The organism is Cupriavidus numazuensis, assembly GCF_905397435.1.
Classification (GTDB): domain Bacteria; phylum Pseudomonadota; class Gammaproteobacteria; order Burkholderiales; family Burkholderiaceae; genus Cupriavidus; species Cupriavidus numazuensis.
The window spans coordinates 1-112771 of sequence record NZ_CAJPVI010000031.1 but is presented as its reverse complement, the minus strand read 5'-3'; the positions used below and the strand labels follow the sequence as shown (position 1 = coordinate 112771).

At 61.7% G+C, this 112771-nt stretch carries 98 protein-coding genes and 2 pseudogenes; 52 read left to right on the top strand and 48 right to left on the bottom strand.

Annotation, left to right across the window (positions count from 1 at the left end; genetic code table 11):
- The 6 genes and pseudogenes from KHO41_RS23535 to KHO41_RS23510 all read left to right on the top strand — a co-directional run.
- A pseudogene (locus KHO41_RS23535) lies at positions 1-94 on the top strand (IS5-like element ISCARN85 family transposase); the annotation flags it as partial.
- A gap of 669 nt (positions 95-763) precedes the next feature.
- Positions 764-1651 carry a transketolase gene (locus KHO41_RS23530; RefSeq protein WP_280519713.1) on the top strand — a complete coding sequence of 296 codons (888 nt, stop codon included), beginning with the start codon at positions 764-766 and terminating at the stop codon, positions 1649-1651.
- Positions 1648-2679, top strand: coding sequence for a transketolase family protein (locus KHO41_RS23525; protein WP_211955684.1), 1032 nt, complete (start codon positions 1648-1650; stop codon positions 2677-2679). Before KHO41_RS23530 ends, KHO41_RS23525 begins: the two co-directional genes overlap by 4 nt.
- A gap of 13 nt (positions 2680-2692) precedes the next feature.
- A complete protein-coding gene (locus KHO41_RS23520; RefSeq protein WP_211955683.1) occupies positions 2693-3541 on the top strand; it encodes an NAD(P)-dependent oxidoreductase in 849 nt (282 codons plus the stop codon).
- 115 nt (positions 3542-3656) lie between these two features.
- Positions 3657-4979 (top strand): MFS transporter, encoded by a 1323-nt coding sequence (locus KHO41_RS23515; protein WP_211955682.1) that lies wholly within the window; start codon positions 3657-3659, stop codon positions 4977-4979.
- 325 nt (positions 4980-5304) lie between these two features.
- Complete coding sequence (locus KHO41_RS23510) at positions 5305-6309, top strand: aldo/keto reductase (protein ID WP_211955681.1); 1005 nt, start codon at positions 5305-5307, stop codon at positions 6307-6309.
- Positions 6310-6665: 356 nt separating this feature from the next.
- Here the strand turns inward: KHO41_RS23510 and KHO41_RS23505 are convergent, their stop codons facing one another.
- The 6 genes from KHO41_RS23505 to KHO41_RS23480 all read right to left on the bottom strand — a co-directional run bounded on the left by KHO41_RS23505 (position 6666) and on the right by KHO41_RS23480 (position 12059).
- The gene (locus KHO41_RS23505; protein WP_211955680.1) at positions 6666-7322 is read right to left on the bottom strand and encodes a class II aldolase/adducin family protein; all 657 of its coding nucleotides are present in this window, start codon (positions 7320-7322) and stop codon (positions 6666-6668) included.
- Entirely contained in the window at positions 7319-8623 is a 1305-nt protein-coding gene (gene otnK, locus KHO41_RS23500) for a 3-oxo-tetronate kinase (protein ID WP_211955679.1), read from the bottom strand. The genes KHO41_RS23505 and otnK overlap by 4 nt, the downstream gene beginning before the upstream one ends.
- Positions 8624-8866: 243 nt before the next feature.
- Positions 8867-9841, bottom strand: coding sequence for a Bug family tripartite tricarboxylate transporter substrate binding protein (locus KHO41_RS23495; protein ID WP_211955678.1), 975 nt, complete (start codon positions 9839-9841; stop codon positions 8867-8869).
- 28 nt (positions 9842-9869) lie between these two features.
- On the bottom strand, positions 9870-10589 hold the full coding sequence (locus KHO41_RS23490; RefSeq protein ID WP_244873992.1) for a haloacid dehalogenase type II: 720 nt from the start codon (positions 10587-10589) through the stop codon (positions 9870-9872).
- A 1-nt stretch (position 10590) separates the two neighbouring features.
- On the bottom strand, positions 10591-10941 hold the full coding sequence (locus KHO41_RS23485; RefSeq protein WP_211955677.1) for a putative quinol monooxygenase: 351 nt from the start codon (positions 10939-10941) through the stop codon (positions 10591-10593).
- Complete coding sequence (locus KHO41_RS23480; RefSeq protein ID WP_211955676.1) at positions 10938-12059, bottom strand: isocitrate/isopropylmalate dehydrogenase family protein; 1122 nt, start codon at positions 12057-12059, stop codon at positions 10938-10940. The genes KHO41_RS23485 and KHO41_RS23480 overlap by 4 nt, the downstream gene beginning before the upstream one ends.
- 466 nt (positions 12060-12525) lie before the next feature.
- Between KHO41_RS23480 and KHO41_RS23475 the strand changes: the two genes are divergently transcribed.
- Positions 12526-12996 (top strand): hypothetical protein, encoded by a 471-nt coding sequence (locus KHO41_RS23475; protein WP_211955675.1) that lies wholly within the window; start codon positions 12526-12528, stop codon positions 12994-12996.
- Positions 12997-13284: 288 nt separating this feature from the next.
- Here KHO41_RS23475 and KHO41_RS23470 read toward each other — a convergent pair whose 3' ends face one another.
- From KHO41_RS23470 to KHO41_RS23455, 4 genes are all read right to left on the bottom strand, one after another.
- Positions 13285-13986, bottom strand: coding sequence for a GntR family transcriptional regulator (locus KHO41_RS23470; RefSeq protein WP_211955674.1), 702 nt, complete (start codon positions 13984-13986; stop codon positions 13285-13287).
- A gap of 223 nt (positions 13987-14209) precedes the next feature.
- Positions 14210-16069: a TRAP transporter large permease gene (locus KHO41_RS23465; protein ID WP_211955673.1), complete on the bottom strand. Its 1860-nt coding sequence runs from the start codon at positions 16067-16069 to the stop codon at positions 14210-14212.
- 22 nt (positions 16070-16091) lie between these two features.
- Positions 16092-17108 carry a TRAP transporter substrate-binding protein gene (locus tag KHO41_RS23460; RefSeq protein ID WP_211955672.1) on the bottom strand — a complete coding sequence of 339 codons (1017 nt, stop codon included), beginning with the start codon at positions 17106-17108 and terminating at the stop codon, positions 16092-16094.
- A gap of 46 nt (positions 17109-17154) precedes the next feature.
- Complete coding sequence (locus KHO41_RS23455; RefSeq protein ID WP_211955671.1) at positions 17155-18000, bottom strand: alpha/beta fold hydrolase; 846 nt, start codon at positions 17998-18000, stop codon at positions 17155-17157.
- Positions 18001-18721: 721 nt separating this feature from the next.
- Between KHO41_RS23455 and KHO41_RS23450 the strand changes: the two genes are divergently transcribed.
- Entirely contained in the window at positions 18722-19630 is a 909-nt protein-coding gene (locus KHO41_RS23450; protein ID WP_211955670.1) for a LysR substrate-binding domain-containing protein, read from the top strand.
- 78 nt (positions 19631-19708) lie between these two features.
- On the opposite strand, the gene KHO41_RS23445 is transcribed toward KHO41_RS23450, so the two are convergent.
- Positions 19709-21007 carry a glycerate kinase type-2 family protein gene (locus KHO41_RS23445; RefSeq protein WP_211955697.1) on the bottom strand — a complete coding sequence of 433 codons (1299 nt, stop codon included), beginning with the start codon at positions 21005-21007 and terminating at the stop codon, positions 19709-19711.
- 212 nt (positions 21008-21219) lie between these two features.
- Between KHO41_RS23445 and KHO41_RS23440 the strand changes: the two genes are divergently transcribed.
- The 13 genes from KHO41_RS23440 (at position 21220) to KHO41_RS23380 (ending at position 37526) form a co-directional block, all read left to right on the top strand.
- Positions 21220-22107, top strand: a complete 888-nt coding sequence (locus KHO41_RS23440) for a LysR substrate-binding domain-containing protein (RefSeq protein WP_211955669.1) — start codon at positions 21220-21222, stop codon at positions 22105-22107.
- Positions 22108-22268: 161 nt separating this feature from the next.
- Positions 22269-24266, top strand: coding sequence for a transketolase (gene tkt / locus KHO41_RS23435; RefSeq protein ID WP_211955668.1), 1998 nt, complete (start codon positions 22269-22271; stop codon positions 24264-24266).
- Positions 24267-24268: 2 nt separating this feature from the next.
- Positions 24269-25222, top strand: coding sequence for a D-2-hydroxyacid dehydrogenase (locus tag KHO41_RS23430; RefSeq protein WP_211955667.1), 954 nt, complete (start codon positions 24269-24271; stop codon positions 25220-25222).
- Positions 25223-25645: 423 nt separating this feature from the next.
- Positions 25646-27076, top strand: coding sequence for a pyruvate kinase (gene pyk / locus KHO41_RS23425; protein WP_211955696.1), 1431 nt, complete (start codon positions 25646-25648; stop codon positions 27074-27076).
- Positions 27077-27205: 129 nt separating this feature from the next.
- Positions 27206-28495, top strand: coding sequence for a phosphopyruvate hydratase (gene eno / locus KHO41_RS23420; RefSeq protein ID WP_211955666.1), 1290 nt, complete (start codon positions 27206-27208; stop codon positions 28493-28495).
- Positions 28496-28656: 161 nt separating this feature from the next.
- Complete coding sequence (locus KHO41_RS23415) at positions 28657-29379, top strand: transcriptional regulator NanR (protein ID WP_211955665.1); 723 nt, start codon at positions 28657-28659, stop codon at positions 29377-29379.
- 282 nt (positions 29380-29661) lie between these two features.
- Positions 29662-30492 carry a phosphogluconate dehydrogenase C-terminal domain-containing protein gene (locus tag KHO41_RS23410; RefSeq protein WP_211955664.1) on the top strand — a complete coding sequence of 277 codons (831 nt, stop codon included), beginning with the start codon at positions 29662-29664 and terminating at the stop codon, positions 30490-30492.
- A gap of 67 nt (positions 30493-30559) precedes the next feature.
- Positions 30560-31804, top strand: coding sequence for a ribulose-bisphosphate carboxylase large subunit family protein (locus KHO41_RS23405; RefSeq protein ID WP_211955663.1), 1245 nt, complete (start codon positions 30560-30562; stop codon positions 31802-31804).
- Positions 31801-33180, top strand: a complete 1380-nt coding sequence (gene oiaK / locus KHO41_RS23400) for a 3-oxo-isoapionate kinase OiaK (protein WP_211955662.1) — start codon at positions 31801-31803, stop codon at positions 33178-33180. Before KHO41_RS23405 ends, oiaK begins: the two co-directional genes overlap by 4 nt.
- A 106-nt stretch (positions 33181-33286) precedes the next feature.
- Entirely contained in the window at positions 33287-34165 is an 879-nt protein-coding gene (locus KHO41_RS23395) for an NAD(P)-dependent oxidoreductase (RefSeq protein ID WP_211955661.1), read from the top strand.
- A gap of 162 nt (positions 34166-34327) precedes the next feature.
- Positions 34328-35677, top strand: coding sequence for an MFS transporter (locus KHO41_RS23390; RefSeq protein WP_211955660.1), 1350 nt, complete (start codon positions 34328-34330; stop codon positions 35675-35677).
- 4 nt (positions 35678-35681) lie between these two features.
- Positions 35682-36389, top strand: coding sequence for a haloacid dehalogenase type II (locus KHO41_RS23385; protein WP_211955659.1), 708 nt, complete (start codon positions 35682-35684; stop codon positions 36387-36389).
- A 264-nt stretch (positions 36390-36653) separates the two neighbouring features.
- On the top strand, positions 36654-37526 hold the full coding sequence (locus tag KHO41_RS23380; RefSeq protein WP_211955658.1) for a type IV toxin-antitoxin system AbiEi family antitoxin domain-containing protein: 873 nt from the start codon (positions 36654-36656) through the stop codon (positions 37524-37526).
- On the opposite strand, the gene KHO41_RS23375 is transcribed toward KHO41_RS23380, so the two are convergent.
- The 3 genes from KHO41_RS23375 to KHO41_RS23365 form a co-directional block, all read right to left on the bottom strand.
- A complete protein-coding gene (locus KHO41_RS23375; RefSeq protein ID WP_211955657.1) occupies positions 37509-39074 on the bottom strand; it encodes a DUF6035 family protein in 1566 nt (521 codons plus the stop codon). The two genes, KHO41_RS23380 and KHO41_RS23375, sit on opposite strands and share 18 nt — an antisense overlap.
- Before the next feature lie 559 nt (positions 39075-39633).
- Positions 39634-40371 (bottom strand): C40 family peptidase, encoded by a 738-nt coding sequence (locus tag KHO41_RS23370; protein WP_211955656.1) that lies wholly within the window; start codon positions 40369-40371, stop codon positions 39634-39636.
- A gap of 8 nt (positions 40372-40379) precedes the next feature.
- Positions 40380-41651 (bottom strand): trypsin-like peptidase domain-containing protein, encoded by a 1272-nt coding sequence (locus KHO41_RS23365; protein WP_211955655.1) that lies wholly within the window; start codon positions 41649-41651, stop codon positions 40380-40382.
- Here KHO41_RS23365 and KHO41_RS41925 point away from each other — a divergent pair.
- From KHO41_RS41925 to KHO41_RS23340, 5 genes are all read left to right on the top strand, one after another.
- Positions 41650-42285: a hypothetical protein gene (locus KHO41_RS41925; protein ID WP_211955654.1), complete on the top strand. Its 636-nt coding sequence runs from the start codon at positions 41650-41652 to the stop codon at positions 42283-42285. The genes KHO41_RS23365 and KHO41_RS41925 overlap by 2 nt on opposite strands.
- On the top strand, positions 42216-43004 hold the full coding sequence (locus KHO41_RS23355; protein WP_211955653.1) for a hypothetical protein: 789 nt from the start codon (positions 42216-42218) through the stop codon (positions 43002-43004). The genes KHO41_RS41925 and KHO41_RS23355 overlap by 70 nt, the downstream gene beginning before the upstream one ends.
- Before the next feature lie 86 nt (positions 43005-43090).
- Complete coding sequence (locus tag KHO41_RS23350; RefSeq protein WP_211955652.1) at positions 43091-43837, top strand: DNA/RNA non-specific endonuclease; 747 nt, start codon at positions 43091-43093, stop codon at positions 43835-43837.
- 212 nt (positions 43838-44049) lie between these two features.
- Complete coding sequence (locus KHO41_RS23345) at positions 44050-44424, top strand: PHA-granule associated protein 4 (RefSeq protein ID WP_211955651.1); 375 nt, start codon at positions 44050-44052, stop codon at positions 44422-44424.
- A 121-nt stretch (positions 44425-44545) separates the two neighbouring features.
- The gene (locus tag KHO41_RS23340) at positions 44546-45190 is read left to right on the top strand and encodes a HugZ family pyridoxamine 5'-phosphate oxidase (RefSeq protein ID WP_211955650.1); all 645 of its coding nucleotides are present in this window, start codon (positions 44546-44548) and stop codon (positions 45188-45190) included.
- A gap of 284 nt (positions 45191-45474) precedes the next feature.
- On the opposite strand, the gene KHO41_RS23335 is transcribed toward KHO41_RS23340, so the two are convergent.
- Entirely contained in the window at positions 45475-45897 is a 423-nt protein-coding gene (locus KHO41_RS23335; protein WP_211955695.1) for an NUDIX domain-containing protein, read from the bottom strand.
- 289 nt (positions 45898-46186) lie between these two features.
- Here KHO41_RS23335 and KHO41_RS23330 point away from each other — a divergent pair, with 289 nt between their 5' ends.
- Entirely contained in the window at positions 46187-47233 is a 1047-nt protein-coding gene (locus KHO41_RS23330) for a hypothetical protein (protein WP_211955649.1), read from the top strand.
- A gap of 372 nt (positions 47234-47605) precedes the next feature.
- Here KHO41_RS23330 and KHO41_RS23325 read toward each other — a convergent pair whose 3' ends face one another.
- From KHO41_RS23325 to KHO41_RS23300, 6 genes are all read right to left on the bottom strand, one after another.
- Positions 47606-47920: an H-NS histone family protein gene (locus KHO41_RS23325; RefSeq protein WP_211955648.1), complete on the bottom strand. Its 315-nt coding sequence runs from the start codon at positions 47918-47920 to the stop codon at positions 47606-47608.
- Positions 47921-48350: 430 nt separating this feature from the next.
- Positions 48351-49286 carry a hypothetical protein gene (locus KHO41_RS23320; RefSeq protein ID WP_211955647.1) on the bottom strand — a complete coding sequence of 312 codons (936 nt, stop codon included), beginning with the start codon at positions 49284-49286 and terminating at the stop codon, positions 48351-48353.
- A gap of 149 nt (positions 49287-49435) precedes the next feature.
- Positions 49436-50431, bottom strand: coding sequence for a PDDEXK family nuclease (locus KHO41_RS23315; protein ID WP_244873988.1), 996 nt, complete (start codon positions 50429-50431; stop codon positions 49436-49438).
- Complete coding sequence (locus KHO41_RS23310; protein ID WP_211955646.1) at positions 50421-51170, bottom strand: AbiU2 domain-containing protein; 750 nt, start codon at positions 51168-51170, stop codon at positions 50421-50423. The genes KHO41_RS23315 and KHO41_RS23310 overlap by 11 nt, the downstream gene beginning before the upstream one ends.
- Positions 51171-51404: 234 nt before the next feature.
- Complete coding sequence (locus tag KHO41_RS23305) at positions 51405-52853, bottom strand: argonaute/piwi family protein (protein WP_211955645.1); 1449 nt, start codon at positions 52851-52853, stop codon at positions 51405-51407.
- Positions 52853-54721 carry an SIR2 family protein gene (locus tag KHO41_RS23300; protein WP_244873987.1) on the bottom strand — a complete coding sequence of 623 codons (1869 nt, stop codon included), beginning with the start codon at positions 54719-54721 and terminating at the stop codon, positions 52853-52855. The genes KHO41_RS23305 and KHO41_RS23300 overlap by 1 nt, the downstream gene beginning before the upstream one ends.
- 403 nt (positions 54722-55124) lie before the next feature.
- Here KHO41_RS23300 and KHO41_RS23295 point away from each other — a divergent pair, with 403 nt between their 5' ends.
- On the top strand, positions 55125-55520 hold the full coding sequence (locus KHO41_RS23295) for a hypothetical protein (RefSeq protein ID WP_211955644.1): 396 nt from the start codon (positions 55125-55127) through the stop codon (positions 55518-55520).
- 91 nt (positions 55521-55611) lie between these two features.
- Here the strand turns inward: KHO41_RS23295 and KHO41_RS23290 are convergent, their stop codons facing one another.
- The 3 genes from KHO41_RS23290 to KHO41_RS23280 all read right to left on the bottom strand — a co-directional run bounded on the left by KHO41_RS23290 (position 55612) and on the right by KHO41_RS23280 (position 58821).
- Positions 55612-56622, bottom strand: coding sequence for a DUF4917 family protein (locus tag KHO41_RS23290; protein WP_244873986.1), 1011 nt, complete (start codon positions 56620-56622; stop codon positions 55612-55614).
- Between the two features lie 222 nt (positions 56623-56844).
- A complete protein-coding gene (locus KHO41_RS23285) occupies positions 56845-57627 on the bottom strand; it encodes a hypothetical protein (RefSeq protein ID WP_211955643.1) in 783 nt (260 codons plus the stop codon).
- A 522-nt stretch (positions 57628-58149) separates the two neighbouring features.
- Entirely contained in the window at positions 58150-58821 is a 672-nt protein-coding gene (locus KHO41_RS23280; protein WP_211955642.1) for an alpha/beta hydrolase, read from the bottom strand.
- Positions 58822-58999: 178 nt separating this feature from the next.
- Here KHO41_RS23280 and KHO41_RS23275 point away from each other — a divergent pair, with 178 nt between their 5' ends.
- A complete protein-coding gene (locus KHO41_RS23275; protein ID WP_211955641.1) occupies positions 59000-59887 on the top strand; it encodes a LysR family transcriptional regulator in 888 nt (295 codons plus the stop codon).
- An 850-nt stretch (positions 59888-60737) separates the two neighbouring features.
- Here KHO41_RS23275 and mhpD read toward each other — a convergent pair.
- The 8 genes from mhpD to KHO41_RS23235 all read right to left on the bottom strand — a co-directional run bounded on the left by mhpD (position 60738) and on the right by KHO41_RS23235 (position 66581).
- Complete coding sequence (gene mhpD, locus KHO41_RS23270; protein ID WP_211955640.1) at positions 60738-61532, bottom strand: 2-keto-4-pentenoate hydratase; 795 nt, start codon at positions 61530-61532, stop codon at positions 60738-60740.
- 7 nt (positions 61533-61539) lie between these two features.
- Positions 61540-61833 carry a YciI family protein gene (locus KHO41_RS23265; protein WP_211955639.1) on the bottom strand — a complete coding sequence of 98 codons (294 nt, stop codon included), beginning with the start codon at positions 61831-61833 and terminating at the stop codon, positions 61540-61542.
- Between the two features lie 7 nt (positions 61834-61840).
- Positions 61841-63745, bottom strand: coding sequence for a TRAP transporter large permease (locus KHO41_RS23260; RefSeq protein ID WP_211955638.1), 1905 nt, complete (start codon positions 63743-63745; stop codon positions 61841-61843).
- Between the two features lie 12 nt (positions 63746-63757).
- Positions 63758-64279 carry a PPC domain-containing DNA-binding protein gene (locus KHO41_RS23255; RefSeq protein WP_011301334.1) on the bottom strand — a complete coding sequence of 174 codons (522 nt, stop codon included), beginning with the start codon at positions 64277-64279 and terminating at the stop codon, positions 63758-63760.
- Positions 64280-64371: 92 nt separating this feature from the next.
- Positions 64372-65409: a TRAP transporter substrate-binding protein gene (locus KHO41_RS23250; protein WP_211955637.1), complete on the bottom strand. Its 1038-nt coding sequence runs from the start codon at positions 65407-65409 to the stop codon at positions 64372-64374.
- Positions 65410-65524: 115 nt separating this feature from the next.
- The gene (locus tag KHO41_RS23245) at positions 65525-65857 is read right to left on the bottom strand and encodes a hypothetical protein (RefSeq protein ID WP_211955636.1); all 333 of its coding nucleotides are present in this window, start codon (positions 65855-65857) and stop codon (positions 65525-65527) included.
- Positions 65858-65883: 26 nt separating this feature from the next.
- Positions 65884-66201, bottom strand: coding sequence for a hypothetical protein (locus tag KHO41_RS23240; RefSeq protein WP_211955635.1), 318 nt, complete (start codon positions 66199-66201; stop codon positions 65884-65886).
- 194 nt (positions 66202-66395) lie between these two features.
- Positions 66396-66581 carry a hypothetical protein gene (locus KHO41_RS23235; protein ID WP_211955634.1) on the bottom strand — a complete coding sequence of 62 codons (186 nt, stop codon included), beginning with the start codon at positions 66579-66581 and terminating at the stop codon, positions 66396-66398.
- 211 nt (positions 66582-66792) lie between these two features.
- Here KHO41_RS23235 and KHO41_RS23230 point away from each other — a divergent pair, with 211 nt between their 5' ends.
- From KHO41_RS23230 to KHO41_RS23220, 3 genes are read left to right on the top strand one after another with little or no spacing between them, the layout of a single operon-like run.
- The gene (locus KHO41_RS23230) at positions 66793-67752 is read left to right on the top strand and encodes a chromate resistance protein ChrB domain-containing protein (protein WP_211955633.1); all 960 of its coding nucleotides are present in this window, start codon (positions 66793-66795) and stop codon (positions 67750-67752) included.
- 25 nt (positions 67753-67777) lie between these two features.
- Positions 67778-68980 (top strand): chromate transporter, encoded by a 1203-nt coding sequence (locus KHO41_RS23225; protein ID WP_244873985.1) that lies wholly within the window; start codon positions 67778-67780, stop codon positions 68978-68980.
- 23 nt (positions 68981-69003) lie between these two features.
- On the top strand, positions 69004-70227 hold the full coding sequence (locus tag KHO41_RS23220; protein ID WP_211955632.1) for an MFS transporter: 1224 nt from the start codon (positions 69004-69006) through the stop codon (positions 70225-70227).
- Positions 70228-70254: 27 nt separating this feature from the next.
- On the opposite strand, the gene chrA is transcribed toward KHO41_RS23220, so the two are convergent.
- Positions 70255-71496 carry a chromate efflux transporter gene (gene chrA, locus KHO41_RS23215; RefSeq protein WP_376989725.1) on the bottom strand — a complete coding sequence of 414 codons (1242 nt, stop codon included), beginning with the start codon at positions 71494-71496 and terminating at the stop codon, positions 70255-70257.
- 245 nt (positions 71497-71741) lie between these two features.
- On the opposite strand from chrA, the gene KHO41_RS23210 reads away from it, so the two are divergent.
- Together KHO41_RS23210 and KHO41_RS23205 are read left to right on the top strand one after the other, a co-directional pair.
- A complete protein-coding gene (locus tag KHO41_RS23210) occupies positions 71742-73298 on the top strand; it encodes a methyl-accepting chemotaxis protein (RefSeq protein WP_211955631.1) in 1557 nt (518 codons plus the stop codon).
- A 128-nt stretch (positions 73299-73426) separates the two neighbouring features.
- Positions 73427-73678, top strand: coding sequence for a GlsB/YeaQ/YmgE family stress response membrane protein (locus tag KHO41_RS23205; RefSeq protein WP_211955630.1), 252 nt, complete (start codon positions 73427-73429; stop codon positions 73676-73678).
- On the opposite strand, the gene KHO41_RS23200 is transcribed toward KHO41_RS23205, so the two are convergent.
- Together KHO41_RS23200 and KHO41_RS23195 are read right to left on the bottom strand one after the other, a co-directional pair.
- Positions 73651-76806 carry a transglycosylase domain-containing protein gene (locus KHO41_RS23200; protein ID WP_244873984.1) on the bottom strand — a complete coding sequence of 1052 codons (3156 nt, stop codon included), beginning with the start codon at positions 76804-76806 and terminating at the stop codon, positions 73651-73653. The two genes, KHO41_RS23205 and KHO41_RS23200, sit on opposite strands and share 28 nt — an antisense overlap.
- Positions 76807-77013: 207 nt before the next feature.
- The gene (locus tag KHO41_RS23195; protein ID WP_211955628.1) at positions 77014-78063 is read right to left on the bottom strand and encodes an aldo/keto reductase; all 1050 of its coding nucleotides are present in this window, start codon (positions 78061-78063) and stop codon (positions 77014-77016) included.
- 574 nt (positions 78064-78637) lie between these two features.
- Here KHO41_RS23195 and KHO41_RS23190 point away from each other — a divergent pair.
- The 6 genes from KHO41_RS23190 to KHO41_RS23165 all read left to right on the top strand — a co-directional run bounded on the left by KHO41_RS23190 (position 78638) and on the right by KHO41_RS23165 (position 86589).
- Complete coding sequence (locus KHO41_RS23190; protein ID WP_211955627.1) at positions 78638-79969, top strand: HlyD family secretion protein; 1332 nt, start codon at positions 78638-78640, stop codon at positions 79967-79969.
- Between the two features lie 118 nt (positions 79970-80087).
- Positions 80088-81389, top strand: a complete 1302-nt coding sequence (locus KHO41_RS23185; protein ID WP_376989729.1) for a hypothetical protein — start codon at positions 80088-80090, stop codon at positions 81387-81389.
- A 2-nt stretch (positions 81390-81391) separates the two neighbouring features.
- Complete coding sequence (locus KHO41_RS23180; RefSeq protein WP_211955625.1) at positions 81392-83371, top strand: glycosyltransferase family 2 protein; 1980 nt, start codon at positions 81392-81394, stop codon at positions 83369-83371.
- 15 nt (positions 83372-83386) lie between these two features.
- Positions 83387-84934: an efflux transporter outer membrane subunit gene (locus tag KHO41_RS23175; protein WP_244873983.1), complete on the top strand. Its 1548-nt coding sequence runs from the start codon at positions 83387-83389 to the stop codon at positions 84932-84934.
- Positions 84935-85615: 681 nt separating this feature from the next.
- On the top strand, positions 85616-86191 hold the full coding sequence (locus KHO41_RS23170) for a M23 family metallopeptidase (RefSeq protein ID WP_211955624.1): 576 nt from the start codon (positions 85616-85618) through the stop codon (positions 86189-86191).
- The gene (locus tag KHO41_RS23165; RefSeq protein WP_211955623.1) at positions 86188-86589 is read left to right on the top strand and encodes a YybH family protein; all 402 of its coding nucleotides are present in this window, start codon (positions 86188-86190) and stop codon (positions 86587-86589) included. The genes KHO41_RS23170 and KHO41_RS23165 overlap by 4 nt, the downstream gene beginning before the upstream one ends.
- Before the next feature lie 23 nt (positions 86590-86612).
- Here KHO41_RS23165 and KHO41_RS23160 read toward each other — a convergent pair whose 3' ends face one another.
- Positions 86613-87329 carry an intradiol ring-cleavage dioxygenase gene (locus KHO41_RS23160; RefSeq protein ID WP_211955622.1) on the bottom strand — a complete coding sequence of 239 codons (717 nt, stop codon included), beginning with the start codon at positions 87327-87329 and terminating at the stop codon, positions 86613-86615.
- Positions 87330-87432: 103 nt separating this feature from the next.
- Complete coding sequence (locus tag KHO41_RS23155) at positions 87433-89409, bottom strand: aconitase family protein (RefSeq protein WP_211955621.1); 1977 nt, start codon at positions 89407-89409, stop codon at positions 87433-87435.
- Positions 89410-89550: 141 nt separating this feature from the next.
- Here KHO41_RS23155 and KHO41_RS23150 point away from each other — a divergent pair, with 141 nt between their 5' ends.
- The 3 genes from KHO41_RS23150 (at position 89551) to rraA (ending at position 92074) form a co-directional block, all read left to right on the top strand.
- Positions 89551-90462 (top strand): LysR family transcriptional regulator, encoded by a 912-nt coding sequence (locus KHO41_RS23150; RefSeq protein ID WP_211955620.1) that lies wholly within the window; start codon positions 89551-89553, stop codon positions 90460-90462.
- A 114-nt stretch (positions 90463-90576) separates the two neighbouring features.
- Complete coding sequence (locus KHO41_RS23145; RefSeq protein ID WP_211955619.1) at positions 90577-91569, top strand: tripartite tricarboxylate transporter substrate binding protein; 993 nt, start codon at positions 90577-90579, stop codon at positions 91567-91569.
- 13 nt (positions 91570-91582) lie between these two features.
- Positions 91583-92074, top strand: a complete 492-nt coding sequence (gene rraA, locus KHO41_RS23140) for a ribonuclease E activity regulator RraA (protein ID WP_211955618.1) — start codon at positions 91583-91585, stop codon at positions 92072-92074.
- Between the two features lie 874 nt (positions 92075-92948).
- Here rraA and argG read toward each other — a convergent pair.
- Positions 92949-94274: an argininosuccinate synthase gene (gene argG, locus KHO41_RS23135; RefSeq protein ID WP_211955617.1), complete on the bottom strand. Its 1326-nt coding sequence runs from the start codon at positions 94272-94274 to the stop codon at positions 92949-92951.
- Positions 94275-94554: 280 nt separating this feature from the next.
- On the opposite strand from argG, the gene KHO41_RS23130 reads away from it, so the two are divergent.
- From KHO41_RS23130 to KHO41_RS23120, 3 genes are read left to right on the top strand one after another with little or no spacing between them, the layout of a single operon-like run.
- Entirely contained in the window at positions 94555-95712 is a 1158-nt protein-coding gene (locus KHO41_RS23130; protein WP_211955616.1) for a CaiB/BaiF CoA transferase family protein, read from the top strand.
- A gap of 32 nt (positions 95713-95744) precedes the next feature.
- Positions 95745-96713: a Bug family tripartite tricarboxylate transporter substrate binding protein gene (locus tag KHO41_RS23125; protein ID WP_211955615.1), complete on the top strand. Its 969-nt coding sequence runs from the start codon at positions 95745-95747 to the stop codon at positions 96711-96713.
- Positions 96714-96735: 22 nt separating this feature from the next.
- The gene (locus KHO41_RS23120; protein ID WP_211955614.1) at positions 96736-97512 is read left to right on the top strand and encodes an enoyl-CoA hydratase; all 777 of its coding nucleotides are present in this window, start codon (positions 96736-96738) and stop codon (positions 97510-97512) included.
- A 13-nt stretch (positions 97513-97525) separates the two neighbouring features.
- On the opposite strand, the gene KHO41_RS23115 is transcribed toward KHO41_RS23120, so the two are convergent.
- Positions 97526-98461 (bottom strand): LysR family transcriptional regulator, encoded by a 936-nt coding sequence (locus KHO41_RS23115; protein ID WP_211955613.1) that lies wholly within the window; start codon positions 98459-98461, stop codon positions 97526-97528.
- Positions 98462-98722: 261 nt separating this feature from the next.
- On the opposite strand from KHO41_RS23115, the gene KHO41_RS23110 reads away from it, so the two are divergent.
- The 3 genes from KHO41_RS23110 to KHO41_RS23100 all read left to right on the top strand — a co-directional run bounded on the left by KHO41_RS23110 (position 98723) and on the right by KHO41_RS23100 (position 100125).
- Complete coding sequence (locus KHO41_RS23110) at positions 98723-99160, top strand: VOC family protein (protein WP_211955612.1); 438 nt, start codon at positions 98723-98725, stop codon at positions 99158-99160.
- A 92-nt stretch (positions 99161-99252) separates the two neighbouring features.
- Positions 99253-99456, top strand: coding sequence for a SlyX family protein (locus KHO41_RS23105; RefSeq protein WP_211955611.1), 204 nt, complete (start codon positions 99253-99255; stop codon positions 99454-99456).
- Between the two features lie 114 nt (positions 99457-99570).
- Entirely contained in the window at positions 99571-100125 is a 555-nt protein-coding gene (locus tag KHO41_RS23100) for a DUF1439 domain-containing protein (RefSeq protein WP_211955610.1), read from the top strand.
- A 3-nt stretch (positions 100126-100128) separates the two neighbouring features.
- Here KHO41_RS23100 and KHO41_RS23095 read toward each other — a convergent pair whose 3' ends face one another.
- On the bottom strand, positions 100129-101067 hold the full coding sequence (locus KHO41_RS23095) for a LysR family transcriptional regulator (protein WP_211955609.1): 939 nt from the start codon (positions 101065-101067) through the stop codon (positions 100129-100131).
- A gap of 147 nt (positions 101068-101214) precedes the next feature.
- Between KHO41_RS23095 and KHO41_RS23090 the strand changes: the two genes are divergently transcribed.
- Entirely contained in the window at positions 101215-102228 is a 1014-nt protein-coding gene (locus KHO41_RS23090; RefSeq protein ID WP_211955608.1) for a Bug family tripartite tricarboxylate transporter substrate binding protein, read from the top strand.
- Between the two features lie 46 nt (positions 102229-102274).
- The gene (locus KHO41_RS23085) at positions 102275-103984 is read left to right on the top strand and encodes an N-acyl-D-amino-acid deacylase family protein (RefSeq protein WP_211955607.1); all 1710 of its coding nucleotides are present in this window, start codon (positions 102275-102277) and stop codon (positions 103982-103984) included.
- A gap of 10 nt (positions 103985-103994) precedes the next feature.
- On the opposite strand, the gene KHO41_RS23080 is transcribed toward KHO41_RS23085, so the two are convergent.
- The 5 genes from KHO41_RS23080 to KHO41_RS41320 all read right to left on the bottom strand — a co-directional run bounded on the left by KHO41_RS23080 (position 103995) and on the right by KHO41_RS41320 (position 107204).
- Entirely contained in the window at positions 103995-104894 is a 900-nt protein-coding gene (locus KHO41_RS23080) for a DMT family transporter (RefSeq protein WP_211955606.1), read from the bottom strand.
- 338 nt (positions 104895-105232) lie between these two features.
- Positions 105233-106057 carry an NAD-dependent protein deacetylase gene (locus KHO41_RS23075; protein WP_211955605.1) on the bottom strand — a complete coding sequence of 275 codons (825 nt, stop codon included), beginning with the start codon at positions 106055-106057 and terminating at the stop codon, positions 105233-105235.
- Positions 106054-106254, bottom strand: a complete 201-nt coding sequence (locus KHO41_RS23070) for an oxidoreductase-like domain-containing protein (protein WP_244873982.1) — start codon at positions 106252-106254, stop codon at positions 106054-106056. Before KHO41_RS23070 ends, KHO41_RS23075 begins: the two co-directional genes overlap by 4 nt.
- 102 nt (positions 106255-106356) lie before the next feature.
- A complete protein-coding gene (locus KHO41_RS23065; RefSeq protein ID WP_211955604.1) occupies positions 106357-106686 on the bottom strand; it encodes a hypothetical protein in 330 nt (109 codons plus the stop codon).
- 44 nt (positions 106687-106730) lie between these two features.
- The gene (locus KHO41_RS41320) at positions 106731-107204 is read right to left on the bottom strand and encodes a hypothetical protein (protein ID WP_244873981.1); all 474 of its coding nucleotides are present in this window, start codon (positions 107202-107204) and stop codon (positions 106731-106733) included.
- Between KHO41_RS41320 and KHO41_RS23055 the strand changes: the two genes are divergently transcribed.
- Entirely contained in the window at positions 107203-109506 is a 2304-nt protein-coding gene (locus KHO41_RS23055; RefSeq protein WP_244873980.1) for a patatin-like phospholipase family protein, read from the top strand. The genes KHO41_RS41320 and KHO41_RS23055 overlap by 2 nt on opposite strands.
- 202 nt (positions 109507-109708) lie before the next feature.
- Here the strand turns inward: KHO41_RS23055 and tssE are convergent, their stop codons facing one another.
- The 3 genes and pseudogenes from tssE to KHO41_RS23040 all read right to left on the bottom strand — a co-directional run.
- Positions 109709-110143: a type VI secretion system baseplate subunit TssE gene (tssE, locus tag KHO41_RS23050; protein ID WP_211955603.1), complete on the bottom strand. Its 435-nt coding sequence runs from the start codon at positions 110141-110143 to the stop codon at positions 109709-109711.
- Complete coding sequence (tssH, locus tag KHO41_RS23045) at positions 110140-112635, bottom strand: type VI secretion system ATPase TssH (RefSeq protein WP_244873979.1); 2496 nt, start codon at positions 112633-112635, stop codon at positions 110140-110142. The genes tssE and tssH overlap by 4 nt, the downstream gene beginning before the upstream one ends.
- 42 nt (positions 112636-112677) lie before the next feature.
- Positions 112678-112771 (bottom strand): annotated as a pseudogene (locus KHO41_RS23040) (IS5-like element ISCARN85 family transposase); the annotation flags it as partial.

Sequence of the window (112771 nt, the reverse complement as noted above, 5' to 3'; positions counted from 1 at the left end):
AGGCTTTCGTCGCATCTTCTCCCGGTTCGACAAGCTGGACGTGATGTTCATCGCCTTCATCAATTTTGCGCTCATCGTCGACGGGCTCAGATAGTGTGAACAGGCCCTAGCAACTCCAAAGGAAGGATATGCTCACTAAAAGCGAAGAGCTTCTTCCTGAGCATAGGTTTACAGGCTATTCCTTGTCATAGCTCAGACATTCATTTCGCTCTGGAATAGCCACGGCATACTCTCCATTGAGCAGCTCAGTTCAATAATCGAGCGAGCACAGGACCGCCTAGCGGTCGGGCAGCCAGGACGGTGAGGTGGCGCTTCCGTCTGAATATCAAAGCTTCGTCCTTCCTACATCGTCCCTTGCGCTATCTGTTGCGAGTTGGGCCGTCATGCATGGCCCCTGGGAATATTGAGTCAACCCAGTTGTGCATCGCGGCGACCTCCTCTTGTTGGGTGCTTTCTTTTGCGCGCATGGGTACTTCTACATCGCTCCGATTTGCATCGGCGTTGGGCTCGCGCAGCGGTCAGAACCCAGCACTGGGTTGCCGTAACGAGCAGGCGTGATTTCTCCCGCAGGTGGCGACCGTCGCACGCTGGCGTATCGGTGAACACAGCTCATCTATTACCGCGAATGTTTCTTTTGTGGTCTCGAAAACCAGGTGATAGCCTTCCTCCATCCCCTGCTGTATCGGCCATACGTGAGAACTATCCACGTCCCCCCTACGGCGGAAGGGCAACAAACGTGTTCTGCCAGATAGGAATGGAGACGATGACTGCAAATCCGGCACAAGAGGCGAGCAAGATTTCGCCGCAAGGCGCTGTGGCCCACCACGCGTGGCGCATCCGGCGGTTCGCACTTCGCATGGGCGAAGTGCAGGGACAAGGCTATATTGGCCAGGCGCTCGGCTATGCCGATGTGCTGGCCACGGCGTACTGCCATGCCATGAATCTCCGTCCGGGCGAACCGGAGTGGGAAGGCCGCGACCGCTTCCTGCTGTCGCATGGCCACTACGCCATTGCGCTGTATGCGGCTCTGATTGAGGCCGGCATCATCGCTGAAGCTGAGCTGGAGACCTACGGCTCGGATGATAGCCGCCTGCCGATGTCGGGTATGGCCACTTACACCCCGGGCATGGAAATCTCGGGCGGCTCGCTGGGCCAAGGTCTCCCCATTGGTGTGGGCATGGCGCTGGGTCTCAAGATGAAGGGCAGCTCGGCCTTCGTCTACAACTCGATGTCTGACGGCGAACTGGACGAAGGCTCCACCTGGGAAGCCGCCCTGTCGGCCTCGCACCACAAGCTCAGCAACCTGATTTGCCTGGTCGACATCAACCGTCAGCAGGCGGATGGCGTGTCGCACGAGGTGCTGGGCTTCGAACCGCTGCCGGACAAGTGGCAGAGCTTCGGCTGGTACACGCAGCGCGTGAACGGCAACGACCTGCCCGCCGTGATTGAGGCGTTCGACCGCGCCCGCAATCTGAAGGAGCCAGTGCCCCGCGTGATTCTGTTCGACACGCTGATGGGCAAGGGTGTCCCCTTCCTCGAGACCCGCGAAAAGAACCACTTCATCCGCGTTGAGGCTGATGAATGGCAGCACGCCATTTCGGTCCTGGATGCCAACTACGCCGCCACCCAATCCAACGGAGCCGAGCAATGAGCACCGCTGTCGAAAACACGACTCCGACCCAGTCCCAAGCGCCTGCCAAGCCTCGCCTGACCACCTCGGCGATGATTGCCTCCATCGCAGCCGAGGGCCAGCGCACCACCGCAGCCCCGTTTGGCCATGCACTTGTCGCTGAGGCCGAGAAGCGTCCGGAAATCGTCGGCATGACCGCCGACCTCTCCAAGTACACCGACCTACACATCTTCGGCCAAGCGTTCCCGGAGCGCTTCCTGCAGATGGGCATGGCCGAGCAGCTTCTGATGGCCGCCGCCGGCGGCATGGCGAAGGAGGGCTTCACGCCGTTCGCGACCACCTACGCGGTATTCGCCACCCGCCGCGCATATGACTTCATTCACCAAGTCATCGCCGAGGAAAACCTCAACGTCAAGATTTGCGCCGCTCTGCCCGGGCTGACCACCGGGTACGGCCCGAGCCACCAAGCCGCCGAGGACCTGGCGCTGATGCGCGCCATCCCGGGCATGACTGTCGTGGACCCCTGCGACGCCCTCGATACCGAACAAGCCGTCGCCGCCATCGCTGAGTACAAGGGTCCGGTCTACATGCGTCTGCTGCGCGGCAAGGTGCCGCTGGTGCTGGACGAGTACAACTACAAGTTCGAGCTGGGCAAGGCCAAGCTGCTGCGCGACGGCCGTGACGTTTTGATTATCTCGTCGGGTCTGATGACTATGCGCGCACTGGAAGTAGCGCAAGCCATGGCCGGCGGCGCGGCCGACGTGGGCGTACTGCACGTGCCAACCATCAAGCCGCTGGACGTGGACACCATCGTTGAGCAATGCCGCCGCAGCGGACGGCTGGTCGTAGTGGCCGAGAACCACAGCACCGTGGGCGGGCTCAGCGAAGCTGTCGCCATGACGCTGATGCAGGCACGCGTCTACCCCGCGCTCGAAGTGGTGGCCCTGCCTGACCAGTTCCTTGACGCCGGCGCGCTGCCGACGCTGCATGACCGTTACGGCATCTCGACGGAAGTCATCGTCGAGCGCATCAAAGAATGGCTGAAGTAAGGGGAAGGATAATATGAACGTCAATTTCATCGGCCTGGGTGCCATCGGACTGCCGATGGCTCTTCAGATTCGCAATGCGGGTCACATCGTCGGCGGCTTCGATGTAGTACCCGCTGCTTGTGGCAACGCACAGGCTCAGGGCATTGCGGCCGTCAACCGCGTTTCGGACCTACCGACGGCGGACGTAGCCGTCGTGATGGTCGCCACGCCGGACCAGCTAGCAAAGCTCGTTGATGACGCCATTGGTAAGCCCATTGCCAGTACGTGGGTCATCATGTCGACCGTCGGCCCCGCAAGCGTGCGCGAACAAGGCGAGCGCCTGCGTGCTGCAGGCGTGCGCGTGGTGGACGCCCCGGTCACCGGTGGTGTCGCTCGTGCCCGTACTGGTCAACTGGTCATCTTTGCTGCCGGCGATGCCGCCGACATCGAGGCCGTACGGTCGGTACTCCAGGCCATGGGCGAAGTCCGCATCACGGGCGAAAAGCTTGGCGATGGGCAGGCCATCAAGGTCGTCAACCAGCACCTCTGCTCGGTCCATATCGTCGCTGCCGCTGAGGCACTGAATTTGGCCCGCTCGCTCGGTTTGGACCCCGCACAGGTCCTTGGCCTGATTGAGAAAGGCGCGGCCGGCTCTTGGATGCTGTCGGACCGCGGTCCGCGCATGCTCAAGGGCACGGACGTCGAGGTGACGAGCTCAATCAACATCTTCGTGAAGGACAGCGGTCTGGTGGTTGATGCCGCTCAAGGCTGCGGCGCTCAAGTGCCACTGCTCGACATCTCGCATGCGCGGTACTGCCAGGCCGCCGAGGCCGGTCTTGGTCAGCGCGACGATAGCCGAGTCATCGAGACCTTTCAGCAGTAAGTAGTCAAGTAGTAGGTACGGACGGCCCTAAGCAGGCCTCTTCAAGCTGGACGTGGTGCCACAAGCGCCCGTCCAGCAATAGACACGACGATAAACGTCTGGAGACAAAGACAATATGACATCTGCCACGACTCACGCGCCGGAAAAGGACGGCGCGGTCAAGGTATCTATCGCGTCCATGATTGGCTCGGCCGTTGAGAGCTACGACTTCTTCATCTACGGTACGGCTGCTGCTGGATGGTTCGGGAAAATCTTCTTCCACACCACCGAACCTATCGTTGGCATTCTCGCGTCTTTCGCAACCCTGGCGGTCGGCTTCCTGATGCGCCCACTGGGAGGCTATCTCGCAGGCCATTACGGTGACCGACTCGGTCGCAAGGCAGTGCTGTTCTGGTCCTTGCTTGCCATGGGCGGCGCCACCGTATTGATTGGCGCTCTACCGACCTATGAACAGGCCGGCGTGGTCGCTCCAATTCTCCTGATTCTTCTTCGTATGATTCAGGGCGTGGGCTTCGGCGCAGAATGGGGCGGTGCTGTGCTCATGGCGTGCGAGCACTCGCCACCAAATCGGCGCGGCTTCTTCGGTGCCGTGCCCCAAGTTGGTATCCCACTAGGGTTGCTAATGGCGAACGGTGCGTTCCTCATGTCGGCTGTCCTCTTCGAAGGCGACTGGGTCTGGCGTATGCCGTTCCTTGTCTCTATCGTCATGGTTGGCATCGGCCTCTTCATCCGACTGAGTGTCAAGGAGTCGCCTGACTTCGAGGCGATGAAAGAGAAGAACACCATTGTCAAGCAGCCCGCCTTGGACGTGCTGCGAAATGACTGGCGCAAGGTGCTGCGTATCATCGGCCTGCGCTTGGCAGAGACCGGCGGCTACTACGTTACAACCAGCTTCATGCTGTCGTATGTAGTACTGGCGAACATCACGACCAAGGAAAATGTGCTCTGGGGCACCATGATTGGCTCGGCCATCGGCCTTGTCAGCCATTTAATCTACGGTGCTTGGAGCGACCGCGTCGGCCGCCGCCCTGTGTACATGCTCGGTGCTGTCTTTACCATCTTGTTCGGCATCCCAATGTTCATGCTCATCAACACCGGTGCCGGCGTCATGGTGGTGACCGCCATCTCGTTGTCGCTGCTGCTAAGCCACGACCCTATCTTTGCAGTAGAGCCCTCGTGGTTCTCGGAACAGTTTCCAGCCAACGTGCGCTCCTCGGGTATCTCGCTGGGCTACAACGGCGCGTCTCTGGTGGCAGGACTAGTCCCCTTCATTGCGACGGGCCTCTACGGCATGGTGGGCTGGATTGGACCGGCAATTCTGTTCTCGCTGTTAGGTGTCATCTCGACACTGTGTGCGCTCTCGATGCGTGAGACTGCACCAGCTGTTGTAGGCATGGCGGCTAGTTCGCACGAAGCGCGACAACCTGCTTTGCGCTGAAGTCTTTGTAGTTGGGAAGGCCCGTCCCGGTCATCCGCGGCGGGCTTTTTTCCATTTTGCATGCGGCGGCAGCAGAAGCTTCATCTGCCACGCCTTTTTTGTGTCCCCGCCCAGCATAGGTCAGATGACATGCTCTCATCCGTGCATCAACATTTGTCGCTTTACTGCATGGCGCTCTTGAGACCAACATGATGTCATCTGGTAGTGGCGCCCGGGATGACGACAGCCGGCAGACTGGCCCGTATTGTTGGCCGCCCACCCGATATGCGCTTCCTCCAAGCAAAGAGGAAAAATACAGAGGCCCGCTGCTATCCATAACTACGATATGAAATACACAAAACTCGGCTCAACAGGCCTGGACATCTCCCGTCTCTGTTTGGGTTGCATGACCTTCGGTGACCCAGACGCCGGCGCGCATCCCTGGACGCTCGGCGAAGCGGATTCTCGCCCCATCTTCCGCAGCGCAATTGAGCAAGGAATCAACTTCATCGACACCGCCAACAGCTACTCGGCCGGTACGTCAGAAGTAATCGTCGGAAAGTTCATTCGCGAATTTGCCAAGCGTGATGAAATCGTCTTGGCGACGAAGGTATATTTTCCACTCAGCGGTGGCGGGTCGTCCTCTGGAGAGACTAAGCCGAACGACCGCGGCCTGTCGCGAAAGGCCATCATGAGCGCCATTGACGCGAGCCTCTCGCGTCTTGGCACTGACTACGTTGACCTCTACCAGATACATCGGTGGGACTACAACACCCCAATCGCCGAAACGATGGAAGCGCTACATGACGTCGTCAAGGCCGGCAAGGCGCGCTACATCGGCGCGTCGTCGATGTTTGCCTGGCAGTTCGCCAAGGCTCAAGAAATTGCCTCTCGGAACGGCTGGACGAAGTTTGTCTCCATGCAGAATCACGTGAACCTCCTATATCGCGAGGAGGAACGAGAGATGATTCCGTTGTGCCAAGACTTGGGAGTCGGGCTTATGCCTTGGAGTCCTCTTGCTCGCGGCCGATTGACCCGGCCATTTGGCGCTCAGACAAGTCGGATTGAGAAGGACAGCGTTGGCACAGCACTGTACGACCGAACCAAGGAAGCCGACAGCAAGGTCATCGACGCTGTAGAGCGGATAGCCGATGCGCGCGGAGTCCCAATGGCGCAGGTAGCACTGGCTTGGGTGCTAGCGAAACGTAGCGTCTCCGCCCCCATCATCGGCGTCTCAAAGGCATCACAGTTGACTGACTCTATCAGTGCCCTTTCCATTGAGCTCTCGAACGAGGAAAAGCGTAACCTCGAAGTCGAATATGTGCCGCACGAGATAGCGGGCCATCAGTGACACTTTCCACGCCCATCAAATTCCTCCACCGGTTCCTATGCCACGCAAGGCGTGCCCCTACAGGAACGTGCGCAGGCACCAGGAATAGGTGGGGAATACAGGCATCCAGGAAAGCGTAGCGGCGACGTGCGGTTGGAGATTTGGGCCCGATAGCGCTGGATGCAAACCGATGATATAGGTCGGCTATTGGGCATGCGCTTAGGGTAATTTCGCCAGACAAAGGGACCCGCTCGGTGACGCATCGTTGCCGAGTGCGAGTCCCTAGCCAAGCCGCAGCTTGCGATGCGCGTGGGGATACGTACAAGCAGCCATGGAACCTTTTTTCCTAGCCACGCGCACTCATTTGCGCCCTGCGCTCACCAGGTAGCGCCGAAGGTCTGCCGAAGTTCGTCGAGCGCCTCTTCATCCAATGGACTGGGCTTTAGATGAGACATCAGCCAGAGGCGTGCCGTCTCCTCCAACTCCTCCAGAGTGGCCATTGCCTCAGCCGGCGTCATGCCCCAGACATTTGGCCCCAAGCGGTCCATCATTACACCTCTGAGCCGTCCACCTTGGGCTTGATGACCCAAAATGGCGCGAGCGACTAGGTCCGCGGCTCGCGGGTCACCGGGACGGTGATATGGAATCAGAGGAACATGGCCCACCTTCATCACGAAGTATGGGGTGATGGGCGGCAGAATGTCCTCGGTGGACCAAACACCTGCTAGCGTCAAAGCTACCAGATGGGTGGAATGGGTATGGATAACACATCGAGCCTCGGCGTCGGCTTCGTAGATTCGCCGGTGCAGTGCCAGCGTCTTACTCGCTCGGTCGCCACCAACCTGCTCGCCATTGCATGCTACCTTGGCTAATCGGTCCGGCTCGAGAAAGCCCAAACAGGCATCGGTAGGCGTGATGAGGTATCCGTCCTCAAGACGAACGCTGATGTTGCCCGCACTGGCATGCACATACCCGCGCTCAAAGAGGCTGCGGCCCACACGGCAAATCTCAATCCGAATCTCCTGCTCTGTCATGCCAGCATCCCAAAAGCTCTAGTGAAGAAGTCCACGGCGCCAAAATTACCAGACTTCAACGCGAGCATCAGCCCGTCGTCTCCGGCAGCGGGGGATTGCGCATAGCACCATGGCACACCTGGGTCGATTTGCGGACCGATGCGCATCTGCTGCACCTGTAGGGCTTGCACGCAAGCGCCAGAAGTTTCCCCACCAGCCACGATGAGTTGGCGAACACCCCGTTTGACCAACCCGTAGGCAATTTGTGACAGCGCCCGCTCTACGAGGTAGCCGGCCTGCTCCACACCAATCTGAGCTTGCACAGACTTCACTGTCTCGGGTTGCGCAGTTGCATAGAACAGAACCGGGGCTTCGGAGATTCGGGAAGCTGCCCATTGCAGGGCTTCGGCAACGATATCCCTTCCAGCCGCGATGTGTAGAGGGTCAACCGAAAATGCGTCACCGCCGCGCTTGATGAAGTCGACAACTTGAGCATTTGACGCGGCGGAGCAACTCCCCGACACAATAGCGCGAGGTCCACGCACTAGCGGAAGGTTAGCTGCACCCGCACTGGGGGTAATGCCAAAATTCTGCGGCAAGCCAATCGCGACACCAGAGCCTGCCACGACTAACGGCAGCCCCTTGAATGCTTTGCCCATCTCCATGAGGTCTTCGTTATCGATGGCATCTACAACAGCGAAGCGTTTCCCGACAGACTGGAGGCGCTCCAGTTGGTCGCGGATTGCTTTGGCGCCTTGCCGTACGTACCCATGGTCCGCAAGTCCTACCTCGCCCTTGCTCTGTCGTCGAAGAATATGAGTGAGGTTGGAGTCCGTCATCGGCGTGAGCGGATGATGACGCATGCTACTGTCGCTAAGAAGTACGTCACCCACGTACAGGTGGCCCTTGTAGACAGTGCGGTTCGTCTCTGGGAAGGCGGGACAGACCGGAACAATTCCGACTTGCAAAGCGTCGGCCAATGCTTCGGCGACAGGGCCAATGTTTCCTCTGTCCGTGGAATCAAAGGTCGAGCAAACCTTGAAGTACAGTTGCTCTACGCCCTGGCGTTGCAACCACTTTGCTGCGTAAAGCGACTGCTCGACGGCTTCGGCAACCGGGGCTGTTCGCGACTTCAGTGCGACGACGATTGCGTCCGCATCTACGACAGTTGAAGTAGCACCGGCGTTGTCCGACAGAGTGGGGACGCCGATTGTTTGAACCACGCGCATACCAGCGCGGACCAAGTTATTCGCGAGGTCTGTCGCGCCGGTGAAATCGTCGGCGATGCATCCTAGTAGTGGCTTTTTGCTGTGTGGGCTCAATTTTCCGGCTCCATTTGTGCGTACGGAACCCTTGCCGCAGAAACGCCAGAGGGCACCGCTTAGTTCGTGGTGTCGTGGGAAAACAAAACGACGCGGCCAAAAGGCACCCGTCGAACAGAGAGGACTTTCGGCCCGTATGTCGCAAGATACGACTGAGCCAGGAAGTCCAGCAACGATGCATTGCACGGTTGCTGGCGCCATGGCCCACTTTGAAATGCCCGAAGAAAACGCGAATGCGTAGGGCTACTCAGGCTTTATCTTTGCGGTTTGAATGACCTCAGCCCAAGCGGCCAATTCCTTCTTTGTGAATGCGTCCAGCTGCGCCGGGTTCATGTATGCTGCATATGCACCTTGCGCATTCACCGTTGAGCGGACCTGCTCACTCTCGAGCACCTTCCTGACTTCCTCAGATAGCTTGTCGATGATGGGCTTGGGAGTCGCTGCAGGTGCATAAAGCGCGAACCACGACTCCACCTCATAACCCGGAAGCCCAGCTTCTGCGGACGTAGGGATGTTGGGCAGCGACGGGTGCCGCTTGGGCGCGGTATAGGCGAGCACCTTAACGTTGCCCGACTGGACGTGAGGCATCACCGTTGGCGGGGTGGTGATGAAAACATCCACTTGACCGCTAATCACGTCCGTCATTGCGGGTGCGGAGCCCTTGTACGCAACGTGTGTCATCGGCAGCTTCGTCTTTTCACGGAACATTTCACCGGCAATGTGCTGAATCGAACCAGGCCCTGACGATGCGTAGGAGAGGCCATCCGGCTTCTTCTTACCGTAGGCAATCAACTCCTTGAGGTTGCTTACGGGTATGGCCTTGCCAACGACGATGACATGCGGGGCACGCATGAGCATCGCAACGCCCTTATAGTCCCGTTCTGGGTTCCATCGCATCTTGCCGGGGAACAGGGAGGGATTCCCGACATGGTATCCAGAGTACTGGACCAGAAAGGTGTATCCATCGCCTCCGTTCCGTAGGGCGACTTCCGCACCGATGTTGCCGGCTCCGCCGGGCCGGTTCTCGATGATGACAGCCTGTCCAAGCGCCTTCGAAAGCGGGTCGGAAATCTGCCGCGCAATGAAATCGGTTGAGCCACCCGGCGCGCTCGGCACCACGAAAGTGATTGGTTTGGTGGGCCATGTGCCTTGTCCGTAGGCAAGATTGGCCAAAGCCACTGCACCGACAACTACGCCTTTTTTTAGCAAGCTTTGCATTTCCTTTGTCTCCTCTGCGGTACGCTACTTAGGCGCCCATCTTGGTTGCCAAATCCTGCAGGTCACTGGCCACTACATCCCAATCGTCCTTGGCTTCGAGGTCAGTAGTTTGTCCAGGGCCGTATTCAGTCGGTCTGGGAACGAATGCTGTGCGCAAGCCCACCGACCTTGCAGCAGCCAGGTCATAGTTGTGCGCGGCGCACATCATCACCTCATTGGGTTCCAGGTACATTTGCCTGCAGACACCTAGGTACGTGTCCGGATGAGGCTTGTATCGCTGGAAATGCTCGCACGAGAAGATGGAGTCCCACGGGAGCTCTGCATGCTTTGCCATGTTGACCAAGAGTGCAATATTCCCGTTCGAAAGCGGCCCAATCACGTATCGCTTTTTGAGGCGATTCAGGCCAGCCACGGCATCTGGCCATGCGTTGAGCCGATGCCACACACGGTTCACATGCATGCGTTGGGCGTCGCTGAGATTCGACAGGCCGTACTCCGGAAGCAAGCTGCAAAGCGCCTCGAAGTGCAAGTCGTCAATATTCGTCCAACCTATTTCTCCACGACGTACTCGGTCCTTTTGGGGCTCGTACCGCCCCCGCCATTCGTCGACCAGGCTCGACCAGTCGGCATGGACGCCGCTGGCTTCGCCCCACTGGCTGAGGTCCGCGATAATGCTCCCACGCCAGTCGACGACGGTTCCGAAGGTATCGAACACTATCGCCTTTACTGTTTCGGTTTTTATCACCATGTCATACCTCGAGGTGGTTAGTCTCCGCGATGCCACAAGTCAGTCGCGTGTATTGCGTGACCTTCTTGTCGGTAATCCATGACGCACTAACCGAATCGAATGCTTTGAAATGAGCACTAGCAAGGTGCTCATCGAACGCGCCAGGGCTTGCGTAGACTTCATAAAGAAAGAACTCTTGTTTGGTCACGTCCTCGCAGACATCGAACAAAAGACAACCAAACTCCAAGCAAAGGGAAGTGTGAGCGTTCTCCAGAATCGCCTTTCTAAAGTCGTCCACATGCTCCGACCGGACTTTGAAGCAGACAGTCACGACATGACCGTCCGTTGCTCGTGAGGTTCGCACCGTGCTCATTGCGGCAACGCGCGGAGCGCGATGGGGAGCGCATCAATGACAGCTTTGGTCATATCCGCCGTACCGGCAGCGCCGCCATATTCCATGGGGACGACGCCGCCAGCTGCCAACGCGTGCTCAACCGCCTTTTCGATGAGCGTCCCACACGTTGCCAGTTGAGGCTCATCGTGCCGGAAGGCGAGCCACTCCAGCATCATCGCGGCCGACAACAACATCGCACACGGATTTGCCTTTCCTTGACCGGCGATGTCCGGGGCGGTGCCGTGTGCCGGCTGGAACAGACCGTGGTTGTCGCCGATGTCGGCGGAGGATGCCATACCCATGCCGCCAATTAGGCCCGCGGCCAGGTCCGACAGGATGTCCCCAAACATGTTCTCGGTGACCATCACATCAAGAGTCCACGGCTTCTTGACCATGGTGAGGGCCATAGCGTCAACATAGGCATGGTCCTTCTCGATGGCGGGGTACCGAGATGCAACCTCATCGAAGACCTTTCGGAAGAAAGCCATCGAAGCAAACACGTTCGCCTTGTCGACGCAGGTCACGCGAGAGGACTTCCCTCGTGCCTTGCGTTGCTCTGCAAGGCGGAATGCAAACTCGGTTACCCGCGTGCTACCCGTGCGAGTAATCTGCATGGTGTCGTAGGCCTCCTCGTCGTTCTCAACACGTCCGCGTCCGCGCGCATAGAAGAGGCCTTCGGTTTGCTCTCGCACAAGGACGAAATCAATCTCCTTGGCGCGCTCGTCGGTGAGAACTCTGGGAAGGCCGGGGAACCATCGAATCGGCCGAACGCCTGCATAGAGGCCCAGTTCCATCCGCAGGTCCAGCTGCGGGATGATTTCCGTACCGTCAGCGTGACGAATATCCGGCCACCCCATTGCGCCAAACAGAATCGCGCTGGACTCCTTGCAAGCCTTGAGCGTCTCGTCCGGCAATGCCACCCCTGATTCGGCGTAGTACTGAGCGCCTGCGTTGTAGGTAGTACAGCGCAGCGCGGGCCCGCCGCACAAACCTTGCGCCGCTTGAAGCACCTGCAGGCAGGCGCCCATGACCTCCCTGCCAATTCCATCGCCCGGAAGCACGGCAATTTCCAGTGTTTGTGTCGTTCCTCTGCTCATCCTCGTCTCCACTAACTGATGCGTTATTGCATACGTTAATGAATACGTTATAGCAGGGAACGCGGGACTGTCAATGACTCGTTAGTGCTTCATGAAGCGGAGGGGTTGGACAGACGCAGCGATGGCGCAGGGGACGAAGGTCGGGCGACGGACTAGTGCCACCTCTGCGGCGCCTTACAACGAGATTGCAGGACCGGCTGCGCAAAAAGAGGAGAAAGCAGCAACCCGGCCTTCCCACCCTCGCGCTCAATCGTTGGGGTAGCACAAGAGCCAGTCAGGGGAGTCGGCGACGTCACTTCGAGGGACGTTCCAAGAAGAACAGTTGGCTACCTGCCATCGCCCGCCCGCAGAAGCTGAAACGTGGAATGCCGGTTGAAGCGGCGTATTGCTGAAAGGGCTACTGACTCCTATCTTCGTTCTGGGTAGCCCTGTGTGCGGCGACCCAAGAAGAAGAAGGAGGCACATCATGGCTTATCACGTTTCGGCCGTTTTCGACAACAGCATTGTCCGAGCGGGCAGCAGCACAAACATCATTCTGAGGGTTAGTGTGACCGATGAGAACGGGCACGGCGTTAGGCATTTGAACAAAGGAAATTTCAGAATCCTAGACTTCATGGGCCCACACGATGATGGACTCTTTAACCCCGCCTATTGCAACATCGAATCGTTCAGTGCCCTCGATGCGGCTGGCCAAAGCGAATTTGACCGCGAAGCATGCAGTGGCTACTACACGCTATATGTCAGCCCTGCAGGCGACTGGTGGCAGCAAAAGACCCTTGCTATTACCGTTCAGATTCTTGAAGACTTGGATGTCAAGCCAGGCGTAGGACACGGACCAGGGCATCTTGCTGGTGCGGGTGCTACCTTCGCCTATTGCCACACAATTGCCCAATTGACATTCAAAATCCCCGAGGGGACTTCGTGGACAGATGGTTGACTGAAGTAGACTTCTTGCCACATCGCACCTGTGACTTCCTTGCTCATCGCTTCTCTGCTTACTAGGAGACGATTCTCGAGATGGAGAATTTCTCTCTAATGAGAACTATGACGTAACGCCACCATGTTCGGGGCAAACTAGCTCTCGAATACGTGGCGGAACTCCATGAGCAGGGACCAAGGTGCGGACCGGCATACACTCGCTGTGGTGCAGAATTTGGACCAGCGTGCTATCACGCTGGTCTAAATCTCGACACCGGTGCGAAAGCCGGAGGCCGCCCTCCATACCCTACAAATGCTGGAGTCCGAGTTTTTGCAGCAAGTCGAGAAGTTCCTTTCCCGCGCGCTCGCGGTGCGCACGTTGCACCTCGCGTGCCGCCTCCGGGTCTCCTTTTCGGATGGCCTTCAGAAGGTCCCTATGCTCACGCGTCGAATGAACTGGCTTGGCTCTTAGACGAAGCGTCACCATCCGTGCTCGGTGTGCTCTGTCCCACGTATTGAGCACCATTTGCTTAAGCATTCGATTGCCACTGAGGCTGAGCAGTTGCGCGTGAAAAGCTTCGTCCGCCTGCGCCCACGCATCCAGGTCGTCGCGCTTCAGCGCGGAGTCCATTGCATCTGACGCCTCCTCCAAGGGTCGTAGCTCCTCCGAACTCAAGCGCCTCGCGGCGGCAAGTTCAGCAGCGGTTGACTCGAGTGAGGTCAGTACCTCGTAGATTTCCTTCATGTCGGCCGGCGACACTGGAAGAACGCGCACACCGTGGCGTGGCACGACCTCCACGAGTCCTTCTTGCTGCAATCGCAGCAGCGCCTCGCGCACAGGAGTTCGACTCATTTCGAGTTGACTCGCTACCTCCTGCTCGGTGGCTTGGAAGCCCGGCGGCCAGCGGTTTTCGAGAATGTTGTCGCGGACCTTCCGGTACGCAGCTTCCGGCATTGTCAGCGACTCAACCTCCTCGACGCGAGCGCGCTCTTTGCGCGAAGAAACCATGCTTGCCTCCCACCCGACAGAACGGAAAACACCGACATAAAGATACGCATAAGGCACTTAATGTCAATGCATACATTAACGTATCCCTATTGTACGTCGACGCACCGATGAGAAGCTTCAGCAAATCAATGCCATGTCTCTGGCATCCCAGCCTGCACCCGGCCTTCAACAAAAAAAAGCCTCTACCGCGCGGATAGAGGCTGCGAAGAGACAACAACGCTATTTAGAGGAAGCCAATCGACAACCAAGGAATCGTTGCGACCAGCACTAGCCCCACGAAGAGGGCAATCATGTAGCCCCAGATGGGTCGAAGTCCTTCACTTGGCTCCACTCGTCCCACCGCGCAGGCAGCATAGTAGCCAACGCCCACCGGCGGCATGAACAGTCCCATGCCCATCGCCAGCACGACAATCATTGCATAGTGCACCTCATTCACACCGAGGCTTTTCGCAATTGGGAAAACGAGCGGTGCAAAGAGAACAATCGCCGGAATGCCCTCCAGGACGCTGCCAAGAATCACAAAGGCGACGATGGAGACCGCGATGAACATGGCCGGCCCACCCGGAAGGCTACTCATCAGTGCCGCCAAGTCCTGCGAGAAGCCTGACTGCGTTAGCGACCAGGCAACTGCAGTAGCAGCGCCGATGATGAAAAGGATTGCCCCGGACAGCGAGACAGTCTCTACCAGCATCTGGCCCAACCGCTTGATGTCGAAATGGCGATACACAATCGCACCAACAACCAGCGAATAGATGATGCCAATCGTCGAGACTTCGGTTGCAGTGGCCATCCCCTCTACCACGGCCGACCGAATCACGAACGGGAGTGCAAGAGCAGGCAGTGCCACGATGAACGCCTTCGCAATCTCAGACTTTGGCGTCTTCTTGACAGAGGACAGGTCTTCATTCTTGTAGCGCCACCACACCACAGTGCACAGCGTGATGCCGAGCACAACGCCTGGTAGCAGCCCACCGGTGAACAAGGCCGAAATTGAAACCCCCGTCACAGAACCAATCGTAATCAGCACGATGCTGGGAGGAATCGTTTCAGTCTGCGCGCCCGTTGCGGCCAATAGCGCGACAAGGTCACCGGGCTTGGCACCGCGCTGCTGCATCTCCGGGAAGAGTGCCGGCGCAACCGCTGCCATATCCGCAGTCTTCGAGCCCGAAATGCCGGAAACCAGATACATGGCCCCAACCAGCACGTATGACAAGCCTCCCCGAACATGTCCGAGCAGCGTGGCCAGGAAGCCCACCATAGCTCGCGCCATCCCGTTCGACTCAATCTGCAATCCCAGGAACACGAAGAGCGGCACCGCCAGCAGGATAAGGTGGCTCATCCCCTCGTCCAGTCGGCCCGCGAGAACGATGGTCGGTGTGGACGTTGATGTGAAAACATACGCCAGCGCCGACAGGGCGAACACAAACGCGATTGGTACCCCGAGGGCCACACCGAGGCCAATCATCCCAACGAAGAAAATCAGCAGATTCCAATTCCCGAAGTCGGTAAAGATTGGCTTGGCCACCGTCAGCAACCCGTAGACCGCTATCGCGACGACCGCAGCGATGAGCATGCTGCGAAACATCCCTTCCTTAAAAATCCGGAATGCAGCGAAGACAATCATAAGAGCTACGCCGGTGGGCAGCGCCGCGGCACGCCACAGGTTGGAAATCTCCAACGCAGGCGTCGTCACAATGGCCTCTTCCATTGCGTAATCAATCGCCGGATGCAGAATCGCAACCATGAACGCCAACGGTACCGCCAGTGCAATGGTTTCGAGTACTCGTCGATTGCGCGAGTTCGCACGCCCGACCAACGCCGTCATACGCATGTGCTGTCCGCGCTGGAATGCGATGGACGCACCAAGCATCGACAGCCAGATGAAGAGAATCGAGGCTAATTCGTCGGACCAAGTAATCGGCGTGTTGAGAACATAGCGCGCAATCACGCCTGTGAAAAGAATGCCGATTTCCGCAACGAGAATAGTCGATGCCACGATTTCCACGCAGCGAAGCAGGACATGCTCACACGAATCGGCAAAAGTTCGACGCCCCATGGGAATAGTCGATGATAGAGTTTCCATCGCAAACCTCACTATTGGCGGATTACGCCAGCTTGCCAGCTGTTGCTTCGAGCAACCCCCAGGCCTCGTCGCCCATCCGCTTGCGCCAGTCAGCGTAAAAGCCGGATTGCTGCAACTTGGCACGGAACGCATTGGTGTCGACGTCAGAGAACTGGATTCCCTTTGCCGTTAGATTCGCCTTGAGTTCCTTATTCAGCGTCTCCACGTCAGCGCGTTGCTGCAATGCGCTGTCATTCATCACCTTCGTAATGATGTCTCGCGTCGCGGCCGGCATAGACTCGAAGGAGCGTCGATTGGCGACCATCCAGAAACCATCCCACATGTGGTTGGTGTTCGAGATGTACTTGCCCACCTCATACATCTTCGCGAAGTAGATGCCAGCGAGGGGGTTCTCCAACCCGTCAGCGACTTTCGTCTGAAGCGCGGAATACGTTTCGCCCCAAGGGATGGAAACCGGCGAGGCGCCGATGGCCTTGAACATGGAAGTCCACAGCGGGCTCGGGGGAACGCGAATCTTGAAGGCTTTGATGTCGTCCGGCGTGCGAATGGCTTTGTTTGAGGACAAGGTCTGGCGGAAGCCGTTATCCCACATCTTGTCGAAGGCGATAAGGTTTGCCTTGGAGAAGGCATTGATAACGTGCTTGCCCAATGCACCGTCCATTGCAGCCCATACCTTGCTGTAATCAGAGAAGGCGAATCCGATGCCATTGATAGATGCAACCGGAACGAGCGTCGCCAGGACGAGTCCAGTCTGGACGAACAGGTCAATGCCACCCGCGCGCAACTGCGCGAGCATGTCAGCATCCGTTCCCAACTGGCTTGCCGGGAAGACTTGGATGTCTACCGCACCGTTGGTCTGCTCCTTGATTTTTGCGCTCGCCTCTCGCAGGCGAACGTTCAGAGGATGGTCGACCGGCATGATGTTCGCGCACTTCAGCTTGAACTTTGCCTGGCCGAAGACGAGGCCCGGGAACGCCATTGAGGCACCGGCGGCCGCTGCTCCAGTGAGCACGAGCCTGCGACGGGTGGAATTGACCATGTTGTCTCCTTACTTCGTTCTATATCGCTTTACACAACCGTAACCTTCACTCGCCGAAGAACTTCATCAGTTCCTGCGAGATGAATTCCGGCTGTTCCTCGGTGACCCAGTGGCCGCAGTCAGGAATCAAGCCGCCACGGACGTCCTCTGCAACGCGCTTCACGGATTCAATCGTGTCCATGCCGCGACCGAAGCTCTTGCTTCCCCCGAGCGCGAGGACCGGCATCTTGAGCTTGCCGTTGGCCTCCAGCATTGCCTTGTTGTCTTCGTTATCCTGGGGCAATGCGCGGTAGAAGGAGTACATCGCGCGCATGGCACCGGGCTTGGTGTAGGTGCGCAGATACTCCTTCTTGTCTTCCTCGGAAATGCAAGTCGGACGATGACCGTAGTTTTCGAACAGCCAGTTGAGAATCAGGTGTTCACGGTCTTGGAACAGCACCTCTGGGAAGTCGGGGGTGCGGAACAGCGCGTGGTGCCAACGGCGGCCGTTCTGGGAAAAATCGTGCCCATCGCCCGGAATCGCTACGTCAAGAATTGCGAGCTTGCGCACCGCCTCCCGATGTTGAGCGGCCAGCGAGAATGCAGTCGGACCACCCCAGTCATGGCCAACCAGGAAGAATTCCTTGATGTTCAGCTTCTGCAGCAGTTGCCAGACGTCGTTGGAGACCGTCTTCTTGTCGTAGCCGGAGCCAGGCCTGGAGGAATCGCCGAGGCCGCGCAGGTCCGGAGCAATCACGGAGTACTTCTTGGTGAGCTCCGGAATAATGAAACGCCATTCATACGAAGTCTGCGGGATGCCGTGCAGCAGTACAACCGGAAACCCCTCGCCTGCCTTGAGGTAGTGCAGGGTGACATCATCCAGGTCGGCGTAGTGACTTGTAACTTGGGTCATTTCATTTCCTTAGAAGGCAGCGGTCTGGCGTTGGCGTGTGGCACAGCCGCGAAGTGGCACAGAACAGCAGAGTCATCCCATCGCCCCTTGCCCTGGCCACTGACAGCAGGGAAGACATAAAGGCAACCTGGAAAACCGCGTCGCAACGTTCTCGCGGCGCGCCGCTTCCAGAACCACGCGACGACTCAAAAAAATGAGAAATAGACTTCGCGCGTGAATATCTCGCTTTAAATAAAGCTCAATTTCGCGCTAGAAATTTGGAAAAGCGTTTCGACTTTTTCATGTTGTCTCCAGAGCACGACGGCGGTGGACGTGCTTCTATTTATAGGGCCTTGCGTGGCCCGGTGATGGTATGTTGGTTCACGGGAATGATGCGGTCAAGCGAATAAAAACCGTGTATGAGTGAACTGGGTTCACCTTTCCAATCCTCAACGAGGGGGCTGGTTGGCAAGCCAGCGCAGATGTAGTGCTTCCTACGCTTCCTCGCCTTTTGGCCCCTTGCGCCCTGCACAACGTGGTGTTCTGCAGGCACTTATATGCAAAGAAGTGCAAACTGAAGGGGAAGTGGCAGAGATATCCGTCAAGGCAGGCGTGCGAACAAGACCGCACCTCTGGAAGAGTAGTTGTTTACCCGTAGGTGCACATGGGTTCGCAATTCGCCTTGACGCATGCACGGAACAGAATTAAAAGGCTCTATCGGTGATGTGAGTTCGTTCTTGCTGTGCGCAAAATTCCCCCCCTGGCAACCCTCCAAGCCTTTGAAGCGGCGTCCCGCTTGGGCTCGTTCATCCGCGCGGCGGAAGAGCTTCATTTGACGCCGTCCGCCGTGAGTCACCGTATCCGGGACCTGGAACGGCTTCTCGGGATTCAACTGTTCCATCGCATTCACCGCTCTGTCATCCTCACAGACGCGGGACGGAAGTTTGCAAAGAACGTCGGAGATGCCTTTGGTCAAATCGAATCAGGCGTTCAAGAGATTTCCCGGGCCGGAAAGAGTGACCTTATTAACGTTCACGTTGTGCCCAGCCTTGGCGCCCAGTGGTTGATGCCAAGAATCGCGCGCTTCACGACGATGTACCCAGACGTAGACGTGCGGATTACCGCCTCGGGCGAAAAGGTCGACCTTGAGGACGGCATGGTGGACTTTGATATTCGCTATGGGGCGGGACTAGCACGAGCAGGAATAGAGACGGAGATGTTTCCGCCCGAGCCTATCGTGGCTCTTTGCTCACCGAATCTAGTCGAAGGGGACCCGGGGCTTCGGAGCCCCACTGACCTTTCACAACAGATGCTTATCCATTCGGAGGTGAACCTCTACACGTGGCGAAATTGGGAAGCCGACCATCCGGGCGTGCAACTGAACTTAGAGCGAGGGCCACGCTTCGACCGTTCGTTCATGTCGATTTTTGCGGCAATCGATAGTTTGGGCGTGTGCTTGGAAAGTATGCTGCTGGTGGAGCGGCAGCTTGCATCGGGCAGTCTCGTACTTCCCTTCGGCAAAGAGGGCCCTCGCATCGAATGCCATAGCCTGAACTACCTCTCCAGTCGGGGCCACCTCCCGAAAATGCGTCTATTCCGGGAGTGGCTCATGCAAGCACTGGCAGAAAGTCCAAGTCTGAATAGCGGCTGACGTTCGACGAGTCACCACCCCTCGATTTACTTCAGGTCAGGGAAGCTGTATCCCGTCAGACGCCGACCCGTGCATTCACTAGGCTATCAAGATGGCGCGGAAATCATTCACGTTTGTGTATGTCGGCCCTGTAATGAGCAAGTCGTCAATGGCACTGAAGTATCCATAAGAATCGTTGCGGTTCAGATGGTCCGCAAGTTTGTGCCCGGCAACCAAGCCTCGGATTAGGGTGTCAGGAGTCACGAAGGCACCAGCATTGTCCTCAACGCCGTCTATGCCATCGGTGTCTGCCGCCAGTGCCCAGATTCCAGGACATCCCTGCAGTGCCTGCGCGAGACCCATACAGAATTCACCGGCTCGCCCGCCTTTTCCCTTGACCTGTCCCGGCTCTCGAGGACGCACGGTAACTGTGGTCTCACCTCCCGACAGGATGACGCAGGGGCGCGGGAAGGGCTCGCCTCGCTTGGCGACGGAACGTGCTAGCGCCGCATGCACCATCCCAACATCGCGCGACTCCCCCTCAACCTCGTCGGAGAGAATATAAGCATTGACGCCGGCGGCGTTCGCCGCCTCAGCGGCCGCCTCCAGCGAACGTTGTGGCGTCGCAATCAGATAGGTCTCATTTCCATCAAAACAGGGGTCACCCTGCTTCGGAGTCTCCAAGGAGCCGGACCTTAATGCCTCTTCGGTCGCAAGGGGGACTGCAATGCCGTAGCGACGTAGGATTTCTAGGGCTTGCTCGCACGTACTGTCGTCAGCCACCGTTGGACCGCTGGCAATGGTCGAAACGTCGTCGCCGGGAACATCGCTGATAGCCAACGTGACAACCTTTGCCGGACTGCAGGCGGCAGCAAGTCGGCCACCTTTAATGGATGACATATGTTTCCGGACGCAGTTCATCTCCGAAATGTTGGCGCCCGATAGCAACAACTGTTGGTTGATGCGCTGCTTGTCGGCGAAATCCAGGCCTTCAGCTGGGAGTGTCAGCAGCGACGAGCCGCCCCCGGAGATTAGACAAACGACAAGGTCGTCTGCGGTCAGCCCTTTCACCATCTCCAGCATGCGCCCTGCGGCGACTCGCCCTGCTTCATCTGGCACCGGATGGGCTGCCTCGACAATCTCGATTCTTTGTGGCGCGTCGGACTCGCGCGGCGGTGTATGGCCATAGCGCGTCACCACCAAGCCCTCGAGAGGCGCGCCGGCCGGCCACAAGGAATCGAATACCCGCGCCATCGCACCGCTGGCCTTGCCAGCCCCCACCACAATGGTGCGGCCACGCGGCGGCTTTGGCAGATACTCGGCGAGTACAGCTGCCGGTTGGGCGCTGCGGACCGCGCTGTCGAACAGTCGTTGAAGGAAATCTCGCGGGTCGTTCATAGATTGGGGAACACGGAAGGTGAGAAACGCGGCACTACCAGGTGAACTGGGACCACCAAGCGCGGCAACGCCAACATACCGGGTGAAGGGAATCTGGCTGCGAGCGCAGTGATTCTGGGTTACAGCAATCCGTCCGGCAAACGATAAAATGTCACGCATTCTTTACGCCCCTGCATGCTGCATCGCAACACCGCCTTTACCAGCTGGCTGCCATGATTCCTCCCCTGACGTCTCTACTCGCTTTTGAGGCCATTGCACGCCGCAAGAGCTTTGCCCTTGCCGCGACAGAACTGCATCTGACGCCGTCGGCAGTTAGTCATCAGGTGGCCCGATTGGAAAAGCTGATTGGGCTAAGGCTTTTCGAGCGCTCCACGCGGGGCGTGGAACTGACGCCCGCGGGGCAGACCTATCTCTCACGCGTCGCCGGTGCGCTTGGCGCCATCAACTCCGCCACCGAAGACTTGCGACACGGTGTCCAGGACTCGCTCTACATTCACTCCAGTCCTAGTTTTGCCAGCCTATGGCTGATGCCCAGAATCGCGAACTTTGCGCGTCGCCATCCAGAAATCTCGCTAGGACTATCGGCTTCCCCTGAGCACTCGGACTTCGAAATTGGGCAGGTCGATGTCGACATCCGTTACGGTCTGCCCAACTGGCCGGATTTGGAAGTCGAGCCGGTTTTCTCGGAGCGGGTTGTTCCTCTTGCCAGCCCGGATTTCCTTAGCCGACACCCGGTTCAGTCTCCTGAAGACCTGGTCCAAGTTCCCCTTATTCAGTCTCGTATTAGTCTCGTACAGTGGCCGGAGTGGTTCGCGGACTACGCTCCGGACTTGCATGCTGAGAGGATTCCGCTTCGCTTTGACCGCTCCATGATGAGTATTGATGCGGCAGTCCAAGGCCTTGGGATTGCGCTTGAGAGCACAAAGCTAGCAGCGGAGCACCTTAAGGCCGGGCGTCTTTGCCGCGTGTTTGATGAGGAGCTTGGCCTCGATATCGTGCAGCACCATGTCGTCTATCCTGCTCGGCACGCAGCGCGCCCGGAGGTGGTTAGCTTCCTCGAATGGTTGCGTGAGGAAAGCCGTCTCACCGGCGCGGAATGACTTTCCTCGGCCGCCAACTCCTTACATGACACGCATTCAATAATCCCTGAATTTTCATCGCTTGCCTCACGTAGAGACTGTCGCGAAGAATTAAGTCCTCTTCCGACAAACTACAACGGAGACAAAGCGGCCGAGTAAGTCCGCTCGGCGTGCATAAAGCTATGACCGCACATGAACTTCAGCCACTGGCGCACGCCATTCGCTTTCTGTCCATCGACGCGATTGTCCGCGCAACTGAGGGGCACCAAGGCGTGCCCCTAGGCATGGCCGAGATTGCCACCGCTCTCTACGCCAAACAACTCAAATTCAACCCGCAAGACCCCACTTGGTGGGACCGCGACCGTGTCGTTCTCTCTAACGGTCACGGTTCGATGCTGCTGTACTCCCTGCTGTGTCTGACCGGCTACGAGCACATTACACTTGACCAGGTGAAGAGCTTCCGCGAACTAGGCTCCCACTGTGCCGGCCATCCCGAGTACGACCCCAAGCTTGGTATCGAGGTCACTACTGGACCTCTCGGCCAGGGCATCGCGAATGCATTTGGTATGGCCGTCGCTGAAGCCTTCCTTAATGCCCGCTTCGGTGATGACCTCGTCAACCACCGCACTTACGCCTTCGTCGGCGACGGTTGCCTGCAAGAGGGCATCGGCCAAGAGATGATTTCGCTGGCCGGTCACCTGAAGTTGTCGAAGCTCACGCTGCTGTGGGACGACAACCAGATTACGGACGATGGCAAGACCGAACTCTCCATTAGTGAGAACGTCGCGGAACGGTTCCGAGTCGCCGGCTGGCAAGTCGTGGAAGTCGACGGACATAACATCGCTGACGTTTCCGAAGCGCTTGAGTTGGCCAAAGCTGACCCGCGCCCTTCGATGATTGCGTGCCGTACAGTCATTGGCAAAGGCATTCCGCGCGTGCAGGGCCAACGCGGCGGCCATAGTGCCCGCCTGTACGAAGAGGACGCCAAGGCCGCTCGCGAGCTGCTCAATTGGCCGCATGGCCAGTTCGAAATCCCGGAAAACATCCTCTCGGGTTGGCGCGGCTTCGGTGCACGCAACCAGAACACCTATGAGGACTGGAAGGCCCGCGTGGCGGCTCTTCCGGCGGAAAAGCGGGCCGAGTTCGAACGCATTATGCGTGGCGAATTGCCTGCGGGTTGGGAGCAAGTCCTGCACGACTTCAAGCGAAAGTGCTTTGACTCCGACGAGTTCCCTGGCGGCATCCAGATTTCCGGAGCTATCAACCAAGCGCTTGCCGAGATAATGCCCGAGCGCATGGTTGGATGTGCAGACTTGGAAGCGCCGACAGGCCATAAGGGACCGCTGCAGGCGTTCACAGCAACCAATCGGAGCGGCTCGTACGTCCATTGTGGCGTCCGCGAGCACCTGATGGGCGCCATGGCCAACGGCATGGCCGCACATGGCGGGATTTTGCCACTCAGCGTCACGTACCTTGCTTTCTCTGATTATGAGCGCCCCGCAATGCGGATGGCCGCGCTCATGGGTCTGCCGGTGAAGTTCGTCTTCAGCCACGACTCCATTGGCATCGGCAAGAACGGCCCCACTCACCAGCCGGTTGAGATTCTGGCCTCGCTGCGCGCCATGCCAAACATGCTTGTCATGCGTCCCGCGGACGCGACCGAAGCCGCAGAGTGCTGGGAGACCGCGATGGCGCATCGTACTGGCCCGGTCAGCATGGTGTTTGCGCGCCAGAAGCTGCCCCGCGTGCGTCAAGCCCACACTGAAGAAAATCTCAGCCGGAAAGGCGGCTACGTACTCTCCGAGGCATCGCGCAGCAAGCGCCAGGTCACGCTTTTGGCAACTGGCTCCGAAGTAGCGATTGCGCTCGAAGCGCAGAGGCGACTGGAAGCGCTCGGCATCGCCACGGCAGTCGTCTCGCTGCCTTGCTGGGAACTCTTCGATGCTCAGGACGCCGCGTACAAGGCTGCTGTCCTTGGCAGGGACGGAGTGCGGATTGGTATTGAAGCCGCGCTGAGGTATGGCTGGGACCAATATTTGGGAATTGATGGTGGATTTGTCGGGATGAAGGGCTTTGGAGCGCCTGGCCCAGCTGACGCTCTCTATCGCCTTTTCAACATCACGCCTGACGCAGTGGTTCTTGAAGCCCAGCGTCTCCTTGAAACTGCTGGAGCCAAGTAATCATGAAAATCGTTTTTCTCGACAGCGCGACTCTTCCCCCGAAAACCATCCTACGGACGCCGAACTTCCCGCACACCCTCCAGGTGTTCGAATACACGGCGCCAGAGGATGTCCCGGCCCGCATCGCGGATGCCGGCATCGTTGTCCTGAACAAGTCGAAGCTGACCGCGGGCGCCATCGCAGATGCGCCGCGACTGAAACTCGTCGCCGTGGCAGCAACCGGCTACGACAACGTGGATGTGCGTGCCTGTTCCGCGCGGGGCATCGTTGTCAGCAACATTCGGAACTACGCGATTCACACCGTTCCCGAGCACACTTTCGCATTGATTTTTGCCCTTCGTCGCAGCATCACGGCTTACCAGGATGCCGTCCGCAGGGGACGGTGGCAGGAATCCGGCCAGTTCTGCTTCTTCGACTACCCCATCCGCGACTTGGCCGGCTCGACGCTCGGCATCATTGGCGATGGCGTCCTTGGGCAGTCGGTCGCCACAATGGGCCGGGCATTGGGCATGAATGTCCTCTTCTCGACGTACAAGGGTCGGAACGATATGGGCCCGCTGTACACGCCGTTCGAAGATGTCCTCGCTAAGTCGGACATTGTCACGCTTCACTGTCCGCTGATGCCGTCGACTCGCAACCTGATTGGTGCCAACGAGTTTGCACTGATGTCGCGCAAGCCGCTTCTGATTAATACGGCCCGTGGCGGTCTCGTTGATGAGTCGGCTGTGGGACCCGCGCTCGATGCGGGCCACATCTCCGGGGCGGCGTTCGACGTGGTTAGTGTGGAACCGCCCCCGCCAAATCATCCGTTCAATGCCTTGCTGGAGCGTCCGGACTTCATCCTTACCCCGCACGTGGCCTGGGCAAGCGAAGAAGCGACTCAAGGTCTGGCGGACCAGTTGGTGGACAACATCGAGTCGTTCGTCGCCGGCAAGCCCGTCAATCAAGTGGGCTGACCCCTATAGCACGCGTCCGTTGGCGAATTCCGAAGCGGACGCGTGAACTCGCTGGCCCGAGGAGCCAGCGCCTTCCCCATGAAGTCAGTCTCGGGTTAACCCTCCCTAGGGACCACTTGCCGACTAGGTCTACTCATCATACCATTAGACCATCATGCCAGGCACTTAACCATTTCCCCACCGCGGAAGAGTTCTCCTCTCTTCAGGTTTCTTTTTCTCGGTGGTTTAGGACGCGCGCCCAAATCCGGCCACGTCCCCTTTCTATTAGTCGGACGTGCGTTGCCAATTCTTCGCCGTCCTTATCGTGTCGACGCATACTCCGCCGCCTCTCTACATTGACGCATCAGAGGCCGGCAACGTGAGTCGGAGCTTTCGCCCTGAACGCCGGGCGTTGCAGTATCAGCATCGGAGATTTTCATGAGCCTGCGCCGCGAGCGCCATACAAAGATTGTGGCAACTTTGGGTCCTGCTTCGTCGGATGCAGAAAAGATTCTGCAACTGGTCCAAGCAGGCGCGGATACCTTTCGCCTGAACTTCAGTCATGGCACGCATGAAGACCATGCGGCGCGCCTTCGCGTGATTCGGGAGGTGGAGTCCGTCGTGGGCAGGCCTATCGGCGTGCTGTTGGATTTGCAGGGTCCGAAGCTGCGGCTTGGCACGTTTGGCGACGGCCCCGTAAAGCTCAATGCCGGACAAGAGTTTCGCCTTCAACTGGCCCCTGTGGTCGGCAACTGGCAAGTCGCACAGCTACCCCATCCCGAAATCTTTGAGGCACTGTCGCCAGGCAACGCACTGCTCATTGATGACGGCCGCGTCCGCCTTCGGGTGACTTCTTGCGGCCCGGATTTCGCCGAGACGGTAGTTGAAACGGGCGGCAAGGTTTCCGATAGAAAGGGCGTGAATGTCCCTGACTGTGCTCTGCAACTGTCGGCGTTGACGGAGAAGGACCATCGAGACCTGAAGTTCGGGCTCCAACTCGGCGTCGACTGGGTGGCATTGTCCTTTGTTCAGACGGCTCGCGACATCGAAGAACTCCGGGAAATTGTCGGCTCAGGCGTCGGGATTATGGCGAAGATTGAAAAGCCTGCCGCCATTACTGACATCGAGGCGATTGTCGCTGCGACCGACGCGATTATGGTTGCACGGGGCGACTTGGGGGTCGAAATGCCTCCGGAAGAAGTACCGGCAATTCAGAAGCGTCTGACCCGACTCTGTCGCGAAGCTGGCAAGCCCATCGTGGTAGCGACGCAGATGCTCGATTCGATGGTTAGTTCGCCTGCGCCTACCCGAGCCGAGGCATCAGACGTCGCGACTGCTGTGTACGATGGTGTCGATGCCGTGATGCTGTCGGCCGAGTCGGCCAGCGGAGACTATCCCGTTGAAGCAGTTCAGATGATGTCTCGAATCATCCGAAATACTGAACGGGACCGACTGCAGCGAGACACCATGGGCGCCATTGCCGCAACTCGGCGCGCTGATGCCCCGGATGCCATTGGCGCGGCCATTCGCACAGCAGCAGACATCCTGCCGCTGTCGGCTTGCGTGACATACACGCTGTCTGGCTCCAGCGCTCTGCGCGTTGCCCACGAACGCCCCAACGTGCCCATCGTCGGCATGACTCCCAAAATCGAGACCGCGCGCCGGTTGGCGGTCGTGTGGGGCGTTCATGCTGTCCATGGCGATGACGCAAAGAGCGTCGAGGACATGGTTCAGCATGCCACCGACGTCGTTCGTGCGGAAGGATTCGAACCGGAATCTCGTCCATTCGCGATTGTGGCCGGAATGCCGTTTGGAACGCCGGGTTCCACGAACTTTTTGCGATTCGTGCTCCCAACGCAAAGCCAGCCGAAGTAAAGCTGCTGGCGGCGGGCCATAGCTCATACAGTCTTGGACCGCCCAAGCGCTGCTGGATGCAAATGATGGACATAGCGCTCGCGTAGCAACTGTCTACGCGGCGCCCACCAACTTCTTTTTCGTCAAACAATGAGTGCAATCGTAGACATCATCGGCCGGGAAGTTCTCGACTCGCGCGGCAACCCCACCGTCGAGTGCGACGTCCTACTCGAATCTGGCGTCATGGGCCGTGCCGCCGTGCCGTCCGGCGCATCCACAGGCTCGCGCGAAGCCATCGAACTGCGCGACGGCGACAAAAGCCGTTATCTGGGCAAGGGCGTGCTTAAGGCCGTCGAGCACATCAACACAGAAATCGCCGAAGCCATCATGGGCTTGGAAGCCTCCGAACAGGCATTCCTGGACCGCACGCTGATTGAACTGGATGGCACCGAGAACAAGAGCCGCCTGGGTGCAAACGCCATGCTGGCCGTGTCGATGGCCGTAGCCAAGGCCGCTGCAGAAGACGCCGGCCTGCCGTTGTACCGCTACTTTGGTGGTTCGGGCCCCATGCAGTTGCCGGTGCCGATGATGAACATCGTTAACGGGGGAGCGCACGCCAACAACAGCTTGGACGTCCAAGAATTCATGATTATGCCGGTGTCTGCGAAGAGCTTCCGCGAAGCCCTACGTTGCGGCGCCGAAGTCTTCCACGCACTGAAGAAGATTCTTGCCGACCACGGCATGTCTACCGCCGTGGGCGACGAGGGTGGCTTTGCCCCCAACTTCTCGTCCAACGAGGAGTGTCTGAACACCATCGTCCAAGCGGTCGAAAAAGCGGGCTACCGCATGGGTGAAGACGTATTACTGGCAATGGACTGTGCCGCCAGCGAGTTCTATCACGAGGCAGAGGGTGTGTACGTCCTGGAGGGAGAAGGTCTGAAGCTGTCGTCGACCCAGTTCGCGGACTACCTCGCGAAGCTCTGCGATAAGTTTCCCATCGTGTCAATCGAGGACGGCATGGCCGAGGGTGATTGGGATGGCTGGAAAGTCCTGACCGAGAAGCTTGGTAACCGCGTGCAATTGGTGGGCGACGACCTCTTCGTGACCAACACCAAAATCCTGAAGGAAGGCATTGAGAAAGGCATCGGCAACTCAATCCTCATCAAGATTAACCAGATTGGCACCTTGTCCGAGACGTTCGCCGCCATCGAGATGGCCAAGCGAGCCGGCTACACCGCCGTGATTTCGCATCGTTCGGGAGAGACGGAGGACAGCACCATCGCTGACATCGCGGTGGGCACCAATGCCGGCCAGATTAAGACCGGCTCGCTGTCGCGTTCGGACCGAATCGCAAAGTACAACCAGTTGCTGCGCATCGAGGAAGACCTGGGCGAAGTAGGAAGCTATCCCGGCAAAAGCGCTCTTTACAACGTGCTGTAACGTGCCGGCGGGCAGGCTATTCGGCCTGCCCGCCGCTAACCGGGCCGGCCCAGGTGCGTACCACTGGCCACGGAATGTAGCGATAACTGCCCCAGAAAGGGGCAGTTATCTAACTGATATCATCTCATCTTCTGGCATGATGACATGAAAGGTGAGTCCCTATGGCTGCTGAGCCCATCCAACGTAGGCGGCTGTTCGAGGATGTACTCGAGCGACTGACAGAGAGGATTCGAAGCGGGGAAATCCCCCCTGGTGAGCAGCTGCCAGCTGAACGCGACCTCATGGAGTACTACGCTGTGGGTCGGCCTGCAATTCGCGAGGCTCTTCAGTCTCTCGAGCGAGCAGGCATTATTGAGATTGCGCACGGCGAGCGCGCGCGCGTCGTGATTCCTACCGCCGAGCATCTAATGCGGCAGATTGGAGCCGGTGCCCAACACCTGCTTAGGTCGAGTCCAAATTCCCTCGCGCATCTCAAGGACGCGCGCCTTTTCCTCGAATGTGGACTGGCTCGCCTTGCCGCCGCCAATGCGACGGAGCGCGACATCGAGATTCTCCAAACTCGCATCGAAGACCAACGCGCGGCTACGAGCAATCCGGAAGAGTTCCTCACGCGCGACATGGCGTTCCACCGCGAAGTGGCACGGATAAGCGGGAATCCAATTTTTCCCGCCATCGTGCAGGCGCTCTTTGAGTGGGCCCGCGAATACTATCGAGGGATTGTTCGGGCGCCCGGCGTTGAAAACCTCACCCTGGAGGAACATCAGCGGGTTGTTGATGCTATTGCAAAGCATGACGGCGAGGCTGCCGCCAAGGCAATGCAAGACCACCTCACGAGAGCAAATGCCCTCTACAAGGCGATTTCCGGCACGGTAGACATCTCTTAGGCTTGAGTCCGAAGGGTTCGCCTCGCTCGCTGTCTGCTGCCTAGATTCCTCTCCCCTTAAGGCGCCTTAACGCCTCCCCGCTCATATCTGAGCGGGCATCCGCCTCCTAAGTACTCCCTCCATCACTCATAAGGGTTAACGCCACATAAACGGCCCTTGTCGTCTTGGCATACTCATCATACCATTACACCATCATGCCAATACGGGCATGGACGCTTTAGCAGGCCCGCACAAACCACGGCGGCAGGCCGCTTGAGAAAGTGAACCCACTGGAGACTTGTTGTGACAGAGAAGATTGCGTTGTTTGGCGCCGGCGGAAAAATGGGCGTGCGGCTGGCGAAGAACCTGCTCAAATCCGACTATCGCGTCAGCCATGTCGAGCCGAGCGAAGTGGGTCAGAAGCGCCTGCGCGACGAATTGGGCGTCAGCTGCGTCAGCACGGACGAGGCACTCGACGGCGTCGATGTCGTCATCCTGGCAATTCCCGACACCATCATCGGCAAGGTCGCTGCTCAAATCGCTCCGCAGCTGAAGCCCGGCACCATGGTCATGACGTTGGATGCCGCAGCTCCCTTCGCTGGACATCTGCCCGACCGCCCAGACCTCACCTACTTCGTCGCTCACCCCTGCCATCCGCCCATCTACAACGATGAGACGGAGCCGGAAGCACGTCGGGATTACTTTGGTGGTGGCGCCGCGAAGCAGTCGATTACGAGCGCACTGATGCAAGGTCCGGAAGAGGCATTCGACCTTGGCGAGGCAGTCGCGAAGGTCATCTATGCGCCTATCCTGCGTTCCTACCGCCTGACGGTCGAGCAGATGGCAATTCTGGAGCCGGGCCTGTCAGAGACCATCTGCGCAACGCTCCTCCAGGTCATGCGTGACGCGATGGACGAGACCGTTCGTCGCGGCGTACCCCGGGAGGCCGCGCGGGATTTCCTGCTCGGACACATGAACATTCTGGGCGCGGTCATCTTTAACGAAATCCCCGGTGCCTTCTCAGATGCATGCAACAAGGCCATTGAGTTCGGAAAGCCCCGCTTGATGCGCGATGACTGGCTGAAGGTGTTTGACCGCCACGAAATCGCTGACAGCATCCGCCGCATTACCTGAGTTGAGACTCGCAATTTCTAAGCGCTGTCAGCACCCCTGACAGCCCTACCAATGTATAGGAGTCAACGTGGGTAATCGCATTTACGCCACCTATTGGCTGGAAACCGGAGACGACCCCAAGCGGGCGGCCGAAGCCATTGCTGGCGAGCAGTCCAGTGGAACCTTTGTAGCATTGCCCACGGAAACTGCTGAACTCAAAGAACGCTCGGGCGCACGCGTCGAAAACATCGAAGTACTGGAGACCGTGTCTTCGCCCAGCCTGCCGGGTGGCATGAAGGGCGACCGGTACCATCGGTGCCGCCTGACCATTTCCTGGCCGCTTGAGAACCTGGGCCCGTCCTTGCCCAATCTCATGTCGACCATCGCTGGCAACCTGTTCGAACTCAAGCAGGTCTCCGGCCTCCGGCTTCTGGACTTGCAGCTGCCGCATGAGTTCGCTCAGGCCTATCCAGGCCCAGCCTTCGGTATCGAAGGGACGCGCAAGCTGGCCGGCATCTCCGAGGGGCCGCTCATCGGCACCATCATCAAGCCCAGCGTGGGCTTGTCCATTGAGGAAACTGCTCGACAGGTGAAGTTGCTGGTCGATGGCGGCATCGACTTCATCAAGGACGATGAGTTGCAAGGCGATGGCGGCTACTGTCCGTTCGACGACCGAGTATCTGTTGTCATGCAGGTTGTCAACGAAGCGGCCCAGCGAACCGGTCGCAAAGCCATGGTCGCGTTCAACCTCACCGGTGACCTCGACCAAATGAAGCGCAGACACGACCATGTTCTCGCAGAGGGCGGAACGTGCGTCATGGTGTGTCTGAACTCGGTAGGCATCATTGGCCTGCACGAACTGCGTAAGCATTCGCAGTTGCCCATCCATGCTCACCGCGCAGGTTGGGGCTATCTGACCCGCAGTCCGGCTCTGGGCTGGGAATACGCACCGTGGCAGAAAATCTGGCGTCTGGCTGGTGCTGACCATCTGCACGTCAACGGGCTGCGGAACAAGTTTAGCGAGTCCGACGAGAGCGTTATCGCCGCTGCCAGGTCGGTGTTGGCGCCAGTCATGCCGGAAGCACCGATGACTGCTATGCCCGTTTTCAGCTCTGGCCAGACCGGTTTGCAAGCGGCAGACACCTTTGCGGCACTCGGCTGCGCAGACCTGATTCATACGGTCGGTGGCGGGATTTTCGGGCACCCCGGCGGCGTTGGAGCTGGCGTAGAAGCTCTGCGAGAGGCTTGGGCCGCTGCCATGAGCGGCACACCTTTGGGACAGCAAGCTGAGCGTTCCGCCGCGTTGGGCCAAGCACTGGAGTTTTGGAAATGACATCCTCGGTGTCTTCCAAGCTTCCACCTGGACTGCTACTCGCCTACTACGGCGACGACTTTACAGGCTCGACGGATGCCATGGAGGCGATGACGGCTGCGGGTATCCCGACCATGCTGTTTTTCCAAAGTCCGACGCCTGAGATGCTCGCGCGGTTTCCCAGCGTGAGATGTGTTGGGCTTGCTGGTGCCTCTCGTGGCAAAGGGCCCGCATGGATGGAGGCAGAGCTGCCTCGAGCCTTTGAAAGCTTGCGAAAGCTCGGCGCCCCCATTCTGCAATACAAGGTTTGCTCGACGTTCGACTCCTCCCCCACTGTCGGTTCAATAGGGAAGGCAATCGACGTGGGCGCTACGGCCGTAGGTGGAGCATGGGTGCCCATCGTCGTCGGAGTTCCGCGACTTAAGCGTTACCAGGCATTTGGGAATCTGTTCGCTGCGGTCGATGGGCAGTGCTATCGACTGGATAGACATCCGACCATGTCGCGGCATCCCGTCACCCCGATGTCGGAGTCCGACCTTAGGGAGCATCTCGCTCAGCAGACGCAGCGCCCAATTGAACTGGTTGACCTCGTGCAACTGTCCTCTGGGAACGCAACGCCTCCTGCGCCAGTAAGTGCCCAGGCCGCTCCAGCCGTATTCATCGACGTAGTGGATGAGGCGACCTCGCAGGCAGCTGGTGAGCTAGTCTGGGAAGGTCGAGGCGATGGCATCTTCTCTGCGTCGTCATCCGGTTTGCAATATGCCCTGACTGCGTACTGGCGTAGTCGCGGCTGGATTCCGAGCGAGTATGAGTTGGAGAAGGCTCGACCGGTTCCTGTTATTGCGGGTGTCAGCGGGAGCTGCTCGCCAGTCACTGCAAGGCAGCTCGAATGGGCAGAGAAGAACGGCTTCGGCACAATCAGGCTCGACGTGCAGAAGGTCTTGGACAACGACACCGCAGGGCAAGAAGTGGAGCGTGTCTCGTCGGCCGCAGTCCAGGCTTTGTCCATCAATGTCAGCCCTATCATCTACAGCGCCAAGGGTCCAGACGACCCCGCAGTGCTCCAGTTCAGCGAAATGGCAAACCAAGCAGGCCTCTCTCGGCTTGAGGCTGCCAATAGGGTCAGCAATGCGCTTGCTCAGAGCATGCGTCGTGTTCTGGACGCAACCGACCGCACCAAGCTGCGTCGCGTCGCAGTTGCCGGCGGTGATAGCTCCGGCGACGTCGCCAGCGCCCTGGACATCACGGCGCTATCGGTCAAAGCGCCGCTCACACCGGGCGCCCCGTTATGCCAAGCCTGGTCCGAATTACCCCAGCGTGATGGCCTCGAGATTGTGCTGAAGGGTGGCCAGATGGGTAATGAGCAGTTTTTTGGAAGCGTCCTAGCGGGTAGCTGAATTGGCCCACACGCAAACAGCGTGAGCGAAGAGCGTTGACTTTCGACCAAAGTGCCCTAGCCGCGGCGTCAATAGCGTCGCGGCCGCCGGGCAACGGAGACACTAAATGAAAATAGCCTTTTTTGGCCTCGGTACGATGGGCCTTCCGATGGCAATCAACTTGGTCAAAGCTGGCCACCAGGTGACAGGTTTTGATAAATCCATCGAGCAAACCAAGCGCCTTGTTGCTGCAGGAGGCCTGACCTCAACCAGTACCTCTCCAGCAGCCAGCGAGGCTGACGTCGTGATTTCGATGCTACCGGACGATGCAACGACTCGGGCGGCTATCGTCGAATCGGGCGTCATCGCGGAATTGGCTTTTGGTGCGATACACATCAACATGGGTACGGTATCGGTCGCACTCTCGCGCGAGTTGACCCAGTTGCATCGCCAGCACTATGGACACTACGTTGCCGCTCCGGTACTCGGCCGGGTCAATGCTGCCGAAGTGGGCCAGTTGAACATCCTAGCCGCAGGTGCTGCGGATGCGCTCCTGACTATCAAGCCACTGTTCGAAGTCCTGGGCCAGCGCATTTGGCATTTTGGCGAGAAGCCCGAACAGGCAAACGTGGCAAAGCTGGCCGCCAATTTCATGATTGGAAGCGCCATCGCAACGATGGGCGAGGCAGTCACGCTCGCGGCCGCCTACGGTGTTTCGAAAATTGATTTCATGGAACTTGTGACAAGCACCGTGTTCGATGCGCCAGCCTATCGCAACTATGGTCATGCAATCGCACGGGAAAGCTTTGAGCCGCCTGGCTTCAAACTCGCGCTTGGCCTCAAGGATGTGAAGCTCGCCATGAGCGCCGCCGAAGAGGTCAACGTCCCCCTGCTTATGGCAAGCGTCTTGCGCGACGCACATATCGATAGCCTCGCACACGGGGAAGGAGACATGGACTGGGCGGCCCTATCGCGCGCAGCAGCGCGCAGGGCGGGACAAGCCTAATTTTCCGGCGCCCTTATTGCCTAGGGGGACGTCCTAACTCGTTTCCCCATGGCTTGGTTTGAATTAGGGGATGCCCTAAAGGGTTAACGGTCAGATTTGCGTTAACCTCCATGATGATGTACTGATTATACCATTACACCAACCTGCCCTCAGAGGCGAAGGATGGAGACTATGTCCCAGACAGTTCAGGCGGTTCCCGCCGCGGGGCGCGATAGCGCCCTTGCATCACACACAGAGCTTTCGAACGTCTACAAGAAGGTGACGTGGCGGCTCCTACCCCTATTGGTCCTTTGCTACGCGTTCGCCTACTTGGACCGAGTAAACGTCGGTTTCGCGAAGCTGCAAATGGTCGCTGACCTGAAGTTCAGCGATACCATCTACGGCCTTGGGGCGGGGATTTTCTTCATCGGATACGTGCTCGCGGAAGTACCGAGCAATCTCATACTTCATCGGCTCGGCGCGCGGAAGTGGATTGCCCGAATCCTTGTCACTTGGGGCCTGCTCTCCGCAGCAATGCTCTTTGTAAACTCACCGACCTCATTCTATGTTCTGCGCTTCTTGCTCGGAGTCGCTGAAGCTGGCTTCTTCCCCGGCATCATTTACTACCTGATGCACTGGTATCCGTCGTCGCGGCGTGGTGCCATTCTGGCCATCTTCTACCTTGCAGCGCCGCTGTCGGGCGTCTTCGGTGGGCCGGTATCTGGCTACATCATGACGGCAATGGCCAACACGGCACCCTTTACCGGATGGCAGTGGATGTTCCTCTTGGAGGGCTTACCCGCGGTGCTGCTCGGCGCGGTCGTTTTTATCTACCTCGATGACCGAATCGATAACGCAAAATGGCTCACCACTGATGAAAAGGCGGCGTTGCACCAGGCGCTGGATAAGGAGCAGTATCACGCAGCGCCTACATCTGCAGGAAGCGCGTTCAAGAATCTGCGCACCTGGCATCTGAGCTCGATTCTCTTCCTCATCGTGATGGCAATGTACGGAGTGTTCTTCTGGATGCCGACGCTGGTGAACGAATCGGGCATCAAGAGTCCGTTGCTCGTGGGCCTGCTGTCTGCAATTCCCTACGCGGCCGCTATTCCGACGATGATGCTGATGGGGCGACACTCGGACAAGCATGGAGAAAGGCGGATGCATATGATTTGCCTTTGCATGATGGGTGCGACCGGCTTCCTGCTCTGCGTAACCTGGCAAAGCGATACGGCTAAGCTGCTCTTCGCTCTCACCCTCGCGACGGCAGCAGTCATGGCAATTCTTCCTCTCTTCTGGACGTTGCCGACCGCCATCTTCAAGGGCGCGGCGGCCGCAGCTGGTATCGCCCTCATCAACTCGCTTGGAGTGACGGCCGGCTTCGTTGCGCCGTATATGGTCGGATACCTCCGTGACCTGACAAAGAGTCCGAATACCGCGCTGTATATCCTCTCGACGCTATGGGTTATCGCAGCTGTTCTCATCTATAAGGTTCCTGCGAACCTGACCACAAGCAACAAACCAACGGAGTAAGGAGATGCAAGAAATCAAAGCCCTGGTGTTCGATGTCTTCGGCACGGTAGTAGATTGGAGAACCAGTATTGCGAAGGAGGCCGAAACGTTCTTGGGGCAGCAAGGCATTTCCGGTGATGGCTACAAGTTCGCCGACGACTGGCGCAATCTCTATCAGCCGGCCATGCAGGCTTGCCGCAGCGGAGAGCGGCCGTACACGCGACTTGACGACCTCCACCGCGAGAATCTCGACAAGGTGCTGAAGGCGTGGGACATTCAAAACGTATCCGAGGAAAAACGGCAGCACCTGAATCACGCGTGGCGTCGCCTGCAACCTTGGGCTGATTCAGTGTCGGGCCTGCACCGGCTGAAGACCAAGTACATTATTGGAACTCTGTCGAACGGCAACATCGCACTGATGGTCGGGCTCGCAAAGTGGGGCGGGCTCCCTTGGGATGCGATTTTGGGCGCAGATGTATCGGGCGCCTACAAGCCGGAACCTGCGTCCTATATTGAGACGGCTAAGGTCCTCGGACTGGCGCCGCAGGAAGTCGCGCTCGTCGCTGCCCACAACGACGACTTGCTTGCAGCACGGGCGTGCGGCCTGCGAACCATGTTCGTCACGCGGCCCACTGAGCATGGCCCTGAGCAAAAGATTGACCTGGAACCTGAAGCCGATTGGGACGTCTGTGCCAACAGCCTTGAAGAGCTTGCCGATAAGCTTGGTTGCTAGGACAGCGGCACCGCCTCCTGGCGGTCCGCTGCCCTGCAATCAGGGTTCTCTGAATTGAAACATGCCCGCCTATTGGCGGGCATCTTTTTCCGCGGACCGACTGACTCCATTGCGGCAGGGCGCCTTTGAACGTCTAGCCGGTGCAGAGTAAGTTGCAAGACTGAACGAGGGACCTACACATGGGCCATTACTTACACGGCTCCCAGCCCCGTGAGTAGCGCCGCCAACTCTCACCCACTTTCCGTAGCAGAACGAACCAGAGAAATGCTCAGCTCAGTCTCGGCTGGCTCGCGGTATGTGTTCAAGGAGCGGGAGTTCGCCTTACGCACTGGCCGCGAGCCAGGAAGTGCTGCGTCTCGAGTGGCCCTGCTTCGCTTGGCCAGGAGCGGCGAAATCGTGATGGCGCAAAGACGGCCCTCGACGTGGCTAATCATTCCACCGGAGCATGGTCTCTATGGTGCTCCACCGTTGGATTGGTGGCTCAACGACCTGATGTGGGAGCAAGAGCCTGGCTACTACTTAGCGCTACTTTCAGCCGCTCGCTTCTGGGGCTCATACCATCACGCATGCCACCGCACGCAGGTCATCGTAAGTAGACCGCGCAGGACACTGAGTGTCGGCAAATATCACATCGAATTCGTCGTAAAGAAGACCATTGGCAACACCCCGGTCGTACTTGAGCGGAGTCCTGTCGCTCCGTTTCGGGTGAGCACGCGGGAAGCTACGGTTCTTGACCTAATTCGCCACCAAACCGCCTACGGTGGCTTACAGGTAGTGGCGCGCGTCGTGTGTGACCTAGCAGGGGAAATGACGTCGGCGGGAATCCGAGACGCTTTGCGAGCGCTTGGACAATGTTCCGCTGCGCAACGCCTGGCCTTCATTCTCGCTAGACTCGGACACGACCAACTAGCCGCTGCCGTCGAAAGCTGGCTGCTGCAGCGACGACAACGACGTACCGTCCAACCATTGGAACCACAGCAGGATTCCAACGGCGCGAAAAGGCGTGTCGACGAAAAGTGGCTGGTTCAGTATGGCGACAACCAGGCACAGCTACTAAGTGTTGTGAGCAATACGCGCGGACAATCGTTTGGTAGCCGCCGGGCGGCCACCCCCGACGAACTACCGCGCCGGCTTTAGCTCCGGGAAAAGAATCATGAATGCTCTGTCGAAATCTCGAGTAACGACGTCGTGATTCTCTGCCTTGCGCGCCACGTGTATGCGAGCATTCTCAGTGGCGATGGAATTCGGAATGTCGTAGCCGATGTCACGTTGACGCCCGTAGACTCCCGCGGCGTAGCGGAACACGCCGTAGTAGCCGAATGCCGAGTGGAACACCGAATCTTCGACATGCTTGAGGTTGATTGAGCGGCTGCCAACCACGCGGCCCAACCGAAGGGAGATGAGCGCACTGAGGATGGTCCGAAGGTCCTCTCGGCCCTGCAACGTCTTTGGGGCCGTTTGGCATGCCACCCGGAGGTACGGCGCGAGGACACTGTAAGCGTAGTCCTGAACACGGCGCATACTGAAGCGGTCGGACGTATCAGCGGCGAGCCACGCCCTTTCAATTTCGCTAGGCATAGTGTCGTAACGAGCTTCAAGCCCGAGCCATTTGGCCAGCTCCGCATCGCCCGCAATCTCTTGCCGTAAAACGCCGTGCTCCGGCAGACCAAAGCGCCGCTCGCGTCTTGCCTCATGAAACGCTGCAGCCGTTGCGCCCATCAACGTGGTTTGCACTTCCTTCAGCGCCGTCTCGAAATCGAAATAGAAGGCGCGCTGGCGCTCGAAATCTAGGGTGAGCTCGGAAAAGCCTACCAACTTCTTGTGCCACTGGTACCGGATGGCCATGCCATCTACGACCGGCTGCTGCCAGCGGCACCACAGCTTCAGTTCAGTACTCTGACGCGACGCTTGAACGCTTTCTGCGTCAATAGAAAAGATGTTCCAGTTGTTGTTGTAGAACACATCCCGTTCGCTGAATCGCATCTCGTTCTCCGAGAGGGCGAAATCACGAAAAATCCAGAAGAGCAACGCCCCCTCGCTCAAGTAGAACTGTCGCCTGGCGGCAATGGTCGCCACAAAGGTGGTCGATAGCTGCGCCTCGAATACGAGCGTCTTGCCCTTCCAAGTACCACGAACATCCGGCTTCCGCCATTTCGAGCGGTCACGCCAACTCTGCATCCGGCTGTCTTCAACTACGGACCCGAGTTCCACATCACGGTCAGCGCGTAGGCTTTCTGCAACCCAGGCCTTTACCTGGCGGTGTGCCTCTGATTCCTTGCTGCCGTTATACCGTAGTGCCTCCCACTCGTCTTGCGACAACGAAAAGCCCGAGCGATATGGGCACTCAGCGCCCGGGTTCTTGGGATGTGCGAAGTGATAGACGCGGTCGGTCGAGCCACGGATGCTCAACGGCTCCAAGCAATAGAGACAGGTATAGCGACGGTGCCCGTCTTCGAGCCTTACGAGTTCGTCCTCGAGCCGCAGCTGATGCTTGTGGGCTTCATCCCCATCCAACACGGATTCCGCCGTGACCTGGGCATAGTTGAGATTGTCGTAGACAAGGTCAATCGTGCGAGCGGCCATGTGTCGATGATAGTTGTATCCCGTCCCGAGAGTGTCCTGTGCCCATAGCAGAATAGGCAAGAGCCGCAGCGACAGCAGTTCCTGAGCTCTCTGCAGGGGCATCCATCGAAACTCGTGATGCTCCGGCCGACCTAGCTCAGGACTGACCGGTAGGTGCACTTCTCCCTGGGGAGAAAGCGCTAGATAGAGGCGCGCAACCTTACCCTTCGAATACGGCTCGGTCTCGCGATAGTCCTCGTCCTAGGGCAATTCCAGCTCAGACAACCCCGTCTCCTCGGTGGTCTCGTGCAGCGCGGTTTGCCGGAGCTATTCGCCAGGTTCGGACAGCCCTTACGGGAAGTCCCAATTCCGGCACGCGCGCACGACTCTGGCCCGCGGTCCAGCCGTGCCCACCTAATGAGGCGCCTGCTGACACGGCGTACAGCTCATCGTGGCAATGGTGCAACTTCGACCGTGGCTAAGCCTTCTGCCCGTGCAGAAAGGCCTAGACGGCGATAACGCTAGCAGGAGACGGAATCTTTCGGTTGCGATTGGCGCTTACCACCCGGCATTGCTTACTACTAGTAAATGGCCGCGCCAAAGTACGCCCCTAGGCTATTTCCACTCCACCTGGAAGCGCTCTCGTAGCCATCGCCGCGTCAGTTATCGCGTGGAAGAAGTGCTACGACCGCCTATTCGGTATCGAGGCGAAGCTTCGGAAAGATGCAAGCTTAAGCCCTGCGCCGATTTTCGGGATGCGAGTCGTGTTTATGGAGGAGTATCTCTTGCCGGCTTTTTGATTTCCACCTAGCACAAGATAATGAGCATCAGTTTCTCCCATGTATATACCCACATGCCCGTGACCGACATCAACCCCAGTGGACCGCTTGAATACAATAATGTCTTCTCCAATTTTTGGCGTTTCGGTTTCACTCCCCAAACCCTTTCCGAGCCTAAAACTTCCAGACATTGCGTTTCCCGTACTTTGCTTTCCGAGCCGGTTTAAAACGTAGTTCAAACAAGCGGCACACCAAGCAATCGTGTCACCTTGAGAATATATTTGCGCTTTTGGCAGACTAGTTGAGTGATAGAACTCCACTATAACCGGATTCCATTCATTTGCCCATGCAGCATTATATAACTCACCATGTTCATTTCTATCCTGAAGAGTCTCATAATATTTCAATACATCACTGGGTGTCGTCGCTTCTGGGGCTTTCTCCATCAGCTTTTTGGATTTTTCTATTTGCGCGGCCAAGGGCGGCGACGTTCCATAGGGTTGATAGGCCTGCGGCGGACTAGCGACGTAATCGACATAGTCCACATCCTCACCTTGTGTAGTTTGCGCGAAGGAATTTCCGGTGAGACTCAAAGAAACACAAAAAGATGTACCTCCGGCCAAAAAATCTCTGCGATTCATACCCCCTCCTATTTAGCAAATTCTTGTTGCACCGACACGGTTGCTTTCATCCAACCCCGAAAGCGGTCATAAACAGGCCCGCTTTCTAATTCAAACGAATAATCCAATGAAGAGCCATTGGCATGAATAACACCCTTTTCATTAACCAGACCATTAACGCTCAGCTTTTCCACCTGATACCCTACAATCTTGAAGCCAGGCTGTGGCTTGAATGTCATGCGATAAGGGGTGCGGGTTTTCGAAAAACCATTATGCGCTGATGCCGTAACATTGACGGTATACGAAAGAGAAAGAGTATTGGGAGGGTTCGCATCACCAATTGACTCATACTCTAAAAGGCGCCCGTCCTTATCCGTTCCGAAGTAACGGTTTGGGATGCCAATCGGCATAAATGGAGCCTTTCCCTCCATATCTTTTTCATATGCCTTAATAGCATCATCAGCGAATGGATTGGTGATGGACTTCATCCGTGCCTCCGGAATGAATTTCTTGACGTCTGACAAGACGACAAATCGTCCCAAACCCATTGTCGTCACATCATTAATCTCCGCAACCTTTTCGCCATCCTCAACAAGACCTATAACCTTCTTGCTGTAATAGACGGGCCCACCGCTGTAACCAATCGCAAGAAGTGCGTCCGTTGCGGTTATAGGCTTCCCTGGTAACGTAACGAACCCCCGGGCACCTTTCAGCGGCCCGCCTTTCGAGTAGCCTCGTATCCAAACTTGTTGTTGTTCGAATGGGGCTGAGCCCCAATCGACAGAAACAACATTATTCGACCGCAAGTCTGGATTGTCGCAAAAAGCTATGCGCGCTGCGCGAATCACCTCACATCGAAGATGCTTTTGGACAATTGGCACGCCAGGACCAGAAATATTTACTACGACTTCAATGCGTTTTTTTCCATTCTCGGACAAAATAGAAGAGGACTCTGGGAAAAGATGCGCCGCTGTAAGTATTGTTCCTTTCGGCGCTACACGTATCCCCGTTCCGCTTGTCGAATGAGCTCCATTCTCGTCAACCCAAGACACAACGACATGAAATGTTGCGGAGGAATCGGCCAAGTTAAAGTCAGTCGGTTGCGCACCTATAGTCGCTGAAGAAATAAATACGAACGACGCAACTATTATTCTAATTTTTTTCATCGATTTTCGTTTTTGTCCACAACAGTTAGCGCTTATGACATCAATCGAGGCAGCATCCTGAATCTTCGAGAATTCTAGGAAACTTGCTCGACCATTGCCAACTGCTGCTGTGCGTATCGATGTCGAAGCAACCATGAGTCGCCATTTCCGTTCGGAACGACGCTCAACGGAAAAATCGACTTTCCTACCTCTTGGTGGCAAAGAGACTGTCGCCGCCGATTGGGAAATTGATGGCCAGTTAAGATTTCGCTCACTGACTTGCCTCACCTTTTCGTTGACCACATCTAAGATACACACTCTGCACGAGAGCGTCACAAATCAATTGCTCTCTGTCACGTCGAAGAATGCTGCTATCGCGCGCGTCGAAATCCACAACGGTGGCGCGAGCTTCATGGTCGACGACTTCAGCCTGTCAACCGGACCGACAGCCTATAGTGTCATTCCGTTGAACTTAGGCAAACCAGTGTCCGCTGTCCTACCCGACGGCATCAACGGCAGCGGCCAAGTTGCCGGATTCGGAACGACCTCCCGTGGGGCAGTCCACGCATTCACCTACGCCAACTCCTCCCTTCAAGACCTCGGCACACTTGGCGGCGCGAACTCTGCGGCACAAGCGATAAATGCTGCCGGGAAGGTCGTAAAAGTGTCTCATGCCAGTCGGGGCCATTGCATGCCTTCTTGTGGACGGCCAGCGGAGGGATGCTCGACCTTGGCACCTTGGGTGGGAAGAACTCCGATGCGGTTGCAATCAGCGCTAACGGCGATGTAGCTTGCAACTCTGAGACGCGCAACGGCCAACAGCACGCCTTTCGCTGGCAGTCTGGTGGGATGACAGATTTGGGCACACTTGATGGCAAGGAGTCCTCCGCTGCCGCCATCAGTCAAGGCGGTGAAGCCATCGTAGGTTGGGCACAGGACCGCCCGGGTCGGCAGAGAGCTGTCCGGTGGGGCCAGGCGGAAGGCATAACCGACCTGGGGACGCTAGGAGGCGACGCCGCTGTAGCAACGAATGTGAATCAATCAGGAACCGAGGCGGTGGGCAATTCATTGACCTCGTCCGGCAACACACACGCCTTCTGGTGGAGTTCCGGTGTCATGAGGGATATTGGCACGCTGGGCGGAAAGCACTCATTCGCAACCGCCATCAAGAATGGAAAGGTAATAGGGAGCGCTCTCAACGGTGCGGGGCAAGTCCGGGCATTCATCTGGACTCAGGCGGGGCAGATTTCGGACCTCGGCACCCTTGGAGGAAAGTCGGCCACGCCAGTCGCCATCAATCTCAATGGCGATGTTGTGGGGACAGCTCAGGCCGCAAATGGTGCCTGGAAAGCCGTCCTTTGGTCGTCCGGTGCGGTGGTCGACCTCAATACCAAGCTTCAAAATGCCCCAGCGGGCCTTGTTCTTACGGCAGCGCTTGCTGTGTCAGATAACGGCACTGTCGTAGCGGTAAGCAACCAGGGACTGGTCATGCTTCGTCCGCAGCCTTAACTGCTGAAGTATCTTCGGGTGAGTGCTATCCTTCCGGCCCCTTCCTTGCAGGTCAGGATGGGTTAGATAACCGAAGGAAGCAATCAATGAAATTTGTTTTACGGCTGGCTGCAGCCGCTGCCATTTGCCTGGGCGTCACAGTGCCCGTTCATGCAACAACGGGCTTTGAAAGTTGCTCACGGTTCTTTGCGAAAGGCGTCGTTCCACAGGTTCGGAACGCCCAAAGCCTTAAGCCGCGCGCCCTGTGCTTTGATGCTTTCGCCGTGTTGCACTCCGGCACAACGAGAACGCCGGTCTATGTGGCTGAGCGACTGAATTCCGAGCAAGTCGCTGACGCCCAGGACGAAGAACGGACAAACCGCTTCTTTGCTGATGCTCGACTGCCTCGAGCCGAACGCGCGGAACTCGATGATTACAAGAGCTCCGGCTATGACCGAGGCCACATGGCTCCAGCCGGGGATATGCCGAATGCCACGGCAATGGCACAGAGTTTCTCGCTCGCCAACATGGTGCCCCAGGCGCCGCAGAACAATCGAAAGAGCTGGGCCGGCATCGAGAAGGCAACTCGCAAGTACGTCCTGCGTGCCAAAGGGGACGTGTACGTCATCACGGGGCCAGTGTTTGGGTCCGCCGCACCCACCACCATCGGCCAAGACCAGGTCTGGGTGCCGCAATACTTGTTCAAGCTCGTGTACGACGCGACAACCCATCGCGCATGGGCTCACTGGATTGAGAATTCAGATTCAGCGCGCGCCGGGCAGCCGATTACATATCGTGAGCTTGTCAAGCGAACCGGCGTCGAGTTCCTTCCCGGCATCCCTGTAGCAGATTGACGCTCAGCCCAGACATGCTGATATTTCATTGTCATCGGTAAGCCTTTCCACGTTGCTAGGTGGGCCCTCTGGCCCACCTAGCGACCTTTCACTGTCGCGCTTGGCCCCGGCAGGAAATCGCAATTGCGCAAACTCGCTGCAGCGGTTAGCGTATGCGAATTACCGCACCGCAACAAAAGCGGTTACGCGACATGAAGTGATGAAGGAGCATCATGACGACAGCATGCGCAAAGAGCAGAATTGAAGCGCAGCGCCTACTGGACACCAAGGGCATAACCACGGTCGAATTGGATTACGAGTCAGGATGGCAGGACGCTATTGAGCTCGGCCGTCTTGGTGAAATGCTCGGCATTCGCGTCGAGTATCGGGGGCACGAAAGCATAGCGGTCAAATCGCGCGCAGCGCTGGTTGCCGGCCTCAAGCGCCCCAAGGAGACTTTCCGGCAACGAAACCTGTACTGCGAGTTCAATTTAGACAGGCTGACTGCCAACGACCTGGCGGCGCTGGAAGCAAAGGCATGCAGCCTTGGCGACTACATTCTTGCGGGGCACCTGATGCGGGATGTGGATGAAGTGTGGGCGGAGTAAGCCTGCCCAAATCAGCATTGGACAGTCTTCACAGTAGGCGGCGCAGACACAGGCCCGCATAGTCTGATTGCTCGTGTGGAAAGTGGCCGTGCTGTTACGCGATGTACGCATAGGAGGCCGGATGCTCATCGAAGACGCAATCTGCCTGATTCACGAAGCAGCTTACGGCACCCTTGCCACCAACTCGGCTTTCCTACCTGGCTACCCGTACGCAACTGTGGTGCCTTATGTACCCGACCACGCTCATTGCCCGGTTATCTGCATCAGTGCACTGGCCGAGCACACCAAGAATTTGCTTGCAGATTCGCGGACGAGTTTGTCTGTGCTCCAGCCTGGGTCCACCGACGTTCAAGCAGCCCGCCGGCTCACGATTGTCGGAGACGCAGAGCGGTTCGAGCCGAGCCATGCGCTTCTCGCTCGCTATTTGAGGTATGAGCCCGGTACTGAGCAACTTCTAGCGCTGGACTTCGCGTTCTTCCGATTGAGGCCAACGAAGGTCAGGTTCATCGCCGGGGTAGGGCGAATGGGCTGGGTGGAGCGAGCCGACTGGGATGCGGCGCCCCTACTCCAAGAACTGGAGGAGTTCAATCTGGTCGGCGAGATGTCGCAAGTGTCGCGACCTGGCATCCGTATCCTTGGCGTCGATTACTACGGAGTTGACTACGAGGTCAACGGAGCCCGAACACGACAGAGCCTTCCAAACGCGCCGATGACTGCCGACGCCACTAAGGAGGCTGCTTTGGCCATTGCACCGGACCTCACCTGAAGGACAGCCCCCTCCCAATGAATCGACTGGCCTTTGGGGAAGTCCCAGTTCCGATACGCGCGCTGGGTGAAACAGCGCCGCTGTCCGCCGGACTGCCGCATCATAACTAGGTCTGCGGAACGCCTAGGTACGTTGGTGACTGTGCGCGACCGCATGAAACCTCTGCGCCGCCAAGAGGCCCCGCTATTACGGGCAACATACTGCCCGCTACAACCAAAATCCCGCTTTACAGGCAAATTGTTGCCTGTAGTTGCAGTATGTCCTGACGCCTTGGCAGAGCTGGCTCACCCAGCCTTCACAACGACGGACTGCGCCCAGCGCAGCATCGACCAAATGCGCGGCGCCAGGAGCTCTTCAGCTTTGTCGAGCGGCACCCACCGAAACTCGTGATGCTCCGGCCTGCCAAGCTCGGCACTGACCGGCAAACTCACTTCGCCCTGGCGAGACAGCGCGAGATAGAAGCGCGCAACCTTTGCTTTCGCGTACGGTTCGGTCTCGCGATAGTCCTCTCCCCAAGGCAACTCCAGCTCCGACAGCCCAGTCTCCTCCAAGGTCTCGCGCAATGCCGTCTGCAGTAGTTCTTCGCCAGGCTCTGGTTGCCCTTTCGGGAAGTCCCAGTTCCGATACGCGCGTAGGACTAGACAGCGCCAATCACCGTCGAATCGACGCATCACAACCAGACCTGCTGAACGCTTTACTATGGGCATCGTCAATGAGCTTGCAGGGATGGTCACCCGGAGGGTGCTCGACGAACGGCTTTGCCTAAGTCCCTGTTCAGTCGTCGGCCCGGATAAAGATGCTCTCCGTACTTCGCCTCAATACGTAAGAACTTGGCGGGTATCACAAATAATACTCCGGAGACCTTCGCACTCAAAGCGGACCATGGCAGCTAAACTATATGCAGAATGTGGATAGCCAATCGTAGGCGACCGGTCTAGTGGCCGGCGTTCCGACACTCCGCCTCCAGCGGCCACCTAGGCCTTTTCGAAAAGCAATATGAAGCTCAAACGCGATGCACGAACACTCAAGCAGAACGGGCTCGCATCGCTGCGTCGCGGGCTCGAGATTTTCAACGCCTACGATGACAATGGTCGAACAGAAAGCGTACTGCTTCACCTACAACACTGCAGCGAAATGCTGATTAAAGCTCTGCTTGTTCAGCGGTCTCAGCCCGTCTTCGACAAGGAAAAAGGCATATCCATTGGTTTGGAGAAAGCACTCAATGTCGCGACATCCTCTGGCTACATCACTGCGGGCCAAGCGGGAACGATTCGCGCGCTCGACGCCATGCGGGATGCCGCTCAACACTGGATGCTCGTGCTCACGGAGGATGTCCTTTATCTGAACGCCCGCGCTCTGATAACCACCATCGACGAGTTGCTTCAGGAGCATTTCGACGACTCGCTGGCAGACCACCTCCCGCTACGGGTGTTGCCAATTTCGACTCAGCCTCTGCAAGATTTCGACCTGCTTATAGACCGCGAGTACCGGCAAATCGCGGAGTTACTCGCGCCAAAGAAGAGAGCACGGGATGAAGCGAGAGGTCGAATTCGTGCTTTGCTCGCAATGGAAGGGCATGTGACAGACACAATCGCTGTGTCTGAACGCGACATCGACCGCATTGAGCGCGCCATCCGAAATGCTACGCCGGTCGAGAACGTCTTCCCCCGGCTTATGACACTAGCAAGTAACGTTGCCGGTGAAGGTCCAACAGTAAAGGTACGGTTCACCAAGAAGGAAGGTGCGCCTGTACGCTTTGTTTCAGGCGATGACCCAGCTGCGGCGGCGGCTATTCGCGAAGTTGACCTTCAGAAAAAGTACTACCTTAGCCCTCAAAGCCTTGCGGAAAGGCTTAAGTTGACGGCCCCGAAATGCAAGGCGCTTCGAGACCACCTTAACGTCGATGCGGACCCCGCGAACGTGATGGTATTCGAGTTTGGAAGCCAGCGACACCCGAGGTACTCGGATAATGCGCTTCGTATCCTGCACGAGGCAAACACTGCGGAGAACGTTGACATCGCTTGGCGCAATAGACCACGGTAGACCTGCGTGTGTACCGTGAAGTAAAGGACGGCCCTCTTCCTCATGTCGGCGGTTACGATAACGCGGAGCAGTATCCTGAGAGGTAAGAATTACGGGCAGCACCAGCGCTGAGTCGTTACCGTTTCGAGGAGGACCCGAGTACTCGGGTCCTCCTCGTGTCCCCAATAGCTAAGCTGCAAGCCTACATTGAAGTCCAGCCTAGCAATGGCATGGACGAGCCGACCGAGCAACAGATGAAACACGCTCTCGAAGTCGGTCTCTGCTATCCGACTCCACGCATCGACTCGTTTAGGTGAGGCCATAGAAGCTCTACCTCGCGTCAAACGCGTATGAAGTCGTCGCTATCGGCATGGCGTCTGAGGCATCGAAGGCTTACTCTTCACCGATGAGGAACCGATTCGGGTTCTTCCCGAGCCATGCTGGTGTGCGGCCGCGGCCTGACCAAGTTTTGCCAGTCTTCGGGTCACGGTACTTCGGTGGGAGCGGTTCCTTTTCAGCTTTGGCAGCGCCCGCGCCCGCAGGACGGCCACGGCGGCGCTTCTCGGCAATGTCTTCCGCGGTCAGGCCGAACTCCGCCATCAGGGAACGGATTTTCTCGATAACGCTGGCAACCTCAGTTGCGCGCACTTCAGCGAGCTGCGCCTCGAGAGCTTCCTTCTGGGCCATCAGTTGCTTGTAAGTTGCCATGCTTTCTCATGTGGGTTGGTTCAACCCGCATAATACTCCGGACAGTTCATTGAAAGTGGCAGTCTGGATACACAGAGCCCTACGGCAGTTGCAAAGATGAATAGTCTCTGGAAATCGGGTTTCAAGTTGCTGGGCACTGGCTACTGAATAACGGCCGACTGCATCCAAGCTTCGAATCCTGGACAGCCGAACGGTACCCAAAGTGGCTGGCAATCATCGAAGCTCATGCGGATGAGCTTCCGGCGCTTACCGACCAGGCTGCAAAAGCCTGCCCCAGGGCCTTAGGCACTACCTGTTCTTCGGAATACTCCCGCGACGCCTACCATGCAATTTCCTTCAGGTTCACAAATTTACCGGATGAAATCAACTGGACTCTTCCGCGTCGTGTAAAGCAACTCCACCCGATTCCAGGCGAATCTCCCCGCCTCCATCAAGAGGTCACTTCTTTCTCTAAATAATTGAGAAATGACACTTCTCGGCCTGGGGCCTTCAGTTCCGCTTCCGCAAGCGCCGAGCGCGTCGAAAACAACGAAAACGTTTTACCGATAACATTTCCAACGTTAAATTTGGCAGCTTCCACTGCAATCTCGCCGGCAGCCAAAAAAAGTGCGCCGATACCAGTAAGGCTATATCTAACCCTTATCACCTGGAGGTATCGCTCGTATTGATTCCGTAGATGCACATACTCCTCTTCTATCTCGTGAAGCGGAGAATTTCCACCTGCTATCTTATTTACCCATATTCGCAGTGCAGTGGAACGCTCCTTAAACTCATCCTCCTTTCGCAGCAATAGCAAATCCTCGAATGAAATATCTTTATCAATCTCCGGAAAACTATCGATAACCAATCTACGCAATTCGACTTGCTTTAGCTCACGCGTCGCTGGCTCTTGCGCAAACTTGCGTGGATTTACAAGCGCAAATGTCCTCGGATTTCCGTTTAGCCTCATCTGCGCTGCTACTGCACGAGCCAAGTATATGTGGGTGTTCCAATGATGATGGAACGAATCCTCCGATGGCTTTCGTTCGGACTCATTCCTTTGGCGCCACGCAACTGGGTCACTTGGATGCTCGTACTCGAATTTCTTATTAGAGTCATCGGCCAGTTCGATGAGAGACCGCACCTCAGGATGAGCGATGTCGTAATCATAAGGTGCCTCAAAGAGCACGCCCTGTTCCTCCAACCACTCATAGGTATCTGCACGTCTAGCGCTTCTATCATTGTGTGAGCGCAGCATCAACTTAGCGCCACCCAATGAAAGGAGGCCGATTTTGTCGTACAACAACAAATCGCGCTTAAGCCAATCTGTTGTTCCCATACGAAGATTTGCGGAGATGATACCGACGTAGTCAACTGCCTTGGTCACATTCTGTCCCGTTAGATTTTTCTCAACAAAAATTTTTCCGCTTATATTAAACCATCCTTCACCCCAGGAGAGCGCTACAACCCATAAGCTCAATACAATATCTGGTCCGCGAACCCTAGTTGATTATCTGCCAGATACGTTATCCCTCGTCACAGGAAGTCTGGAATTGTTGTCGGGCGCACATGAAAAATGTGCGAAACAATCGCCTTCTCGAACCCCACTTGCAGCGCTGCCGAGAAATTCGAGATGCTTGCGGTCACCTGCTCTTTACGAAGCAATCCACGCCAATGTGGTCGACCATCCCCGTGCGACTCAAAATCCAACTGTCGTTGCATCGCAGTGTACGCAAACTGTAGTCCGTCGTCGCCGGCAACCGAGTGTATGTGTATATGCGCGTTTGTATGCTCCTCTGTCTCCTCCAAATCCCAGGAGGTAAAGAGAGCCTGCACGTCTATACCAACGTCCTCGATACGCTTGCCGTGGTAATCGGTCAATGCCACATCGTCGACAACCATCTTCCAGCTCTCTGTTCGTCCATCCTCTGTCTTCGTAACGTCCACCAACTCCTCCTTTCGCAAGCGGATGTGAACTCCTGCGCCAGCGCCAACTTTGTACGCGACATCGCCAGCAAGAACGCCTAGCAGGTTCTCCTGCATAGCAGTCTGAAGTGAGATGTTGAAGTTCTTCTTTGCCTTCGTCAGGTGCTTCGCCTCGAACAGCATCCACACGCTATGGAACTTCCAAGCAATCAACAGAGGCATTCCAACCAAGTCAGCATACGCGGTTAGCCGCTTCAAGTATGCCGGTTGAAATGAAAGCGTATTGGCCTGCTTGGACTTCACCTCAACGAGGACCGGCGAACGATTCGTCTGCGTAGAAAATCTGGCCAAAACATCCGGTACCTGATAGGTCATTGCTGAACGGGGGGGAACCTGATGCTGGTCAAGTTTGTGAAGCAACTCGCATTTGCCAAGCCAAGCGCAGATAACGGAAAATTCGGCCTCAGCAGGAAGGCCGATGTCTAGCCGACGAACACTCTCGGCCACTGCGGCAGCATCTGCATCCCAGCCTAGCTCGGCCAGCGCATCCTGGATTAGTCGGGCGCCATCCTCCGGCATCCTCTTGTTTGATATGTCAAGCGACATCCCCTCCCCCTTCTCTATCCATGACCTGGGCCGGCCTGAAATTGGGATGTCCCTCTGTACGCTCACCGCGGGCAGCGGCCCAAAAAAAACGCGCGTGGTGTCCGTAGACATTTGCCGCGTCAGTTGCGATGTCGAAATAGTGCGCCGAGACCAAAGAAAGCAGGACAGTCACCGCTTTGAGCGTGTCCTGGTAGAGCTCCTCGATTTTCTCCTCCGACGCTTCCCTGGCCCCCGGTTCGGTGGGCGTTTTCAATTGCCTATGCGCTAGCCGCTCATTTCGCAGCGCCTTCAGGTGTTCCATTACGGGAGCGCCTACGCCACCTTGCATGTATTTCTCTACAATGCCCTTCACTTCATCGCGTTTGTCAGCAAGCGCCTCCCTTACACGCTCTACAGGGTCTCGGCGCATGTTAAGGCGAGCTGCGCGCCGTCGTACCAATGCTTCGAAATAAGCTTCGTTACGCAAGCTCTCACGCACAGCCGTTAAGCCTAGGGCGCTCCTGTTGCTATCCCAAATCCGCATCAGCGTCAAGATGAGTTCCCGGCGGAGCGCCATCCGGATTATTTGGAACGTGTGTGTGGAATAGGAGTTACCCATTCGTTCATGGAGTGCGGTGTCGTACGCAGTCGGCTTCCAACTCTCATGCAACATCACTGCGTGGACAGCTTCCTCCTGAAACGCCTCAACCTCGGCCTCGAGTTGGTCAAGCATCGAATCTGCTTCGTCACCCGGATTCATAATCTCCTTCTAGGATTGATTCTTTCCAACAGCGCCATGGAAGCCCTTCTGAGGGCACGGGTTGTCGAATTTTTAGGCCACACGCCCTACTCGGTCTCGGACGCCGTGCGCGGCCAACGGGTACAACTGTCCGCTGATGTGGCGCTAGCAGAGATGCGTTTGAAGCTCTCGCAGAGCTTCGACTGCGGGAGTATGGGCGTGAACAGGTCCAGCATTTATATTCCAGCGTCTGAACTACATGAACAGGCGGTACGGATACGTCTTGCCGGGCAAATCTGGCACGTTGGCAATCGTCCGCGCAAGTCGTTGCGAGTACCGGATACTGACCGGCACAGGGTCGTACAGCGCATCGTTATTCCAATCCATCTTGGTCAGGGCGAGAGCCTCGAGCGCGACGGTCTCCAGTGGGCCTCGACCGGCGTGCCGCGTCAACTGGAGCGGCCGCGGGATGCTCTTCTTCCCTTGGTAGTAATCCCCAGTGTTCGACACGCCTGGCGCGTTCCCGGCCGCCCAGAGCAGCGCCGAATTGCCTGAGCGTACGACTACGACTCCTCGTGGTACGGGATAGCCGGATGGTTTGCTCTTGGGACCGTCCCTCCCGGACTCAATCAACCAGACTCCTCTACAGCTTGCGTTCGTGCCAACCTCAATGCAATCGACCTCCGGTACGCCTGCCAATGCGTCGAAGGCGCCTTCAATTTCTTCCGGCTTGAAGGCAGTGGTCTTATGTATGACCAAGCGCTTGGGGAGCGCACCACCGTTACGCCCTTGGTAAAGCCCCAGGGTTCGGGCCAGAACCGCACGCATATCGTCACGACTGAGGAACGGGTTCCGTTTTGCCTCCAGCACATCCGCCACCGGGTCGCGGGCCTCGAATGCGACGAACTGCATGCCCCCGCCGTCCATGTCAAAGACTTGAGAGCAGCATGTCACAAAATGTGCATCACGTTGGTCGCCTCTCAGCGCATACGCAAGGCCGATATATGCCGTCTCATCCGGCACACTGGTCATACGGGCCAGCTTCCAAGGAATTCCACCTGCCTTCACGTAAAGCGCGATAGACAGGCGCCAAGCTAGTGACGCCTTGTACTTGAAGGTGAATGCCCGGTCGTTCAGAACCTGCGTTGGTATGTTGTACTTGGCGCCAAGCGCCTTCAGTATGTCGTGTGCATCGAAATCCTTCGACCTGGTTGCCGGTCCCCAGTTGTCGGGGAAGTGAACTAGCACCACGTCGAAGTCGTTCCGGACTGTATCGAGTCGGCGCAGCGCGTTCTCCATTGCTTCATAGAGGCGCTCCGACGGAGTGCCTTCGCCGGGCAACTGCCCAAGAGACTCTGGCCATTTCACGTGCGCAGAAGGTGCTGCAGATACCAGCTGAATTCCGAACAGCTCTTCAAAGCCCGGATACCTAGGTACGTATTCCGAGCGGTCAGACGGCTCAAAGGCTTGGCGGAGCGAAGTCATCAACTCGCCGCGCCTCTTGAACGCGTTCGCCGGCCCGACTGTGGCAATGCGCAATGAGGAGGCGAAGCGACCAAACGACGCCTTAGAGAATGGGCCGTAGCGGACAAGCCCGCGCAATGGATGGACATCTACCTGATTCGTATCCACCGGGGAGAAAGCGAGCAGTGGCTCCTCCAGTAGCGTGAACGGCGGGAGCTTTGAGAGGGCAGCAACGGACATCACTTTGTCCTTTCGAAGTACGCGTGGTGGTGCGACGGTCGACTCCAGCCTGTGACCGGCGACAGATTGAAGGATGCATCAATGCCTTCGTTCGCGGCCAAACCAAAGGCCGAAACGTGGCCGTTATCCCCAGTGGTAAGTAGGGCCGCCCAAGCGTCAACGATTCGCGACCATTGAGGGTTGTACCTTCGAGCCCACCGCTCGCGCCGCCAATCTCCTGCGGGGTCACCGCCACCTCTTTGCGGCAAGGCCAGCGCATCTCCAGCTGCCGCACCCGAGGAGTTCTCATTTCGGAGGGGAACATCAACAAACGTAAAGGGCTCGTAGTTACACCACCAACGGCCTTCAATGCGCTCCAGCTTGAGGTTGACTCCCTCCTGGTATGGAAACGAGAGATTCTGCACCGTCCCCGTTAGCGGACCGTCGTAGGCGGCCTTCAACCGGCTGAGTTCTGTCTCTCGCTTGCGCACCAGCCCTTGTTCTTCGTCCGGCCGCGTCCGGACCACGACAAGCCCGTGGCCGGAGCGCTTGAAGCGTGGTGCGAGCGGGCGCCGGCGTGACAACGCCCTTGTCAGCGCGTCGTAAATGAGGCCGAGCGCCCAGCTATCCTTCTCAGGGTCCAGTTGAATCGTGCCGTCCAGTTTGGGGTCCATGGATTGCAGGGCCCCAATCAATTGGGCATCGTTTCCGAACACCGCAAGCTGTCGCCCTTGGCAAGCGACCACAGCGCGGCACCCCTGCTCCTTAAGCAGCGCTCGTATCTCTACCGTCGTGCTTGCCTTGGACAGCTGGATACATCTTGCAACGATTGGCACGCTTTTCACAAGCAAGGCGGAATAGCGGAGAACCGGAAATGCTTGCGCATCAACGGTCTGAGGCTTGACGAGTTGCAGGCGCGGCGGCGCCTTACGCTGCATCACATGTTCCATCAGCACATCGGGCAAATCGACCTGTGCAACCAGGTCGCCCGCCAACTCATCGAAGTTCTTTGATTCGATGATATAGACGTCCACTCCCGCTATCGCCGCGTTCTCCAGAAGCTTGTTCACAGCAGGAAGCAGCTTGGACCTCGACGAACACACCCAGTACAAGCCACTTGGATAGGCATGCGGTTGCATCAGCACAGACTCCAGCGCTTCCATCACCGAGGTGTCGCGTCCGCTGTAACCCACTACAACAAGAGCAAACCGTAGACACGCATCGACAAGAACCTGCCGCATGTTCTCATCCTGGTGCTCGAGCTCACTGTTGGTATTCTTGATATTGGTGGACTTGTAGTCACCATGCAGCTTGGCAATCAACGGCCAATCTGACTCGGCAACGCAGCGAGACGCCCGCTCGGCGGAATCAATTGCAGCTAGAGTTGGCAGCGCTCGCTTATCGGGCGGGAGCAGTTGGTCAGTCAGCGTGACGGCGGTCTCGACCAGCGGGTCGAAGTTCGTCGTGAACACGACGTTCAGCTTCCCGCTCGACATCAGGGCAGCCAAGACGCGATGAGCAAATGAAGGTGTCCCTAGGCGAATGGCATCATCAATATACTGACGGCGGTGTCGTTCGCTGGGATACACCGCTTCGAATGCGGCCGAATACTCAGTGGGGTCGCCATCCGGCGGAAGGATGGAGTTTGTCTTGAAAAAATCGTCTATCCGAGCAATCCACAACGGGTCGGCAGCATCAATCTCCTTTAGGGTGTATCCCACCTCTCTGCAGAAGATTCGCGTTTTGAAATCTCGAATCATCGCATAGCCGGTCGGGATGCCGGAGGCGGCTGAGGCGCCAGCACCGAGAAACCAGGCAAACAAGTGGGGGCGAAGCGCGAATACGGACGCAAACTCCGGCCCCGACATCACCCGTACTGACGAATCCATAAGACTCCCATCAATCGCTTCCGAATGTAACGAGAAGGTATCAGAACCGACTCACGGAGTCATCGTCACAATCTTGATAGATTCCCAAGATTGGGCCCACCGCACCCGTTCGAACTCAGAGCCTCAAGGACCCTTTTTCAACTCCACCGGGTCTGGATACTCCTCCTCACTGTCGAAGATGAGACCGACATTGATGTCGCAGTACCGCCACCTGTTAGCGCCATCCGCTGCCCCGGGAATGGCGACCTACCAGACTGGCTGCTGCGCCCGGTCAACGCCGGGCAGAGTGCAACCCCCGGTCAGTGAAATGCTGCCGAAGGTGCAGGCAAACTCCCTCTAGGGTGGGGTTCGTGACCGAGATACCTCTCGTTAGAGTTCAGCGTCCTCCCTTTCACTCGCCCAAATGCAGTTCACCAAGACCGTTACCGCCGTCGCGATGCACTTTGCCATTCCGCTATCGTGCCTCTTCATTTTGTCGAGCCAAGTGGCAGCAGCGACAGGCGTCGTCAAGATACTTGTCGAGGTCAACGACTACACGTCAGAGAAGAACCCCCTGAAGTCATTCAATGGCACCAAGATGTCCGTGAAGGCTGCATTGGCCCGAGTGGGGCGCATGAAGTCGACCAGCGCAATCGCAGTTGTCTGCGAAGGCGACTTCAAAGCAGGGTATATCGCGGACGACCTCGTTCTGTCGAGTAACCGCTGGAACGGCGAGTATGAGGCGTATCGGGAAGGCACCCTCATGGACGTCTGTCTCGCACAGGAGAGAGACTACCTTCGCAAGCACCCCCGGCGGTAGGCGACTGTCAGGGCGGCAGTTACCAGCGGCGCCTTGACGTATCCGCACAATGAATTTCTACTCGGCTGCGCGGAGGTACGATAGACCGCGCCTAGTCCTCCGCCGGATACCGCCAGCAACCAGCACTCTCGCTATCGAAAAACTCGACCAGAATGTTCTGCCCGAGTCCCTGGTGCAGGATTTCATCGACGCGACGGCAATATGCCTGGTCGCCCCTGTACACCGAAACTGCGACACGTTGAATACCTGCGGCTGCGAAGCGCTTCAAAAGATGAAGGTCCTGCTCTCCGAAGCCCCACCCGTAGACTGTGAGGTTGTCCTGGCGAGACGCAAGAACCTCACGGTAGACAGTCGACAGATAGTAGCTCCCTTGAATGGTGTTAATCTTCTGCTGTGCCGTGCCCTCACATACAAATAGAGGCACAACCTCCTCGCTCTCCCAGCGTTGGAGAATGGCATCGAGCAGGCCGTTGTCGAGGTTGTGAATCTTCTGTTCCTGCTCCACACGATTGCGACACAAGATGAGGCTTCCATGTGGATAGAAGACCAAGGTGGTCCTCAAGTCGCCGCGGATAGGTCTCCTCAACTTCCGCCAGTCGTCGTGCAATAGACCACCGCCGACAAAGCAGTCCTTAAAAGAATGCCTGTTAGCGATGTCCAAACCATAGGCCGTGGCCCAGTAGACGATAAGGTCGTAGTTGAGCGACACGACCGTATTGAATTCGCGAAGGAATCTATGAATATGAGGGAGATGTTCACGCACCTCCTGGTACTCCGGATGGACGTCCCGAACCGCCTCAATCAGGCAATCCCTAACCCGAAGGTAAGCAGCATGCGTTTGCTCATCCGGAATCTGGAGTGACCGGTTGACGTTCGTCGCCTGCCATACGATTCTGAGGATAAGTTCAAAGTCCTGCGTGTCGAAGAAGTCGAACAGGCGCTGCGCGTCTTCCGGCAGAAGGTTCTCTTCACGCGCGTGCTCCAGCAACGAGCGATACTGAAAGCGGCGGTCCACCGCAATGCTCGCCCCGTTACCGAGCAATATCGTACCTCGATAATTATGCGCTAATTCTTCCCACGCAACGATAGGGAGTGGCATCATCTCTCCGCAGTAATACTCCGTTACGATAGCTGCCGCAACGGGCTTGCACAATCAAGATGCCGTCGCGTGGAGGTTCAATTCCGGGAGACGAGCTCTACGGATAAGCCTGAAACCGTCCATCCGCTGCCCGGTAGCCGATGACTCAGGAGGATTGCGAGCGCCAACTTTTGGCGCTCCGCAATGAGGCCACACATAGCACGCAGCACCGCGCCAACTGGGAACTCATCTCTCCCCAAACGACTCCCTCGCCATCTCCCGGAAGCGCTCCCGCTTCCCAACGAGGTTTCGGAAGTACGTGATATCCCTCAGCTCATGCCGGGAGCTGTAGAGGGCCTTCTTCTCCTCGCCTATGTGCTCTTCGATGATGAGCTTCATGGACTGACCGGTATCCTCGGAGGACGGTCGCGTATCCTCCAGCGACTTCGCCTGCTTGTGGTCTGTTACGAAGAACCGCAGTGAGCCCTTCGTTCCTGTGCGCCGGGCGATGCGGCCATTCTTCATTTCAAAAATCGTGCTCTTGCTAACAGCTAGGGCCACCGGGGATGTGCCTGACTTCGGCCGGCAGGTGAACAGGTCCTGGCTGCCGCTCATGTAGAGCACTGCGAAGGGCAAATTGGACGTCGTCACCGCGCGGTATAAATGCCCTTGCTGAACCGCGAACTGTTTCAGCATGGCTGCGAACAGCTCATCAGGAATGTAGGCGTCCAGAAATCGTTCAGCAATGATATGTAGAGCATCTGGCTCCCTCACAAGGAGTTGCAATACGTCGTTTGCAAACCTACTGCTGGAAGGCCGCCTCTCGTTACCGTTGAAAGACCGTGGATTTGCGAGGGAACACTCGTCGTATGCCTCCTCATCATAGTCGGCTATGCCTTGCACATTGAATGCGGTGTGCTTGGCGTACAGCGGTAGACTCCGCCCCGCACCATCAACCCTCGTATCGACGTCCAGATTGATGACCTGAACCGGGTTATCGCATTCAGGACAAGTTGCATAGTGCCGCACCTTCCCGTCTCGCTCTTGAAACCACGGATATTTCTTACTTGTTGCAGCGTGGAACACGGCTGGCGAGCGAAGCTCAATCCAATCCCCATTACCAGGCCGGAGTTTGAAAACATTCACTGACTACCCCATCGCGAAGTTAAATGTGTCGCAATAATCATATTTAACTTCGCGGTTGGCAAGGACTATGCGGCTTCGCGTGCTACCTCTTCTACCTGTGCCACCGCCCTTGATAAGGGCAGACTTCGATTCACGCTCGTGGTCGGCGCGCTCTAGATGTTCGCAGTGGCACAACAATCGGCGTCAAAGGCGATGCTGCTATGGATTCGGGCCGTGTGGCCCGCCGCACCGATAGTTGAAATCAATCACCATGGCAAACGAACCACAAGTGCTTTATTCGGCGGTAACGACTTTACTCATTCGGACCCGGAGACAGTCGACCGCAGCATAAGGTTTAGCGGGCGAAACCGGTAACGACTTTATTGTTTGCGGACAGTGGGGGCGGGGTGAATCCAGTGCGGCAGGTCAGGCGGACGCTGACGGCTCCGGCAAATGGTCAAGATAGCGACCGACCACGCGCTCCAGCGCGGAGAGCTTGCCGGTAAAGAAATGGTTGGCGCCGGGCACGACCACGACGGGCATTTCCTGCGGACGCGCCCAGTCCAGCACGGCGCCGAGCGTCACGCGCTCGTCCTTCTCGCCGTGCACGACCAGCGCCGTCGAGGGGACATCCGGCGTCTCATAGCTGCGGTGCCCCGGGATGGTCCCCCACGGCATGCCCGTGAGGATCACGTGCGGACATGGCAGCCCCTGGCTGCCGAGTGCCTGCACCGTGCGCGCCATGACATAGGCGCCGAACGAGAACCCCGCCAGGACCAGCGGCAGGTCCGGATATTCCTGGCGGAGATGGTTCACGACCGTCACGGTGTCAGTGGTCTCGCCGTCGCCAGCATCGTGTTCGCCCTCGGTCTCGCCCACGCCGCGGAAATTGGGGCGCACCGTCACATAGCCGCGCGCGGCCAGGGCTTTCGCGAGCACATGCGGGACCTTGTGCGTGGCCGTGCCGCCTTGCAGCGGATGCGGATGCGCAACGACTGCGATACCACTTGCCGCCGTGCGAGGCATATCGACGATCAGTTCGATCCTGCCCGCTTCGCCCGCCACGAACATCTTCCCGGTCCCCGATTGCAATGCCATTCCTTTCCTCGCGAATTGCCACGTCTGCCTGATGCGCGGGCCACACGGCCCAGACGCGATGGTACAGGCTGGTGCCCTTCCCCGCGTTCGCACCATGCTTTCAGGACACTGCTGCGCGAGCCTTTCGCTACAATCGTCGCGACCCAAAGGGACCCGACTCCACAGGCGCAGACAGACGATGGACATCAAGCACCTACAACTGTTATCCGACATCGTCGAAGCCGGCAGTCTCAGCAAGGTTTGCGCGTCACGCGGCATCGCGCAGTCCGCGCTCAGCAAGCACATTGCCGCGCTGGAAAGCGAGTTCGGCGCGAAGCTGTTCTACCGCACGGGCCGCGGCGTGGTCCTGACGGAATTCGGGCAGTCCATCATGCCGCGCGTGAAATCACTGCTCGGCGAATTCGAACTGCTCAGGAACGATATCCGGGACCGTGCCGAAGTGCCGAGCGGCCCGGTCAAGCTGGCCCTGCAGGCGTCGATCACGCAGCAGATCGTTGGCCCGCTGTTTCAGCGCGTGCGCGCGGATTTCCCGAAGATCGAATTGCGGCTGATGGAGGGGTTCGCGGGCAATATCGAAGAAGCGCTGGCCAGCGGCCGCACGGACGTGGGCGTGTTTTCGCGCTATGGCGAGCGCATCCACAAGACCGACGAAAAGCTCGCCACCGACGAGCTCTACCTGATCGCGCGGGCGGGCGATCCGAATGTGGCCAGCCCCAGTTGCAGGTTCGCCGATGCCGCGGCGCTGCCGCTGGTGCTGCCGGGCGCGCCGGATGGCTTCCATATGATGCTGCTGGACGAGGCGAAGAAGGCGGGCGTTCAGCTGAACACGCAGATCGAGGTCGATTCGCTGACCGCCATGCGCGAGATCGTCGCCAACGGTGCGGCCTACACGATCCTGACGCGGCAAGCGGTGGAAGTTGACATGAAGCTCGGTCGCATTGGGGTGAGTCGAATCGTTGATCCGGTGCTCACGCGGACGCTGGTGCTGGCGACCAGTACGCAGCGGCCGCTGACGTATGCGAGCCGGACTGTTATTGAGTTGATTCGGAAGTTGACGCGGGTGTGAGGGGTGGTTGGGATTGAGGTGTCGTTCTTGGCGGGCGCCGGTGGTTCGGCGGCGTGGCCGGCGGGGGCTTTGTGGTTGGGATTGGGGGTGTCGCTCTTGGCTGGCGCCGCTGTTTCGCCGGCGTAGCCGGCGACCTACTCTTTTGTCCGAGCGACAAAAGAGTAGGCAGAAAAGCGCGTCGTTGCCGCTGGCCATCAATTCCACGGCGGCAGTGGTTCCAACGGCTTTGGACGCCTGCGATGGTGGTCAGCCGTTCGACCCTGCTACGCCATGTGAGTCAGAACCTGTGCCTCGCGCGGCACGGCTTTTGGACGATCCCCAAGACGGACTCGGGTACAGCGTTCCAATAAGATCAGTGGTGGGACGCCTTCGGCTGCGCTGCGCGCACGTAGTCGTCTGGGTGCACGCTCATCAGCGTCGCCGGCGCCCGAGTCCAGATTTCCTATCTCTGCGCGCATGCAAGCGCGGCATCTTTACCCGGGCCTGATTTGCCCTGGGCCTGCGTGCTCAGACTAGGGCTCTGCGCGCAGCGCAGCCGAAGGCGATCACACGATATCGCTCGCAGCAGGGGCCACGAACGCTTGCAGGGCTCGTTCAATCAGCGCTGTATTCCCACTCACGGTGGTGCCCCACGCGGCAGGCAGCGTAATTCACTCTGAAGCCCATACCCGTACAACACCCTCAGCACACTACGATAAAAATTCGCCCCTTTGGGGCAACCAAAACGCGTTTTTGGTTACTTTTGTCGCTCGGACAAAAGTGACTCGCCGGCTACGCCGGCGAAACAGCAGCGCCTGCCAAGCACGACACCCCGCAATTCAGCAAAAGATCTGACTTGAAATCGTCCCATTCAGTCAGCCGCAAACACAGTGCGAACAGTACCAAGCCCCGCGATGGTAGTGTCGATAATATCCCCCGGCGCAACAGTGACCATAGGCCCGAGCGCCCCGGTCATGATGACGTCGCCCGCGTGCAACGGCCGTCCCACTTCCGCCATCTTGCGAGCGAGCCACAGCGCAGCGTTGAGCGGATGGCCAAGGCACGCGGCGCCCACGCCAAGCGATACCACCTCGCCCTTGCGCTCCATGAGCATGCCGCACATGCGCAGATCCACCTCCGACAGCTTGCGCGGCTGCGTCCCAAGCGCGTACAGGCCCGACGACGCGTTGTCCGCCACGGTGTCCAGCAGGCGGATGTCCCAGTTTGCGATACGGCTGCCGACAATCTCGACAGCCGGCAACACATAAGCGATCGCGGAGATCAGCTGCGACAGCGTGACCTGTTCGTGCTTCAGATCGCGCTCCAGCACGACGGCCACTTCCGCCTCGACCTTCGGTTGCAGCACGCGGTCGAGCGCGACTTCCTCATCGGGAGCAAGCTCCATGTCAGCGAACAGCATGCCGAAATCAGGCGCATCGACGCCAAGCTGCTGCTGTACGGATTTCGACGTCAGACCGATCTTGCGGCCCGTCAGCCGGCGACCGCTGTCGAGGTAGTACGCGGTATTGATGTCTTGTACCGCGTACGCGCCTGCAACGCCCACGGCGGCCAGTGCGTCCCGCACGGGCGGGATCGGCTGGTTCTGCTGCGCGGCACGGCGCAGCGATGCTGCCAGAGTCTGCAGCATGGTGGTGTCCATATTCATGTGCGCCTTACAGCGGAAGATTGAGGTTGTCCTGGCTCGCGAACACGAGCTTCCAGGGCTTCATGACGACGCTTCGGAACAGCGACGCCTTCGCGAACGGATCGTTGGCGGCGAGCTTCGATGCCTCGCTTTCATTGGCGACTTCGTACACGAACAGGCCGCCGCTGCCGTCGGCGAACGGGCCGGCGATGACCAGCCGTCCGTGTTGCAACAGGTCCTGCAGATAGGCGCGATGGGCGGGCCGGAACTGCGCAAGGCGCTCGGGCTCGTTGGCGTACTCGACGATGGCTGCGAATTTCATGGGACGCTCAGTGATGGAGGAAACCGGTGGAGATCCACGGCACTGCCGCCACGACGACGGTGCCGATGAACAGGAAAGTCATGTAGCGCCAGATATGGCGCACGCCTTCGCTCGGCTTGGTGCGGCTGATAGCGCAGGCGGCGTAGTAGCCGACGCCGAACGGCGGCGCGAACAGGCCGATGCCCATGGCAAGCACGACGACCATCGAATAGTGCACATCGTGAATGCCGAGCTGGCGCGCGATCGGGAACAGCAGCGGCCCGAACAGGACGATTGCGGGAATGCCTTCCAGCACGCTGCCGAGCAGGACGAAGGCCACAATCGAGACCGCCATGAAGGCGGGCACTCCGCCCGGTAGTTGCGCCATGGCCGCTGCCAGGTCACCCGAGAAGCCCGACTGCGTGAGCGACCACGCCATGCCGGTAGCGGTGCCGATGATCAGCAGGATCGCGCCAGACAGGGCCGCCGTATCGACGAGTGCCGGCCAGAGCTGCCTGACGTCGAGCTTGCGGTACACAAGCAGGCCGACGATGAGCGCGTAGACGATGCCGATCGTGGACACTTCCGTCGCCGTCGCCACGCCCTCCACCACCGCGGCGCGCACGACGAACGGCAGGGCGAGCGCTGGCAATGCCACGACGAGGCTCTTGCCGATCATGGCCCGGGTGGCACGCGCGCTGCAGGCGCTGCCGTTCTTGCGGGCCTGCCACCACACAACCAGGCCGAGCACCAGTGCCAGCACGATGCCCGGCATCAGCCCGGCCGTGAACAGGTCGGCAATGGAGATGCCCGTCACCGAGCCGATGGTGATCAGCACCAGGCTCGGCGGCACCGTTTCCGTCTGCGCGCCGGTTGCCGCGAGCAGTGCGACCATGTCGCCATCATCGGCGCCGCGCTTCTTCATCTCCGGGAACAGCGCCGGCGCCACGGCCGCCATGTCCGCCGCCTTGGAGCCCGAGATGCCGGAGACGAGATACATCGCTCCGATCAGCACGTACGACAGGCCGCCGCGAATATGGCCGAGCAGGTTGGCGAGGAACTGCACCATGGCGCGCGCCATCGACGTCATCTCGATCAGCACGCCGAGGAACACGAACATCGGCACCGCCAGCAGGATCAGGTGCGACATGCCTTCGTCCATGCGGCCGATCACGACAATGGTCGGCGTGGACGTGGTCAGCGACAGGTAGCCGAACGTGGCAAGACCGAACGAGAACGCGATCGGCACGCCCGTGAACACCAGCAGGCCAACGATGCCGACAAAGAACACGAGCAGGTTGGCATTGCCGAGTCCTTGCAAGGCGGGCTGCAGCAGCACCAGTCCGCCCACGACCGCACCGCACGCAATGAGCGCCACCAATACCATGCGCAGGCTCGACGTGGACAGCAGCCGCACCACGCTCATCAGCAGGATCAGCGCGATGCCGAGCGGCAGCGCGGCGGCACGCCAGGCGTTGGAAATGTCCAGCGCCGGCATGGTCACCGCGGCCTCCTCGCTCGCGAATTCAAAGGCGGGATGCGCGACCAGCGCGAGCCACGTGAGCGCGGCAACCGTGGCGACGAGTTCGAACACGCCGCGCCATTTCGGCGCCGCGGCATCGACGAGCGCCGTCATGCGCATATGGCTGCCGCGCCGGAACGCCACCGCGGCGCCGAGCATGATGAGCCAGATGAACAGCAGCGACGCCAGCTCGTCGACCCACACCAGCGGCGTGTGCAGGACATAGCGGCTCAGCACGCCGCTGAACAGCACGCCGATCTCGGCCACCACGAGCAGGGCCGCCGGCACTTCGGACATTACGCCCAGCGCCTTGTCAGCCAGTTGCAGGACGCGCGCCGGTGTGTGGCCAGGAAGCGCCCCGGCATGGGACTCCATGCCCGGGGGATTGATATCGACCATATGCGTGGACATGTCCCGCCTCCGTCATTGCTGCGGCAAGCCAAGTACGTTTGCCTGGATCTCCGGATCGACGAAGCGATCCAGCCGTTGCGGGTAGACCGTGACCGTGATCTCGCAGGAGCCGGTACCGACGGTTAGCCCCAGAAGATGGCCCCCCGCGCCCTGGAACGTGCCGTCCGTGACGGTGCCATGCGCGTGGATCGAGGGCTTGCCCTCTTTCCATGCGATGGAGCCGGTCATGTTGGCCATTTCGACATTGCGGTACGTCTTCGGATCGAACTGCTTGCGGCCGAAGTCGTAGAAGCCGAACGTGGCTTCGGACATGAAGCCGATGCCGACAAAGCTGGCGCTCGGGATATGCTCGTCCCGCGCGAGTTGCTCGAGGTTCTGGAGCACGTTGTCGCCATGCCGCAGCACCATCAGGTAGCCCGTCGGCGTCTTCATGTACTTGCCCTTCAGCTCCTGCGCCGCGGCACTTTGCGTGCCCATGCAGGAAAGGGTAAGGCCGAGCGTGACGAGCGATGCCATGCGCGCGAGGAAGGTCATGATGTCTCCTGGAATTCTGGGTGAGCGCAGCCGCGGCGGTGGCGTGCAGCCACCGGCCAGCGGTGCCGGATTGGAAATGCCGTGGGTTGTGGTCAGGCCAGCTTGCCCGAATACTGTTCGAGCAGCGCCCAGGTTTCAGCCGGGAATTTCTTCTGCCAGTCGCGGTAGAAGCCCGCCTTGCTCAGGTAGTCGCGGAAAGCCTTCACATCAGGCTGGTTGAACACCATGCCGCGGCCTTTCAGCTCTTCGCGCAGGCGGGTGTTGAGCGCATCGACGGCCTGCCGCTGCTTGACGGCATACGTATCGAACGTGGTGGCTGCCAGCTGCCGCAGGTCCTCGGGCAACGCGTTCCACGTGCGCAGGTTCGCGACCAGCCAGAAGCCGTCCCACACATGCGACGTCAGCGAGCAGTACTTCTGGACTTCGTAAAGCCGCTGCGTGCCCAGGATCGTCAGCGGATTCTCCTGGCCGTCGACGATCTTCGTCTGCAACGCGGTGTAGGTTTCCGCCATGTTGATGCCTGCCGGCGCAGCACCGAAGGCCTTGAACATCGACGTGAGTGCGGGACTCAGCGGCACGCGGATCTTGAAGCCGCTCAGGTCCTGCGGCGTGTTGATCTGCCGGTTGCTGCTGGTGACCTGGCGGAAGCCGTGGTCCCAGATCTTCGGCAGCGGCATCAGGTTGACCTTCGCGAACGCGCCGCGGATATGCGCGCCGAGGTCGCCATCCATGGCCTTCCAGACGTGGTCATAGCTCGGGAATGCAAACCCGATCCCGCTGATGGAAGCTGCGGGCACCAGCGTGCCCCAGATCAGGCCCGCCGTGCTGACGAGGTCGATGGCGCCCGAGCGGACCTGCGACACCATGTCGGTGTCGCTGCCGAGCTGGCTGTTCGGAAATACCCGGATGTTCAGGCGGCCGTTCGAAGCACGCGCAATCTCGGCCGCGGCAGCGGTCAGGTTGACGGTCGTCGGGTGAGTCGCATCGAGCGCGATGCCGAGCTTGTAGTTGTACGTTTGCCCCGCGGCACGCGCCGGTGTGTGGATCATCAGCCCGGACGCGGCCGAAGCCGCCGCCAGCGCAATCCCCTGCTTGAGCGCCAGGCGGCGCCCGTTGTTGAACCCGCTCATGGTTTGTCTCCTGCGGTCTGATCTTGTAGTGTTTCCGGCGTTCCGCGCGATTCCCACGCGATGCGGCGGCGGCCGCCGGGAGGCCGCCCGTGGCACATGTGGTGCCCTTCTGTTTTTATGCCGCCTTGGCCGGACGTCCGCTGAGGTAGCGCGAAAAGCTGCGCGCACCGTCCCAGTCCTGGATCAGCGTCAGCCGCCGCTTCAGGAACAGCCCGTCGGCCACGCGTTCGGCAAAGGCCTCGAACGTTTCGGTCGGGTCGTCGATCTCGAACACGAAATAGACCTTCGCTTCTTCGTTGGACAGCCACGGGCCGGCGAGCAGCTTGAGGTCGCCAGGCAGGTTGTGCGGGCGCACGCCGTTGCGCAGGTTGCCCAGAAAATCCACGACCCCCTGCATGGTCTTCGGCGACATGTCGCGCAGCCAGACTTCATTGAAAAACTTCGGCATCTTCGTTCTCCTTGTCTCGATGCAGGTCAGGCGTTGGCGACGCGATCGGTGTAAGCCTTCATCTGGTCCCAGCCCGAAAGCAGCGTCAGCTTGCGCCGCGCGAACAGGCCGCTGACCACGCGCTCGGCGTAGGCATCGAACATGGTCGACGGGTCGTCGATCTCGAAGATGAACATCACCTTCGCCTCCTCGGCCGAGAGCCAGGGGCCGGCGATCATGCGCAGGTCGGGCGGAAGGTTGTCGGGCTTGGTGCCGACGCTCAGGTTGCCGAAGAAGGTCACGGCCTCTTCGATCAGTTCCGGCTTGATATCGCCAAGCCAGACTTCGTTAAGGAACAGGGGCATTGATGTCTCCAGTCATCGTTCTCGCCGCGAGTGGAAGGGTGCAGCGCGATGACCGAAGCATATGAAAACGCGTTGCCGCGTCCTATGCATAAAGCGAGATATCAGCCTTTCCTGAGGGAGGGAGGTGCCCGCCTCGCATGCATGCTTGCGAGCGGGCGACGGCGCCAGAAGGCATGCCCCGGGCGCCGCATGGGCTATGCGAAGTCTGCGTAGCGGTCCGGATCATCGGGCATCGTCCACTTCGTGAACTCCGCCGGGAGCTTCGGTGCGTCGAGGGCAGGTTGCGCGGTGGCCTGCGCGACCTGTGCAGCCAGCGTGGCCCCGGGAACGTCGATGACTTCCTCGCCATCCTCCGACCAGCACCTGAGTTTGACCGACATGGTCCCTCCTGCAGGTAATGCCAGGCTGCTTCGCGGTGCGAGGCGGCGCCTGGTGCGCCAAATCTTTACCGTAGGGCAGTTTCTTGACGATTTGCTGACATGGGTGTCGGCGGCAGTACATCGATCACACCATGCCGGAATCTCAGGCTCGAGTTTTGTAGAGATCGCTACAGCATTGAAGACAAGGCGATGGCAGTCCTATCATCGGTCCATGAACAGCGAAGACTCGTGGACGCTGCTGATCGTCAGCCTGCCCACTTCCGGCGCCACCGCCCGCATGCGAATCTGGCGCACCGTCCGTGCGCTCGGTTGCGCCGCCTTGCGCGACGGCGCCTACCTGCTGCCGGGCGGCCATGCGCAATGCGTCACTTTGCAAGAGCTTGCCGACGAGACCCGCCAGCAAGGCGGGCAGGCCTGGCTGCTCGACGTTCGCCCGCAGGATCCGGACGAGCATGCGGCCTGCCTGGCCTTGTTCGACCGCAGCGCCGACTATGCCGACTGGCAAGCCACGCTGTCGGACGCGCGCAAGACGCTGTCCGGGCTGGGCAGTGCGGAACTTGCCCGCCTGTTGCGGCGGCACGGGCGTGCCTACGACGCCATCCGAAAGGTCGACTTCTTTCCCAACGATGCATCCGTGCAGGCCGAGGCCCAGTGGAAGGACTTTTCGGCCGCTATCGAGACGCTGCGCTCGCCGGGCGAACCGCGGGGCGCGGCCGGCAACGTGCCCCGGCGCGACCGGTCAGGCTACCAGGGCCGGCTCTGGGCAACCCGGCGCCGTTTATGGGTCGACCGTGTCGCCTGCGCCTGGCTGATCCGGCGCTTCATCGACCCGCATGCCAGCTTCCTCTGGATCGACGCACCGGCAGACTGTCCGGCCGATGCGCTTGGTTTCGACTTTGACGGCGCGACATTCACACATGTCGGCGACCTCGTCTCCTTCGAAGTGCTGCTGGCCAGCTTCGGGCTGGACGGGGACCCTGCCCTGCATCGACTGGGCACGGTCATCCACGCGCTGGACATCGGCGGCCCCGCCGTGCCGGAAGCCAGCGGCTTCGAGGCGGTTTTGGCCGGCGCCCGCGAACGGCACACCAGCGACGACACCCTGCTGGCGGAAATCAGCCTCGTGCTGGATTCGCTCTATGCCCACTTCTCGGCCAGCGCCCGGCGCTGACGCCATACCTGTCAAGCGGACCACCATGAACAAGCCCCAGCCCTCCGCCATGCAGCATGCCACGGCTGCCGCGCAACCGCCTTGCACGCTCTGGCAGCTCGTGCGCTATTTCTTCCGCCTGGGCACGTTCGGCTTTGGCGGCCCGGTGGCGCTGGCGGGCTACATGCACCGCGACCTGGTGGGCGAACGCGAGTGGATCAGCGATGCCGACTACCGTGAAGGCCTGGCGCTCGCGCAGCTGGCGCCGGGACCGCTGGCGGCACAGCTGGCGATCTATCTTGGCTACGTGCACCACCGCATTGCCGGCGCCACGCTGGCAGGCATTGCATTCGTGCTGCCGTCCTTCCTGATGGTGCTGGCGCTCGGCTGGGCCTATGTACGGTTCGGCGGACTGTCGTGGATGCAGTCGGTCTTCTATGGGGTCGGAGCCGCCGTGATCGGCATCATTGCCATCAGCGCGTACAAGCTGACCGTCAAGAGCGTAGGCAAGGACAGGCTGCTGTGGGCGATCTGCCTGGTGCTTGCGGCCGTGACCGTCGCCACGGAATCGGAGATCGCCTGGTTGTTCCTGGCTGCCGGCGTGGTCGTCTGGTTCTGGCGCGCGCCGCCTGCATGGCTGCGCCACGGCGGCGCCAGCGCGATGGCGGCCACGCAGCTTCCGGCGGCCAGCGGCATGGCAGGTGCGGTCGACTGGCCCCTGCTCGCGCAGGTCGGCGTGTTCTTCGCCAAGGCCGGTGCCTTCGTGTTCGGGTCGGGCCTGGCCATCGTGCCGTTTCTCTATGGCGGCGTGGTCACCGAGCACCACTGGCTGAACGACAAGCAGTTTGTCGATGCCGTGGCCGTCGCCATGATCACGCCCGGGCCGGTGGTGATCACGGTGGGCTTCATCGGCTATCTGGTCGCGGGCCTGCCCGGCGCATGCGTGGCCGCCGCCGCAACCTTCCTGCCGTGCTACCTGTTCACGGTGCTGCCGGCTCCGTACTTCAAGAAGTACGGCAAGCTGCCCGCGATCCAGGCCTTTGTCGACGGCGTCACCGCGGCCGCGGTCGGTGCCATCACGGGCGCGGTGATCGTGCTGGCCAGGCGCGCCATCGTGGATGTGCCGACCATCCTGCTGGCGCTTGGCACCGTTGCCTTGCTGTTCCGGTTCAGGAAGCTGCCGGAACCGGTGATCGTGGCCGGCGCGGCCCTGGCGGGTCTGGCCATTTATCCGCTGCTCCACCACTAGTCCACTGCACCAGGGGCACGCCGATGCGGGCCAGGCTCGCCAGTATCCTCCTGCCGCCGGGTATCGACCCGGTGGCCCTGACGCTGCTGCTGGGCCGCGCCCTGCGCGGCATCTGCGATGGCTTTGTCGCCGTGCTGCTGCCGGCGTACCTGCTGGCGCTCGGCTTCGATCCGCTCGCAGTCGGGCTGATCGGCAGTGCCACGCTGGCGGGGTCCGCGCTGGCAACCATCCTGGTCGGCGTACTCGGGCACCGCTATCCATTGCGGCGCATGCTGACGCTGGCCGCCGCGCTGATGGTGGCGACGGGCCTCGGCTTTGCCGGACTATCCTCGCTGTGGCCGCTGGTGATCGTTGCCTTTGTCGGCACGATCAATCCCGGCTCGGGCGATGTCAGCCTGTTCCTGCCACTGGAGCACGCACGCCTGGCGGATGCGGCCAGCCCGCAGGCACGTACGGCGCTGTTTGCGCGCTACAGCCTGAGCGGTTCGCTGGCATCGGCCTTCGGTGCGCTCGCGGCAGCGCTGCCAGGCTGGGCTGCGGGACATGGGATGCTGGCACCGCTCGCGGCCATGCGCGCGATGTTCGTGTTGTACGCGCTGGTGGGAGGCACGCTGTGGTGGCTCTATGCGCGGCTGCCTGCACACGATCCGCACGCGGACGCGCCGCGCGTACCGCTGGGCGCATCGCGCAGCATCGTCATGCGGCTGGCTTTGCTGTTCAGCGTGGACGCCTTCGCCGGCGGGCTGGTGGTCAATGCGCTGCTGTCGCTCTGGCTGATGCAGCGCTTTGGCCTGTCACCGGGCGATGCAGGCCGGTTCTTCTTCTGGGCCGGGCTGTTGTCGGCGGCATCGCAGCTCGTGGCCGTGCCGCTGGCGCGCCGCGTCGGCCTGTTGAACACCATGGTGTTCACGCATATCCCGTCCAGCCTGTGCCTGATTGCCGCGGCCATGGCGCCTGCACTCGTGCCGGCGCTGGTACTGCTGCTGGCCCGCAGCGCACTGTCGCAGATGGATGTGCCGACTCGCACCGCCTACGTGATGGCCGTGGTGACGCCCCCCGAACGCCCGGCAGCCGCCAGCCTGACGGCGGTGCCGAGAAGCCTGGCCGCCGCGCTTGGCCCCACGCTGGCGGGAGCCATGCTGGCCGCAGGCTGGGCCGCTGCGCCGCTGGTGGCTTGCGGCCTGCTCAAGATCGGCTATGACCTTGCCCTGCTGCGGGCATTCCGGCGCGTCGAGCCCGAGCGGTAGCCCGCGTGCGAAAAACCGCGGCCGGCGCTACAGCCCCGCCGCCCACCCGGCCGCGGCAGCCACCGCCACGACGAGCCAGGGCGGCAGCCGCCACCACATCAGCGCCACCAGCGCCGCGACGGCCAGCCCGAAATCGAGCGGTGCATGCACCGCGCTCGTCCACACGGGCTGGTAAAGCGCAGCCAGCAGCAGACCGACCACGCCGGCATTCACGCCCGCCAGCGCGGCCTGCGCGCGCCGGCTGCGGCGCAGGCTTTCCCAGAACGGCAGCACGCCGATCACCAGCAGCATGCCGGGCAGGAAGATCGCCACCAGGCACAGCAAGCCGCCGACCCAGCCGGACGGTTCGCTCTGCATCGCGGCACCAAGAAACGCGGCGAAGGTGAAGAGCGGCCCGGGCATGGCCTGCACCACGCCGTAGCCGGCCAGGAACGCATCGCGGCTCACCCAGCCGGTCGGGATCACGGCCGCGTCCAGCAGCGGCAGCACGACGTGGCCACCGCCGAACACCAGCGCGCCGGCGCGAAAGAACGCGTCGAACATCGGCACCGCGCCTGCGCTCGCATGACGGGCAAGCAAGGGCAGCCCGGCCATCAGCACGGCGAAAAGCGCCAGCGCCACCAGTCCCGCGCGATGGCTGACCGGCATCGGCAAAGGATCATGCACAGGCGCCGTCTCGGCACGGATCAGCATGAGGCCCGCGATGGCCGTGGCGGCGATGACCGCGACCTGGATCCATGGCCCGGGCACCGCGACGGCCAGGCACGCGGCAATCGCCATGATGGTCACGCGCAGCGTGTCCGGGCAAAGGTTGCGCGCCATGCCCCAGAACGCCTGCGCGACCACGGCCACGGCCACGAGCTTGAGGCCGTGCAACAGGCCCGGCGGAACGCCGGCTCCCCATGCTGCCAATCCCTGCGCGAAAAGGATCATGGCCAGCGCCGATGGCAGTGTGAAACCTGTCCACGCTGCCAGCGCCCCCGCATATCCGGCGCGCGACATCCCAAGTGCGAGGCCGACCTGGCTGCTGGCCGGGCCAGGAAGGAACTGGCACAGGCCCACGAGATCCGCGTAGGCGCGTTCGCTCATCCAGCGCCTGCGTGTGACGAATTCGTCGCGAAAATACCCGAGATGCGCCACCGGCCCGCCGAACGACGTGAGTCCCAGCCGCAGGAATACGAGGAACACCGACAGGACGCCGGGATCGCGCGTACCGCTGTCGTTGGCTGCATCGGGTTGCGTCATCGGGTTGCGTGGCGTCGCTGCCATGCGTGCTCCTGGTAGGGTCGGTGGGATTGGCGCCGCGCCAGCTGCCGGTGGCGACCGTCGCCGATTTTAGGGCAGGCCCCAGCCTCCTCGGTGACGATGTCTCCACTTCCCTCCAAAAGACGAAGAAACCGTGCTGCATTCAAGGAGGTATTACCCCAATCAAGTTAGTCAAAGGGGCCGCCGTTATGGCGGGGACGGACGCCAGAAGTCCGATGACACCGAGCAAATGGGGAGAAACAGAGGCAATGCTGCAAAACCTGAGTCTGAGGAAAAAGCTCTTGCTGCCACTGGTGCTGAGCTGGGTATGCCTGCTTGGCATCACGCTGTGGAATGCATGGCAGATGCGCGCGCTGCGCATGGAGGAGCGCCGGCTGGACCTGGCGCACGTCACCGATACCGCGGTGTCGGTGGTGGCCGGGTATGAGGCGCTGGTCAAGGCGGGCAAGATGCCGCTGGAAGACGCCAAACAGCAGGCGCTCGATCGCGTGCGCGCGATGCGCTTCGGCGACGACGGCTACTTCACGCTGATGCGCTCCGACACCGAGGTGCTCATGCATCCGTTCAAGACCGACATGATCGGCAAGAAGATGGAGGACACGAAGGATCCCAACGGCACCTACCTGTTCCGCGATATCGCCGCCATCGGCAAGGGCTCCGGCAAGGGCTTCGTCCATTACCTGTGGCCCAAGCCCGGCGCCGAGGCGCCGCAGCCCAAGCTCAGCTATGTCGCCAACTTCCGCCCGTGGGACTGGAACTTTATCGCCGGCCTGTACCTGGACGACATCGAAGCCGCGTTCCGTGCGTCGCTGCTCAACGCGCTGGCGTTGCTGCTTGGTGTAGGCGCGCTGATGACGGTGGTCATGCTGCGCGTGGCCGGCAGCCTGCAGAAGCAGCTGGGCGGCGAGCCCACGCTCACGTCGCAGATTGCCACGCGTATCGCCGAAGGCAACCTGAGCACCACGGTCGAGGTGCGGCCCGGCGACGAGCACAGCGTGCTGTACGCCATGCAGCAGATGCAATCGCGCCTGACCGGTGCGATCGGCAGCATCCGGGGCTCGGCCGATTCGATCGCCGGCGCGGCCAAGCAGATTTCCGCCGGCAACTCCGACCTGTCGCGCCGCAGCGAGGAGCAGGCGGCTTCGCTGGAGGAAACCGCGGCCAGCATGGAGCAGCTCACCAGCACCGTCCGCCAGAGCGCCGACAATGCGCGCCAGGCCAGCCGCCTGGCCGAGGGCGCGTCCGAGATCGCCGTGCGCGGCGGCAGCATCGTCAGCCAGGTGGTCACCACCATGGGCGACATCAAGGAAGCGTCGGGCAAGGTGGTCGACATCATCGCCGTGATCGAAGGCATTGCCTTCCAGACCAATATCCTGGCGCTGAACGCCGCGGTCGAAGCCGCACGCGCCGGCGAGCAGGGCCGCGGCTTTGCCGTGGTGGCCGGCGAGGTGCGCACGCTGGCCCAGCGCAGCGCCACCGCCGCGAAGGAGATCAAGGCGTTGATCGGCAACTCGGCGCAGCGCGTGGAAGACGGCGCCGTGCTGGTCGAAGGCGCGGGCAAGGCCATGGACGAGATCGTCGAGGCGGTCAAGCGCGTCACGGACCTGATGGGCGAGATGCGGGCGGCCACCGAAGAGCAGACCGGCGGCATCGAGCAGGTCAACCAGGCGGTGTCGCAAATGGACCAGATGGCGCAGCAGAATGCAGCGCTGGTCGAAGAAGCTGCCGCCGCCGCCGCGTCGCTGGAAGACCAGGCGGCTGCCCTGCACCACGCCGTCGGGCAGTTCAGGCTCGCCGGCGCCTGAGCGGCGGGGCGGCATCGCGCGGCCATGCCACCTGCCGTGGCCGCGTGTATGATGGATCGCAGCGGGCGGCGCCAGCGAACGAGCGGGACTGGCGCCCGCCGCGATCCCTTCCACAGCAGGAGCAGATCATGATGGCATTCCTTGGCACCGTGTTCGTCGGCCTCATCGTGGGACTGATCGCCCGGGCCATCAAGCCCGGCGACGACAAGATGGGCTGGATCATGACGATCCTGCTCGGCGTGCTGGGCTCGGTGGTAGCCGGCTTCGTCGGCCGCTCGATGGGCTGGTACCAGCCGGGCCAGCCGGCCGGCTGGATTGCCTCGGTGCTAGGGGCGATCGTGCTGCTGGTGCTCTACGGCATGGTACGCCGCAAGGGCTGATCCACTTTCATCACGTCCGCCGACGCGGTCGCACCTTCCGGCGGCGACGCCAGGGCCTCGGTCCGCGGCAGGCGGATCTCCTGCGGCAGGTCGCGGCAGCGCAGCAGGGCCTGTTCGCTGCCCGGCGTCGCCATCGATGCCACCTGCGGCGCCAGATAACGCAGCACCCGCACCGCCAGCGCGCTGGTGAAGCTGTAGCGCGCGGCATAGGGCTCGCTGACGTTGACAGTCACGGTGCCGAAGAAGCGCTCGCCAAGCACGAACACGAACGTGGCCGAACGGTTGACCGAACGCGACGAGATCAGCCGGCCGCCCGGGCCATAGGTCTGGAAGCGCTGGTCGCCGGTACCGGTCTTGCCGGCAATCGGGACCGGCGCGCCGCCCTTGCCCGGCACCACAAACGCCCCGGCAATCGACTTGGCCGTGCCGCGCTCCACCACATCCAGCATCGAACGCCGCACCAGGTCCGTGATTTCCGTCGGCAGCAGGCGCTTGCCCGGTTCCGGCTGGAGCACGAAGCGCGTCGCATAGGGGGTGTTCGCGGCAAAGTCCAGGCTGCGCAAGGTCGCGGTCTGCGTGGCCATGCCGCCGCTCTGGATGATGCCCACCAGTTCCGCGAGCGCCGCGGGTCGATCGCCTGACGCGCCGATCGCAGTCGCGTACGACGGCGTCAGCGAATCGAACGGGTAGCCCACCCGCTGCCAGCGCTTCGCGATGCGCTGGAATGCCTCCTGCTCCAGCAGCGTGCGGATGCGGTTGTCCTGCCCGTACTTGCTGTGCGAGCGGAACAGCCAGCGGTACACATACTGCCGCTCGTCCTTGCTGTCGTTGAGGATCTGCGACAGCGTGGCGCCCGGGTTCTTGTCCAGGTACTCCACCATCCACAGTTCGAGCGGATGGACGCGCGACAGGTAGCCGCGGTCATTGAGGTTGAACTTGTCGTGGCCGTACTTGCGATAGAGCGCCGGCAGGTCCTCGCCGGCAAGCTGCTTCTCGGACATGCGCGAGCGCATGATGCGCACGAAGCTCTCTTCATCGAGATCCGGCCGCGCGCTCAAGAGTGCCACCGACATGCGCACCGCCGTATAGTGCGCCGTGCTCACGCGCACGCGTCCGAGCAGCGTCGCCAGGCGCTGGTCCGAATCCTTGCCGCGGTAGCGCTGGTAGAAGTTCGTCATGTACGCAGTGCCTTCCTGGTCGGCGAACCGCTCGAGGTACACGCGGCGCTCGGGCGCATTGCGGTCCTCGAAGATATTGCTCATGTCCACCTTGCCGTGGAACAGCTCATAGCGCACGATGTCGCGCATCATGCGGATGAACACCAGGTTGACCGAGTGCTGGAAGCCCACGCGCACGGTCATGATGCGCTCGCCCTCCCAGCGCTCGAAGTTGGTGAAGCTCTGCAGGCCGCCGCCGGTGTAGAAACCTTCACCCGCGCTGCCCGAATACTTGCGTTCCATCGCGGCGTCGAGCATCGCTGCCAGCGTGCGATCCTGCGGCGTACGCGCCTTGGACAGGTAGTCGATCGCCCAGCGGCTCAGGGCATCCGGCTTCGCGACCTTTACGCCGGCCAGCTCTTCCTTGCTCATGTCCGCGTAGCGCGCGTGCAGTTCGCTGAGGATCTCCAGGTACGTCACCAGTGTACGCAGCTTGGCCGTGGAACCCAGGTTCAGGCGTGCACCGCTGTTGATGTCGAACGGCTGGTCGATGTTGTCGGCCTGCACCCGCACCACGCTGGCATTGCCCACGCGCTCGAACAGCGTGAAGCTCGCTACCAGCCTGGACGGGTCGTCCTGTTCGCGCAGCAGGTTGTGGCCATACAGTCCCATGGTGTGCGCGTCGGGCTTGTTGCGCATGCGCAAGAGGGTATCGGTGACGATGCGCTGCGCTTCACGGTTGATGGTGCTGTCCGCGGTCAGGTCCAGGCGGTCCATGTCGTAACGGCTGTCCACGCCGGTCAGGCGCCCGATGTCCGCACGCACGCGGTTGATCGCCTTGCGCGTCACGAACGGCTCCTGTGCGGGCCGGACCGGCGGCGCGGCCTTGTCGAGCGACTGCCGCAGCGCGACATCGCGCAACTCCGGCGTGATGACGCCGTTGGCGGCCAGCAGGCGCAGGTAGCTGCCGGTCAGCGCGTCGAGGTTGGTGTCATCGCGGCGCAGATGGTAGGACGGCCGGCGCTGCGAGATGATCAGCGACAGCGCGCGCTTGAACGCCTGTGCCTCGCGGTCGGTCGGCGCGCGCGAATCCATCTGTTTCATCAGGCGGTTGACTTCGCCGAAGTCCTCGCCATACCAGACCCACAGTGCGTCGCCGATGCCATTGACTTCACCAAAGCCCACGCGCGCGGACAGCGGTACGGTGTTGAGGTAATCGACCACGATGCGCTCGCGGGCGCGCTGGGTATCGGGGCCGTCCATATAGGCGCGCAGCGAGGCCGACGCCATCTGCCGGAATTTCTCGGGAATCGATTGCGTGCGGCCTTCGGGCGAGTGCCGGTATTTTTCGATCTGCGTGGCGAGCGTGCTGCCGCCCGGCGATTCATGCGAACTGTCGGCAAAGCGGATGGCCCGGTCGATCACCGCGCGCGACAGGCGCTTCCAGTCCAGCGCCGGGTTCATGCTCGGGTATTCGGGATTGAGCAGGCCCTGGTTCTCGACGTACAGCAGCGCGCCCACAAGCACCGGCGGCACGGCGTCAAAATTGTCGTACTGGCGTTGGGGATAACGCTCGAACACCAGCGTCATGCTGTTGCAGTCGCGCAGCACCAGGCCGGCCTGGTTCTTTTCGCGGTATGGCGGAAAGATGCCCTGGTCCATCAGGCGGATCATCTCGGGCGACATGCGTGCCTGCTCGGCCGGCACGAAGCCGCGCTCGCCGAGCCGCTGCGCGATCTGTGGCAGGCGGCCGTAACCCATCCGGGCGTCGTAAGGGCCCGAATGCGGGAACCTGATGCGGTCACTGGCGCCAGCCTGCACCTCGAAGGTCAACTCGCTGGCAAAGCGGCCAAGGTAGCGCGCCTGCCATTGCGAATTGCGCACTTCATTCGATACGAGGCTATAAACGACATACCCGCCCCCACAGAGGGCGACTGCCAAGCCAGCGAAGATCCAGCCACGTCGTGCCACGTTTTGGCCATCCCGTTCTACCGGCACCCTCGGCGCGGTCTTCACGCCGGTCCCAAGTGCTTGGGTGGTGCGCAACCGTTGCGCACACCGCTTTACTGAATATTAGTAGGAACGCGCGCGCGGCGCAGGGAGAGCGTGAGCCCTTGCGCGGCTGTTGCCACAAAACATCGCCGGCAGCGAGCCACGCATCGTCCACTTGGCCGCGACTCAGGCAGCTGGCGGTGCCGCCACGGGTACCGGGCGCCCCCCGAACGGGTAGCTCGGGTCGTTGTAACCATGCGTCGACGCATGGCCCGGCGTGACCAGCGCATCGACCATGGCTTCTTCTTCGGGCGAAATGGCCACGTTCATCGCGCCGAAGTAATCTTCGAACTGCGCCAGCGTGCGCGGGCCCGCAATCACCGACGTGATGATCGGATTGGCGAGCACCCATGCCGTGGCGAACTGGCCCGGCGTGAGGCCGCGCGCCTCGGCATGCACCTTGAGTTGCTGCGCGATGATGAGCGATTCCTCGCGGAACTCGGTTTGCATCATGCGGCGGTCGGCGCGGCCCGCACGCGTGCCGCTGGCCGGTGCCTGGCCCGGCTGGTACTTGCCGGTCAGCACGCCGCGCGCGACGGGGCTGTATGGCACCACGCCCAGGCCATAGTGTTCGCACGCGGGCAGGATCTCGACTTCCGGCATGCGGTTGAGCAGGTTGTAGTACGGCTGGCAGGCCACCGGGCGCGGCACGCCGAGCTGGTCGCACAGCCGCGCGATCTCGGCAATGCGCCAGCCGCGGAAGTTCGAGACGGCCCAGTAGCGGATCTTGCCCGCGCGCACGAGATCGCCCATCGCACGTACGGCTTCCTCGAGGTTCTCGCCCGCGTAGTCGCGGTGCAGGTACAGGATGTCGATGTAGTCGGTGGCCAGGCGGCGCAGGCTCTCCTCGGCTTCTCGCAGGATCCACACGCGCGAATAGTGCGATTGGTTTGGTCGCGCCTGCATGGGGTTGCCGAGCTTGGTCGCCAGCACCCAATCGTGCCGATCGCCCGCAAGCAGGCGCCCGACCATCTGTTCGGACGCGCCCTTGCTATAGACGTCGGCAGTATCGATGAAGTTCACCCCATGCTCGCGCGCGCTGGCGACGATGCGCGCCGCTTCGGCTTCGTCGGTCTGGTCGGCGAACATCATGGTCCCCAGGCACAGCGCGGAGACCTTCAGGTTGCTGGTACCAAGGCGGCGATATGGCACGTCGTGCGTGGCGATGTCAGGCATGGCGGTTTCCCTCTTTTGCAAGATCAATGTCCGTAATGTTCGTATTGCCGGCAGCGCGGCCGGTCTGGCATTTTGCCGCGAATGCGCGAAACGCGCAGACGCCCCCATGCCCAATAACAGTGCCGTCGATGCGCAATGTCCATCGTGCGGGCGAAGCCGATGGACGCCGTTTATCGCATCGACGATATCGCGCCTCGTAAAGTGGTGCGATATACAGCCCTTACACATTCTTACAGCAGTTATGCGGCGTCTTGCATAGCCTTGAAACGCTCCGGGCAGCAACGTCGCAATGCAACATGCCGGGGATCAATGGCGTTCGCGCCTCGCTCTTCCGCTCGCGTTAGCCGCTTCAGCATGACGCGGGCCAAACACCAGACCGGCTTTCCCGGTCGCACAGCAGTCCCGTCCCTTGCCCACGCTGGCCAGGGGACGCGGTGGATAAGAAACAGTTGTTTGGGGGATGACGACCACGCTTGCGCGCAAGGCCGCAGGGCCGCGTGCGGGTAACGATCGCCCGTGCTGCCTCGATCCCTGTCGCGGCGGCGGGGGAAGCCTTTACGTGCGTGAGGATGCCATGAACAAGAAGCCAGACCCTCGGCCCATGTTGCCGGCCCGGATGCAGCCGCCCCCAGCGAAGGCCGAGGAGCCGCTGGTACGCCGACGAAGTCGCGAGATCGGCCTGAGGCCGCTGTGGCAGATCGTGCCGCGCGTGGCCAGCTACGGGATGGTCGCCTTCATCATCTGGGTCATCCTGTCCGTGATGTTTCCCCCGGTATTCAATCGCTCATCCGAGCGCGCCGTGGTCAACAGCCCGGTCAACCTGGTGACCACGCCGGTCGAAGGCGTCGTCACGCGCCAGGCCGTCGCCATGGGCGGTACGTTTTCGGCCGGACAGCCGCTGATGACGCTGCAGAACTCGAACCTGGACCGAGCGCTGCTGGTGGACCTGACGGGCAAACGGCTCGACAACCAGACGCGCCTGGAGGCGGCGCGGGCCAAGCTCGCTTCGGACCAGACCCGGCTCGCGTCGACGACCCAGGAAATCCAGCGCTACCAGTCGGCGGCGCAGCGTGAACACGCATCGCGCATCAAGGGCATCGAGGCGAAGCTTGCCGTCGCGCGCCAGCAGATCGACCAGCAGGAAGACGTGGTCAACCGCAACCAGGCCATGCAATGGGCCGGCGCGGTCAGCGAAGCCTATACCGATGCCTCGCGCAACCAGCTCACCGTGCTGGCCGGCCAGCGCGATGCGATCCAGGCGGAGCTGGAGAGCGCGCGCGGCAGCAGCGAGGCGGCGCGCGGCAAGGTCTACATGAGCAGCGCCGACGGTGCCGTCGGTGCGCTGGTGCAGCGCCAGGACGAACTGCGCGCGAGCATCGCCCAGGAGCAGTCGGAGATCGCGCAGTTGCAGGAATACGGCGAATCCGTCGACAAGATGGTCGCCGCCGAGCAGGAGCGGCTGGACCGCGTTTCGAACCTGGAAATCAAGGCCTATACCAACGGCGTGGTCGAAGACGTGCTGGCGCCGCCGGGAACGCGTGTCGCGGCGGGCGCCACGCTGATGCGCACGACCAACTGCAGCCAGCCCCGCGTGGTCGCGGTATTCCCGCGCAGCCTGAGCAAGGATCTGCTGCCCGGCACACGCGTCACGGTGCACGTGGATGGCGTGGGCAAGCCCGTGTCCGGTGCGGTGGCCGAAGTCCTGCCACGCGCGCCCGACGGCGATCAGGCGCGCTACTTCGTGCCCTTCCCGCCGATCGAGAAGAACGAGGTCTACCTGATCGCGCGACTCGACAAGCCGCTGCCCGACCTCCCCGCAACCGGCACGCAGGAGACCGACCGCTGCGCGCTGGGCCACTGGGCCAAGGTCAGCCTGAACAGTTCGTGGCTGAGCAGCCTGATCTGAGCCCGCTATCGACGTCAACGCGAACGCCCGCAGGATGGAGGACACCGTGCAGCGTCATACGATCCCGACCTGTCCGATCCGGACCCTTCCCGCGCGCCACGCCGGGCTGCTCGCGGCAATGCTGCTGGCGTGCTCCGCGTTGAGCGCGACGGCCGCGGCAGCACCCGCCACCACGCCGGCACCGCAGGCGCGCGAGCAGTTGCTGCGCGACGGCTGCAAGACACTGGCGGCACGCGTGGCCGCCGTGCCCGGCAAGGGCCCCGTGATGCTCGGCAGCTACGAGCCCGCGCCCGGCGGCGAGCCGCTGCCGCCACCGCTGCAGCAATCCGCGTTCGTCTACGACAACGCGCTGGCCGGCGTGGCGCTGATCGCGTGCGGCCAGCCGGACGCCGCGCGCCGTATCGCCGACGGCGTGGTGGCGGGCGCCACGCGCGACCGCCACTACCACGACGGCCGCGTGCGCAATGCCTATCGTGCCGGCGCCGTACCCGATGGACCGGTACCGATGCCCGGCTGGTGGGATGCCCCGAGCAAGCGCTGGTTCGAAGACGCCTACCAGGTCGGCACCGCGACCGGCAATGTCGCCTGGGCAGCGCTGCTGCTGCTGGCCACCTACGAAGCCACGCATGAGCGCCGCTACCTCGACACCGCCGCGACGCTGATGACATGGATCGACAAGCAGACCTTCGGCAGCGAAAGCCCGGCCGGCTACATCGGAGGCTACTTCGGCCATGAGCCGACGCCGCGCCGCCAGGGCTGGAAGTCGACCGAGCACAACGTCGATGCCTATGCCGCGTTCCGCTGGCTTGCGCTGCGTACCGGCGACGCGCGCTGGAATGCCGCGGCGCAGCGCGCGCGCGGGTTCGTCGACGCGATGTGGCAGCCAGGCGATGGCCGCTTCGCGATCGGCACGCGCGACGACGGCCGCACGCTCAATGGCGAACCGTCGGCGCTGGACGCGTCACTGTGGCCGCTGATCGCGGTGCCCGAGTCGGCGGCATCGTGGCGACGCGCGCTCGACTGGACACGCGCACACCATGCCGCAGGCGGCGGCTATGGCTTCAACGCGCGGCCCGATGGCATGTGGACCGAGGGCACGGGCCAGGCCGCGCTGGTGCTGCGCGCCAGCGGCCGCGGCGAAGAAGCGCGCGCGCTGTGGCCGCTGCTGCTCGCGCAACGCGCACCGTCCGGCATGTTGTTTGCGACGCCCGAACCGCGCATCCGCACCGGTCTGTCCATCGGGCCGGATTCGACCACGGAAGACTTCTACTACTACCACCTGCCACACCTTGGCGCGACCGCCTGGGCCGTGCTCGCCGCTTCGGGCTGGAATCCGTTCCAGCCCGGCGGCAATTGCCCGGCGTGCAAGACCGTCGCCGCACAGGCGCAGGCCCCGCCCGACGACACACGCACGGAGTGACGATGTTCGCCTACTTTCTCGAAAACCGCATGCTGGTGCAGATCAATGCCGGCGCCTTCCTGATCGCGGTGCTGTGCCTGCGCGGTGACCGCCACCGTGCCGCGGACCGATGGCTGTTCGGCACCGCCGCAGGGGTTCTGCTGGTGGTGTACTACGTGTGGCGCGCGTCGCAGACGCTGCCGGATTGGCGCATGGATTTCCCGAGCCTGTGGGCGCACGCATTCTTCGGCTTCGAATCCCTGACCATCGCCTACACGCTGATCTCCATCATCACGCTGACGCGCACCTCGGACCACAGCGCCGCCGCCGATGCCAGCGAGGCCATGCTGCGGCGCAGCCGCCCGGCACCGGCCGTGGACATCTTCATCGCGACCTACAACGAAGGGCTGGACGTACTCGAGAAAACGATCGTCTCGGCGCTGGCGATCGACTATCCGAACTTTCGCGTGTGGGTGCTGGACGACACGCGGCGCGACTGGCTCAAGGCGTACTGCGCGCGTGTTGGCGCCTGCTACGTGACGCGGCCCGATAACACGCATGCCAAGGCCGGCAACCTCAACAACGGCCTGATGCACAGTGCGGCACAGCGCGGCGGCGGCGCGCCGTTCATCATGGTGCTCGACGCGGACTTCGCGCCCAACCGCAACATCCTGCTGCGCATCGTCGGCTTGTTCGACGACCCCGCCGTGGGCGTGGTGCAGACGCCGCAGTTCTACTACAACGCCGACCCCATCCAGTACAACCTGCGCTCGACCGAATGCTGGGTCGACGAACAGCGCGCGTTCTTCGACATCATGCAGCCGGCCAAGGATGCGTGGGGCACGGCGTTCTGCATCGGCACCTCGTTCGTGGTACGGCGCGAAGCGCTCGCGCGCATCGGCGGCTTTCCGACCGGCACCGTGACGGAAGATATCCACCTGACCTACCGGCTCATGCCGCACGGCTACACCACGCGCTGGCTGAACGAGCGCCTGAGCGTGGGCCTTTCCGCCGAAGGCCTGCCCGAATACATCAGCCAGCGCAGCCGCTGGGGCCTGGGCACCATCCAGGTCGCGCTGACCGCCGACGGGCCGCTGCGCGGGCGCGGCTACACCGGCCTGCAGCGCCTGCACTACATACATGGGCTGCTGCACTGGATCAGCCGGCCGTTCACGCTGATGCTGCTGGCGGGACCGCTGCTGTACTGGTACTTCGACGTGCCGACGCTATATGGCGATCCGCTGCAGTTCCTTGCCTACGGCGTGCCTGCGCTGCTGCTGTACTGGGCCTACAGCATCTGGGTGACCGGGTCGCGCGCGATGCCGATCTTCACCGAGGTGACGCAGATCGTCGCGGCGCTGGCGGTGACCGCCACGCTGGCCAGTGCGGTGATCAAGCCGTTCGGGCGGCCGTTCAAGGTCACCAACAAGGGACTCGACCGGTCGAAGCTGGTCGTGCACGGCAGGTTCGCCGCGCTGTACGGTGCGCTGTTCGTGCTGACCGGCATGGGGCTCGCGCGCGCTGTCGCCGCAGATGCCGACGCACCGGGCGTGTCGTTCAACATCGCGTGGACTGTCGTGTCGATGGTGCTTTACCTGGCATCGCTGCTGGTGTGCTTCGAACTGCCGCGACCGCGCAAGGAGGAGCGCTTCCCGTACCGGGCGCGCGCGCTGCTGCGCCTGCACGGGGCCGACGGCACGCCGCGCGAGTTCGCTGGCGTGACGCAGGACCTCTCCTGCAACGGCGCCGGGCTGTTCTGCGCGCGCGCGGCCGATATCCGGCCTGGCGCCGAAGGCGCGTTCTGGCTGGCGTCGCTGGGCTGGGTGCCGTGCCAGGTCGCCCGCACGCGCGACGGGCTCGTCGGCGTGTCGCTGCGGCCCGACATGGCCGCACGGCACCGGCTGATCCGGCTGCTGTTCAGCGAGCCCGCCCACAACATTGCCAATCAGGGCAGGCCGCGCGTCGCCATCGCACAGTTGCTGCGCCGCGCCTTTGCCGGCTGACCACGGATAAGCGACATGAAAGCACAGCAAACCCGGACCTTCCCGCCTCTCCTGCGCATCGCGACAGTGGCCATTCCGCTGGCGCTGACAGCCTGCACACTGGAGCCCACCTACGAGCGTCCCGCGCAGCCGGTGCCCAATGCCTGGCCAACCGGCGCGGCCTATGTACAAGGCACTGGCGCGCAGGCACAGACGCAGACGCAAACGCCGGCTGCCAGCCTCGGATGGGAAGACTTCTTCACCGATCCGGGCCTGCGCCGGCTGATCGAACTGGCGCTGGCCAATAACCGCGACCTGCGCATGGCGACACTGGCGATCGACCAGGCGCGCGCGCAATACCGCATCCAGCGGGCAGCGCAGTTCCCATCGCTCGACGCCAACGCGAGCACGGTTGCCACGCGCGTGCCTGGCGCGCTGATCGGCCAGGGGGCGCAGTCATCGGTCATCCACGCCTATGCTGCCGGCGTCGGCTTCAATGCCTTTGAACTCGATGTGTTCGGCCGCGTGCGCAGCCTCAAGCATGAAGCGCTGGAGCAATACCTCGCCGTGCAGGAGGTGCAACGCAGCGCGCAGATCAGCCTGGTTGCCGAGGTGGCAAGCGCCTACCTGACGCTGCAGGCGGACCGGGCGCTGCTGAAGATCTCGCAGGACACGCTGAAGGTCCAGCAAGACACCGTGCAGATGGTCGAGCGCAGCAAGCGCGCGGGCGGCATGGCGCAGATCGACATGCATCGCGCGCAGACGCAGCTCGAAACTGCACGCGTCGGCGTCGAACAGTACACACGTCAGGTCGCGCAGGACGAGAATGCGCTGACGCTGCTGGTAGGTACGCAGTTGCCGGCGGACCTGCCGCCGCCACAACCGTTCGAGAATACGTCCTTCGTCGCCGAGCTGCCGCCTGGCCTGCCCTCGGCGCTGCTCGAGCAACGGCCTGACATCATGGCCGCCGAGCATCGGCTGAAAGCTGCCAACGCCGACATCGGCGCGGCGCGCGCGGCCTTCTTCCCGAGCATTACGCTGACCGCGGCGATCGGCGTGGCGAGCACCGCGCTGGCGGGGCTGTTCTCGAGCGGCATGGCGTGGGCGTTCGCGCCCCAGCTCACCATGCCGATCTTCCATGGCGGGGCCGACCAGGCCAGGCTCGACGCGTCCAAGGTGCAGAAGGACATCAACGTCGCCGCCTATGAAAAGACCATCCAGCAGGCGTTCCGCGAAGTGGCGGACGGCCTCGCGGCCCGCGGCACCTACGACCGCCAGGCGGCGGCGCAGGAAGCGCTCTCTCGCGAGATCGAAGAAACGCGGCGCCTGTCAGAGATGCGGTTTCGCAACGGCGTGGACAACTACTTCCCGGTTTTCGACGCGCAGCGCCAGCTTTATTCGGCCCAGCAGACGCTGGTCACCATCCGGCTTGCGCGGTTGACGAGCCGCGTCGATCTCTACAAAGCGCTCGGTGGAGGCTGGTCCCAGACCTCGGCCAGGGCAGCCGTGCCGGCCGCACAATCTTCGGCGCCCACGGCTCAGGCCGCCGGCGCACCAGTCAGGATCGGCACGGCTTCCCGTTGAACGCGCACGCAGAGGGCATGCAAAACGGGCACCGTCGACGATCGCCGGTGCCCGCCATGACAGATCCTCTGTACCGCTATCTCACACCATCTCAATAGCGTGGCGCAGTGGACGACGTGCCCCCTGATGTGGCGCCACTGGCTGTACCACCGCTTGACGTCGCGCCTGGCGCCGTACCATAGCCGCTTCGCGGATGGCTGCCGGTGTTGTCTGTGACTGAGCCCGAGCCAGTCAGCGTGCCCCCGCCCGCGCCCGAACCGGACGCCGTCCCGGTCGCACTGCAGCCCGCCAGCGAGCCAAATGTGGCCGCCGCCATCATGCAAATCAGTATTTTCTTGCTCATGCTTTCCTCCATCTAAGCCTTGGTGACCGGCCGGGAGGCCAGCCTTGAGCCGGACCCGCTCTCCACGCCGATCCTGTGTTGGCAAAGGCAACTGCCATACCAACGTTGCCTCCGGCTACAAACCCGGCATATGTGCTTTGGTTTGCCTATCTCGTCTCGGGTCATGCTTTCTGTGGCAACGTAAGAACTTCCCGTTGATGTAGAAAATTCCCTAAGTGCAATGGCGCATGACCATCGAGAGGAGTTCCAGGCAAGAATTCCGCCTTTGCAGGCGCGGTATGTCCCTTGCGTCGGGAACGACACCGTGCCGTCATCACTCAACAACGTCCGAGTTCACCATGACCCCTTCGCACTGGTTGCGCCGCACCGCATGGCTGGCCGCCGCCGCCCTCGCCTGGATGGCGTGGCCTGTGCTGAGCGGCGCGCTGATGACCGTGTGGTATGCGACCCGGCTCGCCACCCTGCCGGCGCCGCAAACGCTGCCAGTTCCGGTGGCCGGCGTACGTGCCGCCGACCTGCGCGATACCTGGGGTGGCGCGCGTAGCGGGGGGCGCCGGCATGAGGGCATCGACATCTTCGCGCCACGCGGCAGGCCAGTGCTCTCGGCTACCGAAGGACTGGTGACGCGTGTCGGCACCAACCGGCTTGGCGGCAAGGCTGTGTGGGTCGTGGGCCCGGGCCGCCAGATGCACTACTATGCTCACCTTGACCGTTACGGCGAGCACAGTGCCGGAGACCGCGTGATGCCGGGCGCGGTGCTCGGTTACGTCGGCAATACCGGCAATGCGCAGGGCACGCCGCCGCACCTGCACTACGGCATCTACACGGCCGGCGGCGCCATCAATCCCTATCCGCTGCTTGCTGTGCCGGCACAGACGCCTGCAGGCAGGGGCCAACAAGCGAGGCAGCCATGAATCCCGCAGACGACGAACGCGCCATCCGTGAACTGGTCGAGGCCTGGTTCACTGCGAGCCAGCGCGGCGATACCGACACGGTGCTGGACCTGATGACCGACGATGTCGTCTTCATGGCCCCCGGGCAGGAGCCTTTCGGCAAGGCCGCCTTCGCGCAGGCATCCGCGGGCATGACCGGTGTCAAGATGCAAGGCAGCTATGACATCCGCGAACTGCAGGTGGTCGGCGACTGGGCCTACCTGCGCAATTTCATCGACCTGACCATCACGCCGCCCGACGGCAAGGCGATGCATCGCTCGGGCTACACGCTCACGCTGCTGCGCAGGGGGGACGATGGCAGGTGGCGGCTGAGCCGCGATGCCAACCTGCTTGCCGTGAGTCCGCCGTCAGCCCCCTGACGGAACGTTGAGCGGCGCGGCACTTACAGGGAAGACCGCACGCCCCTGCGCTGGGCGCCACCGCGTGCGATGCCCACGATGAAATCCCCATCCAGCCATTCCGGCCCGCTACGTACGTGCACCAGGGGCGGCTGGCTGCCCGCGATCCCATCCTGCGCATTACCACGCGTCGGCACGCCGCGCGCGCGATAGGCCGGATGGCTGCCCAGCACCTCGCGATTCAACGTATCGCTGAAGTAGAGCTGACTGGTCAGCACCTCGGCATTCGCGAGCAACACCTTGAAGTGGATGTGAACCGCGCGCGGCCGGTACCAGCCGGGATAGATCGTGACAAACGCCGCTGCGCCATCGGCGCTGGTTGGCTGCACGCCGCGCAGAAAACGCGTGGCGTCGCGCGGCCCGTCTTCACCGCTGTAGCTGCCCTCGGCATCGCAATGCCAGATACTGACCAGCGCACCCTGCACCGGCGTGCAGTCATGGTCGGCATCGACGACCATCAAGCGCAGGCGCAATGGTTGGCCGGGACGGCCGTCGCGGATGTCACTGCGCAGCTGAGCGTCGTTGAGATAGAAGGGGCCTTCGGTGGCCGCGGGGGTCAGCAGGCAGGCGGCGGCGTTCGGGCTTAGCGTCTGCGCCGCGCTGGCTGGGGCCAGCGTTGCCAATGCGGTCAGGGTGCCGAGTTCGCCAAGGAATTCGCGGCGAGTGGTCTTTTCGCGGTCGTCAGGAGACGAGACGGTCATGTGAAGCTCCCCTTGGGACATCGTGACACCAGTCTATGCTCGCCTGCCGCAGGAAAAAAGGACTGTGGCCGCACTAAGGGTCGGGCTTTACGCTTTGCAGCGTTCAGCGTGAAGGCCCAGGATGCCGCCGCCGGAGATCTTCAAAGGAAGCCAGTTCCCCCGCGATCGCGCTGGCCGCGACGGTGGCCGGACTGGCCAGCCAGACCTGGCCAGGCCCCGAGCGGCCGGGGAAATTCCGGTTGATCGAGCTGACTGTCACCTGATCCGTACGGATGGACGAGCCAGGACCACAATTGGCGCATGCGCCGCACGACGGCTGCAGGATGCGAGCGCCGACGGCTTCGAACGCAGCCATATACCCCTTGCGCTGGCAGTAGTCCCGCACATCGGTCGTGCCGAACTGCAGATACAGCGCCACATGCGCCGGAACGCGCAGTCCGCGTTCGGCAGCCCATTCGAAGACCGCGTGATACTGGTCGAAGTCCTCGCGCTTGCCCGCGGTGCATGATCCGCCGTACGCGATATCAACCCGCACTCGCGCGTCGAGGTCTCCCAGCGGCAGTCCGTTCCCCGGATCTCCGGGCCTGGCCACCATCGGCGTCAGCGCGCTGCAATCCACCGCGAGCGTCGCAGCGTAGACGGCGTCGTCGTCGCTGCGCATCCATGCTTCGGGCACGAAGTCGATGCCCCGGCGCTCACGCAGGAAACGCACGGTTTCTGCATCCGGCGCAACGATTCCCGTGAAGCCACCGAGTTCGGCACACATATTCGTGAGCGTCGCGCGCTCGTCCACGTTCATGGCGCTGACCACCGGCCCGGTGAACTCGAATACCTTGCCGACGCCCGCGCCCGATCGGATGGCGGGTTGCGCCAGCAGGTGCAGCACGACATCCTTGGCCGTCACGCCGGACGGCAAGGCGCCATGCAGGTCGACGCGGATCGATTCGGGCAGCGTCATGCGCACTGCTCCCGTGACAAACGCGTTGGCCATGTCTGTCGTGCCAACACCGAAGGCCACGCAGCCGAGTGCGCCGCTGTGCGGCGTGTGGGAATCCGTGCCGACAACGATCTGTCCTGGCAACACGTACCGCTCTGCCATCATCGCGTGCGAAATCCCTGCCGCGTTGCGGCTGTCATCGTTGCCGGGTTCCTCTTCGGTCAGCGTGCGATGGCAGGCCAGGCCATAGTCGCGCACGAAATCGCGCTGGGCATGCCGCATTTGCACGACGTTTTCGACCAGCCCGTTACGGACATGGGCGGGGCTCTCCCTGACGTAGGACGTGTGATCCTCGAACACGACGATGTGGTCGGCCTGCTTCAGTTGAACCGGTTTGCCGAAGGCACTGTGCAGCATGTGCGCGCACATGCCGGTGTAATACTCGTGAATGAACCGCCAATGCGCGCGCACGAAGATGCCATCGCCCGGCTCCGGGGCGGATGACGTCACGGGCGTAGCCAGCAGGTTGCGGCGCACGATCTTCTCGAACAACGTTTGTGGACGATGGCTTTCGGCCTCGGACGTCGGCGCGACGCTAGTCAGGTACTTGCGCCCAAACGGCAGCAGACCACCGTGGCTCAGGATCGACGCGGCTAGCGGGTCCCGCCCCTCGACGAGCATCTCCGGCGTGACCGGTTGTCCCGCCTCGATACGTTCGAGCAGCTCAAAATCCGTCGAGGTGTACAGCCCGATGTTGTCGGCGTTCTGCCGATAGATGCGCTCGAAGCTTTTCGCGACAACGAGCTGTATGCCGGCAAGCTTTTCCGCTGCCGGGCTATGCTCGCGCGACGAACCCTTGCCGTAGCGACGACCCGCCACCGTCACCGAGAATCGGCCCTTGCGCACCGAGTCCGGCGCGAACGGAAGACTGCCGCCAACCTTGAAGCCGGTGTACGGATATCGGCCCAGCGCATCGTCGTAGTGCGTCAGGATCGGTACCGGGGTGATCTCGTCGGTCGAGACATCGTCGCGAAGCGCACCGGCGGTCTCCAGGGTAAGGGTCTGGCCCGCCAGTTGCTGTTCCACGGCCGCCGGCGAGTCGGCCAGATACAGGACGCGGCAAGGGCGCTCCAGGACATTCATCAGTGGCTCCTGTGGGATATGCATGGACTTTACGTGCCGCCGTGCCGGAACGTGAAACGCTGATGTAGCATGGCCGCTATCGCCTGACGAGATATCAGGGTGCCCCTCGCCTTGGGTTGCCTTATACGACAGACCCCCGACATGCAGCGGATCGATCCGGTCAACATTCAACTCTTCCTCGCCGCTGCGCGCGAAGGCTCCATCAAGCGCGCTGCCGAGACCGAACACATTGCGCAGTCGGCGCTGAGCCGACGCATCGCGGATCTCGAGCGCAGCCTTGGCGTCGCGCTGTTCGTGCGCTCGCCCACGGGCGTGGTACTGACGGGGGCTGGCGAGCGCGCGCTGGAACTGGGGCGCAAGCTCAATGAGGACATCGCTGCCTTCGCGCGCGAAGTCCAGGACCTTGGCGACCAGATTGCCGGCATCGTGCGGCTCTCGGCCAGTCCGTCAGCCATCATCGGCTTTCTGCCGGAGCGTCTGCACGGCTTCAAGCTCGCACATCCGCTTGTGGAGATTGCCCTGTACGAGCGCTCGACGGCCGACAGCATTCGCGCATGCATGGACGACCGGGTCGATATCGGCATCGGCGTCGCGGCCAAGGCGCCCGCGGGGCTCGATGCCTGGCACTTTGCCAGCGATCCGCTCAATGTCGTGGTGCCCGTCGGCCACTCCCTGGCCAAACGGCGGCGCCTGCGGTACGCCGAGGTGCTCGATCATCCCCTGGTCGTGGTGCAGCAGGGCGGCGCGCTGGACCAGGAACTGCGCGAGCAGGCGGCGAATTTGCGCCTGCCGCTACGGCAAAGCGTTGCGGTATCCAGCTTCGAGGCCGGGTGCCGGATGATCGAGGCCGGACTTGGTATTGCGGTCCTTCCCACCAGCGCCAGCGCGGCCTACGCGGGGGCAGCGCGGTTTGTGCGCATCCCCCTGGACGAGCCGTGGAGCGACCGCCAGCTAATCGTCTATGCTCCGTACAAGCACCCGCGGCTACGCGCGATTTCCGCCTTGATTGAAGCGCTGCGGCAGCCCGGCGGGGCAGACGCTATGCCAGACTGAGATAGCCGATCCACCGGATTAGCACTCTTTTTGCCGCCAACCGCGGCACTACACTCCGTCCGACACAGGACCTCGCCGGCATTGGCGGGGCCGCACAACAGACGGAGACATGGAATGCCAACCTCATTGCCCCGGCAAGCGCGCAACGCGCTAGCCGCTCTGGCCACGCTTGCACTGCTCTGTGCGCCCGCCACTTCCGTGCGCGCCCAGTCTCCTGAAGGGAAACCCGTGCGCCTGATCGTGCCGACCCAGGCCGGCTCCCAGGCGGATGCCGTCGCGCGGGCCATGAGCCAGTCGCTCTCCAGGAATCTGGGGCATTCGGTTGTCGTGGAAAACCTGCCGGGCGCCGGCGGGGTACCTGGAACCCAGCAGATCGTCCGCGCGCCGCGGGACGGTTCGACGCTGGGATTGATCTCCTCGAACCACGTGATCAATCCGTTCATCTACAAGAGCATGCCGTACGATGCCCTGAAGGACATCACCCCGATTGCGGTGATCGGCACGCTGCCCCTCGTGCTGGTCGTGAATCCGTCGGTTCCCGCGAGCACGACGCGGGAGCTTGTTGCGTTGCTCAAGGCAAAGCCCGGCGAATTCAATTATGGCTCCTCCGGCAACGGCACCGTTCTGCATCTGGCGGCACAGCTGTTCGCAAGCGAGGCGAAGGTCAATATCAGCCACGTGCCGTACAAGGGCGCCGGCAACTACACGACTGATCTGATCGGCGGCCAGGTGCAGATCGGATTCCTGACCGTGCAGACCGTGCTGCCCTTGATCAAGGCGGGCAAGCTGAAGGCCATTGCCGTCTCCACCGCGCAGCGCGTGCCTGCATTGCCGGATGTGCCCACGCTCGCGGAATCCGGCGTCCCGCAATACAACTTCGATGCGTGGCTGGCGATTGTCGGGCCAGCCGGCATGTCGCCGCAAAACGTTGGCTACCTGCAGTCGAAGATCAGGGCGACGCTGCTGGAGCGCCAAGTACAGGACATGCTGGCCCAGCAAGGGGTTCTGGTTTCGACCTCCGGTTCGCAAGCCCCCGTCCCGTTCTTCAAGAGCGAACTCGACAAGCACGCCCGCATCGTCAAGCAGGCGGGCGCCACGCTGAACTGATCGCTCCTGCCCTATGACCGATGCCAACACTGCCTTTACCAGCGATCTGGCAGACCGCTTTCCGGGCCACGTTCAAGGCTTTGAAAGTCCCTTCACGCACTACGGCGGACGCCGCGCGTTTCACGGAATGATCGAAACCGTGCGATGCCTGGAGGATGCCGGCCTGATCCGGTCGTGCCTGGCCGAGCCCGGACGAGGCCGGGTGCTGGTCGTGGATGCCGGTGGTTGCAGGCGCGTCGCCGTCCTTGGCGACAAGATGGCCGCGCTGGGGCTTGGCAATGGCTGGGCTGGTGTTCTGGTGAATGGTGCGATCCGCGACTGTGAAGCACTGGGTCGGATTGATTTTGGGGTGCTGGCGCTCGGGGCCGTACCGATTCGGGGTGGCTTGAATGGAGCGGGAGAACGTGGCGTGGAGCTGGCGTTCGCAGGTATTGCGTTCCGGAGTGGGGATTATGTTTATGCTGACGCGGATGGGATTTTGATTTCGGATGTTGGGTTGATGTGAGTGGACTCAACGAGAAGAGGGGTCTTCGCCGAATTGCGGGGATCGTTCTTGGCAGGCGCTGCTGTTTCGCCGGCGTAGCCGGCGAGTCACTTTTGTCCGAGCGACAAAAGTAACCAAAAACGCGTTTTGGTTGCCCCAAAGGGGCGAATTTTTATCGTAGTGGGCCAGGGGTGTTGTACGGGTATAGGCTTCAGAGTGCGTTACGCTGCCTGCCGCGTGGGGCACCACCGTGAGTGGGAATACAGCGCTGATTGGACGAGCCCTGCAAGCGTCTGTGGCCCCTGCTACTACCCACATCGTGTAATCGCCTTCGGCTGCGCTACGCGCAGAGCCCTAGTCTGAGCGCGTGGGCCCAGGGCAAACCACGCCTCGGGGACGATGCCCGCGCATGGCATGCCGAAGTAGAGAAAGGACCTTGGACGAACCTGGGCGCCAGCGACGTTGATGAGCTCACATCCCGACGACGCCGTGCGCGCAGCGCAGCCGAAGGCGTCCCACCACTGACCTGATTGAAACGCTGTACCCGAGTCCGTCTTGGGGATCGTCCAAAAGCCGTGCCGCGCAAGGCACAGGTTCTGAATCACATGGCGTAGCAGGGTCGAACCACTGACCACCATCGCAGGCGTCCAAAGCCGTTTGAACTCCTGCCGCCGTGGAATTGATGGCCAGCGGCAACGACGCGCTTTTTGGTTACTTTTTGTCGCTCGGACAAAAAGTGACTCGCCGGCTACGCCGGCGAAACAGCGGCGCCCGCCAAGCACAACACGCCAATCAATTCACCCCATGCCCCAAAAACAAAAAACCGGCACCACAAAGTGCCGGTTTTCCCATGGTGCGCCGCGCATCCACGCGGCGCCGTCACTACAACTACCGCTCAGTCTTCAAGCTTAGGCAACGAAGCGCTAACCGCCGACGACAGCAGCCCAGTCTTCGCATACGTCTGCAGCTTCTCGCGGGTATCCACGATATCCAGCGTACGCATGGTCAGCTGGCCAATACGGTCCAGCGGCGTGAACATCGACTCACCCTTTTCCATGGTCAGCCGTTCCGGCTTGTAGGTCAGGTTCGGCGAGGTGGTGTTCAGGATCGAGTAGTCATTGCCACGGCGCAGTTCGATGGTCACTTCGCCGGTCACGGCACCCGCCACCCAACGCTGGGCGGTTTCGCGCAGCATGATGGCCTGCGGGTCGAACCAGCGGCCCTGGTACAGCAGGCGGCCCAGGCGGCGGCCGTTGTCGCGGTACTGCTCGATGGTGTCTTCGTTATGGATGCCGGTGATCAGGCGCTCGTAGGCGATGAACAGCAGTGCCAGCCCCGGGGCTTCGTAGATGCCGCGGCTCTTGGCTTCGATGATGCGGTTCTCGATCTGGTCGCTCATGCCCAGGCCATGACGCCCGCCGATGACGTTGGCTTCGGCAAACAGCTCGACGCTGTTGGCGAAGGTCTTGCCGTTCAGCGCGACCGGCTGGCCCTGCTCGAAGCGCACGGTGACTTCCTCGCGCTTGACTTCGACTTCATCGCGCCAGAACTGCACGCCCATGATCGGCTGCACGATGCGAATGCCCGAGTCCAGGTGCTCCAGGTCCTTGGCTTCGTGCGTGGCGCCCAGCATGTTGGAGTCGGTCGAATACGCCTTCTCGGTCGACATCTTGTAGTCGAACCCGTTCTGGCGCATGAACTCGGACATTTCAGTCCGGCCGCCCAGTTCGTCGATGAACTGCTGATCCAGCCACGGCTTGTAGATCTGCAGGCCCGGGTTGGTCAGCAGGCCGTAGCGGTAGAAGCGCTCGATGTCATTGCCCTTGAACGTGCTGCCATCGCCCCAGATGTTGACGCCATCTTCCTTCATCGCAGCAACCAGCATGGTGCCGGTGACGGCGCGGCCGATCGGGGTGGTGTTGAAGTACGTGACGCCGGCGGTCGAAATGTGGAACGCACCGCACTGCAGGGCAGCGATGCCTTCGGCGACCAGTTGCGTGCGGCAGTCGACCAGACGGGCTTCCTCGGCGCCGTAGGCCTTGGCGCGGCGCGGGATGTCGTCGTAGTCAGGCTCGTCGGGCTGGCCCAGGTTGGCCGTGTAGGCGTAAGGGATGGCGCCCTTCTGGCGCATCCAGAGAAGCGCCGCGCTGGTGTCCAGGCCGCCAGAGAACGCAATGCCGACGCGCTCGCCGGTGGGAATGTGCTGAAGGATGGTAGTCATCGCCAGTAAATCTATGTGAATTTGTCGGCTCTTGGAGCGGCTTTCGGCCGGGGCCGGAAGCACTGGGACTCGGCCGGCCGAGTCACGGGCCGAATCAAGGTGCCGGAAAGGTCCAAAGGCGAATTGTGACACGGCGGCGGGCTTGCGCCAAACCCGGCGTCCGGACAGGCGCTGCGAGACCGTTCAAAACCGGCGAACGCGCCTTTAAAAACTCTCGACTGGTTCGGCCCTGGGGCGCTCCCTATACTCGGCCGCATTGTTTTGCGAATGCGGAGTTGTCATGCTTCATCGTGCCCTGGAAGGCGTGCGTGTACTGGACCTGTCGCGCATCCTGGCCGGACCCTGGTGCACCCAGAACCTGGCCGATCTCGGTGCCGAGGTGACCAAGGTCGAACACCCTGAGCGCGGCGACGATACGCGCGGCTGGGGCCCTCCCTACATGTCTGCTGCCGACGGCAGCGACGCGCGCCTGTCCGGCTATTTCATCAGCTGCAATCGCGGCAAGCGTTCGGTGGCGATCGACTACGGCACGCCCGCAGGCGCGGCGCAGGTGCGCGAGCTGGCGCGCGAGGCCGATGTGCTGGTCGAAAACTACAAGGTCGGCACGCTGCGGCGCTACGGACTGGACTACGACAGCCTCAAGGCGATCAACCCACGGCTGGTCTACCTGTCGATCACCGGCTTCGGCCAGGACGGCCCGATGGCCGACAAGCCCGGCTATGACTACGTGTTCCAGGGGATGGGCGGATTGATGAGCTATACCGGCCAGCCTGACGGCAGCCCCGGTGCCGGGCCGCTGCGCACCGGCGTGGCGGTGGTGGACCTGAGTACGGGCATGTATGCGACCTCGGCTGTGCTGGCGGCGCTGTACCAGCGCCAGGCGACCGGCGTCGGCCAGCACCTCGATATCGCGCTGCTCGATGTAGCCGTGGCGCTCAACGCGAATCAGGGCGCCAATTACCTGGTGTCGGGCGAGAACCCGCAGCGCAGCGGCAATGCGCATCCGAACTGCGCGCCGTACGAAGTGTTCCGCTGCGCGGATGGCTACCTGATCCTCGCCATCGGCAATGACGGGCAGTTCGCCCGCTTCTGCGCAGTCGCCGGCATGGCCGAACTGGCGCAGGACGCTCGCTACGCGACCAACTCGGCGCGCATCGAGAACCTGCCGCAACTGCGCGCACTGCTGACGGAGATCTTCCCGACACGCACGCGCACCGCATGGACCGATGCCTTCGATGCCGCCGGCGTGCCGTGGGGCCCGATCCACACCATGGAAGAAGTGTTCGCGCATCCGCAGGTGCGCCACCGCGGGCTGCAGCAATTCGCCGAGCACCCCGTGATGGGCACCGTCCCGATGGTGCGCAACCCCATGCTCGCTGGCCACACCGGACCGCTGCAGCCGCCGCCGCTGCTGGGCGAACACACCGCGCCGGCCTGAACAGAATCGATACCCTGATACGGAGACACCTGATGAAAACGACTTTTCCTGCGCTTGCCTTGCTGGCCGGCCTCAGCGTGGCGGGCACCGCGCAGGCGGCCTGGCCCGATCGCCCGATCAAGCTGATCGTGCCCTACGCGGCCGGCGGCACCACCGACATCATCGCGCGCATCGTCGGCACGCGGCTCGGGCCGGTGATTGGCCAGCCCGTGGTCGTGGAGAACCGCCCCGGCGCGGGCGGCGCGGTGGGCAGCGCTTACGCGGCCAAGCAGACGCCCGATGGCTACACGCTGGTGATGGAAGTCGAAAGCTCGCACGCGGTGAACCCGAACGTGTACCTGAAGACCGCCTATGACCCGGTGAAGGACTTCGATCCAATCAGCAACCTGGCCGATGTGCCCAACGTGCTGGTCGTGAACCCGGCCTTCCCGGCGACCGACCTGCAGGCGTTCATCAAGCTGCTGAAGGCCAACCCGGGCAAGTATTCGTTCGGCTCGTCCGGCAACGGCGGTCTGAGCCATATGAACGGCGAGCTGTTCATGAACGAGACCGGCACGCGTATGCTGCACGTGCCGTACAAGGGCCTGGGCCCGGCGCTCAACGATGCGGTGGCCGGCCAGATCCAGGTCGTGTTCGACAATATTCCGTCTTCGTCGGGGCTGATCCAGGGCGGCAAGCTCAAGCCGCTGGCGGTCGCGGCGAAGCAGCGGCTGAAGGTGCTGCCAAACGTGCCGACGTACGCCGAAGCCGGGCTGGGCGCCATGAACAACCCGTCGTGGTTCGGCGTCGGCGCGCCGGCCGGCACGCCTGCGCCGATCCTCGACAAGCTCAACGACGCCGTGCGCAAGGTCCTGGCGGAGCCGGAGGTCATCACCGCCATCGAGAAGCAGGGCGCGATTCCGGCCTGGACCTCGCGCAAGGCATTCGGCGAACTGATCCGTACGCAGAATGCGCACTGGAAGAAGGTGGTCGAGGATATCCACTTCACGAAGCTGCAATAAGCCACACATCGAGGAACACATCATGAGCGAACACGCCTCCAACACGCACGCCGGCGTCGAGATCGACGGGCGCGGCGTTGCCACGCTGACCATCCGTGAAGCGGGCTCGCTGAACATCCTCAGCACGCCGGTGATCGCGGACCTGACGCGCGCGGTGAACGCACTGGCCGCCAATGACGCCGTGCGCGTGCTGGTCGTGGCCGGCGCCGGTGCAAAGGGCTTTATCGGCGGCGCCGACATCAAGGAGATGGCCGCGCTGACGCGCGAAAGCGCCGAGGTCTTCATCAGCGGCCTGCGCGGCCTATGCGATGCGCTGCGGCACTTTCCGGTGCCGGTGATCGCGCGCATGCCGGGCTGGTGTCTCGGCGGCGGTCTGGAACTGGCGCTGGCGTGCGATATCCGCATTGCCGCGGACAACGCCCAGTTCGGCATGCCCGAGGTCAAGGTCGGCATCCCGTCCGTGATCCACGCGGCGCTGATGCCGCGGCTGGTCGGCAACGCGCGTGCTGCGTGGATGCTGCTGACAGGCGAACTGTGCGGCGCCGAAGAGGCGCTGTCGTGGGGACTGGTGAACCGCGTGGTGCCGCTGGCTGAGTTGGACGACGAAGTCGAACGCATTGCCGCATTGTTTGCCGGCTTCGGACCGCAGGTCGTGCGCCAGCAGAAGCGTCTGCTGCGCGAGTGGGAAGAAGCGCCGCTCGATGTATCGATCAACAACAGCGTGGCTGAGTTTGGCCGCGCGTTCGATACCGGCGAGCCGCAGCATCACATGGCGACGTTCCTGAATCGCAAGCGGTAAATCCGCATAGTGATTAAGGCGCGGTCGACGCGACCGCGCCGCCCTCGCGCGTGGCCGCCACGCGCGGATCATTGAGCAGGAACTGCACGAACGCTGCCGCAAACCCGGGCAGCTTGCCATCGGCGCGCACGATCAGGTTGAGTTCGCGCAGCGCCCACGACTCGGCCAGCCGCACGCCCACCACGCGCGCGTCGCGCAACGCGGCCGCCGCGACACTGCGCGGCACCAGCGCCACACCGACTCCCGCCTCCGCCAGCGACAGCACCGCCTCGAAGCTGTGCGCATGCAGTCGTACATTGGGGCCTTTGCCCGCACGTTGCGCCATATCGCGCAAGAACAGGAAGTTGCTGCTGGTGCGGCTCATGCATACGAAATCGAACGCGAGCGCCGCGCCGAAGCGCACCTCCGCCTCGCGCGCGAGCGGGTGGTCCGCCGCCACGGCAAGAATCAACTCGTCGACGGCATAGCGCACCGCGCGCACGCCGGTGGTATCGAAGTCGCCAGCGAGGATGCCGACGTCGGCTTCATGCGCAGCCACCGCAGTCAGAATCGCCTGGCTCGCGCGTTCTTCCAGGTCGATGTTCACGTCCGGATTGGCCGTCAGGAAGCGGCTCACGCTCGGAATGATGAAACCGTTGAGCGAGCTACTGTTCGCCAGCAGCCGGATGTGGCCCTTGAGCCCGGCGGAGAAGCGCCCGACCTCGCCGTGCATGCGCTCCACGCCGAGCAGCAGTTCGCGCACGTGGACCAGCAGCGTCTCGCCGGCCGGCGTCAGCTCCATGCCGCGCGCATTGCGCACGAATAGCGGCGTGCCCATCGCATGCTCGAGATTCTTCAGCCGGTAGCTCGCCGCCGACGCCGTGATGTGCGTGGCAGTCGCCCCGCCGGAAAGGCTCTGCGCGTCGGCAATGGCCTGGAACAGGCGCAGGTCGGTCAGTTCGTAACGCAATGCAACCCCATTTGTGTGTCTGTAGCCGCCGTGCCAGATTGAATGGAGGCGGCGCGGTCATTCTATGCCATCCCTTGTGCCGTAGAGGGCGCCGCTGAGGTGCCGGCATATCGATGTGGACGCCGTCCAGTTTCTTTGCTAAGGTATTGTGGACGGCGTACACAAACGCAGTGCCGCCGCTCGCCGCGGATGCAACGTTCCCGGCCCCAAGACTGATTCCCTCCGGCCATGCGCAAGCGTGTCCCCCAACAGGAGATGTCCATGCTAGTCCAGCCTTATCTGTTCTTTGAAGGCCGTTGCGAGGAAGCACTCGAGTTCTACAAAAAGACGATCGACGCCAAGCCCGGCATGCTGATGCGGTTCAAGGACAATCCCGAAAAGGACAAGGTCGGTGCCGGCGAAGGCTGCGGTCCTACTGCCGCCATGGATGACAAGGTCATGCACGCCGAGTTCAAGGTCGGCGACAGCCTGATCATGGTGTCCGACGGGCGCTGCACCGGCAATCCGCAATTCCAGGGCGTCGCGCTGTCGATCACCTACGACAACGTAGCGGCACTGGAAAAGGCATTCAACGGCCTGACCGAAGGCGGCCAGGTGATGATGCCGCTGTCCACGACCTTCTTCGCCGAGAAGTTCGGCATGGTGACGGACCGCTTCGGCGTGCTGTGGATGCTGATCAAGCCTGCCCAGCACCAGTAAGGCGGCGCTCCGACTGACCCGCAAGGGGGCCTCGCCTCGCTTACAATGCGCGGCTCGGCGCCCTTGCCGGAGACCAAGCCGGAGATACCGCCATGGATGACCGCCTCGACGAACTCGAGATCAAGCTCGCGTTCCAGGAAGACCTGCTCGAAACGCTGAACCTGACCGTCGCGCGCCAGCAGCGACAGCTTGACCTGCTGCAGGAGCAGTTCCGCGCGCTCTATCAGCAGGTGACCAGCGCGCCCTCGACGGCTGCCGAGTCCAACCCGCAGCACGAAATCCCCCCGCACTACTGAGCCTCAGGCGGCACTTGGCCGTGCCTTTGTTCCCGCACTGGAACGCTCCTCTGCCGATCCGTGTCTGACAGGCACTACGCAGACAACATTGCGCCCATGCGCGCACCCAGCCTCATGCGCCTTCATCGACGCCTATTGCTTGCCGCGGCGACCCTCGCCGTGACGACCGCCGCCCACGCCGGCTACAACATCTGGACGGGCGAATACACGTTCACGAAGCAAGAACTGCAGCAGGCCGTGGACAAGCGCTTCCCGGCCACACTGCGCTATGCGCAGGTCGTCAGCGTCCAGCTCACGCACCCGCGCCTGGTGCTCGACGATGCCAACAACCGCATCACGACGCAGATGGATGCCCGGCTCACCAACGCGCTGACGGCATCGCCGCCGGTCAACGGCACGCTTTCGCTGAACAGCGGGCTGCGCTACGACAAGGCGCAACGCGCCGTGCTGCTGGACAACCCGACCGTGCAGGACGTGGAAGTCCAAGGCATGGCGTTGTACAAGGAGCAGCTCAATGCCATCGGCGCGGTGGTCGCGCAGCAACTGCTGAAGGATTACCCGATCTACACGTTCAAGCCGGAGGAGCTGCGCTTCGGCGGCAAGGACGTCGAACCCGGCGCGATCACCGTGGCGCCCGAAGGGATTCGGGTCGAAGTGAAGGACCAGTAGCGCTCAGCCGGCCGGCGGAGGCGCTTGTGGCGTGACAGGACAGCCGGCACACTCCTCCAGCAGCCCGACCAGCAACTGGGCTGCGCCTGACAGATTGCGTCCACCGGGGTACACCAGCGTCAGCGGTAAAGGCGCCGGAGCGAGGTATTCCAGTATCAGTGGCGCCAGCGTTCCCGCGGCCAACTCCCTGCGCACAGCCTCGTGGGTCGCGAACAGCACCGCGTCAGACGCGCCGGCCACCTCGCACAACACCTGCACGTTGTCACACTCCAGCCGTACCGGCAGTTCGTCGGCACTGGGCAGTCCGAAAAGCGCTGCCAGTTCGCTGCGCGCGCGTGGCGGCAGCGTGGTCGTAGCAAGCCCGAAGCCGGCGATCTGCCCGCGCACCGATTCCTGGCCCAGTCCGGCCAGCGGATGTCCCGGACGCACAAAGAACCCCATGCGCTGCGCTGGCAACTCCCGCACCTGGAAATCCGCCGGCGGCGGCAGGCTGTGGGTCACGGCCACGACGAAGTCCAGTTCGTCGCGCTGCAGCTTTTCGAGCAACCGACGCCAGCTCTCGGTTTCCACGCGCACCACCAGCCCGGGATAGTCGCGCGCCACACGTGTCATCACGGAACCGAGGAAGGCCGCGGCAGGGAAAGAACCCACGCCAAAGTTCACCGTCCCCGTCTCGAAGCCGCGCAGCCGCCCCGCTTCGCGCTGCAGCGCACGTACATCGCCAAGCATGCGGCGTGAGCGCTCCAGCACCATTGCGCCGGCTTCCGTCAGCACCAGCCCGCTCGCAGCACGGTCCACCAGTTGCAGCTCCAGCGTTTCCTCGAGCGTCTGGATGCTGCGCGTCAGCGCCGGCTGGGTCAGGTTGAGCCGGCGCGCGGCGCGCGAAAAGCTGCGCTCTTCGGCCAGCACCGCGAAATGCTCGAGACGACGCAAGCTGAGCATATAGATTTATTTCATAGGGAGGGCCACAAATATGCATTGGATTTCACTGGGCGGCAATCCCTATACTCGGCTCGCAGACCTGCCAAAGAGCATTCGGCGACCCACCGGCGCCAGGCTGCGACCTTCCATTACGGAACAGGAGACAAGATGGACAGCCTTGCCCCGCAAGCGCGCCGCACTACGCGCCTGAGCCTTGTATTCGCCGTCACCGTCGCCGCGCTCGCCGGCAACGCCGCCAGTGCGGCATCTCCCAACGACTGGCCGCAGGCCGGCAAGCCGGTACGCGTGGTGGTGCCGTTCAGCGCCGGGTCGGGCAGTGACGGCCTGCTGCGCCTGATCGCCAAGCGCGTGTCGGACCAGACCGGCGCGAACCTGATCATCGATAACAAGCCGGGCGCCGGCACGTTCATCGGCGCAGCGGATGTGGCGCATGCCCCGGCCGACGGCCACACGCTGCTCTACACCATCGTCGTCACGCACACGCAGAATCCGCATCTCTACAACAAGCTGCCGTACGACGCGTTCAAGGACTTCACGCCGGTGGTCCAACTCGTGCGTTCTGCCACCGTGCTCGTGGCCAACCGCAACGCGCCGTTCAACAACGTGCGCGAGATGGTGAGCTACGCCAAGCAGCATCCGGGCGCGCTCAACTTCGCGTCGTACAGCCTCGGCTCTACCTCGCATTTGAACGGCGAGATCCTGCAGCAGCGCGCCGGCATCGAGATGGTCCACGTACCGTACAAGGGCACCGCCGACGCCACGCGCGCGCTGCTGGCCGGCGACGTGCAGGTCTATTTCGACGGCACCTCCACCGCCGTGGAAAACGCGCGCGCGGGCAAGGTCAAGCTGCTCGGCGTGGCGGCCGACAAGCGCCTGACGGTGCTGCCGGACCTGCCGACCATGGCCGAACAGGGCGTCCCGGGACTCGACATCGTCGGCTGGCAAGGCGTGTTCGGGCCCGGCAAGCTGCCGCCGGCCATCGCCCAGAAGATCGCCAACGCGTTCCGCACTGCCGTGGAAGCCCCCGATATCGCCGAACTGATCCGGGCCCAGGGCAACGAGATCAGCGGCGCCGGCCCCGATGCCTTCAGGCAGATCGTGGCCAACGACTATGAACGCTGGGGCGCGGTGATCAAGCGCATCGGGCTCAAGCTCGACTGATCGCCTCGTCAGCAAACCCTACAAGACACGGACAAAGGAACACGCAATGCACGATTTAGTCATCCGTGGCGGCACCATCGTCGACGGCACCGGCCAGCCGGCCTATCAGGGCGACCTTGCTATCGACGGCGGGCGCGTTACCCAGGCTGGCGGCAAGGCCGGCGCCGCGCGGCGCGAACTCGATGCCAATGGCGCGCTGGTCGTGCCGGGCTGGATCGACATCCACACCCACTACGACGGCCAGGCCACGTGGGACCCGTATCTGTCGCCTTCGACCTGGCACGGCGTCACCACGGCCGTGATGGGCAACTGCGGCGTCGGCTTCGCGCCGGTGCGCCCGGCCGACCGCTCGTGGCTGATCAAGGTGATGGAAGGCGTCGAGGACATCCCCGGCTCGGTGCTGTCCGAAGGCATCCAGTGGGACTGGGAGACCTTCCCGGAATATCTGGACGCGCTGGACCGCCGGCCCAAGGCCCTCGACATCGGCGCGCAGATTCCGCACGCGGCGCTGCGCGCGTATGTGATGGGCGAGCGCGGCATCCACCATGACGAGGCCACGCCGCAGGATCTCGACCAGATGTGCCGGCTGATGCGCGAAGGCATGGCAGCGGGCGCGCTCGGCTTTTCGACGTCGCGCACCTTCCTGCACAAGTACGACGAACGCAAGTACCCGCCCGGCACGTTCGCGAGCGGCGACGAGATCACGAGCCTCGGCCGCGTGCTGGGCGAGGTCGGCCACGGCGTGTTCCAGATGACGGCCAACCATGTGTCGATGGGCAACGAGCTGCCGTGGCTCGAACGGCTCGCGCGCCACAACAAGCTGCCAGTGTTGTTCAACCTGCAGCAGACCGATCCCGCGCCCGACCTGTGGCGCGACCTGCTGGCCGCGCTCGACCAGGCGCATGCCGGCGGCGTGCCGCTGTATGGCGGCATCAGCGGGCGGCCACTGGGGCTGCTGTTCTCGTGGCAGAGTTCGCTGCACCCGTTCATCGCGTGTCCGGCATTCCAGGAACTGGCCAGCCTGAGCTTCGAGGCACGCCTGTCCAGGCTGCGCGATCCCGCCGTGCGCGAGCGTATCCTGACCGAGCCGCGCGCGCGAATGGACAAAGGTCTGGAAGCAATGTTCGGACACTTCGAGCGCATCTTCCCGCTCGGTGACACGCCCGACTATGAACCGCCACCCGAAACCAGCGTCGCCGCAATTGCGGCCCGGCGCGGACAGACGCCGCTCGCCGCCATCTATGACCTGATGCTGGAACAGGACGGCCGCGCGATCCTGTACTACCCGAGCTTCAACTACTCGTACGGCTCGCTCACGCACTTGCACGAGATGCTGCAGCATCCGGCCACCGTGAACAGCCTGTCCGACGGCGGCGCGCACTGCGGCTATATCTGCGACGTCAGCATGCCGACGTTCATGCTGACCCACTGGGCGCGTGAACGCACGCGTGGCCCTCGCCTGCCGCTCGAAGCCCTGGTCAAACGGCAGACCGCGGACACCGCCAGGCTCTATGGCCTGTCCGACCGCGGCACGCTGCAGCCGGGCATGAAGGCGGACATCAACGTGATCGACTATGACAGCCTGAAGCTGCACGCGCCGCGCATGGCCTTCGACCTGCCCGCCGGCGGACGCCGCCTGGTGCAGGAAGCCGATGGCTATCTGGCGACACTGGTGGCCGGCGTGCCGATCTTCGAGAACAAGCAAGCCACCGGCGCCCTGCCCGGCAAGCTGTTGCGGGGCAAGGCGGCGGCCTGACACGATCGGTTCAGTGTTCCGGCCTGCGCCGGAACACGACCGCCAGCCCGGCCAGGATCGCCCCCATCCCCGCGATCGCCATCGGCGCCAGCCGGTTCCCCAGCAGCAGATAGTCGAACACGGCCGTGCCCGCCGGCACGAGATAGAACAGGCTCGTCACGTTGACGAGGTTGCCGGCCCGGATCAGCCTGTAGAACAGCAGCGTCGCGGCCACCGAGATCACGAGCGCCAGCCACGCCAGCGGCACGAAGAAGGCCAGCGTCGCATCGAACGCGAACGGCTGGAACGTCAGGCACAGCAGGCATGCCAAAGTGCTCACGCCATACTGCAGCGGCAGCACCTGCGCAGGCGTGCTGGTGAGGCGCTTTTGCAGGATCGCGCCTATCGTCACGCTCATCAGCGAGGCCAGCGCGAACAACACGCCGGCCGGCGACAACCGCGCCATCAGCAGGCTGTCGGCTACCACCATGGCCAGGCCGGCAAGGGACAAGGCCAGTCCCGCCATCCGCGCCGCGCCAAAGCGCCGCTCGGTCAGCAACAGCGTGAGCATCGGCTGCGCGCCGAGGATGGTGGCCAGCACGCCCGGTGTCAGGCCGCGCTCGAGCGCCAGGAAGTAGCCGATCGAATATCCCGCCACCATCAGCAAACCCGCCAGCGCGGCCTGGTACCGTTCACCACGCCGCGGCAACAGCTGCCCCTGCGCAAGCGCGATGGCGATGAGGACGGCAAGCGCCAGCGCAAAGCGCAGCGTGAGCAGCGCGAACGGCGTGGCATGGTCGAGCGCCCAGCGGGCAAAGATCGCGCCGCTGCTCCACAGCAGCACGAAAAGGGGCGTGGCGCCCAGAGAGGCCAGCGTACGCTGGCCGGAAGCGGCATCGGTCTGTGCCGCCAGTTGATGGTCAATGCGCATGGTGTTGCACCTGTCGAATGCATGGCAGGCTCCGGCACACGCGTGCGCCATCAGCGCATTGAAGCGCCAAGGGTGGTGTTACCGGAGACGTAGAGAGGCGCTGCGGGAGAACCCGTCAGCCAAGCAATGCCGGCGGCGGATGGGCGCCGGCGGTCGCCGGGGGTGGCGACGCGACAGGAGGCGGAGAAGCCACCGCCACCAGCGCAGCGAGACCGCGTGCGCGCGCACCGGCCGCAAGGGCTGGCTGGGCGTGGCGATGGCGGGCTGCGTTCATGATGTCGGAAGCGTGGAAAACGGTAAGACGAATGAAGCGATGCTAACGGGCGAACGCGTGCGGGTCAATCACCGGGCGATGCAAGCAGCGCCGTCAAGTCCGACAGCGCCTGTGCGCAAGGCTCCTCGACCTTGAGCGCTAGCATCGGATCGGCACGCGTCACGCCCAGATTGACCACGGCCACGGGCTTGCCCATCTGTTCGGCCCACACGCAGAAGCGGTAGCCCGAATACACCGTCAGCGACGAGCCGACCACGAGCACTGCGTCCGACTGCGCCAAGGCTTCGCGCGCGTCATCGACGCGCTCGCGCGGTACGGATTCGCCGAAGAAAACCACGTCGGGCTTCAGCAGGCCGTCGCACCGCTCGCACGACGGCACGCGGAAATGCGCGAACAGCGGTGATTCGAAGTGGGCATCGCCGTCAGCGGCAGGCTCGGCAATCACATCGCGCAATTCGCCGTTCTGCTCGGTGAGCCAGCGCTGCAAGCCGGCGCGGTCATGGCGTGTGCCGCACGACAGGCAGATTGCACTGCCGATGCTGCCGTGCAGCTCGATCACATCCTCACTGCCGGCACGCTGGTGCAGCCCGTCCACGTTCTGCGTGACAAGACGCGTCACATGCCCTTGCCGCGCCAGCGTCGCCAATGCGTGATGGCCGGCATTGGGCTGCGCGCCGGCCGCCACGGGCCAGCCGATCATGCTGCGCGCCCAGTAGCGCTGGCGCCCCGCATGCGAACCCAGGAAGGCCTGCAGCGTGATCGGCTGCGAACGCTGCCACTGCCCATTCGCATCGCGGTAGCCGGGAATGCCGGAATCGGTGCTGATGCCCGCGCCGGTCAGCACGAACAGGCGCGGATGGCGCCGCACGAAGTCGCCGAGCGCGCTCAAGTGGGCGAATCCTCGGCGGCCGACTGGCGCGCGGCCTGGCGCGCTTCCCACGCCTTCAGTTCGTCGCGGTAGCGCTGCTGCTCCTGATAGTAGTAATCGAAGATGCAGGGATCGCAGCCGGAGCCGCAGCATTCGTTGTCGCCGGGCTGCTCGGGCGGCACGGGACGGGGGTCGTCTTGATCGGGATGGTCTGGCACGGAACAACTCGGAATGGCTAAACCGGCGATGCCGGGGTTGCCAACAGTATATTCCCGGCGCGGGAAGCAGGCTGGTGTGGCGATCTCGACGCTGGCCGCGGACTAGTGATTCAGCAACGCGTCCCCCACCGGAATCACCAGCACATCGCCCGTCATGCAAGCGATGTCATCGCCAGCCAGCCAGCGCGACACCAGATCCGTCAGCCGGCCGCCGATACGCGCAAGTTCGGCTGGGTCGGCCAGATAGACCGCATCGATCACGTCCTGGTCGAACTGCAGCGCCGCGCCGTGGCGCGGGCGTATCACCCCGGCACCCGGCGGTTCGGCCTGCCAGTTCACCTGCACCCGGCTACCGTCGCCCGCGCTGTATTGCGCTGACATCGGGAAGAGACGGCACGTATGCTCCCGGGTCCACTCGACAAGGGCTGTCATGGCGGTTCCCCCTTCTACGGGCGCCGGCGTGCCGGCTGGATCGTTCAACGGCTCAACACATGGTAGAGCCAGTCGTGTGCGCGCCTGGGCACACCAAGGCCGTTGGCGTCCAGCGGGCGCCCGCGCACGTGCAATTCGCCCCCGTACAGGGCGTCCACCGCCGTCTGGGCATCCGGAAAGCGGCCGACAACGCCGCTGCCCAGCATCAACATCCAGTCTTTTTCCCGTGGAATCAAGGTCAGTTGCCCGACGGCGGTCTGGTAGAAGAAGTACCCGTACATTCGTAGCCCAGAACCTTGCTCGTCCTGTAGATGGTAGTCGTTCGCGCGGCGGCTGGCAGGCCGGACTGCGATGCGGCGATCTGAACGCTTCCGCTGGCCATGATGAATTGTTTCGACGGTGGACTCGGGGCCACGCGCTTTGCGCCAAGATATCCGCAAGCATGGCCGGCCTTTGCACGGCACGGCCACCTGAGCCAGACCCGAGCCGTACATCCGGCGTCCGCTGATCTGTCCCATGAACGTTGCGATCCGACCCCGATGGTTGGCTGCGCTGCTTGCTGCCGCATTGCTGCTGGCAGTCGACAGCGCGCGCGCGGCCACGGCTACGGCCACGGAGCAGCCAACGCCGGCGCCAGGGCCACCGCCCGCCGTCACGCCGGCCCCGCCCCCGACCGTACCACCCCCGGGTCTCGGCCGCCCGCGCATCTGCCTGGTACTGTCCGGCGGCGGCGCGCGCGGTGCGGCGCATATCGGCGTGCTCAAAGTGCTGGAAGAAATGCGCGTGCCGGTGGACTGCATCGCCGGCACCAGCATGGGCTCGCTCGTCGGCGGTGCCTATGCCAGCGGCATGTCACCCGCCGACATGGAACAGCTGGTGGCCGGCCTGTCCACCGCGAAAATCTTCAAGGAGCGCCCGCCGCGCCAGGACCTGACGGTGCGCCGCAAGCTGGACGACTACACCAACCTGTTCACGCCCGAGATCGGCATCAAGGACGGCAGCATCCAGTTGCCCAAAGGGGCGGTATCCGGCGTGCAGCTCGAGACCGTGCTGCGCCAGCTGGCCAAGGTACCCGGCTACCGCGACTTCGACCGGCTGCCGATTCCCTACCGCGCCGTGGCCACCGATCTCGTCGCGGGCACGCCGGTGGTCTTCAGCAAGGGCGAACTGGCGCAGGTAATGCGCGCCAGCATGTCCGTGCCCGGCGCGGTCGCGCCGGCCGAGTACGAAGGGCGCCTGCTCGTGGATGGCGGCCTGACCGATAACCTGCCGGTGGACGTGGCGCGCCAGATGGGCGCCGACATTGTCATTGCGGTGAACCTCGGCACGCCGCTGATGCGGCGCGACGAACTGAATTCGATCCTCGGCGTCACGGGACAGATGCTGAACATCCTGACCGAGCAGAACGTGCGCAGTTCACTGGCCTTGCTCAAGCCCACGGATGTGCTGATCCTGCCGGAGCTTGGCGATTTCTCGGCCAGCGATTTCGATCACCTGACTAACACCATTCCCGTCGGCGAAGCCGCCGCGCGCAAGGTGGCCGATCGCCTCGCGCCGCTGGCCTTGCCCGCAGAGCAGTACGCCGCGCTGCGCACGCGCCAGCAGTCCCTGGATCCGCCGGACCTGCGTCCCGTCGACGAGATCCGCTTCGCGCCGATGCAGCGGGTCAACCCCGCTTATTCCGCCTCGGTCATGGAGACCAAGCCCGGGGAACCGATCGACCAGGCGCAGCTTGATCTCGACATGCGGCACCTATTCGGCACCGGCGACTTCGAGCATGTGAACTACGGCTTCCTGGAGGAGCCGGGCCGGCACATCATGGCCGTCGATGCCGTGGAGAAGACCTACGGCCCGAACTACCTGCGCTTCGGCTTGGGATTGACCACGGATTTCCGCGGCGAGTCCTATTTCAACCTCGTCGCCAGCCATCGGCGCCCGTGGATCAACTCGCTCGGCGCCGAATGGCGCAACGACCTGCAGGTCGGCCAGACCTCTGCGCTGCACAGCGAGTTCTACCAGCCGCTCAACACGCGCCAGTACTTCTTCGTGGCGCCGCGCATCGACCTGGAGCGCAGGCCGGTCAATATTTTCCAGGGCAACACCCGCATCGCGCAGTACGACGTGCGCAGCTACAGCGCGTCGCTGGACTTCGGCAGCCAGTTCACCAAGTACGGTGAAGCGCGCATCGGCGTGCAAGTCGGCTCCCTCGATGCTTCGCTCAGTACAGGTCCCGCGCAACTGGCGCCCGGGCCCGGCCATATCCGCCTCGGGGCGATCACGGGGCGACTCTTCCTGGATCAGCTCGACAGCACATCCTTTCCTCGCAGCGGCTATGCCGGCTGGCTGAAGCTCTATGGCGCCCAGCCTGGGCTGGGCGCCGAGCAGGCCTATGTCAAAGGCACCATCGACGGCACCTACGCCTTTTCGTTCGGCAACAACACGTTCAACCTGGGGTTCAAGGCGGGCAGCAAGATCGGCGACCACCCGCTGCCGCGCTACGACTACTTCCAGTGGGGCGGATTCCTGCAGCAATCGGGCTACAGCACGGGGCAGCTTTTGGGCGCCGACCTGCAGTTCGCCCGCATCGTCTACTACAACAAGCTAGCGCGACAGAGCCTGCTGGAAGGCGTCTATGCCGGCATGTCGCTGGAAGCGGGCCGCGTGGGGCAGCCGCTGGTGCCAGGCAGCCCGACTGGGGTGCTCAAGTCGGGGTCGATCTTCCTGGCGCTGGATAGCCCGGTTGGCCCGCTTTATCTCGCCTACGGGCGGGCTGCCGCGGGCGTCTACAGCTTTTATCTGTTCCTCGGCAAGCCTTACTGAAGGGGTTGACGATTCAATTGTTGCTCAGCGTTTCCCCACTAAAGTTGTATGTAATGTCTTAATACATACGGTATAATGTACTTGTCGTTGAGACACAGACCCCGTCTTGACTGACGCCCCCCTTCCCCATCGCCGCCGCAAGCGGCGATTTTTTTTGGGTTCTCGATCAGGGGGATTGGGATTGTCGTCGTAACGCGATGGGTCAGTGCCGGTCCTGTACGGCCTTCAGCAGCTTGAGCCGCGTCTTGCCGTCCGGCGTGAAATGGGTGCCGAAACGCACGAGCCCCGCCTGATGCAGGTGGCAGCTCATGGTGAAGCTCAGCAGCATGCCGGGCTCCGTTTCCTCGATCGTGATGTCGATCGCCTTGAGACGTGGCTCGTAGCGCAGCAGCGTGGCCTCGATTTCGCGCTGGAGCGTGTGCGCGGAAGCTGGCAGGTGGCGGTAAATCCGCGACAGGTCGCCAAGTCCATAGTCGGGCAGGTGTGCCAGCCCGCCCCGGCGACTGTTGAGAATGCGCTGGATGTTGTCCTGCACCGACAGGAAAGTCTGCGTGGCCGGGTCGAACTCATCCACGGCGACGCCGTTCGCAAAATACCCCGTCACCGCCTCGAAGAGCCCTGGCCCGCCCCGCGTCACCGCGACACCTCTTCAATCTCCACGCCAATACCGTCGTCCTCGGAAAACGACAGCCGGATTGCGGCCAGGATTTGCGTGTCCATCATGCGCGCGAGCAACTCGCGCGCCAGCACAGGCAGAATCTGCTGATCCAGCAGGCTGTCGATGTTGCGGGCGCCGGAATCGGGGAGCAGGCAGGCACGGACCAACTCGGCCACCAGCGCGTCCTCGCAGTGCAGGGGCACGCCGAAGCGGCGCTCGATGCGGGTTGCCACCTTCGCGAGCTTCATGCGTACGATCCTTTCCATGGCCTCGGCGGCGAGGGGACGGTATACGACGGTCTGGAAGCGCGCCAGCAACGCGGGCTGGAAATGGTCCACCAGTTGGGGCCGGATGGTCTCCATCAGTATGGCGGTGGTGATATCGCCGCCAGCTTCGGCAACGGCCTGGTTGGCTGCAAGAATTTCATCGCTGCCAAGGTTCGACGTCATGAGAATGACCGTGTTGCGGAAGTCAATGACCCGGCCCTCGCCGTCGCGCATGAAGCCGCGATCGAACACCTGGTAGAACAGGTTCAGCACATCGCGGTGGGCCTTTTCCACTTCATCCAGCAACACCACACTGTAGGGGCGCTGGCGAACGGCCTCGGTCAGGATGCCGCCTTCGCCATAGCCGACATAGCCCGGCGGCGAACCCTTCAACTGGGAGACGGTGTGTGCCTCCTGGTATTCAGACAGGTTGATGGTAATGAGCGATCGCTCTCCGCCAAACATCAGGTCGGCCAATGCTCGCGCAGTTTCTGTCTTGCCGACTCCGGACGGACCGACTAGCAGAAAGACCCCAATGGGTGCTTCCTCGGACTTGAGCCCTGCCCTGGCGGCACGCAGGCTCTTGCCAAGCGCGGCCAGCGCTTCGTCCTGACCCACCACCACCTCACCCAAGCGGGATTCCAATTCCAGCAACGTGGCGAGTTCATTGGACAGCTGGCTGTCGACTGGAACCCCGGTCCAGTCGGCGATGACCTGCGCGATGACGTTCTCATCGACTTCCGCATGAATCAGCGACGTCTGGCCGGCACGCGCGAGCACCTGGTGTGCTGCCAGGATCGACGGCTCCAGATCCCGGCGCGCCGAAGCATCCGAGGCGGCTTGCCATTGCCCACGCAAGGCCAGCAGCGCCTGCGCGGAGTCCTTCTGTTCGGCAAAGGTGCGCTCAAGCTCTTCGTGTTGGGCATCCAGTGAAGCCAGTCGCTCATCGATGGCCGCCAGCCGTTCGGCGTCGCTGGTCCCGGTGGCACCCTGATCCTGTCGCAGGGCGGTTCGCTCGACCTCCAGTGCGGCGCGCTCGGCTTCGCAGGCGGAGATGGCGACCGGTGTCGCCTCCTGGCTCATCCGCACGCGAGCGGCGGCAGTGTCGAGCAGATCTACCGCTTTGTCCGGCAACTGGCGCCCGGTGAGATACCGGCGCGAAAGTTTGACTGCTGCTGCAACTGCTGCATCGGTGATGTGCACCCCGTGGTGCTGCGCATAGCGCTCCTTGAGTCCACGCAACATCAGGCAAGCGCCTTCATCGTCTGGCTCATCGACCTTGACCATCTGGAACCGGCGCTCAAGCGCCGCGTCACGCTCAAAGTACTGCTTGTATTCCGACCACGTCGTTGCGGCGATCGTGCGTAGTTCACCGCGTGCAAGCGCGGGTTTCAGGAGGTTGGCGGCGTCGGCGCCGCCGGCATTGTTGCCCGCGCCAATCAGCGTGTGCGCCTCGTCGATAAAGAGCAAGATCGGCGTGGGCGACTGCTGTACGGCCTCTATCACGTTCTTGAGGCGCTGCTCGAACTCTCCCTTGACGCCAGCTCCGGCCTGCAGGAGCCCCAGATCCAGCGTGAGCACGCTGACATCCCGGATGACTGCCGGGACATCCGCTTGCGCGATCTTGAGGGCCAGCCCTTCGACCAGCGCCGTTTTACCTACCCCCGGCTCGCCCACCAGGATCGGATTGTTCTTGCGGCGACGCGCCAGAATATCGATCATCTGGCGGATCTCCGTGTCACGGCCGAACACGGGGTCGATTCTGCCGTCGCGCGCCTTCTGCGTGATGTCGGTAGTGAACCGTGCCAGCGCAGAGGTGTCGGCCTGACCCGGCAGCGGTCGGGTTGGCAACGCCGGCGGCTGGGCTAGGGAGGCGGACATCTGTGGTTCTACCGGCGCCGGAGATGCAGCGGGCAAATCAGCTTCGGTGGAAATCTTGTTCAGCTCGGGAATCAGGCGTTCAATCTGTGTCGCCGAAATACTCAGCAATGGCCAGGCATCGGGTGCCCGCAGCAGGTTGGGAGTCTCCGCCAACGCGGCCAGGAGGTGGGCGGAGCGGATCGATTGTGCCCCGCTGTCAAGGGAAGCCTTGACCCAGGCGGCTTCCAGCCATTGGCCAAGACGTGCCGACAATCCCGGCTTGCCGCGCAGGTCGTGTGGCAGCCGGTCAATCGCGGTAAGCAGGCCATTCCAGATTCCATCCACATCAAGTTCATATCGCCGCAGGATCGCTAGGGCCTGTTCACACTATCTGAGCCCGTCGACGATGAGCGCAAAATTGATGAAGGCGATGAACATCACGTCCAGCTTGTCGAACCGGGAGAAGATGCGACGAAAGCCT

Bases quoted from the DNA above. Each gene is read 5' to 3' on its own strand.
- KHO41_RS23530 (WP_280519713.1), top strand. From the start codon at position 764: ATGACTGCAAATCCGGCACAAGAGGCGAGCAAGATTTCGCCGCAAGGC.
- KHO41_RS23525 (WP_211955684.1), top strand. From the start codon at position 1,648: ATGAGCACCGCTGTCGAAAACACGACTCCGACCCAGTCCCAAGCGCCT.
- KHO41_RS23520 (WP_211955683.1), top strand. From the start codon at position 2,693: ATGAACGTCAATTTCATCGGCCTGGGTGCCATCGGACTGCCGATGGCT.
- KHO41_RS23515 (WP_211955682.1), top strand. From the start codon at position 3,657: ATGACATCTGCCACGACTCACGCGCCGGAAAAGGACGGCGCGGTCAAG.
- KHO41_RS23510 (WP_211955681.1), top strand. From the start codon at position 5,305: ATGAAATACACAAAACTCGGCTCAACAGGCCTGGACATCTCCCGTCTC.
- KHO41_RS23505 (WP_211955680.1), bottom strand. From the start codon at position 7,322: ATGACAGAGCAGGAGATTCGGATTGAGATTTGCCGTGTGGGCCGCAGC.
- KHO41_RS23495 (WP_211955678.1), bottom strand. From the start codon at position 9,841: ATGCAAAGCTTGCTAAAAAAAGGCGTAGTTGTCGGTGCAGTGGCTTTG.
- KHO41_RS23490 (WP_244873992.1), bottom strand. From the start codon at position 10,589: ATGGTGATAAAAACCGAAACAGTAAAGGCGATAGTGTTCGATACCTTC.
- KHO41_RS23485 (WP_211955677.1), bottom strand. From the start codon at position 10,941: ATGAGCACGGTGCGAACCTCACGAGCAACGGACGGTCATGTCGTGACT.
- KHO41_RS23480 (WP_211955676.1), bottom strand. From the start codon at position 12,059: ATGAGCAGAGGAACGACACAAACACTGGAAATTGCCGTGCTTCCGGGC.
- KHO41_RS23475 (WP_211955675.1), top strand. From the start codon at position 12,526: ATGGCTTATCACGTTTCGGCCGTTTTCGACAACAGCATTGTCCGAGCG.
- KHO41_RS23470 (WP_211955674.1), bottom strand. From the start codon at position 13,986: ATGGTTTCTTCGCGCAAAGAGCGCGCTCGCGTCGAGGAGGTTGAGTCG.
- KHO41_RS23465 (WP_211955673.1), bottom strand. From the start codon at position 16,069: ATGGAAACTCTATCATCGACTATTCCCATGGGGCGTCGAACTTTTGCC.
- KHO41_RS23460 (WP_211955672.1), bottom strand. From the start codon at position 17,108: ATGGTCAATTCCACCCGTCGCAGGCTCGTGCTCACTGGAGCAGCGGCC.
- KHO41_RS23455 (WP_211955671.1), bottom strand. From the start codon at position 18,000: ATGACCCAAGTTACAAGTCACTACGCCGACCTGGATGATGTCACCCTG.
- KHO41_RS23445 (WP_211955697.1), bottom strand. From the start codon at position 21,007: ATGAACGACCCGCGAGATTTCCTTCAACGACTGTTCGACAGCGCGGTC.
- KHO41_RS23440 (WP_211955669.1), top strand. From the start codon at position 21,220: ATGATTCCTCCCCTGACGTCTCTACTCGCTTTTGAGGCCATTGCACGC.
- tkt (WP_211955668.1), top strand. From the start codon at position 22,269: ATGACCGCACATGAACTTCAGCCACTGGCGCACGCCATTCGCTTTCTG.
- KHO41_RS23430 (WP_211955667.1), top strand. From the start codon at position 24,269: ATGAAAATCGTTTTTCTCGACAGCGCGACTCTTCCCCCGAAAACCATC.
- eno (WP_211955666.1), top strand. From the start codon at position 27,206: ATGAGTGCAATCGTAGACATCATCGGCCGGGAAGTTCTCGACTCGCGC.
- KHO41_RS23415 (WP_211955665.1), top strand. From the start codon at position 28,657: ATGGCTGCTGAGCCCATCCAACGTAGGCGGCTGTTCGAGGATGTACTC.
- oiaK (WP_211955662.1), top strand. From the start codon at position 31,801: ATGACATCCTCGGTGTCTTCCAAGCTTCCACCTGGACTGCTACTCGCC.
- KHO41_RS23395 (WP_211955661.1), top strand. From the start codon at position 33,287: ATGAAAATAGCCTTTTTTGGCCTCGGTACGATGGGCCTTCCGATGGCA.
- KHO41_RS23390 (WP_211955660.1), top strand. From the start codon at position 34,328: ATGGAGACTATGTCCCAGACAGTTCAGGCGGTTCCCGCCGCGGGGCGC.
- KHO41_RS23385 (WP_211955659.1), top strand. From the start codon at position 35,682: ATGCAAGAAATCAAAGCCCTGGTGTTCGATGTCTTCGGCACGGTAGTA.
- KHO41_RS23380 (WP_211955658.1), top strand. From the start codon at position 36,654: ATGCTCAGCTCAGTCTCGGCTGGCTCGCGGTATGTGTTCAAGGAGCGG.
- KHO41_RS23375 (WP_211955657.1), bottom strand. From the start codon at position 39,074: ATGCCCCTGCAGAGAGCTCAGGAACTGCTGTCGCTGCGGCTCTTGCCT.
- KHO41_RS23370 (WP_211955656.1), bottom strand. From the start codon at position 40,371: ATGAATCGCAGAGATTTTTTGGCCGGAGGTACATCTTTTTGTGTTTCT.
- KHO41_RS41925 (WP_211955654.1), top strand. From the start codon at position 41,650: ATGAGTCGCCATTTCCGTTCGGAACGACGCTCAACGGAAAAATCGACT.
- KHO41_RS23365 (WP_211955655.1), bottom strand. From the start codon at position 41,651: ATGGTTGCTTCGACATCGATACGCACAGCAGCAGTTGGCAATGGTCGA.
- KHO41_RS23355 (WP_211955653.1), top strand. From the start codon at position 42,216: ATGCTCGACCTTGGCACCTTGGGTGGGAAGAACTCCGATGCGGTTGCA.
- KHO41_RS23350 (WP_211955652.1), top strand. From the start codon at position 43,091: ATGAAATTTGTTTTACGGCTGGCTGCAGCCGCTGCCATTTGCCTGGGC.
- KHO41_RS23345 (WP_211955651.1), top strand. From the start codon at position 44,050: ATGACGACAGCATGCGCAAAGAGCAGAATTGAAGCGCAGCGCCTACTG.
- KHO41_RS23340 (WP_211955650.1), top strand. From the start codon at position 44,546: ATGCTCATCGAAGACGCAATCTGCCTGATTCACGAAGCAGCTTACGGC.
- KHO41_RS23335 (WP_211955695.1), bottom strand. From the start codon at position 45,897: ATGCCCATAGTAAAGCGTTCAGCAGGTCTGGTTGTGATGCGTCGATTC.
- KHO41_RS23330 (WP_211955649.1), top strand. From the start codon at position 46,187: ATGAAGCTCAAACGCGATGCACGAACACTCAAGCAGAACGGGCTCGCA.
- KHO41_RS23325 (WP_211955648.1), bottom strand. From the start codon at position 47,920: ATGGCAACTTACAAGCAACTGATGGCCCAGAAGGAAGCTCTCGAGGCG.
- KHO41_RS23315 (WP_244873988.1), bottom strand. From the start codon at position 50,431: ATGTCGCTTGACATATCAAACAAGAGGATGCCGGAGGATGGCGCCCGA.
- KHO41_RS23310 (WP_211955646.1), bottom strand. From the start codon at position 51,170: ATGAATCCGGGTGACGAAGCAGATTCGATGCTTGACCAACTCGAGGCC.
- KHO41_RS23305 (WP_211955645.1), bottom strand. From the start codon at position 52,853: ATGTCCGTTGCTGCCCTCTCAAAGCTCCCGCCGTTCACGCTACTGGAG.
- KHO41_RS23300 (WP_244873987.1), bottom strand. From the start codon at position 54,721: ATGGATTCGTCAGTACGGGTGATGTCGGGGCCGGAGTTTGCGTCCGTA.
- KHO41_RS23295 (WP_211955644.1), top strand. From the start codon at position 55,125: ATGCAGTTCACCAAGACCGTTACCGCCGTCGCGATGCACTTTGCCATT.
- KHO41_RS23290 (WP_244873986.1), bottom strand. From the start codon at position 56,622: ATGATGCCACTCCCTATCGTTGCGTGGGAAGAATTAGCGCATAATTAT.
- KHO41_RS23280 (WP_211955642.1), bottom strand. From the start codon at position 58,821: ATGGCATTGCAATCGGGGACCGGGAAGATGTTCGTGGCGGGCGAAGCG.
- KHO41_RS23275 (WP_211955641.1), top strand. From the start codon at position 59,000: ATGGACATCAAGCACCTACAACTGTTATCCGACATCGTCGAAGCCGGC.
- mhpD (WP_211955640.1), bottom strand. From the start codon at position 61,532: ATGAATATGGACACCACCATGCTGCAGACTCTGGCAGCATCGCTGCGC.
- KHO41_RS23265 (WP_211955639.1), bottom strand. From the start codon at position 61,833: ATGAAATTCGCAGCCATCGTCGAGTACGCCAACGAGCCCGAGCGCCTT.
- KHO41_RS23260 (WP_211955638.1), bottom strand. From the start codon at position 63,745: ATGTCCACGCATATGGTCGATATCAATCCCCCGGGCATGGAGTCCCAT.
- KHO41_RS23255 (WP_011301334.1), bottom strand. From the start codon at position 64,279: ATGACCTTCCTCGCGCGCATGGCATCGCTCGTCACGCTCGGCCTTACC.
- KHO41_RS23250 (WP_211955637.1), bottom strand. From the start codon at position 65,409: ATGAGCGGGTTCAACAACGGGCGCCGCCTGGCGCTCAAGCAGGGGATT.
- KHO41_RS23245 (WP_211955636.1), bottom strand. From the start codon at position 65,857: ATGCCGAAGTTTTTCAATGAAGTCTGGCTGCGCGACATGTCGCCGAAG.
- KHO41_RS23240 (WP_211955635.1), bottom strand. From the start codon at position 66,201: ATGCCCCTGTTCCTTAACGAAGTCTGGCTTGGCGATATCAAGCCGGAA.
- KHO41_RS23235 (WP_211955634.1), bottom strand. From the start codon at position 66,581: ATGTCGGTCAAACTCAGGTGCTGGTCGGAGGATGGCGAGGAAGTCATC.
- KHO41_RS23230 (WP_211955633.1), top strand. From the start codon at position 66,793: ATGAACAGCGAAGACTCGTGGACGCTGCTGATCGTCAGCCTGCCCACT.
- KHO41_RS23225 (WP_244873985.1), top strand. From the start codon at position 67,778: ATGAACAAGCCCCAGCCCTCCGCCATGCAGCATGCCACGGCTGCCGCG.
- KHO41_RS23220 (WP_211955632.1), top strand. From the start codon at position 69,004: ATGCGGGCCAGGCTCGCCAGTATCCTCCTGCCGCCGGGTATCGACCCG.
- chrA (WP_376989725.1), bottom strand. From the start codon at position 71,496: ATGGCAGCGACGCCACGCAACCCGATGACGCAACCCGATGCAGCCAAC.
- KHO41_RS23210 (WP_211955631.1), top strand. From the start codon at position 71,742: ATGCTGCAAAACCTGAGTCTGAGGAAAAAGCTCTTGCTGCCACTGGTG.
- KHO41_RS23205 (WP_211955630.1), top strand. From the start codon at position 73,427: ATGATGGCATTCCTTGGCACCGTGTTCGTCGGCCTCATCGTGGGACTG.
- KHO41_RS23195 (WP_211955628.1), bottom strand. From the start codon at position 78,063: ATGCCTGACATCGCCACGCACGACGTGCCATATCGCCGCCTTGGTACC.
- KHO41_RS23190 (WP_211955627.1), top strand. From the start codon at position 78,638: ATGAACAAGAAGCCAGACCCTCGGCCCATGTTGCCGGCCCGGATGCAG.
- KHO41_RS23185 (WP_376989729.1), top strand. From the start codon at position 80,088: ATGCTGCTGGCGTGCTCCGCGTTGAGCGCGACGGCCGCGGCAGCACCC.
- KHO41_RS23180 (WP_211955625.1), top strand. From the start codon at position 81,392: ATGTTCGCCTACTTTCTCGAAAACCGCATGCTGGTGCAGATCAATGCC.
- KHO41_RS23175 (WP_244873983.1), top strand. From the start codon at position 83,387: ATGAAAGCACAGCAAACCCGGACCTTCCCGCCTCTCCTGCGCATCGCG.
- KHO41_RS23170 (WP_211955624.1), top strand. From the start codon at position 85,616: ATGACCCCTTCGCACTGGTTGCGCCGCACCGCATGGCTGGCCGCCGCC.
- KHO41_RS23165 (WP_211955623.1), top strand. From the start codon at position 86,188: ATGAATCCCGCAGACGACGAACGCGCCATCCGTGAACTGGTCGAGGCC.
- KHO41_RS23160 (WP_211955622.1), bottom strand. From the start codon at position 87,329: ATGACCGTCTCGTCTCCTGACGACCGCGAAAAGACCACTCGCCGCGAA.
- KHO41_RS23155 (WP_211955621.1), bottom strand. From the start codon at position 89,409: ATGAATGTCCTGGAGCGCCCTTGCCGCGTCCTGTATCTGGCCGACTCG.
- KHO41_RS23150 (WP_211955620.1), top strand. From the start codon at position 89,551: ATGCAGCGGATCGATCCGGTCAACATTCAACTCTTCCTCGCCGCTGCG.
- KHO41_RS23145 (WP_211955619.1), top strand. From the start codon at position 90,577: ATGCCAACCTCATTGCCCCGGCAAGCGCGCAACGCGCTAGCCGCTCTG.
- rraA (WP_211955618.1), top strand. From the start codon at position 91,583: ATGACCGATGCCAACACTGCCTTTACCAGCGATCTGGCAGACCGCTTT.
- argG (WP_211955617.1), bottom strand. From the start codon at position 94,274: ATGACTACCATCCTTCAGCACATTCCCACCGGCGAGCGCGTCGGCATT.
- KHO41_RS23130 (WP_211955616.1), top strand. From the start codon at position 94,555: ATGCTTCATCGTGCCCTGGAAGGCGTGCGTGTACTGGACCTGTCGCGC.
- KHO41_RS23125 (WP_211955615.1), top strand. From the start codon at position 95,745: ATGAAAACGACTTTTCCTGCGCTTGCCTTGCTGGCCGGCCTCAGCGTG.
- KHO41_RS23120 (WP_211955614.1), top strand. From the start codon at position 96,736: ATGAGCGAACACGCCTCCAACACGCACGCCGGCGTCGAGATCGACGGG.
- KHO41_RS23110 (WP_211955612.1), top strand. From the start codon at position 98,723: ATGCTAGTCCAGCCTTATCTGTTCTTTGAAGGCCGTTGCGAGGAAGCA.
- KHO41_RS23105 (WP_211955611.1), top strand. From the start codon at position 99,253: ATGGATGACCGCCTCGACGAACTCGAGATCAAGCTCGCGTTCCAGGAA.
- KHO41_RS23100 (WP_211955610.1), top strand. From the start codon at position 99,571: ATGCGCCTTCATCGACGCCTATTGCTTGCCGCGGCGACCCTCGCCGTG.
- KHO41_RS23095 (WP_211955609.1), bottom strand. From the start codon at position 101,067: ATGCTCAGCTTGCGTCGTCTCGAGCATTTCGCGGTGCTGGCCGAAGAG.
- KHO41_RS23090 (WP_211955608.1), top strand. From the start codon at position 101,215: ATGGACAGCCTTGCCCCGCAAGCGCGCCGCACTACGCGCCTGAGCCTT.
- KHO41_RS23085 (WP_211955607.1), top strand. From the start codon at position 102,275: ATGCACGATTTAGTCATCCGTGGCGGCACCATCGTCGACGGCACCGGC.
- KHO41_RS23080 (WP_211955606.1), bottom strand. From the start codon at position 104,894: ATGCGCATTGACCATCAACTGGCGGCACAGACCGATGCCGCTTCCGGC.
- KHO41_RS23065 (WP_211955604.1), bottom strand. From the start codon at position 106,686: ATGACAGCCCTTGTCGAGTGGACCCGGGAGCATACGTGCCGTCTCTTC.
- KHO41_RS23055 (WP_244873980.1), top strand. From the start codon at position 107,203: ATGAACGTTGCGATCCGACCCCGATGGTTGGCTGCGCTGCTTGCTGCC.
- KHO41_RS41320 (WP_244873981.1), bottom strand. From the start codon at position 107,204: ATGGGACAGATCAGCGGACGCCGGATGTACGGCTCGGGTCTGGCTCAG.